Genomic DNA, 115,343 nt, shown 5'->3' on the forward strand with positions numbered 1-115,343 from the left:
GAGCTGGGGGGTGAGAACGTCGACATCGTGCTGTGGTCCGCTGATGCCGCACAGTTCGTGATTGGTGCTCTCGCTCCTGCCGAAGTGAGCTCTATTGTCGTGGATGAAGAGACGCACACCATGGACGTGGTGGTCGATGAAGGTAACCTCGCCATGGCCATCGGTCGTGGCGGTCAGAACGTCAAGCTGGCGTCCGAACTGACCGGTTGGAACATCAATCTGATGACCGAGAGCGCAGCCGCGGAACGCAGCGAGCAGGAACAGGGTCGCCTGCGCAGCCTGTTCTGCGAAAAGCTGGACGTCGACGAAGAGGTCGCCGACATCCTCATCGAGGAAGGCTTCTCGTCGCTGGAGGAAATTGCCTACGTGCCCATCGCCGAGATGCTGGAAATCGAAGCGTTCGATGAAGACACGGTCAACGAGTTGCGTCAGCGTGCGCGTAACGTGCTGCTGACGGAAGCCATCGTCAATGAAGAGCAACTGGAAGGCGTGGAAGAAGCGCTGCTGGTGCTTGAGGGCATGGACAAGACCCTCGCGGCCAAGCTGGCTGCACAGGGCATCAAGACACGGGATGATCTCGCCGACCTCGCGGTTGACGAGCTGGTTGAAATGGCAGGGCTCGAAGATGCCCGTGCCAAGGATCTGATTACCAAGGCGCGCGCGCACTGGTTCGAGCAAGCGGGGGAGTAAGAGTACGATGGCTGACATGAGCGTGGCGGATTTCGCCACGGAACTGAAAATGCCCGCGTCTGCGCTGCTTGAGCAGTTCCAGAAAGCGGGCGTAAGCAAGGGCGCGCCGAGCGACAGCGTCAGCGAGCAGGACAAGACGCGTCTGCTCGATTATCTGCGCCGTTCCCATGGCGAAACCGAACCCAAGGCGAAGATCACGCTGACGCGCAAGCAGACCAGCGAGATCAAGGCAGTCGATTCGACCGGGAAGGCCCGCACCGTTAACGTCGAGGTTCGCAAGAAGCGTGTTTTCATCAAGCGCGACGAGTCCGATCTCGCTGCCGAGCCCGTACCGGAACCGGTTGTTGCTGCGCCGGAGCCGATTGTCGAGGCGCCCGCGCCGATTCCAGAACCGGTCGTTGAAGTGGCCCCTCCGCCTGCGCCCGAACCGGAGCCGGTGGTGGTCGCCGAAGTAGTGCCCGAGCCAGAACCTGAACCGGTTGTGGAGTTGCCCGTGGCGGCAGCGCCTGAGCCGGTACGTGAAGAGAAGCTGACGGCGCGTCAGCTCTCTGACAGGCGTCACTCCGAGCTGCTTGCTCGTCAGGCGGCAGAATTCGAAGAGAAGAAGCAGCGAGAAGCTGCGCGCAAGCTTGCTGAAGAAGCGCGCCGTGCTGCGGAAGAAGCGCAACGCAAACAGGCGGAGCAAGCGAAGGCCGCTGCAGCAGCCAAGCCAGAAGGCAAGACCGGCACACTGCACAAACCCAACAAGACGGACGAAAAGCCCAAGAAGGCCGCTCAGCCAGATCGCAACGCCAAGGTCGAAGAGGCCAACAAGCGTCGCACGATCAAGACGCGTGGCGACACCGGCACGGGTACGGGCTGGCGTGGTGCCAAGGGCGGCGGCCGCCACAAGCACCAAGATCAGCAACCGAGCTTCAACGCCCCGACTGAGCCGGTGGTGCGCGAAGTGCACGTGCCCGAGACGATCACCGTTTCCGATCTTGCACACAAGATGTCGGTCAAGGCCACCGAAGTCATCAAGAAGATGATGATGCTGGGCCAGATGGTCACCATCAACCAGGTGCTTGACCAGGAAACCGCGATGATCGTTGTGGAAGAGTTGGGTCACACCGCGATTGCGGCCAAGCTTGATGATCCGGAAGCATTCCTGGACGAAGGCGACGAGCAGAAGGACTTCGCGCTGGAGCCGCGTGCTCCGGTTGTGACCGTCATGGGTCACGTCGACCACGGCAAGACCTCGCTGCTTGACTACATCCGTCGCGCCAAGGTGGCTGCAGGTGAAGCTGGTGGCATTACGCAGCACATCGGTGCATATCACGTCGAGACGGCCAAGGGCATGATCAGCTTCCTCGACACCCCGGGTCACGAAGCCTTTACGGCAATGCGTGCTCGTGGTGCCAAGGCAACCGACATCGTCGTGCTGGTTGTTGCAGCGGACGACGGTGTGATGCCACAGACCAAGGAAGCCATCCACCACGCGAAGGCCGCAGGCGTGCCTATCGTTGTGGCGGTCAACAAGATCGACAAACCCGAAGCCAACCCCGAGCGCGTCAAGCAGGAGCTTGTTGCCGAAGGCGTTGTGCCGGAAGAGTACGGTGGCGATGCCATGTTCATGCCCGTGTCGGCCAAGACCGGCAAGGGGATTGATGAGCTGCTGGAAGGCATCCTGTTGCAAGCAGAAGTGCTGCAGCTCACGGCTCCCAAGGAGGCACCCGCAAAGGGCCTCATCATCGAAGCGCGTCTGGACAAGGGGCGCGGTGCGGTGGCAACCATGCTGGTGCAGAGCGGGACCTTGCGTCGCGGTGACGTGATCCTCGCTGGTGCGACCTTCGGTCGAATCCGCGCCATGCTCGACGAGAATGGCAAGAACATCAACGAGGCCGGCCCTTCGATTCCGGTCGAGATTCTTGGCTTGTCCGACGTCCCCGCTGCCGGTGACGAGGTCATGGCATTGGCCGATGAGCGCCGTGCGCGCGAAATCGCCCTGTTCCGCCAAGGCAAGTTCCGCGACGTCAAACTCGCCAAGCAGCAAGCTGCCAAGCTCGAATCGTTGATGGACCAGATGAAGGAAGGCGAAGTCAAGACGCTGCCCCTCATCGTCAAGGCCGACGTGCAGGGTTCGCAGGAAGCTTTGGTGGCTGCGCTTACCAAGCTCTCCAACGAAGAGGTTCGCGTGCAGGTCATCCACGGTGCGGTGGGCGCGATTTCCGAGTCGGACGTCAACCTTGCACAGGCCTCCAAGGCCGTCATCGTTGGTTTCAACATCCGTGCTGATGCCGGTGCGCGCAAGCTGGCCGAGAACTACGGTGTCGACATTCGCTACTACAACATCATCTATGACGCTGTCGATGAGGTGAAGGCTGCGCTGTCGGGCATGCTGGCGCCTGAGAAGCGTGAGCAGGTCACGGGGATGGTCGAGATCCGTCAGGTCTTCGTTATCTCGAAGATCGGCACCATCGCGGGTTGTTACGTGCTGGAAGGCGTCGTCAAGCGCAATTCGCGTGTCCGTGTTCTGCGCAGTAACGTGGTCATCCACGATGGCGAACTGGACTCGCTGAAGCGCTTCAAGGACGACGTGAAGGAAGTGAAGTCGAACTTCGAGTGCGGTCTGTCGATCAAGGGCTTCAACGACATCGCTGAAGGAGACCAGCTGGAAGTGTACGAAATCCAGGAAGTTGCACGTACGCTGTAAGCAGCATCGACGTTTTGATGTGATGACAACGGGCCGTGTGGCCCGTTGTTGTTTTGAACTGCAGAAAGGGCACTGACATGCCAAAAGACTATTCCCGCAGCTCGCGCGTTGTCGAACAGATCAAGCGCGAGCTGGCCGAACTCATCCGTCTCGAAGTGAAGGACCCTCGCGTTGGTTTCATTACCATCACCGACGTCGAGATCACGCCGGACTACGCGCATGCCAAGGTCTTCTTCTCTTCGTTCAAGGGTAAGGATGCGGCAGACGAGGCAATCAGGGGGCTGCGCAGTGCCAGTGCGTTCCTGCGCCGTGAACTCGGTCGTCGGGTGCGCATCCACACTACGCCTGAGTTGCACTTTCACTACGATAACTCCATCGAGGAGGGCACGCGTCTTTCGGCCATCATCGACAAGGCAATGGAAGACACCGCACCAGCAGATGATGAGGCTGGCAACGCTGCAGAGGACGACAAGTCGGTATGAACGAGCAGCGACCGCGCAAAGTCTGGCGGCAGGTGCATGGTGTGCTGCTGCTCGACAAACCGGATGGTATGACTTCCAACACAGCCTTGCAGAAAGCACGTCGTGCCTGCTCTGCGGCCAAAGCAGGCCACACGGGTACGCTGGATCCCATGGCAACAGGCCTGCTGCCGGTGTTGTTCGGCGAAGCGACCAAGTTCTCGCACATGCTGCTTGATGCAGACAAAACCTATCGCGCCACCTTGCGTCTGGGGAGTACGACCACGACGGGGGATCGTGAAGGCGAAGTGATTGTCGAGCGCGATGTGTCGTGCTGCGAAGCCGATGTGCGTGCTGCCGCCGCGAGTTTTCTGGGTGAGATCGAGCAGGTGCCGCCGATGTATTCGGCGCTCAAGCATGAAGGAAAAGCGCTCTACGACTACGCGCGACAAGGTATTGAAATCGAGCGCAAATCGCGCCGCATCACCATCTTCGAACTGGAGGTGGAATCTGTCGCCTTGCCTGATGTAACGATCCGGGTTCGGTGCAGCAAGGGCACCTACATTCGCACGCTGGCTGAAGACATCGGCAATACGCTTGGTTGCGGGGCGCATCTTGTTGCCTTGCGTCGCATTGCAACCGGCGACCTGATGCTGGAGCATGCGATCAGCCTTGCCGAGCTGGAAGCGCTCGATGAGCCGCTACGTGAGACACGCCTCTTGCCTCCGGACAGTCTGCTGGCGCATTTACCCGTAGTGCAGCTTATGGGTGAAATGGAGCAGCGTTTCTCGCACGGTAATCCGGTGCGCATGGAGCAAGGAGGCGTCCCACACGGTGAGGTTCGCGTCTATGGGCAGCACTTCATGGGTCTCGGCAGGATCCGGGAAGACGACACGTTACGTGCAGTGCGTCTCGTCGCGTGGCATGGCGGGCCGGATGTCGTTGCCTGACGCCAGCGTTTGCTGAGGTCTGTGGAAGGTCACCTCAATGTGGCGAGATGGCCGGTATCGTTCAGACTGTATTCCTTGAGGTGACCATCTTCGTCGAAGTGGAAACGGTTTATACAGCAGTTCTCCTGCTTGAAGCTCGTCCACTCTGATACTGGGCGGTGCAGGAGTTGCAGCGCAAGTGCGCGGTTGATGCCTTCGTGTGCGGCGATCAACACGCTACGAAAAGGGCGTGCGTGCAGGTCGGCGAGAAAGTTCGCGCAGCGTTGCCAGACGTCGCCAATCGTTTCTCCACCGGGCGGGCGATAGACCCAGCGCAGCTCACCGCTGGCGGCCAGGGCGTCCTGATAGACCTGCACGAGTTGGTCTTCAAAGAGTCCGAATGATCGTTCCTGCAGGCGTTGATCGATCTCTACGGACACGATCCTGTTCCGGGCAATCGCATTTGCGGTGCAGAGCGCACGTTGCAAGGGACTACTGATAACCTGATCGAATATGTTGTCGCGCAAGGCTTCTGCCAGCGCGTTTGCCTGCAGTGAGCCGAGTTCACTTAGCGCAATGTCGCGGCGGCCCTGCAGGAGTTTTGCCGCGTTGCTGGCGGTCTGGCCATGGCGGACTATGGTGATCTGGCGCATCGTGGTTGAAGATGGATGTCAGCGAATGGATGGCGGAGTCGAGCAATCGGACTGTTATATCAGGCTCCCTGATCCTTACTGCTCATGCTGATCTTCACGAGGTCCACTACATTGCTGATTCCCAGCTTGCTCATCAAACGCGTCTTATGGACCTCGACAGTTCGTACGCTGATGTCGAGCTTCTCAGCAATCTCGCGGTTGTGCCGGCCACTCACTACGTGCTGCATGACCTCACGTTCGCGTGGCGTCAGCTTGCCCAGTTCCTGTTGGCTACGCGCTCTTTCTGACAGCGCGTTACGGTGCTTGGTCTCACGCGCAAAGGCTTCGTTGATAGCTGCAATCAGGGCCTCGTCGTCAATGGGCTTCTCGAAGAAGTCATGGGCATTCGCTTTGAATGCTTGACGCGCGACGCTGGCATCACCGTGCCCCGTGATGACAATGATGGGTAACAGGCACTCCAGTTCGTTGAGGTGTGTTTGCAAGGCCAAGCCATCCATGCCTGGCATACGCAGGTCGATCAGCAGGCAGCCGGTCCAGCTCGATTTCCAGGCCTGCAGAAAGCCTTCTGCGCTGGCAAAAACCGCTGTGCGATAACCGCGCACTGCAAGCAGCAGACTCAGTGCGTCGCGTACCGAGGGATCGTCGTCGACGATGAAAACAGTCAACTCATGCGGTGACATGCGCGGTTTTCTCCGTGAATGGCAGTTCGAACGTGAATACGCCTTGTTTCCCTATCTCGGCCCACAGTTTGCCGCCATGAGTTTCGACAATGGCCTTACTGATGACCAGTCCCAGGCCCAGACCGCTAGACTTTGATGATACGAAAGGCTCGAAGAGTTTGCCTGCAATGGAGGCCGATACCCCCGGCCCGTTGTCACGTACGGTGATGCGTAGCCGGCCACCGGCCAGCACCCGCGCTGTCACCTCGATCAAACCGCGTATGCCTTGCTGCGATGAGATGGCATCGCTCGCGTTGGCGATCAGATTGCGCAGAACGAAGCCGATCTGCATGCGGTCGATCTGTGCGATGGCAGCGTCCGGCACATCAAGCACCATCTGTATTCCTTGCGCTGCCAGTTTTGCTTCGAAAGGTTCGATGGCTTCCTTCAACATTTCGTCAACCTCAACGATCTCCAGCTTCAGCGTGCCAGCCCGGAAAAACTCCTTGAGCCGTCGCACCACTTCGGCAGCGCGGGTCGATTCCGCGGCGAGGCGACGAATCGTATCTTGTAGCAGTTCGCCTGTCTGACCATTGTCGAGCAGATACTCGCAAGCCTTACCGTAAGCGGCGATTGCGGTGATGGGCTGGTTCAGCTCGTGTGCCAGCGCTGTGGCCATGTCGCCAGCAGCGGCGAGACGCAGCGAGCGTTTCATGTCCTCTTCCGCACGGCGCAGTTCATCTACCACCATGCCTAGAAAGAAGCCAACCAGCGCCAGTGCTGCGTCCAGCAGCTGGAACTCGATTACCGAATGCACGCCGCTGCGTCCCCACTCGGCGCCAATGATCACGCCAACCTGCATCAGCGTCGCCGCGCTGATAGCGCCGATGAATCCGTGCCGCGCAGCAGCCCACACCAGCGGCGGGAACAGGAAGTAAAAGTGACTGGATTTGGGGTGAAACGGCGGCAGGAAAACCAGAATCAGCATCAGCACCGACAGCAAGCCGTACCCCAATGCTTCCCATTGCAGCAGTGTGTCGCGTATGCGTTGGCGGCCCTCCCGACTTGACAGTGTCCAGATGATGGGCATCGCAACAATCAGACCGACCAGATCGCCGACAAGGAATTTGGCGAGAGCCGACAGCCATTCTCCGTCCGGAATCAAGCCGGTCAGGTCAAGAAACAGCAGATAGCCAAGGCTGTTGAATGTCGAACCAACGACGATGACGCCCAGCCATACCAGCAAGTCACGCCGGTTATTGAACAGAGCAATGTTGCAGAAACGTCGCAGAGCCGTTCCCATCGCGCCGTAGCCGGCAACCAGCCAGCATGACAAAGCGATAGTCACGATCCAGCCTTCCGGTAGCCCGCGTGTCACCCACTCGCTGAGCATCAGCGCCAGGAACCAGAAGGGGGCGATGCTGCCGCCGCGATGCAGCCAGAACACGATGCCCAGCGCAGGTGCCGGATTCCAGGGGGTGATGTTGAGGCCGAACAGCGGTTCGATATAGCTCAGGCGATCCAGCGCAACATAGGTTGCGACAAAGAGCAGCGACGGCAGGTGGCGGCGGGAAAATGCGTGCATGAGCGAATGGTGCGGGATGTCTGTCTGGCTGCCAACCCGGAACGCACGTACGGGAGGTGCTTAGTTCTGTTCGTCGGATCGGCAAACAGCCCTGCGATCAATGACTTGTGTTCGAACACCGGCTGAAGTGGTGGCTGGGACCAACTTAAGGGAGGCCGCGAATTTTGCAGTCGGCCTGTCTTCCGTAGGATCAGTGCAGCGTTGAGCTAGCCGCCGCGCCGCATTCCAACAGGCCCTGTGATGACCGATCCGATACAGACCCTCCGTATTGAAGCCTCCATCGACGCAGTCAATGGTCGTGAGTCAGCTGCTCGGGGGAGCTGCCTCATACCCATGCGCCACCTGCTCGTACCTATCGCATCGCTGGAAGAGGTCGACAGCGCAGTGCGCTACGCCCGCTTGCTGGCCGAACGCCACATCACCGTCCGCATCACCTTGTTGAGCATCGAGCCGGAAACCTCCGGGGCGCTGGCGAGCTCCGGTAGCTCGATCGCGGTGAATGCTTGCGACCTTTCCAGCATCACCTTGCAGGCCGCAGTTGCGCGCGTGCTGGCCGCTGACGTCCCGTGTTGCCTGCTGATCCGCAGTGGTGAACGGGTGTTCACCATCCTCGACGTCGCTGAGCAGCTCAACTGCCAGGAGATCGTGGTGTCTGCGGCAAAGCCTGCATTCATTCTTGGCGCCATGTCCAGTGGTTGCCTGGATCGTCTGCTGCGCGCGCAACGCAGTATCCCTGTGATCCTCATCGAGAGTACCGGCGCTGCCGGCCCCGGACCAGCCAGCCCCGCCTCGCCTGAAGCGGGGTACGCGCCGAAGCTCGATGACGGCGACGAGGCGTCCATCCCCACCGCGCGGGTGTCCCCCTTTCCGCGCTGGTTGGTCTCACTGCGCAACTGGTCTTTCCCTCGCTGCTCACGCAATGCTGTCGCGGCCCTGGAGCGCTCATGAACTGGAGAGAGGTAGCAACAAAAGGCACCGGCGTACCGGGTGATGTCGGCCCGGTACGCAAGAGTGTCGTTGCGGCCATCGTGCCTGCTGAATGGATTGCATGACGAGCCGTATCGCTTCAATTAAACAGATACGCCTCCAGGCGTACGTACATGACGAGGAGACCGAAGTGTTCAGCATCACCATGAACGCTGTTCTTGGTCGCATCCAGCAGTGGGAGCAGCTGGTCCGACCGCGAGAGCAATTGGCACGGCGCAAGGACGCGCCCTGGAAGCGTAGCTATCAACCCGTGGTGGCAAATCTTTTACGTGAGCTCTCGCCGCGTAACGTGCTTGACGTGCCGAGCGGAGAGGGGTGGCTGAGACCGGAGCTGGACGACTGTTGCGTCCTCGACGGCATCGACCTGTATGCCGAGCGACCTGCGGGCTATCGCAGTTTCACGCGTCACAATCTCGATGACGGCCTGCCCGAGTCCTTGGGCCGCTATGAGGCCATCGTCAGTTGCGAAGGCATTGAGCATTTCGGCAACCCCGAGCTGTTCCTCCGCACCGCCCGTCGTCATCTGGTGCCGGGTGGCATGCTCGTCGTCAGCACCCCCAATACCTGGCATCCCGCTGCACGCCTGCAGTACCTGTTGCGTGGCTTCTTTCCCAGCTTTCCGTGCCTGGTCGGGCGCGTGCAGAGTGGTGATCACATGCATATCATGCCGTGGTCATTCCCGCAGCTATACCTGTACCTGCATCTCGCGGGTTTCAGAAATATCCGCCTGCACGGCATGCCTGAGCGAAAGCCCAAACATCTCTTCGAGTGGCTGTTCGGTTTGCCACAGGCACTCTATTGTCGTCACAAGTATCGTCGCGCGACGTCGCCGGTGCAGCGTGCCTTCTGGCGCCAGGCCGGGTCACGTCAATCAGTATTCGGGCGACGCCTGCTCGTTACGGCGACAGCCTGAGCGGAGTGGCGCTACGCATGCCCAGTCTTTCACGCCGACTTTTGCGTCTGACACGATCCGCAAAAGCTTCAATCGCCGCAGCATTGAATACTTCGCGCGGGTTCTCGCTAACGATCTTTTTCTGGATGGGCCTGCAGATCATGGCGCTGCTTGCCGTCAGTCTGTGGCTCAGCCCGCCGGAGTCCAAGCCGCTGCGCGCGCAGGTGTTCGAGAGGTTCGAAGCCGGTGCAGCACTTGAGCGGGCGTTGTTCGTCGTGTCTCTCCGAGTCTGCAATTTCAGTCTTCGCATCAGCATCAGTCCCGGCACGGCGGCATATAGTGCTGCGCATGAGGCAATTCCTGCGTTGGGCCGGCACATGCCGGTTATGCGCGCGGCCTCGGTGCCTGCATCGAAGCCCTCGATGATCAGCTTGCGGTTCCGCATCGACGCGGTGGATGCTGCGGGCGAACATAGCTTGACGGACCAGACAGTCAAACCCTGGCGCGCGACATCCGGTGACAAGAATCACATCGTTCTGCGCATGGGCGCTGTGGAGCTTCAGCCCGGCTACTACCGTCTCAGTGTCACGGTGCTCGACGCATCGTCCGCGTTGGCCACGACACGCGCCAGCCTTGAAGCCAGTTGGGAGCCCGGTTCGGCACTCAAGAGCCAGCAACGCATGCCAGACAGCATCGCCGCGCTGCTGCCTTTGCTGGAGCAGGACCACATTCTCGATATGGTCATCGAACAAGACTTGCTACAACAATTCACGCTGCAGCGCGTCTCGCCACAGCACAGTATGGACAGGGGGGTGTGGCGCACCGATTCCTATCTCATTCCGCGCGGCAGCGGCGTCCTCAGCGCCTGCGATTATCAGGCGCGCATTCATCGCGATACCGGCAACTTCTGGATCATCCGTCGTTGCGATGGCCAGTCCGCCACCGCCTACCAGGGAGCGCTCACTGGATGGCAGGCTCCAGTCATGGCGCAGCGTCCCTTGCTCCGGTTCTAAGCGCGCAGGTCGCGCATCGTCTGCTGCCTTGTTCCTGTTTTCAGTGAGCGAGGTCTTGAAAGGAGACTTCGGTCTCCTTCTTTTTCGGGGTTGTCAGGCAGGCATTCAGGTGCTGCCTGAGTTCAAGCCGCGATCTGTCAATGAGAGCTGCCTCAAGAACTGCCGCTTGAGCTGGTAGAGCTGGGCGGGGCGATGGGCCTTGCCACTTTCCATGGCGCCGGCAATCGGCTCCAGAATGTCGAGCTCCTCCATCTTGCGGCGAAAGCTGACCTTGTTGATGGGCTCGCCAAGGATCGTCTCGTATACCGCTTGCAACTGCGGCAGGGTGAATTGCTCACCACAAAGATGAACGGGCAGGGACGAATACGTGCTCTTTGCCCTCACCCGCTCGACAGCCATGCGTACGATATCGGCATGGTCAAAGGGTAGTCCCTTCACACGTTCTACCGGTGTCAGGATGCCGCCGCTCGCACCGATACCGGTCAGCGCTATCGCCGGAACCAGGGCGTAGTAAGCGATTGATACCGACCAGCCGCGCGGATCCCGTCCCCGACCTGAGAAGCAGGCGAGTTGCTCAAGATAGGGGCTGGCGATGCCAGTTTTATCCCGCAACATGCGCGCTGCAGCGTCTTGCGCGTCCTGGTCTTCCTGTTCGTGGATGAACCCGCCGGGTAGCGCCAGTGTGTTCTTGAAGGGTTCCTTGTCGCGCTGGAAAAGCGCCACTTTCAAAGCGTTGCCTTCCAGGGTCAGCAGAACGACATCGACAGTGCAGATAATGGCGGGCATGCGTGGTCAGGGCGGATGGCGGGGACGGACTGTTAGTATGCTATCTCAACGAAGTAGATCCTGCTAATTGCTGTATATAAAAACATCTAACACAATGTTAGATGCAAACATATACTAACAACCAAGGACGAGCTGTCCTTGCTCTCGAATCGAAGAGGAAGCCATGAACAAGATCAAGAACCATCTCGTGATCATCGATCCGCAAAACGATTTCTGTGATCTGCCCGATAATTACTGCCCTGATCGTGCCGGAGACAAGACCCGGCCAGCGCTGCCCGTTGCCGGCGCACATGCTGACATGCTGCGTGTCGCGGCACTGATTCGGCAGGCCGGTGCTGCGCTCACCGACATTTCCGTGACACTGGACTCTCACCAGCACCTGGATATCGCTCATCCGACCTTCTGGATGGGTGGTGACGGCTCGCCAGTGTCGCCTTTTACCGCCATTGCGGCGAGTGATGTTCGTGCGGGCACATACGTTCCGAAGCAGGCCGACGCATTGCCGCGTGTGCTGGACTATCTCGACGCGTTGGAGAAGGCTGGGCGTTACACCCACATGGTGTGGCCGGTGCATTGTGAAATCGGCACCTGGGGCCACAACGTTCATGACGATGTGCGGATGGCCTACAACGCCTGGGAAGAGGCCCGACTGGGAATCGTCAGCAAGGTTGTGAAGGGCACGAACCCCTGGACCGAGCACTACAGCGCCATCAAGGCCGAAGTGCCGGATCCGGACGATGCCGATACGCAACTCAACGCCGGATTTCTGGCGCGGCTGAAGCAAGCGGATCGCATCTACATTACCGGCGAAGCGGCTAGCCACTGTGTCAAGGCCACGACTGAGCACATCGTCGAGAATTTTGGATCGGCAGAAGTGGGCAAGCTGCTGATCGTCACCGATTGCATGAGTGCCGTGCCGGGCTTCGAGTCGCAGTACGATGCCTTCCTCGATGACATGCGGGGCAGGGGAGCGCGTCTTGCGACGTCGGCCGAAGTGATCGCAGAGCTGAATGCAGCCTGATCAGGAATCAAGACAAGGTATTGGAGATAAGCATGGCAAACAGGGAGCCGGTTGTTCGCAGTCTGCTGGAGAACGATCTTTACAAATTCACCATGTGGCAGGCTTTGCTGCACAGTCACCCTGGTGCCCAGGCCGAGTATGCGTTCGTGTGTCGCAATACGACCGCATTCCCGCTTGCTCTGCTCAAGGAAGAAGTTGAGGAAGAGCTGGAGCGACTCTGTTCATTGACCTTTGCCCAGGACGAACTCGACTACCTGCGCAGCCTGCGTTTCATGAAGAGCGACTTCGTGGATTTTCTCTCTGTCTTTCGCTTCCAGCGTCGCTTCATTGAGGTGCGTGCCGATGGTGACAGGCTGGTCATCAAGGCAAAGGGCCCGCTGGTGCATGTGATGGGGTTCGAGATCTTCGTGCTCTACATCGTCAACGAGCTTTATTTCCGGCGTCTACCTTCGGGCACCGAGGTACAGCAGGTGGCACGTGAGCGCCTGCGCGGAAAAATTGCCTATCTCAAAGAGCACAAGGCGGCGCTGACGCAGGATGCCGAGTTTCCGTTCATCTTCTTCGACTTCGGTTTGCGTCGTCGCTACTCGGGTGAGTGGCATGAAGAGGTCGTACGTACTTTTGCAGAGGAGGTGCCGGAGCACTTTCGCGGCACTTCGAATGTGCTCTTTGCCAAGCGCTACGGTTTGACACCTATCGGAACGATGGCGCACGAGTACCTGCAGGCCTACCAGGCTTTCGGTTTCCGTTTGCGTGACTTCCAGAAAGCAGCACTGGAGGGGTGGGTGCAGGAGTACCGAGGCGATCTGGGTACTGCACTGACCGACGTAGTGGGGATGGACGCCTTTCTCGACGATTTCGATCTGTACTTTGCCAAGCTGTTTGACGGCTTGCGTCATGACTCGGGCGATCCTGCCGAGTGGGGTGAGAAAGCGCTGGTGCACTACAAGAAGCTGCGCATCGACCCACGCACCAAGCGGCTCGTGTTTTCGGACGGGCTCGATATACCGCGCGCCGCTGGTTTGTACCGTCACTTCGCAGGACGTATCCCGACCAGCTTCGGCATTGGCACTGACTTGTCCAACGACACGCCGCACAAGGCGCTCAATATCGTGATGAAGATCATGTCGTGCAACGGGCAACCCGTAGCCAAGTTGTCGGATACGCCGGGCAAGACGTTGTGCGAGGACGAAACCTTCCTCGCCTATCTGCGCCAGGTCTTTCGTCACCCCGTGAAATCAGCCTGAACAAGATCAGACAATGACCGCAATCCGGATCACCCTCGCACAAATCAATCCCACTGCCGGCGATGTGGCCGGCAATCTCACCCTCATGCAGGGCGCTGCGCGCCAGGCACAGTCCGATGGTGCAAGGCTCGTCGTCTTCCCTGAACTGTCACTGACCGGCTATCACCCTGGCGACCTGCTGGACGACGCTGGCTTCATAGACCGCGTCGAGAGCGGCTTGTCTCAGCTGATGCTGGCGACGCGGGATACGCCTGACCTGTACTGGGTTGTCGGCTCACCGACGCGTCGCGAAGGGCCGGGCAAGCCTCTGCACAACAGCCTGCTGGTCGTCTGCAATGGCGAAATCGTCTTGCGCTACGCGAAGCAGCTGTTGCCGACCTACGACATCTTCGACGAGCGTCGTCACTTCGAGCCCGGTCCAGACGTGGCCAAGGTGCTGCGCATCGGCGACGCGCAGATCGGCTTCCTGATCTGCGAGGACGGCTGGAACGACAGCGGGACGGACTACCTCGTGAATCCCTTCAGCCGCCTGGCTGATGCGGCGCCTGACGTGGTTGTGTCGATCAACGCAAGTCCGTCCAACATCGGCAAGCGCGAGCAGCGCCATGCCCTGTTTGCGGCGTCGAGTCGCCGGCACAAACTTCCATTGGTGTATGTGAATCAGGTCGGCGGACATGATCAGCTGGTGTTTGACGGCGCGTCATTCGCGGTGAGCCCGGAAGAGGGTGTGGTGTTCGAGGCACAGCGTTTTTGCGAGGACGTCGTGACGCTGCAGTTCGAAGCGGGTGTTTTTCGTGACCTGTCCGGTCAGAGGTTGCAGCCCGTGTCCGCGGAAGGGCTGCCGGTCATGGAGTTCTATCGCCGCCAGATCGTTCTGGGCTTGCGCGACTATGCGCGCCGCTGCGGTTTCCGCAAGGCGGTGATCGGCTCCTCTGGCGGTATCGATAGCGCACTCACGATGGCATTGGCTGTGGAAGCGCTGGGCGCCGAGAACGTCGTCGGCATCACCATGCCTTCGAAATTCTCGACGGAGGGCAGCGTGAGCGATTCCGTCGCCCTGTGCCGCAATCTGGGCATCCAGCTGATCGAGCATCCGATCCGGGATCTGGTGGAGCAGTACAGCCGCGGCTTCTCTGCGGCATTCGATACGCCGCTGCAGGGGCTGCCGCTGGAAAATCTGCAGGCACGTGTGCGCGGCACGATCTTGATGGAGTACTCGAACGCCTTCGGTCATCTGCTGCTCACGACCGGCAACAAGAGCGAAATCTCTGTGGGCTACTGCACGCTCTATGGCGATACAAACGGTGGGCTGGGGCTCATCGGCGATTTGTACAAGACCGAAGTCTTCGAACTGTGCCGACATCTCAATGCCAGTGCGGGCAGGGAAATCGTGCCGGTCGCCATCATCGAGAAGGAGCCTTCCGCTGAATTGGCGCCGGGGCAGAGGGACACCGACAGCCTGCCGCCGTATCCCGTGCTCGACACCATCCTCAAGCAGCTCATCGAAGGGGAGCGTCTCGGGATAGGTGAGCGTGAGCAGGTGAGGCAGGAGTACGCACAGCTGACCGCCAGCGATGATGGCAAGGCGCTGGTGCGTCGCATTCGCCAGATGATCGCGCGCAACGAATACAAGCGTCGTCAGGCACCACCCATACTGCGCTTGCGTGGCCGGGCATTCGGTAGTGGCCGCCAGATGCCCATTGCAGCGAGATACGAATTCTGAAAACGGGGACGGAGATATGAGCTCTCACGATGTGGCAGTACTGATTGGTCGCTTCCAGCCATTCCACAAGGGCCACGCCGCCCTGCTTGAAAAGGCGCTAGCCACTGCGCCGCGTGTCATTGTTGTCTTGGGTTCGTCACTGCAAGCACGCAATGCCAAGAATCCCTTCACCTGGGAAGAGCGAGCCGCGATGATCGGCACCGTGCTCGACGATGAATTGAAGTCGCGCGTGAGTTTCGTGCCGATGCGCGATTACTACGACGATGCGCGCTGGAGCATGGCGGTGCTGTCAGCAATTGAAGGCATGACACAGCCGGGCCAGCGTGTTGCACTCGTGGGCTACCTCAAGGATGCGTCGAGTCAGTACCTCAACCGCTTTCCTGACTGGGAATTCATCGGCATGCCACAGCAGGGCGACTTCGATGCGACCAGCGTGCGCCAGATCTACTTCGAAGGCGAGGACGCTGCCGTCACAAGGGTCTTGCTCGAAGGTTTGCTACCGATCAGCGTCGTGCACTACCTGAAAGGCTGGGCGCGCTTGCCGCACTTTGCCAACATGCAGGCAGAACACCTCTCCATCGAAAGCAAGAAAAAGAAGTGGGGTACGGGCCCCTTCATCACGGTCGATGCTGTGGTCACCGCCGCAGATCACGTCTTGCTCGTCAAGCGCGGTTTCGCGCCGGGCAAGGACTTGTGGGCTCTGCCTGGCGGCTTTCTTGAATCACGAGAGCGCGTGATGCAGGGCGCCATCCGTGAGCTACGTGAGGAGACCGGATTGGCTTTGCTGGAGACGACGCTGGAGGGGGCATTCCGCTCCGCTGCCGTGTTCGACCACCCGGACCGCAGTCTGCGCGGGCGCACCATCACACATGCGCACCATTTCGATCTACGACAGGGCAAGTTGCCAGAGGTGGCCGGTGCAGACGATGCAGCGGAAGCGCGCTGGACGCCCATTGCAGAGCTGAAGGGGATGGAGGATCGCTTTTTCGAGGATCACTTCAACATCCTCAATCACTTTCTTGCATTGACGAACTAGCTGGCTTCTCTCGCCATGACACAAACAAAAACAAGAAAAATATTCCTACCCCATGAATCTGGAAACTGAAAACTACAAGACACAGACAGCACGCTGGCCCGAAGAGGGGCAGCACATCCTTGCCCAGTACGACACCGATTCCATCATCGTCTACCAGGCATATCGTCCTTCAATTGGCCAGTTTGCCATTGCCAACGGCTATCTCGGCGGCCCTGACTTCAGCCTCTCGCGCATGAGCTGGATAAAGCCCAACTTCCTGTGGATGATGTATCGCGCAGGCTGGGGGACCAAGGAAGGGCAGGAGATGATTCTTGGCTTGCGCATTCGTCGCACATTCTTTGATTCGCTGCTCGACGCGGCCGTCGCTTCATCGTTTGAGGCAAGCGGCATGGCGGATCGTGCAGCCTGGCAGGAGGCGGTGCAGGCTTCCGATGTCCGCTTGCAATGGGATCCAGATCATTCACCGTCAGGTGACAAGCTGAGCCGTCGCGCGGTGCAACTCGGTTTGCGTGGCGATACGCTGAAGGCGTTTGCACAAAGCGAACTGCTTGAAGTCATCGACATGTCTGATCTCGTATCAACCCAGCGTCAGCACGTTCATGACTGGCACACTTTGATGACGCCACGCGAAGACGTTTACGTGCCGGCGTCTCAGTCGGGTCAGGTCGGGAGTCAGTGATGGCAATGGACTTCCTGACGACTCCGGTCCTGACCTTCATGGGGATGCCCATGTCGTGGGGCGACATCAGCGGCTTCGCTACGGGTATCGCTTGCGTCTGGCTGACGGCACGCGCCAATGTCTGGAACTTTCCAGTGGGCATCGCCAATAGTGCCATCCTCGGACTGGTGTTCCTCTCACAGCGCCTCTTTGCCGATGCCTGCTTGCAGGTGGTTTTCATCGTCATGAGCGCGCTGGGCTTGTACCAGTGGCTACACGGTCATTATGCACGGGAGGATTCGCCTGTCTTCCGGGTTTCAGTGGCAGTGCAGCTGCGCCTCGGTGCGGTCGCTGTGGTGATGACCGTGTTGTTCTGGCAGGTGCTGCTGCACGTGAAGGGCAGTGCCCCGTTTGTGGATGCGCTCATCACGGCACTCAGCCTCTGTGCGCAGTGGCTGCTCAATCGTCGTGCGCTCGAAAGCTGGTGGTGGTGGATCGTCGTCGATCTCATTTCCATTCCGCTCTACTGGAGCCGTGAGCTGCCACTGATTGCGGTCCTGTACGTCGTCTTCCTGCTGATCTGTGTCCGCGGTTTGCTGTCATGGCGCAAGCTCGTGCCTGCAGGAGAGGTGGTGGCATGAGGCGCCCGTACCAGCATGGCCTCGTCGTTGGCAAGTTCTATCCGCCTCACGCAGGCCATCTCTACCTCATCCGTACGGCGGCACAGCATTGCCAGCTCGTTACAGTCACGTTGTTAGCGAGCAGTGTGGAAAGCATTCCCATGGCTGCGCGTCTGGCCTGGTTGCAGGATTGCTGCCGCGACTGGTTGAACGTGCGTGTAGTGGCTGAAATGGATGATGTGCGCGTCGATTACGACGATCCGGCCGTCTGGGAAGAGCATGTTGCGATCATGCTTGCAGCCATTGCCAGAGCAGATGCGGAGCGTGGTTTTTCAGAGCCGGTCGATGCGGTGTTCAGTTCAGAGGCCTATGGCGACGAACTGGCAAACCGCTTCCAGGCGGCTCACGTTTGTCTGGATCAGACGCGCAGCCTGTTCCCTGTCTCCGGCACTGCTGTGCGTGCCGATCTCTACGCGCACTGGAATGATTTGCCCTCGCCGGTTCGTGCTGGTCTTGCTGCGCGTGTCGTCATCGTCGGTGCGGAGTCGTCAGGCACCACGACGCTGGCCCGTGACATCGCCGCAGCACTGCGGGCCCGTGGTGATGTCTGGTTCCAGACGCGATATGTGCCGGAGTTTGGCCGGGAGTACAGCGCCAATCTCGTCGCGCTGGCCCGTGCCCGCGGACAGGCTGGTGTGCCTACCGACATTGAGTGGCAAGAGAGTGACTTCATTGCGATTGCGCATGAGCAGAACCGGCTGGAGCAGGATGCGGCCATGCAGGGCAGCCCGGTGCTGATCTGCGATACCGATGCGCTGGCGACGACGATTTGGCATGAGCGGTATCGTGCGTGTCGCAGTACGCAGGTTGAAGCCATCGCCGCCGCAATGCCGGCAAGGGCGCTGTACGTGCTGACTGATCATGCCGGCGTGCCTTTCGAAGACGACGGTCTGCGTGACGGTGAGCCCTTGCGGCCATGGATGACGGAGCGTTTCAGGCAGGTCCTGGCCGCACAGGCCATACCTTGGATCGAAGTGCGCGGAGACCGGGCGCAGCGTCTCGCGGCAACCATTCGCGAGGTCGACGCCGTGTTGGCAAGATGCCGGCAGTTTTCCGTGCCGCTTGAATACAGGAGCCCCGGAAGATGAATTCAGCAGGTAACCCGACTGCGCTGAGCAGGCTTGATCGCTATCGGGGCTGCCTCCTGGGATTGGCGTGCGGTGATGCCGTCGGTACGACCGTGGAGTTTTCTGCACGCGGATCGTTCACGCCGCTTACCGATATGGTGGGTGGCGGCCCCTTCGAGCTGCAGGCGGGGGAGTGGACGGATGACACGTCGATGGCCCTCTGTCTCGCGGCAAGCCTGATCTACCGGAACGGGTTTGATCCCGTCGATCAGATGAACCGCTACTGCAACTGGACTCGTGTGGGATACATGAGCAGCAACGGGCGTTGTTTTGACATCGGGGTGACGATCTCGCGAGCGCTTGATCGTTATCTCCAGACTGGCGACCCCTTCGCGGGTGACATCGATCCGGATACGGCCGGGAACGGCGGACTGATGCGTCTCGCGCCGATTCCGATGTTCTACGCCAATGATCTGCAGCTGACGTTCCTGTACGCCGGTGAAAGCACGCGGACAACGCATGCCGCACGGGAGGCAATCGAGTGCTCGCGATTGTTCGCCCTGCAGCTCAGGCTTGCGCTGCTTGGCGCATCGCGCGAAGAGATTCTGTCTGCTCCTTGTCCGGAACCTCTGTCGCCCGCTGTGCAGGCGATTGCTGATGGCGCGTATCGATCCAAGTCGCGCGACGAAATACGGGGGAGTGGTTACTGCGTGGCGTCGCTGGAGGCTGCGCTGTGGTGTTTCTGGCAGGCCAGCAGTTTCGAAGAGGCTGTGTTGCTGGCAACCAATCTGGGTGATGACGCGGATACTACGGCGGCAATTTGTGGGCAGCTTGCCGGCGCATGCTTCGGTGTGCAGGGGATACCGGAGGCGTGGCTGCAGAAGCTGGTCATGCGTACGGAAATCGAGGACATGGCCGTGCAGTTGCTCGCTCTTGCGGAGCAGCAGTAACAGGCAGTTGAGCTCCTGCAAGGTCCAGGCATTCGTGTGATGAGTAATCTTTCAACAGGCAGCACTGCGTCGCGGAATGTGATCAATGGTTGCGAACATGACGAATCAAAATGAGCAACACTGAAAAGACAAGCAAGTTCCTGAGTTTCATACTGCGCCACAAGCCGGAAGAAATCGGCCTGGTCCTTGACCCGCAGGGCTGGGCCAACATTGACGAGTTGATGGGCTGTGCTCGGCGGCACGGTACTCAGCTTGATCGCGAGCACATTGAGCAGGTCGTGGAGACCTCGGACAAGCGCCGCTTCATCATCAGTGACGATGGTGAGCGGATCCGTGCGAACCAGGGGCATTCCATTCCGGTGGACCTGGGGTTGGTTCCGGTCTCACCGCCAGATCATCTGTTCCATGGCACGGCGACACGCTTCATCGAGGCCATTCGCGCAGAAGGCCTGCTGCCCCGCGCTCGGCACCACGTTCACCTCTCTGCGAGCCGGGAGACTGCAGCGGCGGTCGGTACTCGCCATGGCAAGCTGGCCATGCTGGAGATCCGCTCGGGCGACATGGCGCGCGCCGGGCATCTCTTCTATGTGTCGGCCAACGGCGTCTGGCTGGTCGACGCGGTGCCGACGGTGTTCATTCGCTTTCCGGAATGAAAGGTGCATGGCGAAGTCCAGTTGGCCAGAACAGGAATTCTGACCGACTGCCGGTAAAGTGCCGACGCTAGAATTCCGTGACTCTTGCTGGCAAGGTGCGCCAGCGTGAATTTTCGCCCCCTTCAGAATCGCTTGCCCCTGATAAGACCCAAAATGAATTCACTGCAACAATCCGCCCAGCAAGTTCGTACCAGCATTCGCGCTGCGACTTCCGGTCTCATCGGTCGCGACCAGATGGCCGAGTTGATGATTCTCGCGGCTGTCGCTCAGGAGCATCTGCTCGTCATCGGCCCGCCCGGTACGGCCAAGAGCGCCGTGGTCCGCCGTGTGGCACAGACCATGGGGGGGCGTTACTTCGAGTATCTGCTTGGGCGCTTCACGGAGCCGTCCGAGCTCTTCGGAGCGGTCGATCTCAAGAAGCTGCGCGAGGGCACGGTAGAGACAGACGTGTCCGGCATGTTGCCGGAGGCCGAGATCGCCTTCCTCGACGAAGTCTTTCTCGGTTCGACAGCCATTCTGAACACGTTGCTTGGGGTGCTGAACGAGCGGCGTTTCCGTCGCGGTCACACGCAGATTGCGTGTCCGCTTCGGGTCTGCGTGGGGGCGGCCAACGGTTTGCCGGACGATGAGGCGCTGGCGGCTTTTGCCGACCGCTTCCTGCTTCATCTGTTCGTGCAGCCTGTGGCGGACCATCAGCTGGAAGCCATGTTGGCGGGGGGCTGGCAGTCGGATCAGAATCCGATCGAGGCGCGGGGCAGCATGGTGCATCTCGACGTATTGTGTCAGGCCGTGCGTTCGGTCAGCCTGGATGTCGCTCGCCCCGCACTCGTCAATGCCATACGCAAGTTGCGCGAAGCGGGTATCCAGCTCTCGGACCGTCGCATCGTAAAGGCGCAGCGCCTCATCGCGGCAGCGGCCGTGCTCGGAGGGCGGACGGAAGCAAGCCTGAACGATCTGTGGCCTTTGTTCTACACGCTGCCGACGCGTGAGAGCCAGCTGCAGGCGCGCGAAGTATTGCGCGACCAGTTGGCCGCCTCGGCCAACGAAAATCTGTTCACTGCGGTGGAAGAGGCGACATTGCAGCCCATGTCGCGTGTGGCCCGTCTTGTCGAGTCGGCCCGGCATTGTCTTGCCGGCAGCAATGGCAGCCAGCGTGCCCATGCAGAAAGTCTGCTGCGTGAGATCGATGCCAACTTCACGGCCGAGGCCATGCCTGAAGAACTGGCAGGCCTGCGTCTCCAGTTGGCTGAATTGCTCATCGTTCCGGCTTGACGATGGCTGCAGGCTTGCGCTGGCAATGGCGCCCGCGATCATTCGCGCTCACGCCTGAAGGCATGCTTGCCTGGGGCGACGCAGCGCTGCGTCTGCATCTCCGGCTGCAGGAGATGGACGAAGTGCGGCTGGCACGGCTCGCCCTGACGGCAAGTCGCGATGTGCTGATTGTGACCGGCGCCGTCGATGATTTGCCGTGGTCAGAGGGCGTAGGCTATTTCGCAAGTTGCCCGGAGGTTCCCGCACTGTGCATGCCTACAACGCTGGCGGCCGACGTGCCGGCAGACCTTCTGTTCAATGCGTTGTCCAGCATGCACGCGCGTGTTCCGCTACTTTTGTGGCCAGACCCGAGGGCGATCTTGCCGCTGGACAGACTACTGCCTGGGTCGCCAGCATTGCTGGCACGGATCCACGCGAATTGGCAATCAGTCGGGGCCCAGGCATGAACACCGAGTTGCCGGATGAACTTGCAGGATGGGGTGAGTGGTTGAGCTGGTTTCCAGCTGAGCTGGTGCCCGAAACGGGCGGGTTGTTGCGTCGCTTGCATCCATTGCTTGGGCCATATCACGGGTATCGGCCGGGGGGCACGCCTGAACCGGACGGCCTGGGGGATCTGCACCGGCGCGGTTCTTACGAGCGTCTGCTGAGTAGTGAATGGTTGTATGCCGATGAGATGCCGGACGAATTCTTGCGGCGCGCGGCAGCAGGCGAGCACCTGTTCCTCGCGCCGCGTCCGCGCGCCCGGCAGGCAGACAAGCTGATCGTTGCGGTGTTTGATGCGGGGCCGCGTCAGCTCGGGGCGCCGCGACTGGCACAGCTCGCCATGTGGATCCTGCTCGCACGTCGCGCGCGCGAGGCAGGTGGCGACTTGCGCTGGGGGGTGTTGCAAGAGCAACCTTCCTTGAGCGAAGCGAACCAGCTTGATCATCTGCGCAAGTTGTTGCGCGCGCGCAGCTATGTAGCCGAGACCGATGCACATCGCCAGCAATGGCTGGACTGGCTGGAGGCAGAGTCCTTGCAGCCGGCCGAGTGCTGGCTGATCGGCCCAGCTTTGCCGGAGACTCCGCGGCGTAACGATCCATGGAGTCATCGTGTCTCTTTGCGTTTGTCCATTAACGGCGCAACACTCGACGTTGCCGTGCGTGACGGGGCACTGAGACGTGGCATCCAGCTGCCGCTACCGAACGAGAAATCCGCGTCGCAACTGCTGCAAGGGCAGTTCACCAAGGCGGCCTTGACGGTGGCACCGCAACGCCTGTCGAGTCCGGACAGGCTGGCCATCACGCTGCCGCCGGTATTGGGCACGCAAGGCAACCATGTGGCGGTGCCCCTGCTGGAGGGGCACGGCGTCATGGTGTTTCACATTCCGCGCAAGCAGAGTCAGAAAGTCGGCAAGCCAAAGCGTCAGGCATGGCCATCTACATTCAATCCGCTGGCGCTGACTTTCTCCGGCAAGAAGGTGGGTGGTTTGTTGAGCGGCGCGGCAACGCTGGACTTCTGGCAGGTGGACCGGCTGCGGAGTGTTTCGCGCCCGCCGCGCGAGCAGTTCGAGGCGTCCTCCGGGCGTGCGGACCTGCTGGCCAGTGCCTGGTGCAAGGTGCACGGCAGCGATCAATTGTTCGTGCTGGACCAGGCTGGTCGTCTGATCCACTGGAAGGCGGATGCCAGCGGTCGAACGCAGATGACGCACTTCGACGTCAATGTGCTGGGTATGGCACAGATGGACATCGGAGGCGTCGTGTACCTGTGCGACGAGCGTGGGCAGCTCACGCTGCATCGTTCGAATTGGGCTGGCAAGCGCGAGTGGACTTGCACACTTGATCCCTCGTTCGGCAAGACGTGTGTGTTGTTTGCAGGCGCTTCGTTGTTCAGGAACGCCGTGGGTGGCTGTGCGGTCCGCTATGAAGAGGCGCCGGAACGCTGGCGGCTTTACACGCCCTCGGGCAAACCGGGGCAGCCGTTCGATTCGGCCGATGTCACCCTGCCGGCGGGATGGCAAGCCATAGGGTTCGTACTGGAGCGCAATGTCGCGCGCTTCTCGCTGGTGTTGCTTGGGCCGCAGCGGAATGCATTGGTGTTGTTCAGCGGAGGTCAGAGCGAAGCGCTGTACATGACCGCATCGCCGATCCGAAAGTTGTCCGTGTCGCCCGACAGCGGTGACGTCGCCATGCTGACGGACGAACGCGAGCTGATTGTTTATTCCGTTCGTGACCGTGCGGTCAGGTTGATCATGGATGGCAAGGGGGAGGCGCGCGATGCAAGCTGAACCCGTATTCCACGCCTCCAACGGCGCCAGCGTGCGTCGCCCTGTCTTGCAAGGGCGTCAGCCTGTCGCCGCTATCTGGTTTCCTGGCGGGCTGTTCGGCATTACTGAACGCAAGCTACGCATTCTCGACTCCTGGCGGGTGGGGGCGCGGCTGTACGCCTTCGCCGACGGTGATTTGCTGCGCTATGCGAGCAGCGAGGAGATGGATACCGAAGGCATGAAGGGCTGGCCCTTGCGTAACGATGATGGCGTGCTGTGCTCGGCCGTGCTTGAGCCTGTCGAGACGGCACATCTGCCTCTCGCTGACGTCCGCCTTGTCGTCGGGGGCAATATCGTGTCGCTGAAGTTCTCCGAGGGGAAGGTCGTCGATCCGGGAGAATGGCTGCACGTTGGCGACTATGCCCTGATCGATACCTATGACTGTCGCGCCACCTTGCCGCCACCAGAGATGGAAGTGCCGCAGGGCATGCCGGACGTACGTGAAGTGCTGGGGCCAGCCGTGCCATCCTCCAGCCCCGAGCGCGAGGGTTTTCTGCGCGCCATGCAGGCGCGGGGCGCTGCAGGTGACAAGGGCAGCTCGTCGGGCATGGCGGGCGGGGGGCGCGGCGGACTCGTCAGTAGTGTCCTTACTGGTTTGCTGTTTGGTGGGCTGGCTGCTGTGCTCGGGGCGCTAGGTATTGGGGGGCGTGGCGGCAATGCGCAGCAGGGCAGTGGTGCATTGAAGCAGCACGCATGGGGCGACGAAGTTGCGCCACGCCAGACTCAGCGCCCGTCGCAGCGCTGGCGCTCCTGGCTGGCAAAGCTGGCGATGACGACGCGCTTGTCCGGTCTGCTTGGCCGCCAACACGCAGCCTATCTGCAGCGCATGATCGAGATGTTCGAATCGGGCAAGCTCGATGAGGCCTTGCGTCATGCCATACCGCTGGGAGGTGACACGGATTCGCTGGGCCAGGCCTTCGGTACGCCGCAGGCGCGCAGCGATCTGTCGTTGAGCCAGCATCTCCGGCAGGCGCCCTCCGTCAACTACGGCGAGAGTGTCGACGACTACCTCAGGAAGCTTTATCGACAGAGCTTCCAGAAGCTCGACCGTGAGGGGCGCATAGAGGAGGCCGTCTTCATCCTGGCTGAGCTGCTGCAGAGTCGTCAGGAGGCGTTGGACTACCTCGAAAAGCATGGGCGCTTCAAACAGGCGGCTGATCTGGCACTGGCCTGGGACCGGCCATCCGATGTCATTGTCAGACTGAGCTGTCTCGCCGGAGACTGGCGGCGAGCCATTGCCGTAGCGCGTCGCGATGGTTCTTTCGCCAACGCCGTGTTAATGCTCGAGAAGAAGTACCCGGATCCGGCACGGCAGCTGCGTCTGGCATGGGGCGAGACGCTGGCGGCACAAGGCAGATGGCTGGAGGCTGTCGATGCAGTATGGTCTGTGGACGAGGCGCGTGAGATGGCCCGCCAGTGGCTGCTCGCGGCCGAGGCCAGCGGAGGCTTTCTCGCCGCGCGGGCATTGGTGAAGCGTGCGGCACTCTTGCCGGACACGCTGGATACCTATGCTGAGTACCTCATGGCGTTGCGTGACGAACCGGAGCGCAGCGAAGAGCGTGCAGCCCTGGCCGAGGCGCTGATTGCCATTCCGGCAAAGGGACGCACTGCGGGTCTTGCACGTGTCATCGTGAATGCCGTGCTGGAAGATCAGGCGATGGAAACGGGGCGACTCGACAAGAAGGCGCTGCAGCGCCTGCTGGACCTTTCCGGTGATCGCGTGCTGCAGTCAGACCTGCCCAACGCATCCTTGCCCGTGGCGAAGCTCAAACCACTGGCAAGCCTCACCAGATGTGGTGAATGGCAGGCACCACAAGCCGGGCTGAGAGCCATACTTGATGCCGTGCCGCTGGAGGCAGGGCGCTATCTGCTGGCATTGGGAGAGGCCGGTGTCGTTGTTGTCGGCAAGGATGGCGAGAGCATTTGCCGCTTCCCCGTGCCCGCAGAGCACTTCGTCATTGCCGGCAGCGGCCAGGTTGCACTGGCGCTTGTACGCCGCAGCGAAGTGTGGCGCGTCACGCGTCTTGATCTGAGCCTTCGCAGCGTCAGCGATCTGGGCGTCATCCAGTGTGACCACCATGCCAGACGATTCGATGGCAGCAACTGGAGTGTCGTGCAGGGCAAGTCCTTGCGTGTGCTCGACACCACGCGCTCACTGCAGTCCGTGCTGTGGCAGGTGAACGATCTGCCCGGCCCTGTCCACGCCCTGTTCTCTGACGGCAACATTGAGCAATTGCTGATCAGGGGCGCGGATGGTGCCTGTGAGTGGTGGCGCTACACCTTGCCGGAGCGTCGTCTGGCCGGTCGTGACGACGTGCGGCTCGAACCTGAGCAGTGGCCAATACTGGGGCGTCGCTTCGAAGTGACGCGGCTATCGCTTGCCGAGCCTGGTGATGGTCCAGTTGTGCTGAGCTATACCAGTCACACAGGAGCCCGCGTGTTACCCCTGCCTGTGATGGAGTGGGGAGAGGTTCTCAACCTGCAGGTCTATGGCGACTGGCTGGCGATTGCCATGCGTCTTCAGGACACCGCTGCCGTGTGGTTCATCCATATGCCCGACGGACAGTGCAAGGCCAGCGTCACCTGGCCATTAACGAATGGCATCGGACTGCGTGTCGAGGGCTCTCGCTGGTTGGCTTTCGACCAGCAGGGTCGCCTGTTTGCGCTGGACACAGACAGCTGCGCCAGCGCACGTATCGCTGTGCAATAAAGCGCCGCTGCGCATTAGCGCAGCGTCCCGTCACGCTTCCTCGACGTAGCCCTTGCGTAGTTTTTCAGCGACGAGCTTGTCCATCTCCCGTCTGGCGCGCTCGGCTGACTCGAACTGCTTGAGTGCGCTTTGTCCTGCTGTGCCGATACGGCCATAGCTGACATCAAGTTCGCAGCCCTTAACCCGCGCCCGCCAGAACTTCCGCGACCCGCCTTGCTCGAAGCGCAGCGCCACAACATGCTCTGCAGTATCCTCGGTCTCCTTGATGGAAGGGCCGGAGGTCGCTTCTTCAGGCGCGGCGGAACTGACAGGGGCGGGGCTCAGGGGCTCGACGGGGCTTTCCAGCTCGACATCGAGAGCCTTGTCCTCGCCGTTGGCAAGAAGGGTCTCGATGCGGGCGATCACCGCGTCCGGATCGTCCAGCCAGTCGCGGCCGGGAATGTCGAGTACCTGCCAGCCGAAGCTGCGCAGGATGCCCGGCCGGAACACGTAACGCTCCATCGTGTCGGCCACTGCATCATCAGGCCTGTCCAGCAGGATAGCGAGTGCATAGCCGGCGCCTGCCGGGTCGACGATGGCGAGATCGCAACGGAACTGCGAACGGCCGACGCTGACATGCACCGTGTGGCCCCGCGCCTGCAGGCCAGCTGCAATCGCGTCACGGATGCTGTCGGGCGGCACGTCGCGCGTGAAAGCACTGCGTGCCCCGTGGTTGAGGGCGCCGAGCACTGACTGCGCGCGTTCGAACTGTCCCACGGCGCTGGATTGCGCAAACTGCAGGAAGGCACGCAGTGCTGCGGCCCCATCGTTGTGAACGTTGGTGATGGCCTCTGCCTGGATGGTCGTGACGACGGCCATGCGGTGGCGCGCTCGGCTGAAGATGACGTTCAGCCGCTTCTCGCCGCCGCGCTGGTTGATCGGACCGAAGTTCATGAGCATCTTGCCGTCCGGACCTGGCGCGTAGCAGATGCTGAGAATGATCACGTCGCGTTCGTCGCCTTGCACGTTCTCGAGGTTCTTGACGAACAATCCGTTGAACTGATCGTCGTCCTCACGCACGTACTCGCGCTCCAGCTGCGTGGCGAATTCCTGATCCTGTGCGGCAAGAGCATCCAGGGCTGTCTCGATGGCACTCTGCTGTGCTTCCGAAAAAGCCACGATGCCGATGCTGAGCCCCGTATCCCTGCGCAGCATTTCGCGGACGACCTGCGCGATGTAGCGCGCCTCGGGCACGTTGCAACGCTCGGCATAGACGCCGTCTGCCAGTCGGTGGAAGCTGATTGGCCGGGCAAGCAAGGTGTCCGTACCCTGGATGCCAATCCCCTCGGTGTCCGAGAGCACGGGGGCGGGCTCGGCTTCCGTCTGTTCCAGTGCCCGGTCCGGAATGGTCACCAGGCGACCATCGTAGAAAGCTGCATTGGAGAAACTGATCAGCGATTCGTGGCGGCTGCGGTAGTGCCAGGCCAGCAGGGTGGCGGGCAGATTGCGAGCTGCCTGATTGAGCAGACTGTCTGAGTCGAGGTTTATCGCAATACGTTCTCCGTCTTCTTCGATGATGATTTCATCTTCACCTTCCGAACCGGAGGTGCTGAAGAAGCTGGTCGGCGGCAGCTGCATTTCGTCCCCCACGACCACGACCTGCTTTGCGCGACTGAGCGCCGGAACGGCTTCCTCGGTCGGGATCTGGCTGGCCTCGTCGAAGATCACCACGTCGAACAGGTCGTGGGACAGGGGCAGGGTGTCCGATACGGACAGCGGACTCATCAGCCAGATGGGCTTGATGTCGTTGATGACCATGCCGGTTTCGTCGTCGCAGAGATCGCGGATCGAGCGATATCGCATGCTCTTGCCGAATTCGTGTTCCAGCTCGCGACGTCCCGTCGAGTAGAGCTTCTTGAAGTTCTTGCCCTCGGTGTCGAGCTGCGTCGCAGACAGCGCAGTGGTGCGTACGTGCTCGGCAAACTGCCGATGCCAGGTGGCGCGTACGACTTGTGCGTTCAGGGCAAACAGATCGCGCTGGATGCGTGCGACCGCGCGCGCAGACTGCGCCAGGCCGGCGCCACCGAAACGCGCCAGGACCGGGCTTTCGCGTTCGAGCCGGCGCAGTGCTTCGTCGGCGATCAATGCGTCGAGCAGGGCCGGTGCGTGGTCGAGCCGTTGCAGTGCCATCGCGCAGGCTGGATCGGCGGCATGAACGGCGCGTAGCAGCGGCAGCAGATCTGGCAGGTCATCGAGCGCTTCGCGCAGGTCGCGCATCTGTTCAGCGATATCACCGAGGCGCACGCCTGTGTCCAGCACCAGAGACTCACTTGCCTGTGCGGCAAGCTGACGCAGCGACTCCTTAGCGGATGCCACGGCCCGAGTCGCGCCGACAGGGTCTGCTGAACGCGTGAGCTGATCGATCATCGTGCGCAAAGCGCCGCCGGATTGCAGTCTCTGGGTCAATTCGCCCAGTGCCTGCAGGAAGCCCTGCATGTCTGCCACACCGTAGTGTTTGCGTGCGGCGGCTTCGGCAGAGCGCAACGCGCTTGTTGCGGCGTGTTCCGCGGCAAGCGCATCCAGCACCTTGGTGTAACCGGGATGCACCGCATGTTTGGCAAAGTCATAGCGGCGCTTGATTTCGCCGCGCACGCGCCACCAGTCTGGCTGGAGCCAGCGCATTACGGATGATTCGTGGCGACGGACGACGGCCAGTGCGGAATCCGTGTCTTCCGGTGTCAGTTTTTCGCGCCAGTGGGTCGTCGCCACCTGCGTGTTGTTCAGGGCTTCCGTCAGATTTTCGAGATCGACTCGAGTTTCGCGCAGTGATGCTTGTGCGGCGGACTGGGCATTCAGCAGCTCAAGGTGCGCAGCCAGACCGGTTGCGAGCAACCAGTCCGCATCCTCCGTAATGTTTTTGGCATGTTCGAGGCTACTGTCGTGGCGGATCAGGCCGGTCTCGTCGTCGAGCAGTGGGTCCAGTGCATCGAAGAGTGCGTCCATGTCCTGGCATAGCTGCTCAGCGCGGCCGAACGCATGCTCGTCGGCGAGCAGGGCGGCTGACAGGAGTGCGAAGGGGTGCCCAGCCAGGCTTTCCAGACCGAAGCGTTCGCGCATTGCGCGATGGACGCGCTGTGTCAGGTCGCGCTGTCGGTCCCAATTGGCGAGTGATGGCAGGCGTTCGCGCCGGGCCTGTCCCAGTTCGGGCACTTCCGGAAGATCCTGCAGGCGGCGCAGCAGCGCACGTACGCTGCCTCCCAGGCTATCGCGTGCCGCCGCCATTGCCAATTCGAAGGCTTCCAGGCGTTGCTGGTGGGAGCCCAATTCATCGGTGAGCGTGCGCCGTTGCACCTGCAGATTGTCACCATTGTGTGGCGCTACAATCCAGCCTTCGTAACAGGTCTTGAGATCCGTGACGAAGGCCTTCTTGTCCGTTTGGGAGTCATGGATCAGGCAACACAGGGAATCGATGCCGCTCTGCTTGAGGCGGTGGAACACCACGTCGAGTGCCGCACGTTTTTCGCAAACAAACAGTACGCGCTTGCCGCGACCGGCGTAGTCGGCAATCAGGTTGGTGATGGTTTGCGACTTTCCCGTACCGGGCGGCCCCTGGATGATGAAGCTGCGCTCGGTGCGGGCCAGGCTGACGGCGGCGTTCTGGGTCGCGTCGGAAGCGACGACGCTCCACAGCGCGCTGGCAGGCAGTAGCGGAGCCGCGGCAGTTTCCAGTTCGCGCGGTTCAATCGAGAACACGCGATCAAACGATGGATTGGTCTCCGGGCTGTCCAGCAGTTGCGAATAATCGCGAACCAGAGACATCTTCTTGTAATTGAAGTTGGCCAGCGTCACCTGGGTCAGGTCGAGATCCCATGCGTAGCGATGGCCTTGCGACTCTTCCAGCACGTAGGCCGTGCGATCCGCGACATCTTCGACCACGTCGCTCATATGCGGCTGACGCAATCTGCTGCTCGGTGCTGCGCCAGCTTCGAGGCGTTGTGGCAGTTCGCTGGGGCGTACCCAGTGCTCGTACATGGCGCGTCCGAGCGGGCGGTAGTCATCCTGTGCGTAACTGTATGGCGGCAGCCAGCTGCCTTTGCTGGACACGACCTTGCTGGCCGGACGACGGCGCTGATATTGCTGCATGCGTTGCAGCGCCTTCTGGCGCACTAGCTTGATGGCAGCCTTGTTGATGAGCCGTAGTTCGACGGAAGGCTCGGAGCGACGGATCTGGCTCAGGATGTCGGCATGCACGTCAGACAGGCTGGTCTTGTCCAGATCGACGGTCTCGGGCAAGCGGATGTCGTAGAGCTGGTTCAGGTGATGCCGCAGCACCGGATTGAATTCCGCCTCACCACTGGCGCACTGGATCATGTACTGGTCACGTACACCTTTGCGTTTGACCAGCTCCACGGGGACCCAGAGCAAGGGGGTGGTGATGCGCTCTTCTGGCGCTTCCTTGAGGTTGTGCCAGCGCAGGAACGCGACGACCAGACGCAGATTGCTGAAGCCGAACTCGGCGCGGTCACGGCGTGTTTCGGAGACGAGGCGATCCAGTGCAGCGGGCAGATAGGGCTGGTCTTCAAAGCGCAGCCAGCGTTGCAGAGACACCGGTTTGCCAGCCACGATTTCAGCAGCAAAGGGGCCGCCCCAAGTACATATCTGTTCCGCGCGGATGCTGTCGACTTGTAGCATGAGGGGAACACTGGCAACCGTCAGATTGACGGCTGCTGCGGTCGGGCGGTAGTAGAGCAGGCGATTGCGGCGGGACAGGTCGAACAGCCTGTCGCGAAGGTGTGATAACACGGCTGTGCGGCGCGGCGCTGCACCTGAGGTGCCGGCCATCGCACGTTCGATGTCGAGCCCCAGTGGCTGGTCACGCCAGGTTCGCAGGCGCGTTGCAAGGGTTGCAACGTCGGTTGCCCGCTCGTGCCGGTTGAGTTCGGTCATCTCCACGATGACGGCCGCTACGATGGGGTGCAACCGGTTGTTCAGTATGAACAGGTCGCGTCGATGGGGGGCGAATCGATTCAAGTCGCCTTCGTCTGCGAAGTCCAGACCGCAGGCGAGGCTTGCGAGTACGCACCCGAGCATGAATATGTCGGTAATTTCGTCGTGGTGGCTGAGTTGTTGTTCCCAGCTTCTTGGGCCAGGCAGGTAGACCGGGCGTGTGATCTCGGCGTTCAGGTCGGGCTGCACGGCCAGATCGGAGACTTCGTGGCGGCCGTCCTCACGATGATGGCTCTGGAGCGTGCCCACGATGTTCAAGCCTGACGTCGCGTGCGGTTGTACGCGGCGGATGGCGTCGAGGTTCATGCGTGGTGCTTCGCCCTCGGCTCGGCGCAGACAGAGGCCTCCCTGGGCATCGACGAGGATGGCGTCGGGGTCCAGCGAGGCAACTTTGCCCTGGGCATGCAGCTCAGCGACTCGCTGGAACAGCGGCAGGACCAGAACCAGTACGTCATCCGTGCTCAATGCCTGTCCGCCTTGCGCAGAAATCAGTTCACGCAGAGTGCTTTCTGCCGCGGAGGGTGTGGTCTCGGGCGCGTTCATGCGCGCACCTCCTTGGTCAGTTGTCGCTTGAAGCGATCGATTTCCCGTTTGCCGAAGCCTGCGTCGCGTCGCAGATTGAGCAGCAGGGCCTCGAAACTGTCGAGAGCCTGCGCAACCTGGCCAGCGCGCTGCAATGCGGCGTCCTGCTGGTCAGGATCGGCCAGAGCAAGGTCCATCATCAGCGCGTTCAGATATCCGCGCACGCTGTCATCTACCTTATCTGCCACGAAGTGTTCCGGGCCGACAGCAGACTCGCTGTCGCTCCAGTCAGGGAACAGTGCACGTATTTGCGCCAGCACGGCGTCACTGCCTAGCGAGGTGCCGGTCAAATAATATGCGAGGAAACCCCGCGTCAGGGCCTGCAGTTTCGCCTGGTCAGGCAGGTCGAGTTGCTCCATGGCGAGCGGGCCGTGCAGGCGGGTGGCAAGCCAGGTCTCCAGATCAGGAGTTTCATCCCACCACAGCGCGAGCGCGCGGGCACGTATGAAGGTTTCAGGGTGCGACTGTGCGGCACTGGCCTTGGCATCACTGGATTCGATTTCGATGGCTTGCCGCAGGTAGGCAGCCGGATCAACCTTGCTGATGCCGGTCTGCACCTTCACGAGGGCCGAGATCGCTGGCCCGACGCTGCCTGCCGCGATGGCGCTGCCACGGTCAGCAAACAGTTCGGTGTGCAGCACGTAGCGACGGTAGGTTTCCAGATGGCTCGCCTGGACTGCGAAAGAGGCCTGAACGTCGTTGAGGATACGGTCGGCAACGAGAAACTTTCCCTCGTCCCGTGACCAGAGCAGATAGTGCGACAGCTCGTGCCCGAAGACGGCCAGCAACTCGTCTTCAGCAAGCCGTTCAAGAATCGGTCCGTGCAGGATGATGTGCACCTCACCCGGTACATAAACAAGCATGGCATTCATGTCGACGGCAGACGCCTGGTAGAGCGTCGCCGGTGCCGAGATGCCTAGTCTGTCCATGGCTTGAGACAGTGTGGCATGCACAGTCGGATGGGCGTCTGCATCGATGCGGTAGGTTTCGCGCAATAGGGCAGCACGCAGCTCTTCCAGCTGTTCCGCGTGGTTGGTCCGTTTGCGCCCCCATTCCCATACCTCTGGTTCGCGACACTGCAGGTAGGCCACGATGGTTGTGTGGTATTCGAGCGGCATCAACATGCCGAGCTGCGGGACCTGAGACATGCCGGTTTTCCGGTAGTGGGAACCGGAGGATTCTACAAGTGGATATGTTGTCCGGGTCCGGTATTCCGGCACAGGGGCGGAGAAGAGCAGGGGCGCTGGACTGATTGAGGCGCGCGATTGGCTGGCTTGTTTGCTGGACGGGCTTTCGGGGGGTCGAATTTTCGTAACAGTTCGGTAGGCCCCGGTTTTTCAAATGTTGAGTCGGCAACACGCAGGTCATCCGCAGGTCCCAACGGCGCCACAGGCCGTGCAGAAGTCACAGCCATCCTTGCGGATTACGGAAAGGTTGCCGCATTCGTTGCACAGTCGCCCTTGCATGACGCGGGCTTCGCTTTCGTCGCGTGGGGATTCGAGGATGCCCATGTCGCGCGTCGGGTAGCCGTTCTCGTCGAGCACGCCGAGCATGGCGTAGCGGTGGATGATGAGGCGCGCGAGGTAGGCGACGGTGCTGGGCCAGTTCTGCTGGCGGCGGGTGCCGGGGACGAAGGCCATGAAGTCGCCGAGGGGTTCGGGGTAGTTGAGCAGCTTGCGCAGCTTCATGCCGATCCAGGCGGGGTCGAGCACTCGCATGTCGAGCGAGAGAAGACGTGCCAAGCCATCCAGTGCGCGGGGGTAGTTGCCTGACAGCCACATCGAGTAGGGGCGCGTCATGCCATCGGGGAGGGTGATCTCCTTGAGGCCCAGCACGAAGTCCTCGCTGGTGGCGGGGTTGTTGATGTCGACGGTCCAGGAGAGGGTGCCGTCGGTGCCGGTCTTGGGCTCCTGCACGCTGAAGACGGCATCAAGTACCGGGGCATTGCTTGGCGTCGTGGTGTCGAAGCTGCCGAGTTTTTCGCAGCGGTAGCGCACGATCTGGGCGAATGCCGAGACCACGCCGGGGACGCGGCGACGTTCGCCATGCGGGGGGAAGGGCAGGTCAAAAGCACTATTGTGGCCAAACTCCCCAACGGTGAAGGCGAGCTGGTCGAGCTTGAGCTTGAGCCAGGCGCGGTCGTTGGCACGCATGTCCATCGACAGCGTCTTGGCGAGGGCGCCGAGGCCACGTGGCTGATCGGCGCCGTTGACCCAGACTTCGAACGGGTGGGCTCCACGGCCATCTTCAGGTTCGACATGGCCGACGAAGATGGCGAAGGAGCCGGCGGGGCTTTCCAGCATATAGGTCCAGGAGCTGTTGCCGTCGGGCAGCTCGGGGCGGCCGGGCCAGCGCAGGCTGGCAAGCACGGGCGCGGGCAGCGAGGGGATGCTGAGACGGCGGTTGGCGTCGCTGAGAGTGCCACTGAGGACCACGTCATGCGGAGCGCGTTTCTCCTCTGTCGTCGTGGATGCGGGTTCGACAGATAGCACTGAGCCCAGCACGCTGTTCGGGCGATACGTGGCGAGGCCTTTGAGCCCTGCTTTCCATGCCGACATGTAGAGGTCTTCGAAGTCGGAATAGGGATAGTCGGCGGGGACGTTGACGGTCTTGGAGATGCTGGTGTCGATGTAGGGGGCGACAGCGGCGACCATATTCTTGTGCGCCTGCGCGGAGATTTCGAGCGCGGTGACGAAGCTCTGCGGCAGCTTGTCCATGTCGCCACCGAGATGCTTGTAGAGGCGCCAGGCGTAGTCTTCGACGGCGTACTGTTTATGTGTGCCGTCGGCCATGCGTTTCTTGCGCTGGTAGGTCCACGAGAACGGGGGTTCGATCCCGTTGCTGGCGTTGTCGGCAAAGGCAAGCGAGATGGTGCCGGTGGGGGCGATGGACAGCAGGTGCGAGTTGCGGATGCCGTGCCTGCGGATGGCATCTTTGATCTCGGCAGGAAGACGCGAAGCGAAGTTGCCGCCGGAGAGATAGAGATCCGCGTTGAAGAGCGGGAAGGCGCCGCGCTCCTTGGCGAGTTCGACCGAAGCGAGGTAGGCGCAGTCGCGCATGAAGATGCTGATCTCGCTAGCCTTGGTTTGCGCCTCGGGCGTGTCATAACGCAGGCCCAGCATGATGAGGGCATCGCCGAGTCCGGTGAAGCCGAGGCCGACGCGGCGCTTGCTGGCGGCTTCCTGCGCTTGCTGCGGCAAGGGCCAGTGGGTGGCGTCGAGCACGTTGTCGAGCATGCGCACGGAGGTCTCGACGCACTTGCCGAAAGCGGCTTCGTCGAAGCGTGCCTTGCTGGTGAAGGGGTCGAGGACGAAGCGTGTGAGATTGATCGAGCCGAGGCAGCAGCAGCCATAAGGCGGCAGCGGTTGTTCGGCACAGGGGTTGGTGGCTTCGATGGTTTCGCAGTAGCCGAGGTTGTTGTCCTTGTTCATGCGGTCAAGGAACAGGATGCCGGGTTCGGCGTGATCATAGGTTGAGCGCATGATCTGGTCCCACAGGTCACGGGCGCGCACCTTGCGATAAACCCACCAGCCGTCTTCGCGTTGCCAGGCGCCGGTGGCCTTGATTTCGGCACCGGGCTCGGCGCGATGGGCGAGCTCGACGTCGCCATCAGCTTCGACAGCCTGCATGAAGGCGTCGGTCACGGCGACCGAGATGTTGAAGTTCGACAGGTCGCCTTCGTCCTTGGCGTGTATGAAGGCTTCTATGTCGGGATGGTCACAACGCAGCACGCCCATCTGCGCACCGCGGCGAGCGCCAGCCGATTCGACGGTTTCGCAGCTGCGGTCGAAAACACGCATGTAGCTGACAGGGCCGCTGGCACGTGATTGGGTGCCCCGCACGAGCGCACCTTCGGGACGGATGCTGGAGAAGTCGTAACCGACTCCGCCGCCACGGCGCATGGTCTCAGCAGCATGCGCCAGCGCGGTGTAGATGCCGGGGCGGCCATCGGTCTCTTCGGTGACGGCATCGCCGACTGGTTGCACGAAGCAGTTGATGAGTGTGGCGCTGAGGCTAGTGCCGGCAGCGGAATTGATGCGGCCGGCGGGGATGAAGCCGGCTTCCTGTGCAAGGAAAAAGCGCTCTTCCCAGGCGTTGCGTTGCTTGTCATCGGCTTCGACTGCAGCGAGCGCGCGCGCGACACGACGGCGGACATCCTGCACGCTGCCCTCGTTGCCCTTGGCATATTTTTCGAGGAGTACCTCGGCCGAGATTTCCTGGTCTTGCAGGGTCTGGATGGTTTGCTGGCTCATGGGGAGCCTCCTTGCAGATGGGGTGCGCCCGGTACGAGGCGCGAATGTCGGAAACGGGGTACCACAGAGAAACGCCAGGCGCGCGGCGTTAGTGCGCAAGCCCCATGGCGACGAGCATTTCGAGAAGGCTGGCTTCGGCAGCGGTGACAAGGGCGCTGACCGAGGCGTCTTCGGCGCCGGATAGTGCCCGCCACGTGGCGACGTGTTTTTGCGCGAGATCATCCAGCGCGACATCGGATTCGATGTCATCGTCGAGATGCCGTGCAAAGCGGATACAGGCTGCTTGGGGGGCAAGGTCACCGGCTTGCTCGGGTTGCAGCTGGGCGCCCAGTGTGACCCCCAGTGATACGGGCAGTCGCCAGCTGTGGGCCAGCGCGACGCCGACTTCGGCAAAGTCGCAGCCGATCACTTCGCGCTCCCGGGCCGCGCGCTGTTCGAGCGAGAGACCGCCGGTGGAGAGCACCAGGTCGCTGAGGTCGGGAATTGCCTGATACATGACGAGGTGACCCATGTCGGATAGCAGGCCGAGCAGGAACATGCGCTCGGCGAGTACATCGCCACGTTGCTCCGCCATCACACGGCAGAGCAGGGCGCAGCGCACCGAGCTGCGCCAGAAGCGCAGCATGTCCATGGTGCCGGCGTGGATGCCGCCGAAGGTGGTGGCGATGCTGCTGGTGAGCACAATGTCGCCAAGCGTGCGCAGACCGATGAGATTCAAGGCTTGACCAATACTGTCGACACGGCGTGGCAGGCCATACATGGCGCTGTTGGCGACGCGCAGAACAGCAGTGCTGAGTGCGGGGTCGCTGGCGATTTCCTGTGTCAGCTCGGCAATGGTGGCGTCAGGATCATCAAGCTTGTCGCGGATGCGGTAATAGACGCTGGGCAGACTGGCGAGCTTGTCGAGGCTCGCCACCAGTTCTTGCGCACGGTACATGGTGACTCCCGATCAGGTTACGGGAGCAGTGCGCGGGCCGCCTCGCAGTCAGACGCGCTTGAGTTGGGCGAGCTCGCAGGAGGCGAGCTTCTCAACAACGGCAACGACTTCGAAAGTGACGTTGCCTTCACGCTGTTCGACCGTAACGCGCACACCCGGTTTCAGGTCGCCATGTGGGGCCAGCAGACCGGGATTGCCTTCAAAACACTGCACCCGCGGCAACAGTAGCACAGGCAAGGTCTGGATGTTCCCGTCTGGAAGCTTCTTGTCGATGGTGTGCGGCAGGGCGGTGCCACACAGGCGTTCAAGCGAAATTTCCTTGCCGGTGGTCTCGTGGCTGCGGGCACGGCGAACGATGCTGAGATGGACGCTGGCGCGTTCCAGGGGGCGCATGGCGACGAGTTCGCCGACGTTGATGGGCAGGGTGTGCGGACCGGCTTCACGGAGGCCGAAGCCCGTGCGTGCCTGTTCGATGATGCGCCATTCGCAGGCAACGGCGGGAATGGCGCCGACGACGCGGGGGCGACCGTTCTGAAGCGACTTCCAGGCACCGCTGGAGAGGTACTGCCGCACGGGGTCGAAACCTGTGATCAGCGTGGCGAGCGGCTGGTAATCCTGCTTCATCTTGCGGCTGGAGCGCGAATCAGACCACTGTTCGGCGCAGCGTGTGAGCATGAAGGCGTAGGAAGCCTCGTTGGCCACCATGGGCAGCCCGAGCTTGGTGGCATGCAAACCCTGGCGCAGGCCGGCGAGTTGTTGGTGGATGCGATCAACGAGTTGCCGGCAATCGAGCAGTCGCTCCTTGTCCAGCAGGGCCTGGCCGGGCTTGAGCTTGCTGGGGCCACGTTCGGAGTCACTGAAGACGAACATGCCCGGGCCAAGGTCTTCGGGAGCCGGCGTTTCGGCTGAAAGTGCGGCGAGGTGACCGAAACGAGCGATGTAGAAGCGCAGGCGGGACAGCTCGGCACCTTCGAGGCTGGCTGGGTCACAGAGGGCCAGCAGGCAGTCGCGGACGACGACCTGTTCGACCGTTTCGGTGTCGTGGTCGAAGGCTGGTGTGCGGGAGAGACCGTGCGCTTCGGCCAGCAGCAAAAGCTTGCGCAGCATCTTCCAGCGGCGTGGCGAGCCGGCGGAGCGGGCGCGTTGCGCCACGGCGGCACGGCGGTGGATGAGTTGGGCCGCACGCAGGATGGCGGCGCCGAAGATCTTGCCGTGCAGGTGGCGTTGCAGAGCGCTGCCATCCATGGCCTGGACGATCTTGACGCAGGCTTCGGAGAGCGCCTTGAGCAGCCGGTCACAGGCTTCGGACGCGTGCCGGCTGGCAGTGTCGAGTGGCAGGCGGGATTGATCCAGCTGGGTTTCGAAGCGCTTGAGCAAGGGCTCCGCGTGGTTGAGTATTTGTTCTATTTGCCGGAATCGCTTGCTGGGCGACTCGGACGAACTGGCGATGCTGGCCGCGCGCTGCGTCAGGTTGTCGAGGATGACAAGGGGCTTGTCGGACGGCAGGTCGGCGAACCAGCGCGACATGTCCCGGCTGAGCGGTGCCACGCTGTGGCTGCCCGAGGGAAGCACGGCTTGCAGAAAGCTGAGGCGGGCAAGGCGCGCGGGAAGACGCATGGCGATGTTGAATTCCATTGGTTACAACCGAAAGCCGGCACCCCTTTGTGCCTTTCGGTGCACGTTACGGTTCGCGGCGGCAAATGAAGAGGGGTGGCCGCGAACCGGTCGTTGCAGACGGCTCAGCGGAGTCTATCCCTGTCCGGGCGCGAGAGGTGTGGGGCGGACGAGGTCGCGGTAGGCGTGCCAGGTAGCGTGGCCGACCAGGGGCATGGCGACGATCAGGCCAATGTGGAAGGTGGCGAACCCCAGAATCGTCAGCGCGGCGATCAGGAAGGCCCATAGCAGGCAGGGGCCGGGGTTGTGAGCCAGAGCCATGGCGCTGGAGAGCATGGCGGTGATGGCGTCCTGGTTACGGTCCAGCATCATGGGGATGGAGACGATGCTGACAGCGAACACGAAGAGGGCGAAGAAAAGGCCGACGCAGGTGTAGACCATGATGAACTCGAGGTTTTTCGGATCCGTGATCTGCAGCAGGAAGCCGCTGAGACTGGGCATCTCTTCGGTGTAGAACAAGGCAAAGACGACGAGCGAAGCACGTGCCCAGATCAGGAAGATAACCATCAACACCAGCGAGAAGATGCCGATGTTGCCGGCATTGCGGCGCCAGACCGTTAGCGTCTCGCTGAACGATCGGCGTTCCTGGCGAGCTTCCTGGCGGCTGATTTCGTAAAGGCCAATGGCCAGAAACGGACCCAGCAGCATGAAACCCGATGTCATGGCCGAGCTGTACTGGTAGGCATGCTCGAACACCTTGGTCACCGTCAGGCCCATGGCGGCAAAGCAGAAACCGAAGAAAAAGCTCTCCTGGGCACGGGTCATCATGTCTCGTGCGCCTTGCCTGAGCCAGCGGAAAGGCGCGCCAAGGCCGATCTCGGCGATGGGAGGAAAAAGACCGGGCGGGTTGATCGGCGCATTGTCGCCGACGCTGTGCGTGGCGGCATGTTCCGCAGGTTGCTGTGGGCTGCTGTTCTGGGTCACGCCTGTCTCCGTTGCGCAGCGGAAGGCGCAGGGCGCGTCAGGTCGCGCCCTTAGCTACTCCCGATACAGGTTTTTGCGCAGCATGGTGCCATGCGAAGCGGATCAGAGCCAGCAGGTGGAGGCTCAAGTCGAAGGCTCAAGTCCGGCCGGATCAGGCGCGAGCGTCCGGTTGCAGCATGCGTTCGATGAGATTGATGCGATCACGCACCATGAGCTTGCGCTTCTTGAGGCGGTGCAACGTCAGATCGTCGCTCCAGTTGCTCAGACCGAGGCTGGAAATGGTGTCGTCCAGTTGGCGATGCTCGTCGCGGAGCGATGCCAGCCGGATCTCAAGGCTCATGGACTGATCAACGGTTGCGGTCATCATCGTCCTCCAGCTTGTTTCAGTTCGACCGTTAACCAGTGCATGTGTCCGGTCGTCGTTAATTTGAGTCAATTTGTTAAATACGGCTTGAGTTTTCCCGGCTTGAATCCGATTTGAGTATCAGGCCCGGTGATTTCACCAGACCTAACCTGACCAGAGGAGGGCAAGCCATGATGGTGGTCCTGAATAACCCGATTCTTTACGTGGTTGATTACCCCTCCGTTGATGGGCTGGAGGCAATCGACAAGCGGCGAGCAAAAGGCGTCTTCCTGTATGGGACTGCCGCGCAGAAGTTTCGCGATGAGCTTGCCGATGCCCTGTCACACGGGGAAAGTGCCGACGAACTGGACATTTGCATCGACCAGTTCGACGCCCTCTTCACCCAGCCTGCGATTTACCAATGAGGCCCGTCACCAAGGGCTACAAGAATCAGCTTAGATACCCGCGCGTGAAATAGTTCATAGGGAAAAACCGCAAGTCCGGGCGCCGCGAGGCGCCCGTTTCATTTGGATTGTGCACTGCCGCGTGAAATGTTTGGGGCGAATACGCCCTAAAATCTGTAGCTCCCAGAAGGAAGCAGCATGAGCAAAGCCTTTACACGCGAAAACGATCAGGACGCCGATCAGGACGAAGAGGATGGCGCGACGGCCGGCTTGCCGCCCGGCACGAAGAACTACATGACTCGCCGAGGGTTCCAGACGCTTAAAGCGGAGCTGGACAATTTGCTGCGCGTCGAGCGGCCAGAGATCGTGTCGGTCGTATCCTGGGCTGCGAGCAACGGTGACCGTTCGGAAAATGGCGATTACATCTACGGCAAACGCCGCCTGCGCGAAATCGACCGTCGCATCCGCTTCCTCATCAAGCGTCTGGAGTCGGCGAGCGTGGTGGATCCTGAGGATCAGGAGAACCGGGACCAGGTCTTCTTCGGCGCCACGGTGCGGGTCAGCGACCAGGACGGCGTGGAGTCGGAATTCCAGATCGTTGGCGTGGACGAGGCCAACGCGTCCGAGGGCCGCATCAGCTGGATCTCGCCGATGGCGCGCACGCTCATCAAAGCCCGCGAAGGAGATACGGTGAAACTCGTGACGCCCGGTGGCGTGCGCGAGATCGACATCCTTGAAGTCCGCTACGTCTGAGGCGTAGCGGATTCAGGCCTGGGTGTCGGGCGTGGCAAGTGCGTGCCCGCGGCGGCGGCGCACCACGGCTACCTTGTGAGGCAGGGTGAACACGAAGCGCGCTCCTTCGCCAGGGCTGGACTCGGCCTGTATGCTGCCGCCATGGCGCTCGATGATGCGTCGCACAGAAGCCAGCCCGATGCCCATGCCGCCGTAGCCCTGGTCTGCGTGCAGTTGCTGGAAGGGCTGGAAAAGGCGCTTGGCATGCGCCATGTCGAAGCCCACGCCGTTATCGGCGACGGTGTAGCGCATGAATTCCGGTGTCGATTCGGCTGTGATGCTGATGTAGGTTGGCCAGGATTGCTGCGTGAACTTCCAGGCGTTGTGCAACAGGTTGCTGATCGCATTGCGCAGCAGCGATTCATCGCCCTCGGCGAACATCTCGTCCTGCACGTGCAGCTCGGCCTGGCGCTCGGGGTCTGTGATGCGCAGTTCGGCGAACACATCGTTGGCCAGCGCGGTGAGCGAAACTGTCTTGATGTTGAGCGGGCGGCGCAGCACGTTGGCCAGGTTGAGCAGCTCGTCAATCAGTTCGCCCATGCGCAGGCTGGCGCGCATGATCCGGCCCAGGTGGTCGCGCCCCTGCTCATCCAGCTGTTCGCCTGCGTCTTCCAGGAGTGCGTGGGAGAAACCGTTGATGGCGCGCAGCGGCGCCCGCAGGTCGTGCGAAATCGAATAGCTGAAACCGACGAGGTCACGGTTGGACTGTTCCAGCTCGGCAGTGCGCTGGCGCACACGGTCCTCCAGTGAGGCGTTGATCTCGGCGAGCTCCTGCTGATCCGCTTCGCGGCGCTGGCTGTCGCGGTAGATGATCCACAGCATGAAAGCCAGCATGCCGAGCAGGACGCCGGCGCCGGCGATGAGGCGGTTACGTTGCGTGCGATAGCCCTCCAGCGCTTCGGCTGGTGTCGGCGTCACACTGTGCAGGTTATCGATCATACGGGCTGTGGCGGGCGTCGCACCCAGCGTGGCAAGAATCTGCTCTTCCAACTGGTGGGCCGCGGCCTGGCGTGCGCTCTGGCTGGCCGTCTCGCCCCGGAAATCGCGGTCGATCAGCACGGCGGCCGTAACGATCAGTACCAGGGCCGTCAGGACATAGCCAATCAGCAGACGCCGGGCCAGCCGGGCGCTGTGGCCTGCCGGGTCCGGCGCAGGCCGCACGCGGGCGGCGGGGGGCGGGGCGGCAGTCATGGTTCGGGCCAACGGAAAAGGGGCTTGAAGTAGCACGATGGGGCCCCATATTAGGCGGGTCTTGTACAACACTCTTCCCGGAATAGAAGGAGCTTTTGCCATGTCCGACACCAGTCAAATCGAAAAGCGCGGCTTCCAGGCCGAGGTGAAGCAGCTGCTGCACCTGATGATCCATTCGCTGTATTCGAACCGCGAAATCTTTCTCCGCGAACTGGTTTCCAATGCTTCAGACGCTTGCGACAAGCTGCGCTTCGAGGCCCTCGACAATGGCGCGCTGTTCGAGAACGACAGTGAGCTGAAGATTCGCGTCAGCTTCGACAAGGCCTCGCGCACGGTCACGATTTCGGACAACGGCATCGGCATGAACCGTGACGAAGCCATCGCCCACCTCGGCACAATCGCCAAGTCCGGCACCAAGGAATTCTTCTCCAGGCTCTCTGGCGACAAACAGGCCGATGCCAACCTGATCGGCCAGTTCGGCGTGGGTTTCTACTCGGCCTTCATCGTGGCAGACAAGGTCACGGTTCTGACGCGCCGTGCGGGCGACGCGGCGGATGCCGGCGTCAAATGGGAATGCTCGATGGCCGGTGACGAAGCCGGCGAGTACTCGGTGGCGCAATACACCAAGGCCATCCGCGGCACCGACATCATCCTGCACCTGCGCGAGGGCGAAGACGACCTGCTGTCCGGCTGGAAACTGCGCAGCATCATCCGCAAGTACTCGGATCACATCGTCCAGCCCATCGTGATGCAGAAGGAAGAATGGGATCAGGAGAAGGCCGAGAACGTCGTCAAGGATGAAGAGGAAACCGTCAATCAGGCCAATGCGCTGTGGACGCGTTCGAAGAACGACATCTCTGAAGACGACTACAAGGCGTTCTACAAGCACGTCTCGCACGACTACGAAGACCCGGTGGCCTGGAGCCACGCCAAGGTCGAAGGGCGTCACGAATACACCCAGCTGCTGTATGTGCCCAAGCGCGCCCCGTTCGATCTGTACGACCGCACGCCGCGCCACGGCCTCAAGCTCTACGTGCGCCGCGTCTTCATCATGGACGATGCCGAGAAGCTGCTGCCGCACTACCTGCGCTTCGTGCGTGGTGTTGTCGACTCGGCTGACCTGCCGCTCAACGTGTCGCGCGAGATCCTGCAGGAGAGCAAGGACGTCGACACCATCCGCGGTGGCTGCACGAAGAAGGTTCTTGGCCTGCTCGAAGACCTCGCCGATAACCGCAAGGAGGACTACGCCGCTTTCTGGACAGAATTCGGCCGCGTGCTCAAGGAAGGCCTCGGCGAAGACCATGCGAACAAGGACAAGATCGCAGGCCTGCTGCGGTTTGCCTCCACGCATCTGGACTCGCCCGAAGAGTCCGTGTCACTCAAGGACTACATCGGCCGCATGAAGGAAGGCCAGGAGAAGATCTACTATGTGACGGCCGAGAGCTTCAACGCTGCGAAAAACAGCCCGCACCTCGAAGTCTTCCGCAAGAAAGGCATCGAAGTGCTGCTGCTGTCGGACCGCATCGATGAATGGGCCGTCGGCTACCTCCCTGAATTTGAGGGCAAGCAGATCGTTTCGGTCGCCAAGGGTGACCTCGATCTCGGTTCGCTCGAAGACGAAGCCGAGAAGAAGAAGGTCGAAGAGCAGGCTGAAGAATTCAAGCCCCTGCTCGAAAAGGTCAAGACTTCACTCGGCGACAAGGTCAAGGAAGTGCGCGTCACGCACCGCCTCACCGACAGCCCGGCCTGCCTCGTGGTCGACGAGCACGAAATGGGTGCCAATCTCGCGCGTTTGCTGAAAGCAGCCGGTCAGAACGTGCCTACCTCAGCCCCCATCCTCGAAATCAACCCTGAGCATCCGGTGGTGGCGCGCCTCAAGTCCGAAGAATCGAAATTCGACGACTGGGCTGCCGTGCTGTTCGACCAGGCACTGTTGGCAGAAGGCGGCACGCTCGACGATCCGGCGACCTTCATCAAGCGTATGAACCAGCTGATGCTCGACCTCAGCAAGTAAGCCTCACGATTCAACACAAGAATGACCCACCTGCAGCGAACTGCGGGTGGGCAATAGCTACCGGGGAAATTCAATGTCAGGACATGGTTTTCATGTTCATGGTCCGCATGACCACGAGCTGGAGCACGCAGGCGCCCATGGCGCTCAGGACGGTTTTGCAGGGCGAGTGGCGGTAACGACGGCGATCCTCGCGACGCTGGGAGCCCTGTTCGCCTATGAAGGCGGCGCGACTCAAGCCAACGCAATGCTCTACAAGAACAACGCGGCGATCCGCAAGACAGAGGCGTCCAATCAGTGGAACTTCTATCAGTCCAAGAGCAGCAAGCAGAACATTGCCGAGCTGGGATCGGTGTTAGCCAGCGGTGATCGCGCCGAGAAGTTCGCCAAGGATGTCGATCGCTACAAGACCGAGAAGGCGGAGATCCAGAAGCAGGCCGAGGTGCTGGAGGCAGAAGCGAAAGAGTGGGACGAGCGCTCGGAGCAGGAGATGCATCTGCACCACCGCTGGGCTCAGGCGACCACCGTGTTGCAGGTATCGATTGCGCTGTCTGCCATTGCGCTGCTGACGCGTAAGCGCTGGCTGCAGTACGCCGTCTATGTCGTGGCAACCTTGGGCGCTGCACTGGGGGCTGCGGCGTTGGCGCACATCTGACGCCCGACTCTCTCGGGCCTGAGCAAGGAAGAAGGGCCGCTTGTAGCGGACCTTTTCTATTGCTGCGTCAGTGCCAGCCCCTTGATGGCACGGAAGCGCGCTTTGGCAGGGAGCTCACCTAGCAGTGGCGTGCTGGGCGTCTCGGGTGAGATGCGCGGCCAGGGATTGCTGCCGAAGAAGGCGGGTTTGGCGCTGAGGTAGAGCGAGGCTGGCAAGCTGTGGTTGCTGGTGCCGCCATCCCACACCGTGGTCTGCGTGAAGTAGTCGTAGTTGCCGTGGCGGTAGGTGCGCGCCAGGGCCAGCGGGTCCGGTGCCGAGGTGTTGTCGCCGTCATGGCCGATATTCCAGACTGGCACTTTCGAGACCATGACGTTGTAGTTCGAATACCAGTTGGAATCAGTCTGGTAGATGAAGCCGGTCTGGTTGTAGGTGTCGCCGTGCGGGTCGGTGCCACTCAGCAAGGGCATGGCCGGGAAGCCCAGCACGTTGCCGACGAAAGAGAACCACCAGGCGTGTGCGTCGACGCCGACGATGCGCCGGCCGAACGCGTCGACCAGTGTCAGCGGTGAAGCCGAGATGCGCAGGCCGGTGAAGTGGTTGCGGTAGTAGGTGCCGTAGATGGCGTTGCCCCAGTAGGACTCGCTGTCGGCGTTGAAGCATTCGTTGCCTTCAAACAGCTCCATGTGCGCGCCGGCGTAGTGGTTGGCGCCGCTGCCGACTTCGGGAATCTGCACGTAACCGGCGCCGTAACCGTCCTGCAGGTAGTTGTAGCCGAAGACGTTGCCGCCGCCCGAGGCGCGGCCGATGGTGAGCTTGTTGAAGCCCCATACGATGTTGTTCTCGAACAGACAATCGGAGCTGTAGACGTTGAGGCCGATGCCGTAGCCTGCGCCGCCGGGGTTGGGGTCGCGCGTGCTGTGGAAGTAGGAGTCGCGTACTTCGCAGCGGAAGCTGTTTTCGAGGTTGCAGCTGTGGCCGATGCTGCCCGAGCTCTCGACGTTCTTGACCCAGCAGTAGGCGCAGGCCCAGAAGTGGATGTTGCCGCCACCATCGCCACCACCACCATTCACGACGGCGAGATCTTCGATGCCGGTGTAGCGCGTAGCGTCGACCTGGCTGGCCCACGGAGCGCTCCAGCCCTTGCTGTCCGGGTCTTGCGTCGAGAATCGGCAGATGTGGGCCGACAGTGCTGTCTCGAAGTCGATGTGTAGCGGCGTGTTGAAGGTGATCTGGTTGCCGTTGATGGCCGTGATTTCGAGCGACTGGCCGATGGGGCGATTGAGTTCGCAGAACCAGCGCCGTGTGTCGTCGGTGGGGGAGAGCGTGTTCTTGCCCCAATAGACCTTGCGCACGGGAGCTACGGTGTCGGAGCGCGTGTCGTCGGAGACCTGGTTGAGCGTAATGATCTCGCCGATCTTGAGACCGGCCGCGCTCGAAACGGTAATGCTGTAGCTTCCCTTCGCGCCATTAGCGGTAAGGGGGCGTGATTCAGTGTGCTTGACCCAGCGCGTACCGACGACGATGACCGGATAAGAGGCGTTGTCCGCCTGCACCAGGCGTGTCACGCTGGACCCGGCGCCACGTAGCGTGATGTTGGAGCGCGGTAGCTCCAGCCCCATACCGCTGATCTTGAAGGTGCCCGCAGCCAGGCGCACGACTTGTCCTGCAGGGCAGGTGTTGAGCGCAGCCTGGATGGCGGCCGTGTCGTCATTGCCGCTGGGGCTGAGGGTCTGGTAAATGGTGCTGCGCGCGGGGATGCCTCCGACTGCATTGAGGCCCGGGTTCCAGACGGTGCGGCGGTCGGCGGGCATGAAGTCACCGCCGACGCTGCTGCCAGCGCTGGAGCTGCTTACGGAAGACGACGCAGAGGACGCGGCGCTGCTGCTGGCGCTTGTTGAAACACTTGAAGTTGAGCTCGATGAGCTACTCCCTCCGCTGGTGCCACCTGAGCCGCCTCCTCCACCATTGCCACCACAGGCGGTGAGCAGGGTGAGCTGGCCAAGGGTTATGAGGGCGGCACGACGACTGGGCTGTGTTTTCATGCGCGGCACATTAGGGGGCTACGCCCTGTGCGGCCAGACAGCAATGATGACCGGATGCCTGTGCCGCTCCGGCGGTTATGCTGGTCCGGGAAACCTCAGAAATGCTTAACGTATAACGCCATGCACTGCCGCAATGTCCGCGTCGACATGCCCGGCCAGCAGTGCGCGCTTTAACGGTTCGTTGCTGGACGTCGCGGTGTGCAGGGTCTGTCCGAGTTCTTCACTGAGGGCGATGGCGAGCCTCAGATCCTTCTGCATGTGCTTGAGCGGGAAGCTGGTGCTGCAGTCGCCGGCGAGCAGCCAGGGTCCTTTGCCCTTGAACAACGGGCATGACTGGCGGGGGCCACCAAGTGGCGGGTGGCGAAGTGCTTTTGTGCGTTCCGTCTGTCGGAGTTTTTTGCCTTACATCCCAGCGTTTCGCCACGAAGACTGCTCGTTGCCGCCCGCAGAGCGCCAGTTAGTTCCTGGTTCTCAAGGAAAACTTGGGGCCAACGGACGCTTTGGTCCATTCGCTCCAAACGCCAAAATCGGGCTTTCTTGTGGAAAATTCCGCACAAACAAAAAAATACTAATGCGCGTATCAGAGTAGTTTTTGTACAATAGCCGAACATTTTGGTGATTTCTATCGCCATCTTGTTGGTGATTGTACAAAACTATGGAGACTACCATGCAACTGAACAAACTCGTTTTTGCTCTTCTGGTCGCTGCAGGCATGAGCACGGGTGCCCAGGCTGCTTCGTGCAAGGCTGGCGACAGCTACTCGAACACCACGGTTGATTGCGGCGGCGCCACGATCGGCCTGTCCTGCAAGGGTGACAGCGAAACGCAACCGGCGGTGCTGACGCTGAACAACGCAACGGTCAAGAACGTCACGATCTCGGCGACCGGCGCATCGGATGGTATCCATTGTGTTGGCGGCACCTGCACGCTGATCAACGTGAAGTGGCTGGAGGTCTGTGAGGATGCTGCCTCGGTGATCGCTGACAACGCCAAGATGGTTGTAACCGGTGGCTCCGCCGTGAATACGGCAACGACCGACAATGCCAAGGGCGGCAAGCCGGACAAGTTCTTCCAGATCAACAACGCCAACACCAGCCTGACCATCAACGGCGGCTTCACCGCCACGATCGCGGCTGGCGACATCTCGGGTTCGGTCGGCAAGCTGGCCCGTTCCTGCGGTGACTGCACGACCAACCTTGGCCCGCGCACCATCAATGTCAGCAACGTGACTGTGAAGGGCAAGATCGGCAGCATCGTCGGCGTGAACTCGCAGTACCGCGACGCCAACAAGAAGATCATCAGCGGTCGCCATGACACCGCGACGATCCGTTCGCTGAAGGTCGAAGGCTACAAGGTCTCCAGCACCACCCTTGATACCGGCGGCAACAAGACCACCCCCGCCATCTGCGACCAGTATGAAGGTGTGCAGAAGGGCAAGGGCAGCAGCGCCAAGGTGGGTGATGGTCAAGCCTGGAACACCACCAGCTGCAACGTCAGCATGTCCGACGTCAGCGCACTGTGATGGCTCTGATTGCATGATCTGACGCCGTATCATGCAGGCCCCGGCTCTCCCACGAGGCCGGGGCTTTTTGCTTGTATAAGCCCCGTTTTGACCCGGCGGGTCCGCCGACCTTGCTCTCGATCCCGGATACAACGCATGCTGTCCCGTTTCCTTAGCGCAGCCAGCGCTTGCTTCATTTTTTTCTGCAGCTGCGCGCAGGCTCAGCTGATTGCCAATCCGACCTGGCAGGATTTCCGACAAAACGAAAAAGCCGAGGTACTTCTCAGTGCCGACGGCATCCTGCAATGGCGCGCAGCCGGGAGTGAAGAGTGGCGGCAGGAGCGCGTGAGCAACCAGCCGCTGGAAGATGTGGCATTCGATCCATCGCTGCAGCGCTGGCTTGCGGTGGCGGATGGTGTCTTGCTGCTCAAACCCGCCGGCGGAGGACGCTGGCGCGCGATCACCCCCGACGTGCAGACTTACCGCGCGGCATACGATCCTGTCGGCCGGCGCTGGATCAGCTGGGTGTGCGCGCAGGAACCCTCGCAATGCAGCGTGCGTACGCTGGAAGACCGGGCAGCAATGAGCGAAGCGGACTGGGATGAGAGATCCTGGAAGGACTACCCGCAGCCGCAGATGCAGAACTGGTCGAACCTCTTCGTGGCGCAGACCCCCGGCAAAGCGCCGCAGGCGGTGGCCTATGCAAACGGGCAGACGCTTTACTTCACCCGAGACAACCCGCTGGACTGGCAGGTCGTCGAGTTGCCGCGCTTGCGTGGTCGGGTGCCGCGCCCTGAGACCATGGCGGCCCTGACCTACTGGCGCAAGCTGGGTGATCGCTGGCTGGCGTTTGGTCAGGGCCAGGACGCGCTGGAATTGGATACCGTGACCGGGCGCCTGATATGGATGCGCTTGCCGGGCAATACGGCAAGCCAGGGGCCGGTGTTGTGGAATGCCGCGTTTCGCGACCCGAGCAGCGCCATCCTGCTGGTCGGCAACAACGCGGGGCAGATTGCCCGATCAACCGACGAGGGTGGGCGTTTCACGCTGCACACCCTGCCCGTCAAGGGCATGCTGAGCGGCTTTGTGAAAGAGGCAGAGGTGCTCTATGCCGTGTTGAGCAGCGGTGAGGTTTTCCGGTCGACTGATGCGGGTCGCAGCTGGCAGCCCGAGCTCTCCAGCGGGCAGGACAATGTGCGCGGAATCGCGGCGACACAGCGTGGTCTGCTTTTATATGGCGAAGGCGGCATGCTCGCTGAGCGCGCGCCGCAATGGCAGGTGCGGGCCAATCTGAAACGCTACGTCAATGATCTGAAGCCGCTCGACAACGGCGGTGCGTTGCTTGTGGGCGCCAACGGCCTGATCGCCCGCGCCGCATCCGCGCAGGATCTGGCGACGCAGAACTGGCGATACGCGCGCCATTCGCTGCAATACAACCAGTACCTGCAAAGTCTTGCGCGTGTTTCGGCGGACACCTGGCTTGCCGCTGGCTCCGCGGCCACCATCGTGCGCAGCAGCGATGCCGGCGAGAGCTGGCAGGTTGTCTACAAGGGCGATGATGGTGAGTTGGGCAACTTCCAGCGCATCGTCGTGCATCCGCAAAGCGGCGTTGCCATCGCGGTGGCCAATCCTGGCTGGATCCTGCGCTCAGCCGATGGCGGCAAGAGCTGGGCGCCAGTAGACCGGGAGTCGCGCAAGCTCGACGACCTGGTTGCACTGCCCGAAGGGGGCTTCCTGGCGGCAGGCGCCGATGGGCTGGTGCTGCGGGCGCCAGCGTCTGGGGAGCGATGGGAGGTCGTGCACCAGGACGCACAGGTGCAGTGGAACAACATCAGCTTCGCGGCCGGCAAGGTCTGGTTGTTGGGCGCCGGGGCGACGCTCATGCAGCTGGATGCCAGAGGTGAAAACCCGAGGCCTGTCGCGTTGCCCGCTCGCTACTTCCTGCGTGACATCGTGGCGGATTCCGCTCAGCCCGATCTGCTGCTTGTCGCAGGGGCCGACGGTGCGTTGCTCAAAAGCACCGATGGTGGCAAGGCCTGGCGCGCGCTGGTGTTGCCACGCAAGGCCAACCTGCGGCGCATCCTCCGCACGCCCGATGGCACGACCTGGCTGACAGGGCGAGACGGCCTGCTGCTGAGCTCGCGCGACACCGAACACTGGACCGAGCATGACACGGGCACGCCGCGCCATTTCCGCTCGATGCAGTATCTGCCGGGCGACAAGACGCTGTGGCTCTTTGGCGAACGCCTGGTCAGTTATCCGGCGACGCGCTGAGGCTGGCGCTTTCGCGTTGACTCCCGCAGGCCGCAGTCCAGCGGCGTGGCTCAGCATCATGTCGATGTTGCCGTTTCTCGCGTTCAAGTGCGCGCAGTCGGCGTTGCCGGAGTCGACTAAGTCCTGCAACCGCTGCCAACACTTCGAGGGCGCTGATCGTAACGACAGGCTCCTTCAGCGAATGATGCTGTGCACGGCTGCAATGTCCGCTTCGCCATGCCCGGCGATGAGCGCGCGCTTGAAGATTTCATTCGTCGCTGCGGCCGTGTGCAGTGTTTGTCCGAGTTCTTCACTGAGGGCGATGGCGAGCCTCAGATCCTTCTGCATGTGTTTGAGCGGGAAGCTGGTGCTGTAGTCGCCGGCGAGCAGCATGGGCCCTTTGCCCTTGAACATTGGGCAGGCCATGGCGCCGGCTTCGAGCACTTCGAGGATCTGGGCACCGTCAAGATTGCCTTTCATACCCAGTGACAGGCCCTCGCTGAAAGCAGTGAGCATGCTGCCCATGATCATGTTTACGACCAGCTTCATGCGCGCGCCCTGGCCGACATCGCCAAGGTGCATGCGCTTCTTGCCGAGCTTGTCCAGTGCCGGGCCTGCGTCATCGAAAAGGCTGCGATCGCCGCCAGCGAGGATGACGAGGGTGCCGTCTTCGGCGGGCTTTTTTGTGCCGGAGACCGGAGCTTCGAGGAAGCGGCCACCGCGTGCGGCGATAGCTTCGCTGATGTCCCGCGCCGTCTGGTCGTCGACCGTGGACATGTCGATATAGCCGCGATTGCCGCCGATCCCGGCCAGGACGCCCTCAGCGCCGAAGCAGGTTTCGCGAGCCGCTGCGGGATCGGCGAGGATGGCGAAGGTGATGTCGCAGCGGGCAGCGACTTCGGCCGGCGTCGCGGCCTGCCTGGCACCGAGTGCAACGAGTGGGGCGCATCGCTCGGCTGTGCGATTCCAGACCGTTACATCGAAGCCGGCGCGGATAAGGTTGGTGGCCATGGCCCGGCCCATGATGCCGAGCCCGAGAAAACCATAGCGAATTGTATTAGGGGTCACGATCTGCGCTCTTCCATGCTGTGATGACGCGTCACAGTAAAGGAAACCGCGCTGCGCTGCGTACGTGCTGGCGCATGTTGCTTATTGCGTTGGAGGTGTGTGCGAAGCGATCAACCGAAGCGCAGCTTCATGATCAGAATGAAGCTGGCCAGCGCGAGGGTGATGGCGTTGGCGATAACAACGGGCAAGGCGCCGATCTGCAGGCCGTAAATGAGCCACAGGGCGACACCGGTGACGAATACGGAATACATGCCCAGCGACACACCCTTGGCGGAGCGCGTCTTCCAGGTGAGCCAGGCTTGAGGGACAAATGCGGCGGTGGTAAGGCTTGCTGCGGCGAAACCGATCAGGTCGTTAAGCGGTGGCATGGTCTAGGTGCGTGGCACCGCGCCATCGGCTTTGCGCGGGCAGATGACGGGCCAGAAAGTCCATCTGGTCAGTAAGGATATTGCGGTTGGAGAGAATCAGATACTCGGCCTTGTTGGGCACATAGGGCGCGTAGAGCAGCAGCATGTGCGCCTGCTCTGGCGTGCGCCCGGCCTTGCGCTGATTGCAGTTTCGGCAGGCGGTCACGACGTTCATCCAGATGTCCGCTCCGCCTTGTGAGACGGGTTTGATGTGGTCGCGCGTCAGGCGCGTTGTGCTGAAGGTGTCACCGCAGTAGCCGCAGATCTGTCGATCACGGTGGAACAACTCGCGGTTCGACAGAGGTGGTGTCTGGTGCAGGCTGCGCGGATGCAGTGCGCGGCCTTTGATGGCGATGATGCTGTTGGCGGTCATCTCCGAGCGTCGGCCGGTGAGGCGCGAGTACCCGCCGACGAAGGTGAAGCACTGTTCGCCGGCATCCCAGGCGACAAGGTTCTTGGAGTAGTAGAAGAGGGCATGTTGCCAGGTCACCCAGCGATGGGGCTGGCCGAACATGTCCAGCGTCAGGATCATCGGACGCCTGTTGGGGTGGAGTGGGCGCAGCTGCGTTGAGTGCATGATGTCACCGTCCTGCCGAGGGTACTGCTGTCGAAGATTCCTTGTTGCGTTGGGTGGTGGAACAATGAATCCGTACGTGACCCCCGGGGCCCGGAAGGCGCGTTGAAGCTAGCTTATCCGCTTGGGTGTATGCGCAGCAACCGGAATTTTGAAAGATGACAAGCCTGAGACACATGCCGCACTGGAAGAGACTGCTGGGTTGGGGGGTGTTGGCTTCACTGCTTCTGCACTGGGTGGTGCTGGATCTGCTGCGCGGCGCGGGTTTCGGGCCGTTTGAGGCTGGGTCGCCGGTTTTGCAGGTAAGACTGGATGGCGGCGCAACCGACCGCAAAGTCGATGCTGGGGTGCAGGAGGCTGCGGATGAGCGAGTATTGAAGCCGTCTGGTCATGTTGCTGCCGATCTGCCACTCAAGCCAGCTGTGGTGGCTTCGTCGACGGCCATGCCGTCTGCGCCGGATGTGGTGATACCGACGCAGGGCGCTGAGAGTGTTGAAATGCAGCGTACCGTCGCCCATGTCAGAGATATGCCCGCTGCCGATGGCTTGCGCTCAGGGTCTATTGATGAGGCCATGCTCGCCCTGCGTTTGCGCGTTGGGGAGATCTTGCGCGGATCGCCGCGCATCCTGGCCGGCTTGCCTGCCGGGCCGCGCACCTGGGCTGCGGAGTTCGATGCGTCGGGCCAGTTGGTGGCGATACACGGCGAGTTGCCAGAGGCTTTGCGTGCGGGCCTCGCGGCCGCAATCGGCAGTGTTGTGGTACCGGAAGCGCTGCGCGGCCGGCCGCTGATTTTGACGCTGGCGTTAGAGTGAGTCAGGCCCCGCGCCGGGCTCAGACGGTTCTATACGGGATCGGGCGGTGGCAGATTGATGCAGTGGCAACCGAACGGACCTGCGCTGCGGTCGGCGAAGTACTGCCGCAGGGAGGCGGCGACCGAGCGGAAGGCAATCTCCGCCCAGGGAATGTCGGCCTCGTCGAATAGCTGTACGTCTAGTGACTCTTCACCTGCCGCGAATTCAGGCACTTTCAGCGTGCCACGGAAGAAGATGTGCACCTGGTTGATGTGGGTGACATTGACGAGCGAGTACAGCGCGTCGATGTGCACATCGGCGCAGGCCTCTTCCCGGGTCTCGCGGCGTGCGCCCTCGGCCGTGGTCTCGTTCAGTTCCATAAAGCCCGCTGGCAACGTCCACAAACCGCGGCGCGGCTCGATGCCACGGCGGCACAGAAGGACCTTGCCCTGATACTCAGCGATGGTGCCGACCACCATTTTCGGGTTGATGTAATGGATCTCACCGCAGGCATCGCAAACGTGCCGGGGCAGCGAATCACCGGGTGGAACGCGCAGTACGACGGGCGCACCGCAGCATGAGCAGAAGTTCATGGTCTGGGGGAGATTGGGAGCGGCTTCGAGTGTAGCGCATGGCAGATTTGGCCTGTGGCGGCTGAAGACGGCGCGGGGGCGTTCTGGCACTGGGGGCGCAGATATGGCTCAAGGCAGGCAGGTAGCTGCCGATATGTGCACGCTGGGAGCTGGTTTCCGGCGATGCCTGCTTGCCGAGATGCGCGCAGGGCGGAGGCTGGAGATGAAGAGGGCGTGATCATGGCACCACCGATCGACACGGCGAGACTGGAAGAGCTGAAGGCCTCGGGCGATCTGCCTTCGCCGAAAGGCGTCGCTTTGGCCATCATGCGCCTGGCGACTCAGGAAGATGCGTCGATGGCCGAAATGGCGCGCATCATCCGTACCGACCCGGCTTTTGTCGGCCGTCTGATCAAGGCTGCCAATGGTGTGATCGGCTTTGGCCGTCGGCCTATTGCCTCGGTGCAGGATGCCCTGACCGTACTGGGCATGCCCGCTGTGCGCACCATGGCGCTGGGGTTCTCTCTCATGACCCACTTTCGCTCGGGTCCGTGCAAGGCGTTCAACTATGCCCGCTACTGGTCGGCTTGCCTCGTCAACGCCGTTGCGACTCAGGCAGTGACCCTGCGCACACGTGCAGCAGCGCCCGACGAGATCTATTGCCTCGGCTTGCTGTCCCGTGTGGGCGAGCTGGCGCTGGCGACGTTGTACCCGGTCGAGTACAGCGAGATCCTGACTGCCGCCGAGAAGACGCCTGGATTCGACATCTTCGAGGCAGAAAACAAGCGTTTCGGTATGGACCACGCCGAGCTTGGTGCCGCGATGCTGGCTGACTGGGGTATGCCACGTGTGTTCAGCGAGTCGGCCTATGTGGCGGCGCGTGGCATTGAAGGCACTTTCGTCGAAGGGTCCCGCGAGCGTACGGTCAGCAATACGGTGCTGTTCGCACAGGCAGTGGCTGAGCTGTGCCTCGCAAGTGATGCGACACGCCCCGGCACAATGCGTCGCGTGCTGACCCTGGGGTCCAGACTGGAGTTCGATGAGAGCGGCACACGGCAGCTGTGCAACGTGATTGCCAATGACTGGGCGGACTGGGGAGCCTTGCTCAGCGTGGAGGCGCATCGCATACCCCCTGCTGAGTCCATCGACACGAGTGAACCCGAAGTCGACGAGGATGCGCTTACCGTGCAGGAGGAGCCGGAAAGCCTGATCACTGACGAGAACAGCACAGGGAATGCATCCACTGCGACGCGTTTGCGCGCATTGACAGCGATGGCCGATCCCCTCGCGCGCGCAGCGATGCGTCAATTGCTCGGTAGCGCTGGTTACCATGTGGCGGAAGAGTCGGACATCGCACTCGCCGTCGAGCATGCGCTGGATCACGAGCCGGAGCTCATGATCATCGACTGGGCCATGGCGGGTGAAAGTACGAAGGAGTTCCTGTCGACCCTGCGCAAGACACGTGCAGGGCAGGGCATCTTCATCATCGTCGTCGCCGAATCGCCAGACGATGAGTTCCGCGTGCGCGCTTTCGAGTGTGGCGCGGACGATGTGCTGGCCAAGCCCGCCAGCCCGCGGCTGCTGCTGGCACGCTTGCAGGCCGGGCGTCGCATGTCGTCCCTGCAGCGAGAGATCGAACGTGACCGCGAAGAGATACGGCACTACGCAGCCGAGCTGGCCGTCAGCAATCGTCGCCTGCAGGAAGTGGCCATGCTGGATCCGCTGACTGGCTTCCCGAATCGTCGTTTCTTCATTGAACGTCTCGCACAGGAGTGGGCTGCGTCGACACGTAACAAACGCCCGCTGTCATGCGTGATGGTCGATGTTGACAGCTTCCGCGTCGTCAATGAATCCCATGGACATGAGGCTGGTGACGCAGCCTTGCGGCAGGTGGCTGCAGCGCTGCGTTCGGTGTTGCGTGCGCATGATGTGGTGGCGCGGACAGGGGCTGACGAATTCCTGATCCTGTGCCCGGACACATCGCTCGAAGCGGCCCAGGTCTGCGCAGACCGTGTGCGGGCCGCGGTGGAAAATGCCGACATCGTGGCCGGCATGCTGGCCTTGCGGCTGACGGTGAGTGTCGGCGTCGCCTGCCGTGACAGCTCGGTGACTGACGCGGACACGCTGGTACGCCGGGCGGAACAAGGCATGGAGATCGCCAAGCAGAGCGGGCGGAACCGGGTTTCGGCTGTCCAGTTGCGTCCGCAGTCGGCCTGAGTGCCTGAAAGAAGGCACCTGTTGGCGAAAAATTAACAGCTTGAAAACAATGATTTACATCAATTTTCGAGCCTGTTGCTAAAGCAGAGGGTGCGCTCCTCCGTAGAATCGCGGAACAGCAGCCTGAACCCCTTCCTGTTGTCCAGTTACCCCTTTGCCTGATGACTGTAGGACAAATTCCTACGGGCATCAGCGCACGCCTTGCTACATCATTTTCCGCTCCATCCTGATTGGATGTAGGCCCCCGGTTGGGAACAATGCGTTCCATGGCATCGCAGCTTGTGGTGCCACCAAATCGCCGGGAGTCGATGATGGAAGCAAACCTTCAGAACGAGATCAAGGAACTCAACCTCGCTTACCTGATGCTGGCGCAGCAAATGCTGCATGCTGATCGCGAGGCTGCAATGCTGAAGCTGGGTGTGGGCGAAGACATCGCCGCCCTGATCGTCAAACTCTCGCCGGGACAGATCCTGCGCATGGCGTCGAGCGACATGCTGCTGTGCCAGTTCCGCTTCGATGATGAATTGCTCCTTGGCCTGATGTCGAATCACGATCGCGACAACCAGGCTGCCCGTATCCACGCCACCATCCTCGCTGCTTCGCAGCCTGTCGGCCGTCTGGCCTGAAGGAGTACGCCATGCGCATGAAAAGCCTAGTCCAGGACGCCCGTGAAACCCAGTTGGCTATGGAAATGATCGAGCTGGGCGCCCGCATGCAGATGCTCGAATCCGAGACCGGCTTGTCGCGTGAGCGTTTGCTGAAGCTCTACAAGGAAATCCGCGGTGAGTCGCCCCCCAAGGGCATGCTCCCGTTCTCGACCGACTGGTTCATCCCCTGGCAGCAGAACGTACATGCGTCGCTCTTCATGTCCTTCCTGCGCTTCATCACCAAGAACACGCAGCTGAAGGGCCTGGATGCCACGCTGAAAGCCTTCCGCATGTATCGCGACCACGTCGTCTCGAACGATCTGGATCAGGTGCTGAGCCTGACCCGTGCCTGGACCCTGGTGCGCTTCTTTGACGCCAAGATGCTCCAGCTTGCGTGTTGCACCAAGTGCAGCGGCGGTTTCGTGGCCCATGCCTATGATCCGACGCAAGGCTATGTGTGCGGCCTCTGCCACATTCCGGCCCGCGCCGGCAAAGGCAAGCGCGTCACAACCCGCAGCAGCGAAGAACTGAAGATCGCCGTCTGAGTACGGCATCGCATCACCCGTTTTCCGAGTCGTCTCTCTCCGTCTGACCTCCTCCCTGCTTTGCAGGGGGTTATGAACCGCCGGCCTGCCTGGCGGTTTTTTTTCGACTTTCGGCGGTCAAGAGCGTCACCAGGCCGCCTCAGGACCACGGGGCTCCTCCGCGGCACACAAATCGTCAAGTTTTGCCAGCGAGTAGCCGATACCCAACAGGGGCGCCGAACATTGCGTGCGCGTACGGCAAAGCAATCAATCCTGGGGTTGGGAAATGTTCCTGATAATCGGTTATCTGGTGATCCTGGCGTCGGCTCTGGGCACCTACGCGGTGCACGGCAGCCTGGCGGCTCTGTGGGTGCCAACCGAATACATTGCAATCGTCGGCCTGACGATTGGCGGCTTCGTGGCTGGCAATGGCTCCAAGGCGATCAAGGCCACGATTGGCGCGCTGCCAAAAGTGTTCAAGGGCTCGGGCAAGAACAAGGCCCTGTACGTCGATCTGCTGGCCATGCTGTTCGAGATTCTCTCGAAAGTGCGCAAGGAGGGGCTGATGTCGATCGAGAACGACATCGAGAATCCGGAGGCCAGCGCCATCTTTTCCAAGTACCCCAAGTTTGTACATGACCACCATGCCGTCGAGTTTCTGACCGATTACCTGCGCATGATGGTGGGCGGCAACCTGAATGCTTTCGAGCTTGAGAACCTGATGGATATCGAGATCGAGACGCACCATCACGAAGCCCATATGGCGCCGCATATCGTTGCCAAGGTGGGTGATGCCACGCCAGCCTTCGGTATCGTCGTGGCGGTGATGGGGGTGGTGAACGTCATGGGCTCGGTGGGCGAACCCCCCGCCGTGCTGGGCAAGATGATCGGTGGCGCGCTGGTCGGCACCTTCCTCGGCATCCTGATTTCCTATGGCTTCGTGGCCCCTGTGGCGGGCCAGCTCGAACAGATCTGCGAAGAAGACGGCAAGATCTACCAGTGCATGAAGGTTGTGCTGCTGGCGAGCATGAACGGCTATGCGCCGCAGGTGGCGGTCGAATTCGGTCGCAAGGTGCTTTACTCGGGTGACCGGCCGGGCTTCAAGGAGCTCGAAGAAGAGATCAAGAACCGCAAAGGCAAGTAAGCCGGGACCATTGCCGTGGCCGACAACAATCAACAACCAATCGTCGTCAAACGCATCAAGAAGGGCGGAGGCGGTGCGCATGGTGGTGCCTGGAAGATTGCCTATGCCGACTTCGTGACGGCCATGATGGCCTTCTTTCTGTTGATGTGGCTGCTGGGTTCGACAACCCAGGGCGATCTCAAGGGCATCGCCGATTACTTCCAGAACCCGCTGCGCCTGTCGCTCAACGGCGGGCGTGGTACCGGTGCTTCAAGCAGTCCGATTGAAGGCGGTGGCAGTGATCTGACCAAAACCATTGGCGATGTTGCGAAGAGCGACTTCAAGGAGAAGCGCGCGATTTCCAAGATTGTCGTTACACCGCCCGAGCAGCAGCAGGTCGACAGCACCAAGTATGCGAAGGACCAGGGCCAATCGCGCGACAAAACTGATGCTGCTGCCAGTGACGCGCTCGCCGAACAGGAAAGGACAGAGCGCGGTCAGTTGCAGGAACTGAAAGGGCGAATCGAGGCGGTCATGGAAGCCAGCCCGACCTTGCGGAACCTGAAGAATCAGCTGTTGCTGGACATGACACCGGATGGACTACGGGTGCAGATTGTCGATGAGCAGAACCGGCCGATGTTCGACACCGCCAGCTCGGATCTCAAATCCTATACGCGTGACATCCTGCGGGCGCTGGGCAAGGAGCTCAATGGATTCAACAATCGTCTGAGCATCTCTGGCCATACCGATGCTGCGCAGTACGTTGGCAAAGCGAATGGCTTCACGAACTGGGAGCTTTCGGCCAATCGTGCCAATGCTTGCCGGAGGGAACTGGTTTCCGGAGGGCTGGAGAGTGATCGCATCATCCGGGTGGTGGGCATGGCCTCGTCCATTCCGCTGGATCGCAGCGACCCGTTCAGCCCGGCAAACCGGCGCATCAGCATCATTGTGCTCAACAAGCGTGCCGAGAACGAAATCCTGCAGGGAACGCCCAGCGAACAGCCCGAGGCGCAGGGCTCAGCGCCGCGCGAGCGAAAATTCATCGACCTGCCGACGCGCTGAGCCTTGGGTAGCCAAGCGTATTTGCCCGTTTGTCATGGCCGGACTGGCCGGGTGTGTGAACTTGCTGAGAATTCGCAGACTATCGCGGCTGCGAATGACGATAGCGTCAGCGCCCCCCCAAGTCGGTCCAGACCGATATTTTGTGGTGCAACCCTCAAGGCACAGCCTCTTGTGCCGATTTTGATGAACACAAGCCTCGCGCGTGTACGGCCCCATCCAGGTCTGGTTGGTCGCCCGGCCATGAAGGCCTGCGTGAGGGTGCATTTGTACGGAATATCTTGCTGAACGGGAGCGCTACATGGCCAAGACGGTACTGACAGTTGACGACTCGGCTTCCATCCGCCAGATGGTGGCATTCACGCTCAAGGGAGCGGGCTACGACGTTCTGGAGGCGGTGGATGGTCAGGACGGCCTGGAGAAGGCTTCGGCCCGCAGTGTCGACCTCGTACTGACTGATCAGAACATGCCGCGCATGGACGGCATTTCGCTGATCAAGAACCTGCGTGGCATGCCTTCGCACAAGAGTACCCCCATCCTGATGCTGACTACCGAGTCGTCGGACGACATGAAGAGTCAGGGGCGGGCGGCGGGCGCGACGGGCTGGCTGGTCAAACCCTTCGATCCGCAGAAACTCATTGAAGTGGTACGTAAAGTCATCGGCTGATATTCACTGCGGGGGCAGTATGGCTATCGACATGACACAGTTCTACCAGGTGTTCTTCGAGGAATCGCAGGAACATCTGGCAGCCATGGAGTCCTTGCTGGTCGCAATCGACCCGGCGGAACCGGATTCCGAGGATCTCAACGCCATTTTCCGGGCTGCACACTCCATCAAAGGCTCCAGCGCGACGTTCGGATTCTCCGATCTCGCCGAGGTGACGCATGTGATGGAGAACCTGCTTGATCGTGTGCGCAAGAATGAACTGCCACTGACTGACAGCATCGTTGATGCCTGCCTCAAGGCTGGCGATGTGCTGCGCAATCTGTTGGGCGCCCACCAGGGGCTGGAGACGGCAGACCATGCGGCGGCAGAGGTCGTGCGAGAGCGTCTTGAAGCATTGATGAAGGGCGATGGCGTGTCTGCCGCCGAGCCCGGTGATGCGGAACAGGCCGACGTGGGTTTCATCATTTCGTTCAAGCTCCAGTGCAAGGCGGACGAGCATCCGCGCGTGCTGGAAAACCTGTTGGTCGAGTTGCGCCAGCACGGTCGTCTGGTGCTTGAAGAAGCGGGCAGCGGCGGCCGTCACGGCAAGGCCACACGGCTTCGCCTGTGCACTGAGCATGACGAAATCTCGCTGCGTGCCCTGCTGGACTTCGTGGTGGGCAGCAGTCTCAAGATGGAAGGCGTTAAGGGCAAGGTGGGCTCGCTGGTGCAGGAGGAAGCTTATGGCTTCTTCGACGATGTGCCCGCACCTTCTTCTGACGCGCTGGAAGATCCGGACGGCGCCTATGGCCTGTTTGAACTGACGCCAGCGATGATCCCTGCCAATGCCGAGCCTGTAGGCATGGAGGCCGAGGACGGTTCCTTTGGGCTGTTCGATGTGTCGGGTCTGCCTGCGGCCGAACCGGACAAGCCTGCTGCAAGTGTTCACACTGACGAGTCAGCAAAACGCACCATGCTGTCGCCTGATGCCGGCAAGGCGGCAACCGCGCCGCGTGCCGCACCGGGCGGCGAGTCGGGATCGATCCGCGTCAGCGTCGACAAGGTCGACCAGATGATCAACCTGGTTGGCGAACTGGTCATCACCCAGGCGATGCTCGCGCAGGCCGCGTCCAAAGTCGATCCTGTGGTCTTTGAGTCCTTGCTGAACAGTCTCGGCCACCTCGAACGCAATACGCGCGACCTGCAGGAATCCGTCATGTCGGTGCGCATGCTGCCGATCTCCACGGTGTTCAGCCGCTTCCCGCGTGTGGTGCGTGATCTGTCGCAGAAGCTGGGCAAGAAGGTGCAGCTCGTCATGTCTGGCGAGCACACCGAGCTCGACAAGACCCTGATTGAACGCATCACCGATCCGCTCACGCACCTGATCCGCAACAGTCTCGACCACGGCATCGAATCGCCCGACAAGCGCGTTGCCGCAGGCAAGGTGGAACAGGGCACCGTGACACTGCGTGCCTACCATCAGAGCGGCAATATCGTTATCGAAGTCGGCGACGACGGTGGCGGCCTCAACCGTGACAAGATTCTTGGCAAGGCCCGCGAACGTGGCCTGATCGTGCACGACAACATGAGCGATCAGGAAGTCTGGATGCTCATTTTCGAACCGGGCTTCTCGACGGCCGATGTCGTTACCGACGTCTCGGGACGTGGTGTCGGCATGGATGTGGTGCGCAAGAACATCAATGCCCTCAACGGACGCATCGAGATCGATTCGGTGCTCGGCGTCGGTACGCGCGTAACGGTGCGTCTGCCGCTCACCCTGGCCATTCTCGACGGCATGTCTGTCGGTGTCGGGGAGGAGGTCTACATCATTCCGCTCGACTACGTTGTCGAGTCGCTGCAGCCTGCCGAAAGCATGCTCAAGAGCCTGGCTGGCGCTGAACGCGTGCTGCAAGTGCGTGGCGAGTACCTGCCTTTGATCAGCCTGCGACATATCTTCGGAGTGCCGGGCAACGACCCGCCGCACGCTTCGGGCATCGTCATCGTGGTCGAGTGCGACGGCATGAAGGCGGCGCTGTTCGTCGAGCAGATCCTCGGGCAGCAGCAGGTCGTCATCAAGAGTCTGGAAGCCAACTATCGCCGTGTCGTCGGCATCGCAGGTGCGACCATCATGGGCGACGGCCACGTAGCGCTGATCGTAGATGCGTCGGCTGTGGTCAGCATGGCGCGCCACAGTCTGCCGGTCGCGGCCTGACCCATCCGTCGTCATCGAAGCCACATCGCTTGTCGATGTGGCTTCTGTCTGCTGCGTTCAGCGTTTCTTCTTGCCCGCTTCGGGAGACGAAAGCCCCAGCCCTGCAAGGCGCCCTTCGATATCGCTGTCGACGGGCGCGCCTTTCTTGGCGCGCAGCCACAGATAGACCTTGGCCTGGACGGTCTGCGCAGCTTTCTCTTCGGCGTCGACTTCAAGCTGCGTCATTTTCTTGGTGGGGTTCTTCTTGCGCCACAGCGCATGAGCACCCTCGTGGGCCAGCTCGCAGGTTGTCGGGAAGACCTTGCCGATGTAGTTGTCGCTGACGAGGATGTCGGTACCGTCCCACGCTCCGCGCTCCTCAAGCGGTTCGTAGCGAATGCGTTGCTCCTTGTTGAAGGCGGTCAGCAAGGCGACGATTTCCTTGCCGTGTGGGGTGCTGCCGTAAGGCGACTGCTGGATCAACGTGATATCGAAATCGAACATGGCCTTGTGCTCGGCGGCGGTCTCTGGATCCAGGACATTTTTGGTGTCAGCCACGATAGCTCCTTGGTTCGCGCAGATAATTGACGCTGAATGTTGAAGGCGCGGAGCTGGTTGGACAAGCCGACGGAAGAGCAGGTTGCATGGGCAAGGAGCGCCCACCGCTCACCGTCCACTGGCAGCGGCGATGGGCATTCCGGGGATGGCTTTACTGCATGGGCTCTGGTTTCTGCGTCATATCGCGCACGTTGAGGAATTCGATTTCCGATAGCCGGCCGTCCCCGTCCCGGTCAGCTGTTTTCAGCCAGCTGCTGACGATCCCGAAGGCGCGGGCTTCCTTGCCGTCGTATCCATCGCGGTTTACGTCGAAGCGGGCGAAGCGCAAGGGCACGTCTTTCGGCTGGTTTGCAGCCTGTGCCGGGCTCAGGGCGAGGTATAGCGCCGAGACGATGAGGAATCTGCGGACGATCTGCGGACTGAGTGTGCCGGGGTTCATCGATGACTCCTTGTGACGACAGGGGATGAGACCGCAGGGGTCCCACAGGCTTCATCGCAGCTTGCGTGCCAGATGGAAAGTCTTGTGTTTTCAGGCGCTTGCCGAATCGTCTGTGTCGCTGGGCGTTGGCATCCCGGGACATCTCATAGCGCCAAGTCAGTAAAATCAACGGCTTGGCGTGTCGCCGTTGCCCAACGCCGATTGGCGAACAGGAAAGCTGCCGGGCGAACGGGAAAATCGCAATACGCATCAAGACAGTCGGAGGGGGTGGCTACAGCATGCCGCGCGAAGATGACGCCCGGAGGCCGTGATGAGAACAACGATATTTGTCTGCGCTGCAATGCTGTGGTTGGGAGGGTGTGCAATGGATGGTGCCCGCAAGGCATCCGGGCCCGTGTTGACGGGCGTCGTGTCGGTTGGCGGGCCACTGGTGGGAGCCAGTGTCACGGTGGCGGATGCCAATGGCCAGAAGCGCAGTACCAGGACGGATGCTGCCGGTGTCTATGTGATCGACACCGGCGGCCTCGTCGCGCCGGTGGTCGTGTCGGCCGTCGAAGCAGGCAACGACAACTGTACGGACAGTGGTCGCCTGTGGTCGCGTTGCATGGCTTCCGTGCTGGCGACCCTGTCGACAGGCGAGAGCCGCGCCAATATCAATGCGCTGACTGACAAGATCGTGTCGGACGTGGCGCAGGGCCTGAAGTACAAGGGCCCACAAGGCATTGTCAATGCCGGCACCGCCAAGGGCGTGACGGCGGAAGCCGTGCAGAAGGCCACCGAAGCTTTGCGCCCGGTGTTTGCGCAGGCTCTGCGCGACGCCGGTGTTGCCGAGGCAGAGCGCTTCGACCCGGTCAGCATTGCCATGAAGGCGGACCGCAAGGGCGTCGACGCCATCCTCGACGTGCTCGTGCACAACAGGGGTTACGACAACAACAGCGGTGTGCCTGGCGGCACCCTGTTGCTCGATGCTGACTATCGTTACGTCGGCAAGATGGACGCGATCAGCAGCGTCGAGCCGCTGGATCTGAAGTACGCTCAGGCAGCGAAAGCAAAAATCGTCGATCCAGCCTATACGCGCATTGTCATCGTCGGCGACTCGACCGCCAGCACCTACGAACTGGCACGTCTGCCGCGCATGGGCTGGGGCCAGGTGTTCGAGCCCTTGTTCAAGCCCGATGCGAAGGTGAAGGTACTCAACGGCGCGAAGTCGGGCCGCAGTGCACGGGCATTCCTCAACCAGGCCTACTTCGCGCAAATGGCGGCGTACCTGCGTGCCGGCGATTACGTGCTGATCCACATGGGGCACAACGACCAGAACTGCGAGAGCGACAAGAAGGATCGTGGTGCGGCGGACGTCGCCAACCTCTGCACCTATCCCAATGACGCTGCAGGCAAACCGCAGTTCCCGGTGGGCAGGCCAGAGATGTCGTTCCAGAAGACGCTGGAGACATATATCGAGATCGCGCGTGCCAGGGGCGCGATCCCTGTACTGATGACGCCGACCACACGTGTGTGGAACAAGGATCGCAAGGAAGGCTTCCCCGTCGTCCCCAATCACTTCACGCGCCAGAATGCGGCGGGCGGCATTGCGTACGTGGGTGACTACTCGCAGACCATCCGCGATACGGCGCAGGCCAACAAGCTGCCCCTGATCGATATCGAGGCGAAGACCATTCGTTTCGTTAACGCGCATGAGCAGGACTGGCGCGACTACTGGTTGGCGGCTGATCCGGTGAGGTTCCCCTGGTATGCCACGCAGTCGGTCGGCACGTTCGCAAAGCCCGATACCACGCACTTCCAGCAGAAGGGTGCGGAGGCGGTCGCAGCGATGGTTGTCGAAGGCATCCGCGAGACGCCGGAGCTGAAGGCGCTGGCAGCGAAGCTCCGGTAGTTGGTTGCGTCGGCGCAGGGCGCAGCGGCAAATGCGCCGTCAAGATTCCTTTGCTCGAACCAGCATCCGGCGCAGTGACCACTGCGCCCCCCGGACTCACATCACCAACTCATTCCCGCGAAGGCGGGAATCCAGTGACTTTGCAGCGTATCGAGCGACGCTGGATTCCCCCCTGCGCGGGAATGACGGAAAAACAAGGAGACACCAAGCATGAACACCGTTCGCCGGATTCTCGTCACCAGCCTGCTTGCGGCACTCCTCGGCTGCGCAGGTAGCGGCTCAAGTGGCCCGCAACTGAGCGGCGTAGTCGCCATCGGCGGCCCGCTCGCCAACGCCGAGGTGACGGTTGTCGACGCCACGGGGCAGCGCCGCATGACGCGCACCGATGCACAAGGTGCGTACCGCATCGACGCGGCCGGACTCACGCCGCCGTTGTTGATCTCGGCCATCGAGGCTGGCAGCAACCGCAACTGCCGTTACAACGCCATGCTGCGTGCGCGCTGCCTCGCATCAGTACGGATGACGCTCGGTACGGGCGACAACATTGCCAACATCAATCCGCTGAGTGACCGCATCGTTTCCGACGTCGCGGTGGAGCTGAAGTACGTTGGCCCGCAGCAGCTAGTCGATGCGGGCAGGACGACGGGGCTCACGGCCGAAGCGTTGGCGGCAGCGCGGGGGCGCATGTTGGCCGGCTTTCGCAGTGCGTTGCAGATTGCGGGTGTAAAAGACGTGGACGCCTTTGACCCCGTCAGCACGCCCATGAAGGCTGACCACACGGGCTTTGACGCCGTGCTGGATGTCATCAATCACAACCGCAACTACGACAACCCGAGCAGTGAGTCTTCGCACACCGTGCTGACCGATATCAGCTTTCGGCCCATCGTTGGTCTGCAAGGTAACGGGCCTTACGAGCCGCTTGATTTCACCCGAGCCCAGCGCGAACTGAACGAGATCCGTAACGCGAAAATCCGCATCCTTGTGGTGGGCGATTCCACGGCTGCGACCTATGAACTGGAGCGCATGCCCCGCATGGGCTGGGGCCAGGTCTTCGAAGCGCAGTTCAAGCCCGGCAGCGGCATCAAGGTGCTCAACGCCGCGCGCGCAGGGCGCAGCTCCAGGGATTTCTACATGGGCGGCTGGCATCAGCAGATGGCGCGTTTCATGAAGGCCGGTGATTACGTGCTTATCAACCACGGCCACAACGACCAGAACTGCGAGAGCAAGAAGCCGCAGCGCGGGCTGGCTGATGTGGCGGGGCTATGCACTTACCCCAACGACGCCAGTGGCAAGAAGCAGTTCCCCGAAGGCCAGCCGCAGATGTCATTCCAGAACTCGCTGGAGCGTTACATCACTGAAGCGCGCGCTGCCGGCGCCATCCCTGTGATGATCACGCCCACCACCCGCGTCTGGAACAAGGACCGCAAGGAAGGCTTCCCCGTCGTACCCAACCATGTCACCACCGCAAACCTCGGTGCAGGCGGCTTCGCCTTCGTCGGCGATTACAGCCAGACCGTCAAGGACACCGCACGCGCCAACAGCCTGCCCCTCATCGATCTCGAAGCGAAGACCATCGCCTTCGTGAATGCCCACGAGAAGGACTGGAAGGACTACTGGCTCGCGATTGCCGACACCACGAAGTACCCGTACTACGCGACGCAGAGCAGCGGCACGTTCGCCAGGCCGGATACCACGCACTTCCAGCAGAAGGGGGCGGAGGCTGTGGCGGCAATGGTGGCGGAGGGGATTCGCGAGACGGCGGAGCTGAAGGCGCTGGCGTCGCAGCTCAGGTAGATGGGTGTGTTGACCGCAGGGCACGTCGGTACTCTCGGATCGAGTGCCAGACAAAAAGGATGCATAGGCCAAGTGCAAGAAGGCCGATGGCACCGAGCAAGATTTTTGCGCCTGTGGTGTTGTCGGACCGCGTTGTGTTGCTCGCGTCCGGCGCGAAAATTTCTTTGCCGTCCAGCTGAAGGCCGAAGACCTGGATTCGCGTGCCGTCAGAGCTTTGATTCAAGGCGTCCTTCGCCACTGTGAGGCGGGCATTCGTTTCGCCCACTTTAACGAAGCGTTTGTATTCGTCGGCGAAAGCGCTGGGAACGTCGAAAGTCCCTGCGTGGCTTGCGATACCAAAGCGCGTCACCAAGGGGTGGGCACGGTCGTAACGAGAATTCCCGCTCCCTTCAACGTTTAGCCATCTCACAACACCCTCGACATGAGCAAATTCAATTCTCTGTGACGAGTGGCCACCCAAAGCAAAGAAAAGAGTTGTTGCAGCAAGACCTGCGCCGAGTAGAAGTACGAGCAGCGACAGCCATAGGGCCGCTTTCTTGCCTTCGATGGTTTGGTGCAAAGGTATTGCCATACGCCGTTATTAACAGTCCTGTTTTTAAGGGCCCACGCGATCAGCTTCGTCGCGTAATTCCTTCCGCATCATAAGGCATGGAATTTTTGGACCCCATGTCTCCAGCGAAACGCTGACAGCTGCGAATCCAGCGCGTTCGTAAAAGCGCCGTGTTTCGGCGTATTCCGGACTGGGGTGGCTGGCGGCCAGTGTCCGGACATACAAGTGATGCTCGCCATGCGCACGTAACCAGTGCTCAGCAGTTGCGAGAAGTCTGCCGCCGAGTCCTTGCTGGCGGTAGTCCGCATGCATTGCCAGGCAGTAGATCTCGTAGGCGTCTGGCTCCTCGGGCATGGTTTCCAGCGTGAGGAAACCGAGCATCCGCATTGAGTCTCGCACTGCAAAGCCAGATTGTGCGGGCGCCTTGCTCGCATACTCTAGCAAGGCTTCTTCGATACCAAACCAACGCGGCAAGCTGCGCAGTACGGCCTCGCATTCAGCGGCATCCAGTTGCGCAGCGGTGATGATGGGTGAGTCGCTCAAGCGTCGCTCTTGAAAATTCCCGGCTCCAGCTGATGCCGCGATAGCAGGCGGTAAAACTCCGTGCGGTTGCGTTTCGCGAGCCGCGCAGCCTGGCTGACGTTGCCTTCGGTGAGACGCAGCAGGCGCACGAGGTAGTCGCGTTCGAAGCGTTTGCGGGCATCTTCGAAGGCTTCGATGGCGGGATTGTCTTCGTGGACGGCGCGTTGCACGAGCAGGGCGGGGATGATGGGGGTGGTCGACAGGGCGACGGTTTGCTCGATGACGTTGTAGAGCTGACGCACGTTGCCGGGCCAGGGGGCAGACACCAGTAGCTCCATGGCCTCGGGGGCCAGGGTGAGGTTGTCACGCTGGTAGCGTTCGGCGAGTTGCTGCAGGAAGTGGTTGGCGAGCAGTGGTATGTCTTCGCGGCGCTCCGCCAAGGCGGGCAGGGCGAGCGAGACGACATTGAGGCGGTAGTAGAGGTCGTCGCGGAAGCGGCCTTCCTGCCGGGCGACGTCGATATTGCGGTGAGTGGCGGAGATGATGCGCACGTTGGTGGGGATGCTGCGCGTGGCACCGACCGGGCGGACTTCGCGTTCTTCGAGCACACGCAAGAGTTTGACCTGCAATGGCAATGGCATGTCGCCGATCTCGTCGAGGAACAGGGTGCCGCCCCGTGCGGCCTGGAAGAGTCCGTCGTGATCGCGGTGTGCGCCGGTGAATGCGCCTTTGACGTGGCCGAAGAGTTCGGATTCGAGTAGCGCTTCGGGGATGGCGCCGCAGTTGATGCCTACGAAGGGCGCCTTGGCGCGAGGGCTGGCCTTGTGGATGGCGCGCGCGAGGAGTTCCTTGCCGGCGCCGCTGGGGCCCTGGATGAAGACGCTGACCTCGCTGCTGGCAATGAGGCGTGCCTGTTGCAGGAAGTCTTCCATCATCGGGCTGCGGGTGACGAACTCGGCGCGCCAGCTGTCGTCGGATTGTTCGGTGCGGACCGTGGAGGGTGAGGCGCCGGAGAGCTCGACGGCGCGACGGATCTGGCCGACCAGTTCGGCGGCGTCATAAGGCTTGGTGAGGTAGCCGAATACGCCGCGTTGCATGGCATCGACGGCCTCGGGGATGCTGCCGTGCGCGGTGAGCACGATGACGGGCAGGGTCGGGTGATCGCGTCGCACGGCGTCGAACAGGGCCATGCCGTCGAGGCCAGGCATGCGCAGGTCGGTGACGAGGATGTCGGGGCGCTGCATGGCGAGCTGGGCCAGGGCGTTCTCGCCACCGTTGGCGGGATTGACCTGGAAGCCGCTGGCACGCAGGCGTATGGACAGCAGGCGCAGCAGGTCGGTGTCGTCATCGACGAGCAGCACGCGTGGCTGGACGGCTGTGGCGTGGCCGGTGGCGAGAGCGGCTTGGGCGCTGAGACTCATTGCTGACTCCTCTTCAGCGAGCGGGGCGTTCGAGCATCTTTTTCTCGATGTCCCGAATCGCGTCCAGTTTCTGTTGCAGCTGTTCGCTGCGCTTCTGTTCGTCACGCAGCTTTTGCTGCGATTGTGTGGCGTTGTCGTCAGCGCGGTTGCGCTCTTGCAGCAAGGGGATCAGGAGCGCCGCCAGTGGGTGGTTACGGCCGCTGCCATGGGTTTCACCCGGGGCCACATCCAGCAGGGCCAGCGCACGGCTGCGGTCGCCTTGCGGTGTCAGGGCATGAAAGAGGGCCAGGCGCAGTCGGTGCTCTTCACTCTTTTGTGTGGTGTAAACGCGATTGAGGCGCTCCAGTTCGCTGGCCAGTTCGCCAGCGCTCTTTCCACGCCATTGCTGGGCTTGAGTGATCAGGGGCAGAAGCGTGGTCTCGATGGTGCTTGCCGGCTCTGCGTGCGTTGGCGCTGGCGTCGCTGCAGGCGGCGTGTTTGTAGGCCCGGCAGGCAGGAATTCTTTGAGCAGGCTGCAACCGCTGCTGAGGCAGATGCCCAGGAGCATGAGCAGGCGGCAGAAGGCGGTGACGGATGGAATCATTGAGATTGACTGTCGGGCTGTAGTGGCAGGCGCACGGTGATGCGGGTGCCGCAGGGTTTGTTGTCGCGGATGGTGACGCTTCCGCCATGTGCTGTCACCAGCTCCTGCACGATGGAAAGGCCCAGACCGGTGCCTTTGATCGATACGTCGTCGGGTGGTGGTGCGCCTTGTACGAAGGGTTCGAAGACGCGTTCGCGCTGATCGGGCGGGATGCCGGGGCCGAGATCGGCAATCTCGATATGCACGTCGTCATCGACCTGGCGGGCAATCATGTCGATGATGCTCTCTTCTGGGGCGTATTTGGCCGCGTTGGAGAGCAGGTTGTCGAGGACCACGCGCAGCTTTTCGCGGTCGGCCTCGACGGTCAGTCCTCCGTCGTCGGGCAACAGCGACAGTTTGCGTGCGGTGAGTGCCAGCTTCTGGTCGGCCGCGAGTTCCGCGAAGAGCGAGGCGAGCAGGACCGGCTCGCGTTTCAGCAGCATGGGCTTGAAGCGGATGCCGCTGTAGTCGAGCAGGTTTTCGATCAGCTGGCGCAGGCGGCCGGCATTGCTGCGCAGAATGGCGACAACCTCCTGCTGGTCTTCAGTGAGTTTGCCGGTGACTTCGTCGGACAGCAGATGGGTGCCTTCGTAGATGGCTGTGAGCGGCGTCTTGAGCTCGTGCGAGACATGGCGCAGGAAGCGCATCTTCTGGTCGTCCACCTCGGTGAGGCGCAGGCGCAGCCAGTCCAGCTGGTGGCCGAGTGCTTCGAGGTCGCGCGGCCCGCTCACGATGATGCGCTGCTGCAGCAGACCGTCCCCCAGATCGCGGATGCCGCGCCCAAGCTGGCGAATGGGGCGACGGATGAGGACGATGACGCCGCCGACGAGGATCAGCCCGACGGGGATGAGGATCAGCAGCCGCCACAGCAGCTGGGTACGTGCAAGATCTGCCTGGGCGCGCAGGGCGCGGATGTCGCGTTCAATGTGGATGTCGGCGCGTGACAGGACTTCGGCGGCGATGCTGTGCATGTGTCCGAACTCTTCGATGACCTTTCGGGTCTCGGCAGGGGTCAGCTTGTCCCGCTGCAGGCCTTCCCATGCCGTGGCTTCACTGTCGGCGAGGGCGTTCAGTTCCTGCGTCGTGTTGCTGGCGCGTGCGTTCTGCTGCAGTTGCTCGACTGTGTCGATGAATTGCGCGCGTCGCGTCGTGTAGGCGTCGATGAGGCCGCGCTCGCCCAGCACGAGTTGCTGGCGGGCAATGCGGTCCAGGCCCGTGATCTGCTCGTCGAGCTCGCGGCTCAACCGGGTGATGCGTACCGCTTGCGCGATGGCTTTCTCGCTGCGGTCGGTGAGTTTTTCGAGTGCGACGTAGGCATCGCCCAGTGCCAGGACAAGTGGCAGGGCGACCAGGCCGAAGCCGATCAGAAGGAGTTTCAGGAAGGAGCCGGGGTACCTGAGCTGCATGGCGTCATGATGCCAGCCACCCGGCGGGCGCTGGCGCGTAGACGTGCAGAGTCGTGAGGTGCCGCGACGAGCGGTGCCTGCAGCTCAGGCGCGCAGGGCGACTGCAGCGGTGTCGATATCGGCTGTGGGCAAGCCGAGGCAGGCATAGAGCTCTGCCAGCTCACGCTGCAGCAGCAGGCCTTCGCCAGGCTGCTGGTGTTTGACCGTTTCGAAGCCCAGCTCTGAGCGGAACAGCATGGCGTCGGCGTGGGCGCAGGAGACAGTAAGCAGGGTGGCTCCCCAGCCGTGCAGGGTGGGAGCAATGGCGCTCAGCAACAGCGGCAACAGGCTGGCAGGCTGCTCGAACTGGCGGCAGAGGGCCTGGGCGTCGATGTCGGCGACAACGTGGCCGGCGGTTTCCAGGTGCTCTGCTGCGCGCAGGAAGCCATCGTATTGGCGCAGGCTCGTCAGGCCGTCACGGCGCACTCGCCAGGCGCCCAGCGCACCGCAGCAGGGCTTGTGCAATGAGGTGTCTAGCACCAGGGCGACTTGCGCTGCATCGTCATCGCGGACGGCCGACCTGTTCATTTGAGGCCGTTCTGTGTTCAACAGGATTTGTGCCTGCTGGCGTTGCCAGGGGGTGACGGCAAGGCCGCTACGCAGCTTGCCCGCCGCAGTCAGGGTGGTCTGTTCGTCACCAAGACCGCGCAGGAACTCGACGAGCCCCGGACGCGATGCCGCATGACCGGTCCTCAACGGAGGCGCCGAGAGGCGGCTGCGTGAGGGCAGTGTGGGCGGCTTGGTGCCGCTTGTCTCCGGAGGCGTTGTCGAAAAATGGTAGGCCACGATGGTGATCCAGCAAACTTGTCGGACAGTATGTGCAACAAATATGCCCGTTTTTTTACAAGCAATGTAAACATGTACTTACGACGGTCCCGGTTATAACCTTAGGCCTAGATTTGTCGCTCGTTGACGACAGGCTGTACGGCCTTGCAAAGGGCGGGCTTCAACTTCCGTCAAAAGTGGTCGATAGACATCTGGCGGTGACGTCATCCTGCAGGCAGCGACCTGAGGGAGCTTGGTGATGGACACGAAAGGGAGTGCCATGCGGTATCTGATCTGCTTGCTTGCAGGATTGTTGAGTGCTTTGGCCACATCGGCCGGGGCCGCGCCGGATGTGTTCATCCTTGACGCGCCGGTCAATGCCATCGACAAGCGCAATGACTACACGGACAAGCTGCTGACGCAGATCCTGCGCAAGACGCAGGCGAAATACGGCCCTTTCCGCATCGAGTACGCCCCCGAATACATGCAGCGAGACCGTTTGCTGACCGAGTTGAAGAAGGGGGATGTCGTCAACATCACCGCCAAGGCAACGCGGCCGGATTGGGAGTCCAGTGAGTTGATCCCGATCTTCATCCCGGTCGACAAGGGCATTACCGAGTATCGCATCGCGCTGATCCGTCAGGGCGATCAGGAGCGTTTCAGCAAACTCAAGTCGCTGGACGAGTTGAAGAAGATTCCGCTGGGCGTAGGCAATGGCTGGTCAACGCGGCAGGTGTTCCAGAAGCTCGATTTCACCCTGGAAACGGGGTCGGACTGGGAGGGGCTCTACCAGATGCTGATGAGCAAGCGCTTCGACTACTTCCCGAGAGCGCTGTCCGAAGTGTTCGTGGAGTACGACGATCGCATCGGCAGATTTCCCGATATGGCCATCGAGAATTCATTCATGCTGTATTTCCCGCTACCCAAGTATTTCTTCGTCAGCCCGCAGCACCCGAGGCTGGCAAAGCGGGTGGAGGAGGGCTTCAAGATGATGATCAATGATGGCAGCTTCGACAAACTCTTCCTCGATCATCACCGCGAACTGATTGCACGCGCGAGCTTCTGTACGCGCAAGATTTTCCGTATGGAGAATCCGCTGCTGTCAGACAAGACGCCCCTGAATGTAGCCGAGTACTGGTTTGACCCCTTCAGCGGTCGCAAGGGCAGAGCGTCGGCTCGCGCCAGTTGCAACAGCGGCCCGCACGCAGGCGCGCGGGCCAATTGAAGATTCCTTGAGGCCTCATTTGCCCGATGCGGCAACCAGGTTCAGGCCCGCAGCCCTTCGACGATCTGATCTGTAGCCGGCACCAGCGTGCGGAATTTTTCCGCCAGCGTGTCGCAGCTCTGGCGCAGGCACAGTAGATCTGCGCCCGCCACGATCATCGCGGCACCCGCATCAACGCATTCCTGTGCGAAGGCCTGATCAGCGCTGACGATGCCAGCCGGCTTGCCACACGCACGTATGCGGCGAATGGTGTTGAGGTACAGCCGGCGCATGGCGGGGTGATTGGGCTGTCCGAGGTAACCGACCTCGCCCGCCAGGTCTCCGGGGCCGATGAACAGGCCATCTACGCCATCGACTCCGGCAATCTCCTCGAGGTTGCGCAACGCGCTGGCACTCTCGATCTGCACCAGCACGCAGATTTCCTGCGCCGCGCGATTGACATAATCCGTGATCCGTCCGTAGTTGGCGGCGCGGCTTACCGGCGCAATGCCACGGAGTCCGCCTTCGGGAAAACGCACAGCCTGGACGGCGGCCCTTGCTTCCTCAGCGCTGTCGACGTGGGGAATCAGCAAGGTTTGCACACCGGTGTCGAGCAAACGTTTGATGAGTACCTTGTCATTGGCTGCGGGGCGAACTGCCGCGTGCGTGCGGGAGCCTTGCATGGCTTGCAACTGGTGCATGACGGTGAGCACGTCGCCGGGACCATGCTCGGTGTCGATGATCATCCAGTCGAAACCGGATCCGGCCACCACTTCGGCCGAGATGGGATGCGCAAGCAGGGAGAACAGGCCCAGCTGAAGTTGATGCTGGGCGATGGCGGATTTGAATGTGTTTTGTGGCATTTGCATGACTCTTCACCTCTTGAGACTGTAGTGCCCTTGTGGGGTCGGATCGCATGCCAGTACGGGTCACGTCTGCAGCATGTACGCTGACCCAAGCAAGCACGGGGCCAGTCGTTTCATCAAAGAGTACAGATCTGCGATGACAGCAAGTCAGGGAAGAGAAGCACAAAAAGGCCGTGAATCAACAGAGTCGGAGTCGAAGCTGAAAGCAGAGAGGCCAAGCGGGGCAAATGCTCCGTTTGGCCCGGATCAGCAATGCGATCAGAGCTTTGCGCAGTCGGTGAGACGAAACTCGACGCGCCGGTCGATGGCATCCTGCAAGTCATCGGTGCCGGTACCGACGATGTTTTCGGTCCAACCGCGGCCAACGGCGCGCGAACGACGCTGGATCTGGGGGAAGTCCTTCTGCATGATCCGCTGCACGGTTGTAGCGCGCTGCAGGGAAAGCTGGTCATTGAAGTTCGCGCTACCAGTCTTGCTGCTATGGCCAGCGATGATCAGACAGCCCTCGCTGCGTGCAAACAGCTTGGCAATCTGCCGCAGCCAGATGCTGTATTGGGCCCGCAGCTCGTTGTCGTTGACGAAATCGGTCGACGCGACGCCGAAGATCAGCTTGGTGCTGATGTTGTTGTTCTGGTAACCAATATTGACCAGCTGGCCGAAGGCGATTTCGGCCTCGTTGAGTTTGCCGAGGCGGCGATTGGTCTGATAGAGGCCTGCGTAGGTCTTCATGATCTGGCCGTCAGGGCGCAGCGATGCCGTCTTGTACATGCCCAGTGCCTGCTCCAGCTGGCCGGCTTCATAGGCCTTGTCGGCTTCGGTAATCAGCGATGCCGTCGGAAGTGAATTGAAGTACTCCGGATCGGCCTGATTGCCGGGCGCCATCTGTGCCGTCTCGATCTGGCCCGCGACGCGTTTGTCTTTCAGGTACATCGGGCTGTCGGAATAGGACGCCGTCGGCGTGACGTCGATCTTTCTGTCAGCGATCCAGGCTTCCGAACTGGCAACGACCTTGCCCGATTTGCGCTCGACGGCCGCCAGCGCCAGCTTGTACATCTTGTGTTTGTCAGCCGCCTGCTCCGGATTGACCGTATAGAGGATGGCGCCGCTGATGACGTAGCGCGCCGAATCATAGGTCTCGAGGCTCAGTGGCAGCACTGACCACTGACCCTCCGAGATGCGCGTGGCTTCTTCTGCAAGGATGCGTTCGACGGCAAGACTCGACTGGTTGACCTCGGCCGTATTGGCGTCGACGACCGGATCCAGCATCAGTATGGTTTTGCCGCCCAGCCCGGCCATTCCGACAGCACGGCCGGTAATGCCCTCCTGGCGCTTGACCTGCGTGATCAGCGCGCTGGCTGCGGTGCGTACTGCGTCGTTGAAGCTTTGTGGAGCGGCGGTGGCTTTAGGTGCTGATTTGCACGCAGCCAGTTGCACGATGCACAGGGCGGCGAACAAGGCGCAGGACGCACGGAGGAATGACTTATTCACTTTTGGACTCTCTTGTCTGACCTGAGCCCTCATTGCGTCGTTTGCGCTGCCGGGACTCTTGTATGGCGAATGCATGAATGATCGGCCGAGTGTGCCAGCCAACTTCTGCAGCCTCTATTTTAGTCTTGGGACCGCCTGGTCAGTAAGTTCATGGACTTAGGGGCGGCTCCAGTCTTCGGAGCGTTGCTTCGCCAGGGGAAACGCGGTGGTCTTTGCGTCAGGCCTGTTGAAGTAAATGCATGGCCGCTCCAGCGCTGGCTGCGAGCAGTAGCCACCACAGCGGGTTGCGACGCGATGTGAAGCCTGCGATGGCACAGGCCCCGGCAATCGCCAGGTGTGAGGCGTCGATCGCGCTGACGCGGACCAATGCCGTACCGCTTCCCAGAACCAGCCCCGCCGATATCGGCGCCAGCGCGAACTCGATGGTACGGCGCCAGCGCGTACCGCTGAAGCGCTGCCAGAGGCGCCCGACCTGATACGACAGCAGTGCGGGTGGGGCACACATGCCCACCGTGCAGGCGAGAGCTCCGGTGAAGCCTGCCAGTTTCCAGCCGATCAGCGTGACGACAAGGACGTTCGGTCCCGGCGCCGCTTGTGCAATGGCGAACAACTGGGTGAAATCAGCATCCGTCATCCAGTGCCCGGTGGCGACGATGTCCTGGTGTATCTCGGGCAGCAGTGCGTTGGCCCCACCTACCGCCATCAGGGAGTAGAGCGCGAATTGCCACAACAGGGTTGTGGCGCCGGGGGAGTCGTTCATGTCTTGCCCCGAGTAGCGTACCAGCCAACGCCTATGCCGATGGGGGCCAGCAGGAGCAGCACGATGACCAGCGGCAGCTTGAGCCAGACCACGCCGGTCAGCCCCATCAGGGCAATCAGCAGCACTTCTGCGCGTCGCTTCAGGCGGCTCAGCAGGCGTATCCCCGTCGCAAGCACAAGTCCGGCAGCACCAGCCGCAACGGCCTGCAGGATGGCTGTCAGCAGGGCAGAGTCTGCCCATCGCTCGTACAGCAGCGCCAGGCTCAGCACGATGAAGAACGGAGCGCCCAGCAAACCCAGCGATGCGAGTATTGCGCCGGTGGCGCCGTGGAAGCGCTGGCCAACAACCACGGCCACATTGCAGATGTTGGGTCCCGGCAGGCATTGGCCGAGTCCCAGCAGATCGGCGAATTCGTCTTCGGTGAGCCACTTCCGGTCGTCGACCAGCATGCTGCGCGCGTGCGGCAGGACACCGCCGAAACCCGCCAGCCCGCATTGCAGGAAGCCGGTGAACAGGGCGAGTTTGCTCGGGGAATGGGCTTGCACTGGCGTCTCCAGCGGTCCGATGAAAAGGGCAGACGGAATGTACAGGGGATTACGGCGACCACGCTGTCTCCGCGGGAGGCTGCCCGCCCTTGCGGAACCGTGGATGTCTTGATTTGTCTAGGACAAAGTGGTTCATTCTGAGCTGCATTCGTTTTACCTGTGTCCGCCTCCTTAATTCGCCATGCCATCCACGCAGCTTCTCTGGTTCAAGCGTGACCTGCGCCTGCAGGATCACGCCGCCTTGCATGCCGCCTGTGAAGCGCCTGCGTTGTTGCCAATCTTCTGTATCGAACCCTCGCTATGGCAGGCTGAGGACGCTTCGCCACGCCAGTTCGCCTTTGTGCGCGAGGGTTTGCAGTCGCTGGACGCCGCTTTGCGCCTGCGCGGCTCGCGCCTGTGCGTGCTGCATGGTGAGGTGGTGGCCATGCTGGAACTGCTGTGGCAGCAATGTCGCTTTACGCAGCTGCTGAGTCATCAGGAGACGGGTAATGCGATCAGCTATGCGCGCGATCTGGCGGTGGCGGACTGGTGCCGTAGCCGTGGAGTGGTGTGGCAGGAATTCACGCAGGATGGTGTGGTTCGCCGTCTGCGGTCGCGCGATGGCTGGGCAGCGCGCTGGGCTGAGCGCATGGCGGGTGAGCCTCTGCCGCCGCCCGAAACCTTGCCGCCTTGGCCGCCGCTGGATCTGAGCCGCCTGCCGCGTCCGGAGGCCTGGTACAGCGCATTCCTGCAGGCGGATCCATGCACGCGCCAACCGGGCGGGCGCGCTGCGGCAGAGGCTACGCTGGAGAGCTTTCTCGCCACGCGCAGTGAGCGCTATCGCGGCGGTATCTCTTCGCCCAATCTGGCGGAGCAGGCCTGCTCGCGCCTGTCGCCGCATCTGGCCTGGGGCTTGGTGTCGATGCGTGAGGTGGTGTCGGCCGTCCGTGCGCGCCGTGCGGTGCTGCAGACGATGCCCGAGGCGGGTCGCCCCCCGCGCATCCTGAGCGGGCTTGCGGCTTTCGAGGCGCGTCTGCACTGGCATTGCCACTTCATGCAGAAGCTGGAGAGTGAGCCGGCCATCGAGCATCACAACATGCTGCGTAGCTTTGACGGTATGCGTGAAGAGGCTTTCAATCGTGAGCATTTCGAGCGCTGGTGCGCGGGCGAGACGGGTTATCCCTTGATCGATGCCTGCATGCGCAAGCTGCAGGCCACGGGCTGGCTGAATTTCCGCATGCGCGCCATGCTGGTCAGCTTCGCGGCTTTTCCGCTGTGGCTGCACTGGCGCGAGCCAGGTCTGCACCTGGCCCGGCTGTTTGTCGATTACGAGCCCGGCATTCACTGGTCGCAGATGCAGATGCAGTCCGGCACCACGGGCATCAACGCGCTGCGCATCTACAACCCGGTCAAGCAGGCGCGTGACCAGGACCCACAGGGCCGCTTTGTCCGTCACTGGCTGCCAGCCCTGGCGCAGGTGCCGGACGACTACATCTTCGAGCCCTGGTTGATGCCTGAGAGCCTGCAGGTGCGCGTGGGCTGTCGCATCGGGCGGGATTATCCGGCGCCCATCGTTGCGTTCGAGCAGGCCACGCGCGAAGCGAAAGCGCGTCTGGCCGAATACCGTCGGCTCGACGAGACGCACCAGGGCGCGCGTGCCGTACTCGAAAAACATGGCAGCCGCAAAAGTGGTCTGCGCCAGAGTGGGGCTGCTGCACGCGAGACGCGTCGCAAGCGACGCAGTGCCGAGGATGGCGCGCAACTGGAGCTCCTATGAAACGCGCCTTCCATGGCAACAAACAATGCCTTCCCAGCAAACCCTGCGTGCATTGCGGCCGCAGCATGAGCTGGCGGCGAAGCTGGGCAAAAAACTGGGATGCAGTGAAGTACTGCTCCGAACGCTGCCGGCAGCAGGGCAGGGCTGCCCATGCGTAATCTGGTACTGATACTGGGCGATCAGCTGGCCCGGGATTCTGCCGCCCTGGATGGCTTCGACCCTGCGCAGGATCGTTTGCTGATGATCGAGGCAGCGGGCGAGGCGCAAGCGGTCTGGAGCCACAAGGCGCGCATAGCGCTGTTTCTCGCCGCCATGCGTCATCACGCGGCGTGGTTGCGCGCGCAGGGCTGGCCGTTGGATTACCGCGCACTCGGTGAGCATGAACAGTCCGATCTCTCCGCTGTACTGGCGCAGGCCTTGCAGACCTATGCTCCGCGCGCCCTGGTGCTCGTCGAGCCCGGCGAGTGGCGCTTGCAGCAGGCGATTCTCGCTATTGCGCAGCAGGTCGGCGTCAGTGTGCAGATACGTGACGACACGCACTTCCTGATTTCACGACACGAATTTGCTGATTGGGCCCGTGGTTATCGCCAGCTGCGCATGGAGTTCTTCTACCGTTTCATGCGCAAGCGGCTCGACATCCTGATGCGCGATGGCGAACCCGAGGGCGGGCGCTGGAATTTCGACGTCGAGAATCGCAAGGGTTTCGGTCGCGCGGGCCCGGGCTGGGTGCCGACGCACCAGGGCTTTGCGCCGGATGCGCTCACGCGAGAGGTCCTCGACGAGGTGCAAACGCGCTTTGCCGGGCATCCGGGTTCGCTCGCGAACTTCGACTGGCCCGTGACGCGTGAGGCAGCGGTCGCCGCGCTGCAGGATTTCGTAGACCATCGACTCGCGCACTTCGGCACCTGGCAGGACGCGATGTGGCGTGATGCACCCGTGCTGTATCACGCCCGCATCAGCGCAGCGATGAATCTCAAGCTGCTCTCGCCGCGTGAGGTCGTTGATGCGGTGTTGAGTGCCTGGCGACAGCACAGCTTGCCACTCGCGGGGGTCGAAGGATTCGTACGCCAGGTGATCGGCTGGCGTGAGTTCATTCGTGGCATTTACTGGCTCGACATGCCCGGCTTGCGTGAGGCCAACCATTTCGGCCACAGCCGCGAGCTGCCGCGCTGGTACTGGACGGGTGAGACGCACATGCAGTGCATGCGCCAGGTGATCGGTCAGACGCTGGACTACGCCTATGCCCACCACATCCAGCGTCTGATGGTCACCGGCATGTTCGCCATGCTGGCCGAGATCAGGCCGCAAGCGGTGGAGGACTGGTATCTCGCCGTCTACGTTGATGCCGTCGAGTGGGTAGAGTTGCCCAACGTGGCTGGCATGGCGCTCTACGCCAATGGCGGACGCTTCACCAGCAAACCTTATGCAGCAAGTGGTGCCTACGTGGCGCGCATGAGCAACTACTGCGAGGGGTGCCGCTACAAGCCGGATCAGCGCACCGGCGACAAGGCCTGCCCGCTGACCACGCTCTACTGGCACTTTCTCGATCGCCACGAGGCGGCATTGGCCGGGGAGCCTCGCACCGCACTGATGGTGAAGAATCTGGCGCGCATCCCGGCGACTGAGCGCGAGGCGATACGCACGCGCGCACAAGCCATGTTGGATGGTCTCGACGAACTCTGACGGGCGCGAATTAACCGGCGCAAAAAAAGCCCGCCAACTTGCGCTGGCGGGCTGTTGGGTGACGCCTGCGAAGGGCTTGATCAGACCTTCACTTCGTCTGCCACTTCCTTGTACTCGGCGATCTGGTCGAAGTTCATGTAGCGGTAGATCTTGCCTGCATCGGCGTTGATGACGCCCATGTCGGCCTGATATTCCGCCACGGTCGGCAGGCGACCGAGCTTCGAGGCAATCGCCGCGACTTCGGCCGAGGACAGGAACACGTTGGTGTTCTTGCCCAGACGGTTCGGGAAGTTGCGCGTCGAGGTCGACACGACGGTCGCGCCTTCACGCACCTGCGCCTGGTTGCCCATGCACAGCGAGCAGCCGGGCATTTCGGTACGCGCGCCCGCTGTGCCGAACACGCCGTAGTGGCCTTCCTTGGTCAGCTCGGAAGCATCCATCTTGGTCGGCGGAGCGACCCACAGCTTGACGGGGATGTCGCGCTTGCCTTCGAGCAGCTTGGAGGCGGCACGGAAGTGGCCGATGTTGGTCATGCAGGATCCGATGAAGACTTCGTCGATCGGCGTGTTCTGCACTTCCGACAGCACCTTGGCATCGTCCGGATCGTTCGGGCAGCAGAGGATGGGTTCCTTGATGTCAGCCAGGTCGATCTCGATGATGTGTGCGTAGTCGGCGTTTGCATCGGGTTCGAGCAGCTTGCCGTTGGCGATCCAGTCTTCCATTTTCTGGATGCGGCGTTCGAGCGTGCGCTTGTCGGCGTAGCCGTCGGCGATCATGTTCTTGAGCAGCACAATGTTGGAGCGCATGTACTCGACGATGGGCTCCTTGTTGAGGCGCACCGTGCAGCCAGCGGCCGAGCGCTCTGCCGAAGCGTCAGACAGTTCGAAAGCCTGTTCGACCTTGAGGTCAGGCAGACCTTCGATTTCGAGGATGCGGCCCGAGAACTCGTTGATCTTGCCGGCCTTGGCGACGGTCAGCAGACCTTGCTTGATGCCGTACAGGGGGATGGCATGCACGAGGTCACGCAGCGTGACGCCGCGCTTCTGCGCTTCTTCCATCGAGCCCTTGAAGCGCACGAGCACCGATTCCGGCATGTCCAGCGGCATCACGCCGGTGGCCGCAGCAAAGGCGACCAGGCCCGAACCTGCCGGGAAGCTGATGCCGACCGGGAAGCGGGTGTGGCTGTCGCCACCGGTGCCGACGGTGTCGGGCAGCAGCATGCGGTTGAGCCAGGAGTGGATCACGCCGTCACCGGGGCGCAGCGAGATGCCGCCACGGTTCGAGATGAACTTGGGCAGTTCGCGGTGCGTCTTCACGTCGACGGGCTTCGGATACGCGGCGGTGTGGCAGAAGGATTGCATCACGAGGTCGGCCGAGAAGCCCAGGCAAGCCAAGTCCTTGAGCTCGTCGCGCGTCATCGGGCCGGTCGTGTCCTGCGAGCCGACCGAGGTCATCTTCGGTTCGCAGTAGGTGCCGGGGCGCATGCCCTTGCCTTCAGGCAGACCACAGGCGCGACCAACCATCTTCTGCGCCAGCGTGTAGCCCTTGCCGTTGTCGGCGGGGTTCTGCGGCAGGCGGAACAGGGTGGAGGCGGGCAGGCCGAGGAATTCACGTGCCTTGCCGGTCAGGCTGCGGCCGATGATGAGGTTGATGCGGCCGCCAGCGCGCACTTCGTCGAGCAGCACCAGGGTCTTGAGTTGCGATTCAGCAATCGTGGCGCCGCCCTTGGTGGCGGTGACCTTGCCAGTGGCATGGTCGACGCTCAGGACGATCTCGTCGCCCATGTCCATCTTGGCGACGTCGATTTCGATCGGCAGTGCGCCGGCATCTTCCTGCGTGTTGAAGAAGATCGGGGCAATCTTGCCGCCGAGGCAGACGCCACCGAACTTCTTGTTCGGCACGTAGGGGATGTCTTCACCGGTCCACCACAACACGGAGTTCGTTGCGGACTTGCGCGAGGAACCGGTACCGACCACGTCGCCGACGTAGGCCACGAGGTTACCTTTCGCGGCGAGGTCCTGGATCATCTTGATCGGGCCGCGCTTGCCGTCCTCTTCCGGCGTGATGCCGGGGCGGGTGTTCTTGAGCATGGCGAGTGCATGCAGGGGGATGTCCGGACGGCTCCACGCATCGGGTGCTGGGGAAAGATCGTCGGTGTTGGTTTCGCCAGTCACCTTCAGCACGGTCAGCTTGATGCTGCCAGGGAATTCGGGGCGCGAGGTGAACCACTCGGCATCCGCCCAGCTCTGCACGACGGACTTGGCGGCGGCATTGCCGGCCTTGGCCTTCTCGGCGACGTCGTGGAAGTAGTCGAACATCAGCAGCGTCTTCTTCAGCGCAGCGGCGGCGATGGGGGCGAGCGCTGCGTCATCGAGCAGGTCGATGAGGGGCTTGACGTTGTAACCGCCAACCATGGTGCCGAGTAGCTCGGTCGCCTTCTCTTTCGAGATCAGCGTGACGCTGAGGTCGCCGTGGGCGACAGCGGCAAGGAACGACGCCTTGACCTTCGCGGCGTCATCCACGCCGGGTGGTACGCGATGGGTCAGCAGTTCGACGAGGAAGGCTTCTTCACCAGCGGGCGGATTCTTGATCAGCTCGATGAGTTCTGCGGTCTGCTTGGCGTCCAGCGCAAGGGGCGGGATACCGAGGGCGGCGCGTTCAGCGACGTGTTGGCGATAGGCTACGAGCACGGTCTTTCCTCCAGCTTGGGGTATGTGTCAGTGAAGTTCAAAAAAGCGCTTGCGGGCTGCCGCCGGCATGTCGCAGCCGATGGCATGGGCCCGCTTGAGCAGGTTCCAGTAATAACGATAAGACGCGCGGTCGTGAAGCTGTCCGTCCCGCTGTGTCGGACCCCAGTCCGCGTCCTGCGCGGCGCCGAGGATGTCGGTGGCCTCCTGCAGTGCACCGCCATCGGGGCGCATGGCGGCGAGGATGGCCTCAACCTGGTTGGGATGAATGCTCCACATGCGCAGAAAACCAAACTCCTGCCGCGCACGTCCTGCATCTTGCAGAATCCGTGCCTGATCGCGCAGCTCGGTCGTAACGTTGTGCGTTGGTACGATGGCATGGGCCAGCGCGGCCGCAACGATGTCGGACTTCGCGCGACGCAGCAGGGGGTGATCGAACTGTCCGGGGCTTGTCATGGTGCTGGCGTCCAGCGCGCCATGATGGCTGCTGACGAAGTCCATGAGACCGAAGTCCAGCGACTCGACACCGGGCAGCGTGGCAATGGCCCACACATCACGCAGTGCACCATGCGTTTCGATCAGCACATGCAAGGGGATCGGGCGGGGCGCGTGGCGGACGATGTGGTGCTGCGCTTCACAGTCGCGCAGCGCATGCAGAGCCAGCTTGACGTCATCAAGGCTACGCGCCTTGGGTAGCGTGACATAAGCGATGCGCGGACCGGCTTTGCGAATCAGGCATTGCAGATCGGCCAGCCAGCATGGGTGCGTGACATCGTGGATGCGCACACCGATGCGACCGAACTGGTTCTCCGGGCTCATCAGCAGCGAAGCCACGAGTTCGGCATGCTGGCGCTCGTTGCCAACGGCAGCGCCGTCTTCGCAATCAAAGGTGATATCGATGGCCGGGATGCCGTCGCGCGAATATTCAACCTGCATGGCCATCGCGCGACGCATCAGCTTTTCGCTGCCGGCGTAGTGGTCGACTACGGGAAGCGAGGGGAGTTGCCGCCCCTCGGTGAGCAGCACGGTATCAGGATGCTGACGCGTGCTCATGTTCTTCCCGTTTCCCTCAGCGACCTCAGGCCAGCAAGTCTGCGACGCCAGCGCGCTCTTCTTCGAGTTCCTTCAGCGTGAAGTTCATCTTCTCGCGCGAGAACTCGTCGATTTCCAGACCTTGCACGCGGGTGTATTCACCGTTTGCGCAGATCACGGGCACGCCATAGATGATGCCGGCCGGGATGCCGTAGGAGCCATCGGATTCGATACCCATGGTGACCCATTCGCCGTTCGAGCCGAGGAACCAGTCGCGCATGTGATCAATGGCGGCGTTGGCGGCAGATGCGGCCGACGACAGACCACGTGCTTCGATGATCGCCGCGCCACGCTTGCCGACGGTGGGCAGGAAGGTTTCACGGTTCCAGGTTTCGTCATTGATCAGCGTCTTGACGTTGTCACCGTTGCTGGTGACGAAGCGGTAGTCGGCGTACATCGTCGGCGAGTGGTTGCCCCACACGACGAGGTTCTTCAGCGAAGCGACGTCGCGGCCCGACTTGGAGGCCAGTTGCGACAGGGCGCGGTTGTGGTCCAGGCGCAGCATGGCGGTGAAGTTCTTGGCAGGAACGCGGCCGAACTTCTTGGCGGTCTCCTTGGCGATGTAGGCGTTGGTGTTGCAGGGGTTGCCGACAACCAGCACGCGGCAGTTCGGGTCAGCGTACTGGCCGATGGCGGCGCCTTGTACGGTGAAGATCTTGGCGTTTTCAGCCAGCAGGTCCTTGCGTTCCATGCCGGGGCCGCGCGGACGCGCGCCGACGAGCAGGGCCGCTTGCGAATCCTTGAAGGCAACGTTGGGGTCGTCCGTGGCGATCATGCCGGCCAGCAGCGGGAAGGCACAGTCTTCCAGTTCCATCATCACGCCCTTGACCGCCTTTTGCGCTTGCGGCAGGTCGAGCAGCTGGAGGATCACCGGTTGGTCTTTGCCGAGCATTTCGCCACTGGCAATGCGGAACAGCAGGCTGTAACCAATTTGACCGGCAGCGCCGGTGACGGTGACGCGAATGGGGGACTTGGACATTGAAAACTCCTGGATCAGTGGATCGCTGGTCTAAAAATCATCGGGGAGAGACGCCGTTGCCGCAGATCGGGGGATGCGTTCCAGCTGCTGCTTCTCATATGACAACAGGAGAAGCGGAGCAGGTGGCACGGAACGGCACAGCTGTGAATGTAGCGCAGCATTTCTTGCCATGCAGCATTCCTTGTGCGGTTCGTTGCCTAGATTGCGAAACGTGCCGAGAATACACCCGTTCAGTCATGTTCGTCAAAAGCTAACATATGTCTTATATAAGACGCAAGAGTGAATGTGGATGTTTTGAATTTTTTGTGCTTCAATGCCGTCCATGGCACACCTGTCGCCGACTTTCAGTCCGTTGTACCAACAAATCAAGACCCTGATTCTTCAGGCACTTGAGGCAGGGGAGTGGACGCCGGGTCAGGCCATCCCGAGTGAGCAGGATCTGGCAACCCGGTTTGGTGTCAGCCAGGGGACCGTGCGCAAGGCCATTGACGAGCTCTCTTCAGAAAACATCCTGTTGCGTCGTCAAGGCAAAGGAACGTTTGTTGCCTCGCATCATGATCCGCGAGCATTATTCCGCTTCCTGCGCCTGGTGCCCCTGTCGGGCGGCGGCGCGCAGCCGGTGAGCATGCCGCTGGAATGCTGGAAGGCGCGGGCCGGACAGGAGGCGTCGAAGAATCTTCAGGTGGCGATGGGTAGTCCGCTGACCATTATCCGCCGTCTGTTGAAGTTCGATACCAAGCCGGTAGTGGTCGATGAGATCTACCTGCCGGGAGAAGTGTTTCAGGGCTTGTCCCTGGAGATGTTGCAGGACTGGGAGGGCTCGCTGTATAGCCTTTTCGAAACACGCTTCGGCTTGCGCATGATTCGTGCGTCCGAACGTATCCGTGCTGTGGCGGCCGAGCGCGCGCCGGCGGAGTTGCTGGGTGTGCCAGAACACACGCCCTTGTTGTCCGTAGAGCGTGTTGCTTATACGTATGGCGATAAGCCGGTCGAGTGGCGGCGGGGGCTGTATTCGACGGCAGAACATTTTTACCTGAACGAGCTCAGCTGAGGCTGAGGGCGCGCAGGGTGTTTGTGCAGGATCGTTTCAATAGAGCAGCGCGCGACGCTGCATGATTTGTGGAGGTGCAAGGTATGGCAGAAGCTAGCGTCAGCAAGCCACGGCCCAAGCATCTGGATCTGGTCAAGATCCGGTTGCCACTGCCAGGGTTTGTTTCGATTCTCCACCGTGTCAGCGGTGCAGGTCTCTTCCTCTGTTTGCCGCTGCTGGTGTGGCTCTTCGGCGCAAGCCTGGGCTCCCCCGAGCAGTTGGAGAGCTTCCGTGCCGTCATCGGCAATCCTTTCGTCAAGCTGATCCTTCTGGGTCTTCTCTGGGCCTACCTGCATCATTTCTGTGCAGGCATCCGCTTTCTCCTGCTTGATATGCACAAGGGCATCGAACTGCCGCAAGCGCGCTTCACCGCCGCTGTCGTGCTGGCTGTGAGCCTCGGCCTGACCGTTGCGATCGGAGTCTTCACATGGTGAAACGTCTTGTAGTCGGTGCCCACTACGGCTTCCGCGACTGGCTGATCCAGCGCCTGACCGCCGTCGTGATGGCGCTCTACACGCTGATCTTCGCGATCAACGTGATCTTCTTCATGCCAGCCTGGGATAACGCTTCGTGGCGCAGCCTGTTCGCTGGCGGCTTCATGCGTTTCATTACCTTCCTGTTCTTCCTGTCGCTGTTCTATCACGCCTGGATTGGCGTTCGCGACATCTGGATGGATTACGTGAAGCCCATCAGTGTGCGCCTGACCCTGCACGCCATTACCGCTCTTTTGCTCATCGGCTACGCCGGCTGGGCAGCCCAGATTCTGTGGAGGCTCTAATTGAAAGTCGCCAAGCGTACGTTTGATGCAGTGATCGTCGGTGCCGGTGGTGCCGGCATGCGCGCTGCGGTGACCCTGGCGGAGTCCGGTCTCAAGACCGCCGTCATTTCCAAGGTTTTTCCGACCCGTTCGCATACCGTTGCGGCGCAGGGTGGGGTGTCGGCTTCGCTGGGTAACTCCGAGCCTGACCACTGGACCTGGCACATGTATGACACGGTCAAGGGCTCCGACTGGCTCGGTGACCAGGACGCCATCGAGTTCATGTGCAAGCAGGCGCCGCAAGTCGTCGTCGAGCTTGAGCACTATGGCATGCCGTTTGACCGTACCGACGAAGGCAAGATTTACCAGCGTCCCTTCGGCGGTCATATGTCCAATTTCGGTGAGAAGCCTGTGCGCCGCGCCTGTGCGGCGGCTGACCGTACCGGTCACGCCATGTTGCACGCGCTGTATCAGCGCAACGTGCGTGCGAATACGCAGTTCTTCGTCGAATGGATGGCGCTCGATCTGCTGCGTGCTGCAGACGGCCGTGTGCTCGGCGTAATCGCCATGGAAATGGAAACCGGCGAGATCACCGTGTTCCAGGCCAAGGCTACGCTGTTCGCCACCGGCGGTGCCGGTCGCATCTACTACTCCTCGACCAATGCCTTCATCAACACCGGTGACGGCGTGGGCATGGCGGCGCGTGCCGGCATTCCGCTGGAAGACATGGAGTTCTGGCAGTTCCACCCGACCGGCGTGGCTGGCGCGGGCGTGCTGATTACCGAAGGCGTGCGTGGCGAGGGCGGAATCCTGCGCAACGCTTCGGGCGAGCGCTTCATGGAACGCTATGCACCGAATGCCAAGGACCTCGCTTCGCGTGACGTCGTCTCGCGTGCCATGGTCACGGAAATCAACGAAGGTCGCGGCTGTGGTCCCAACAAGGATCACGTGATGCTGGACATCACCCACCTTGATGCCGACGTGATCAACAAGCGTCTGCCGGGCATTCGCGAAATCTCCATCCAGTTCGCCGGTACCGACCCGATCAAGGCGCCGATCCCTGTCGTGCCGACCTGCCACTACCAGATGGGTGGTATCCCCACCAACTACCGTGGCGAAGTGGTTGATTACGGCAATGTCATCCCCGGTTTCTACGCTGCCGGCGAATGTGCCTGTGCCTCGGTGCACGGTGCCAACCGCCTTGGCACGAACTCGCTGCTCGACCTGCTGGTCTTCGGCAAGAGTTCGGGCGAATCGATGGTCGAGTTCATCCGCAACGAGCCCGCAGCGCTGCCCGAGATCCCGCAAGGCGAGATCGACAAGGCGCTGGCGCGCGTCAATCGCCTGAACACACAGACCAACGGCGCGGATGTGGCCGAGACGCGTCTGGCCATGCAGCGCACGATGCAGGCGCATGCCGGCGTGTTCCGCTTCAAGGACATGCTGCAACAGGGTGTCGACAAGATCCTCGAGATCGAAAAGGCTGTGCAGCAGACCGAGATCAAGGACAAATCCATGGTCTGGAATACCGCACGTATCGAGGCGCTGGAGCTGGAAAACCTGATCGAGGTTGCCAAGGCCACCATGTTGTCGGCCAACGCGCGTACCGAATCGCGTGGTGCCCACGTGCGTGACGATGCACCGGACACCCCGGAGAATCCGAACGGCCGCGATGACAAGAACTGGCTCAAGCACACCCTGTGGTATCGCGATGGCAACCGCCTCGAATACAAGCCGGTGAACCTCACGCCGCTGACCGTTGAAACCGTTGCGCTGAAGACGCGCGCGTACTGATCCCGGAGCCCATGAAATGACCAACCGCGTTGTCAATTTCAAGATCTACCGCTACGACCCGGACAAGGACGCAGCGCCCTACATGCAGGACATTTCGGTCGAGCTTGACCCGTCGGACCGCAAGCTGCTCGATGCCCTGACCAAGCTGAAGGCCAAGGACGATTCGATGTCCTACCGCCGTTCCTGCCGTGAAGGCGTGTGTGGTTCGGACGCGATGAACATCAACGGCAAGAACGGCCTGGCCTGCCTGACCGACATCGACAGTCTCGCGCAGCCGATCACGCTGCGTCCGCTGCCTGGCCTGCCGGTCATTCGCGACCTCATCGTCGATATGACTCAGTTCTTCAAGCAGTACCACTCGATCAAGCCCTACGTGGTCAACAACACGCCGGCACCGGAGCGCGAGCGCCTGCAGACGCCGGAAGAACGCGAGGAGCTCAACGGCCTCTACGAGTGCATCCTGTGCGCCTGCTGCTCGACGAGCTGCCCGAGCTTCTGGTGGAACCCTGACAAGTTCGTCGGCCCGGCTGGCCTGCTTGCTGCTTACCGTTTCATCGCTGATACGCGCGACGAAGAGACCAACGAGCGCCTCGATAACCTTGAAGACCCGTATCGCCTGTTCCGTTGCCACACGATCATGAACTGTGTGGATGTGTGCCCCAAGCACCTCAACCCGACCAAGGCGATCGGCAAGATCAAGGAATTGATGCTGTCGCGAGCTGTGTGAGCCATGAGCCTGCATGCCCAGCGTGAGAAGGTGAAATGGCGAGCCCGCCGTGGGTTGCTGGAGCTTGACCTCTTTTTCACCCGCTTTCTCCAGAATGACCTGGAGGCGCTGGATGCGGCTCAGCTGGACAACCTGCTTGATCTGCTGGTCTGCGATGACCACGAGCTCTGGGCGATGCTGAACGGCACGAAAGACTGTGAAGTAGAGCGCTGGAAATCGATGGTGACGCTGCTGAAGAGTCGCGCACCGGATTGTGCAGGAACTATTTAAACCTCGATGTAAACCTCGGTTCTGTTGAAGGGATAGAAATCATGACGACCCCGCGTAATGCCACCCTGACCCTGGACGGTCAGTCCTACGAGTTCCCCGTTCTTTCCGGCAGCGTCGGGCCGGATGTCATCGACATCCGTTCGCTCTATGCGAAGTCTGGCGCCTTCACCTTTGACCCCGGCTTCATGTCGACGGCCGCCTGCAAGTCCTCGATCACCTACATCGACGGTGACAAGGGCGAGCTGATGTATCGCGGCTACCCCATCGCCAACCTGGCTGAGAACTGCAACTTCCTCGAAACCTGCTACCTGCTCAAGAACGGCGAGCTGCCCAACAAGGTGCAGTACGACGAATTCGAAGGCACGGTGCGCAAGCACACCATGGTGCATGAGCAGCTGACACGTCTGTACCAGGGCTTCCGTCGCGATGCGCACCCGATGGCCATCCTCGTCGGCGTGGTGGGCGCGCTGTCTGCCTATTACCAAGACTCGCTGGACATCTCCAACCCCGAGCACCGCAACATCGCTGCGATCCGCCTGATCGCAAAGATGCCGACCATCGTTGCGATGGCCTACAAGTACACCGTGGGTCAGCCCTTCATGTTCCCGCGCAACGATCTGGGCTACGCCGAGAACTTCCTGCACATGATGTTCGCGACGCCGTGCGAAGAGTACAAGCCGAATCCCGTGCTGGCTCGCGCACTCGACCGCATCCTGATCCTGCACGCTGACCACGAGCAGAACGCTTCGACCTCGACCGTGCGTCTGTCCGGTTCGTCGGGCGCCAACCCCTTCGCCTGTATCGCAGCCGGCATCGCCTGTCTGTGGGGTCCGGCACACGGCGGCGCCAACGAAGCTTGCCTCGTGATGCTGGAAGACATCATGCAGCAGGGCGGTGTCGAGAAGATTGGTGAGTTCATCGCCAAGGTCAAGGACAAGAACTCCGGCGTCAAGCTGATGGGCTTCGGTCACCGTGTTTACAAGAACTACGATCCGCGCGCCACGCTGATGCGCGAGACCTGTCACGAAGTGCTGAGCGAACTGGGCCTGCAGGACGACCCGATGTTCAAGCTCGCCATGGCACTCGAAAAGATCGCGCTGGAAGACGAGTACTTCGTGTCCCGCAAGCTCTACCCGAACGTCGATTTCTACTCCGGCATCGTGCAGAAGGCCATGGGCATCCCCGTGCCGCTGTTCACCGGCATCTTTGCACTGGCCCGCACCATCGGCTGGATTGCGCAGTGGAACGAAATGATCGGTGACCCCGAACAGAAGATTGGCCGTCCCCGTCAGCTCTACACCGGCGCTACGCCTCGCAGCGTGACGCCGATGTCGCTGCGCTGAGCTGCACGCGGCCCTGATCACATAGAAGAGGTGAACAAATAATGATGAAACCCTTCCTCACGAACTCCTACCTGTTCGGCTCCAACGCGCCGTTCATTGAGGAGCTCTACGAGACCTATCTGGAGAATCCGGCCGGCGTGCCGGATCAGTGGCGCGATTACTTCGACCAGCTGCAGAACATGCCAGGCGCTGGCCGCGACGTGGCGCATGCGCCCGTCATCGCCTCGTTTGCGCAAATGGCCAAGCAAAGCAAGTTCGCCGCCAACACCAACGGCGTGGCCGACAAGCGTCAGGTCGGCGTGCTGCAGATGATCAACGCCTACCGCTTCCTTGGAAACCGCTGGGCGCAGATCGATCCGCTCAAGCGCCAGGAGCGCCCCGCGATCCCGGAGCTGGAGCCCTCGCACTACGGCTTCACCGAGGCTGATCTGTCGGCCCCGTTTGCCATCGGTTCCTTCCAGTTCCAGCAGAACCCGCAAGCCACGCTGCGCGAAATCCTCGAAGCCCTGCGCCAGACCTACTGCGGCTCGATCGGCGCCGAGTACATGTACATCTCGGACATCGCCCAGAAGCGCTGGATCCAGTCGCGCCTGGAGCCGATCCGTTCGACCGCCACGCTGCCGACCGAGCAGAAGAAGCGCATCCTCGAACGCCTGACCGCTGCCGAGACGCTTGAGAAGTACCTCCACACCCGCTACGTCGGCCAGAAGCGTTTCTCGCTCGAAGGCGGCGAATCGGCCATCGTCGCGATGGACAACCTGATCAACACTGCCGGTGCGCAAGGCGTGCAGGACATCGTGATCGGCATGGCCCACCGTGGTCGTCTGAACGTGCTGGTCAACACGCTGGGCAAGAGCCCCTCGACCCTGTTCTCCGAATTCGAAGGCAAGGCTGCAAGCGACCTCACCGCCGGTGACGTGAAGTACCACATGGGTTTCTCCAGCGACGTGAATACCGCTGGCGGCCCGGTACACCTCACGCTGGCGTTCAACCCGTCCCACCTCGAAATCGTCAATCCGGTCGTGCTGGGCTCGGTGTTCGCGCGCCAGAAGCGTCGTGACGGCAAGCAGGAACAGGCGCTGCCCATCCTCATCCACGGCGATGCCGCCGTGGCCGGCCAGGGCATCAACCAGGAAATCCTCAACTTCAGCCAGACGCGCGGTTACGGCGTTGGCGGTGCAGTGCACATCATCATCAACAACCAGATCGGTTTCACGACTTCCGATCCGCGTGATGCACGCTCCTCGATCTACTGCACGGACATCTTCAAGATGGCCGAAGCACCGATCTTCCACGTCAATGGTGACGATCCCGAAGCTGTGGCACTCGTTTGCCAACTGGCTGTCGAGTTCCGCCAGACCTTCAAGAAGGACGTGGTCATCGACCTGCTGTGCTACCGCAAGCTCGGCCACAACGAGGCCGACGAGCCCATGGTCACCCAGCCGCTGATGTACAAGAAGATCGGCCAGCACCCCGGTACGCGCAAGCTGTACGCCGACAAACTCGTCGGTCAGGGTGTCTGTGCGGCGGACGAGCCCGAGCAGATCATCGCCAGCTACCGCGAGCACCTCGACCGTGGTGAGCTGCTGTACAACCCGGCACTGTCGGGCCACACCCGCAAGTACGCACAGGACTGGACGCCCTTCCTCAAGAAGGACTACACCGATGCTGCCGATACGACCGTGCCGATGGCTGAGCTCAAGCGTCTGTCGGCCCGCCTGACCGACATCCCTGCAGGCTTCACGCTGCACCCCACCGTGTCGCGCGTCATCGAGAACCGCAAGGCCATGGGCGCCGGTGAGCGTCCGCTTGACTGGGGCATGGGCGAGAACCTTGCCTACGCCTCGCTGGTGGCGCAAGGCTACGGTGTGCGCGTGTCGGGCCAGGACTGCGGTCGCGGCACTTTCGTGCACCGCCATGCCGTGCTGCATGATCAGAACCGCGAGAAGTGGGACGCCGGCAGCCACGTTCCCCTGAAGAACATCCAGGAAGGCCAGGCACCGTTCGTGGTGATTGACTCCGTGCTGTCGGAAGCCGGCGTGCTCGGCTTCGAGTACGGCTACGCCACGGCCGAGCCGAATGAACTCGTGATCTGGGAAGCCCAGTTCGGCGATTTCGGCAATGGGGCGCAGGTTGTTATCGATCAGTTCATCAGCTCTGGTGAAGCCAAGTGGGGCCGTCTCGCCGGCATCACCATGCTGCTGCCGCACGGCTATGAAGGGCAGGGCCCGGAGCATTCGTCCGCACGTCTGGAGCGTTACATCCAGCTGTCGGCCGAGAATAACTGGCAGGTCACGGTGCCTTCCACACCGGCACAGATCTTTCACCTGCTGCGCCGTCAGATGATTCGTCCGCTGCGCAAGCCGCTGGTGGTCATGACGCCCAAGTCCCTGCTGCGCCACAAAGATGCTGTCTCGACCCTTGAGGAGCTGGCCAACGGCGGCTTCCAGACCGTCATCGGTGAAGTCGACAAACTCGATGCCAAGAAGGTCAAGCGCGTTGTGCTCTGCAGCGGCAAGATCTACTACGAGCTGGCAGCCGAGCGTCATGCCAAGGGCATCAAGGACGTCGCCATCGTGCGTATCGAACAGCTCTATCCCTTCCCGGATGAAGCGCTGACTGCCGAGCTGGCCAAGTTCCCCAATGCCAAGGAAGTCGTCTGGTGCCAGGAAGAGCCGGAAAACCAGGGTAGCTGGTACTTCTTCGTATCGCGTCAGCACTTGTCGCGCTCGCTGCCCAAGGGGGTCTCGCTGCACCTCGTCAGCCGCCCGGCCGCTGCATCGCCGGCCGTCGGTTACTACGCCAAGCACAACGCACAACAGAAGGAAGTGGTGGAAGGTGCGTTCGGACCGCTGGATCAAGGCACTGCCAACTGATCCGCCCGCGCACAATAAAAACCAAGGACAAATCAAATGATCATTGAAGTCAAAGTTCCGCAGCTTTCCGAATCCGTGTCGGAAGCCACACTCGTCAGCTGGCACGCCAAGGAAGGCCAGGCCGTCAAGCGTGACCAGAACCTCATCGACATCGAGACCGACAAGGTCGTGCTGGAAACCCCGGCGCCTGCCGATGGCGTGCTGGTCAAGATCATCATCGGCAACGGTACGACCGTGACCAGCGGTGATGTGCTGGCCCAGATCGACACCGAAGCCAAGGCTGGCGATACCGCACCGGCCGCTGCTGCAGCCCCCGCTGCTGCTCCGGCCTCGGCCCCCGCGGCTGCGGCATCGGCAGGTGGTGCTGGCGGTACCGGCCCCGCAGCACGCAAGATTCTCGCCGAGAAGGGCGTTGATGCAGCCAGCGTGCAAGGAACGGGCCCCGGCGGACGCGTCACCAAGGCTGACGCCCTCGGCGCCGGCAAGCCTGCCGCCCCCGGTAGCAGCGCCACCGTGTCGACCGTCGTGCCTGTCGTCGTCGGCGCCGGTCAGCCGCTGCCGCAACCGCCTGCACCGGTGTCGATCGAATCCGTGCTGGCCGACCGCCCTGAACAACGCGTGCCGATGAGCCGTCTGCGTGCCCGCGTTGCCGAGCGCCTGCTGCAATCGCAAGCTACCAACGCCATCCTGACCACGTTCAACGAAGTGAACATGGCCCCCGTGATGGAGCTGCGCAAGAAGTACGTCGAGAAGTTCGAGAAGGAACACGGCATCAAGCTCGGCTTCATGTCCTTCTTCGTCAAGGCCGCCTGTGCCGCACTCAAGAAGTTCCCGATCCTCAACGCCTCGGTCGATGGCAATGACATCGTCTATCACGGCTACATCGACATTGGTATCGCCGTCGGTTCGCCGCGTGGCCTCGTTGTGCCCATCCTGCGCAATGCAGACCAGATGAGCATTGCGGACATCGAGAAGAAGATCGCCGAGTACGGTGCCAAGGCCAAGGATGGCAAGCTCAGCATGGAAGAGCTCACCGGCGGCACCTTCTCCATCTCCAACGGTGGTGTGTTCGGTTCGATGCTGTCGACCCCGATCATCAACCCGCCGCAATCGGCGATCCTCGGTATCCACGCCACCAAGGACCGCGCAGTGGTTGAGAACGGTCAGGTTGTCGTCCGCCCGATCAACTACTTTGCCATGTCCTACGACCACCGCATCATCGACGGCCGTGAAGCCGTCCTGGGCCTGGTGGCCATGAAGGAAGCGCTGGAAGATCCGGCCCGCCTGCTGCTGGAAATCTGATAGCCGTTGTTTGAAGGGGCGCGCTGGTCGCGCCCCGTTGCCAAGGACAAGAAAATGTCGAAAGAGTTTGACGTCGTCGTCATCGGTGGTGGTCCCGCCGGCTATGTCGCCGCGATCCGTGCCTCGCAACTGGGCCTCAATACGGCCTGCTGCGAATCTGAAGCTTATGCCGACCCCAAGGGCGAACCGCGTCTGGGCGGCACCTGCCTCAACGTGGGTTGCATCCCCTCCAAGGCCCTGCTGCACTCCTCCGAGCTGTATGACCAGGCTGCCCACTCGTTCGTCATGCACGGCATCAAAGCCGACAAGGTCTCCATCGACGTGCCGACGATGATCCAGCGCAAGACGAATATCGTCACGCAGCTGGTCACCGGCATCAAGAGCCTGTTCAAGAAGTACAAGGTCACTTTCCTCCCCGGTCACGGCAGCTTTGTCGGTCAGGTCGATGGCAAGTGGCAAGTGAAAATTGCGGATGAAGTCGTGACGACCAAGCACGTCATCGTGGCGACGGGCTCGTCCGCACGTCACTTGCCGGGCATCGCGGTCGACCAGAAGCTGATCCTCGACAACGCTGGCGCACTCGATATCAACGCCGTGCCCAAGCGCCTTGGCGTCATCGGTGCCGGTGTCATCGGCCTCGAAATGGGCTCGGTGTGGAAGCGTCTCGGTTCCGACGTCACCATCCTCGAAGCTGCACCAGACTTTCTCGCTGCAGCCGATTCCGCTGTCGCCAAGGAAGCCTGGAAGATCTTCACGACCAAGCAAGGTCTCAAGATCAACCTCGGCATTCAGCTCAAGGAGGTCACGCCGGGCAAGGACAGCGTCACCATCAAGTATGAGAATGACGAAGGCGAACAAACGCTCGAAGTCGACAAGCTCATCGTTGCGGTCGGCCGCGTGCCCAACACCAACGGCCTCAACGCCAATGCGGTCGGCCTCGCGCTCGATGAGCGTGGCCGCATCAAGGTCGACGAGCACTGCGCTACCAACCTGCCCAATGTCTGGGCGGTCGGCGACGTAGTGCCCGGCCCGATGCTCGCGCACAAGGGTATGGAAGAGGGCGTGATGGTGGCTGAAGTGATTTCGGGTCAGGCCGGTCACATTAACCACAACACCATTCCCTGGGTCATCTACACCCACCCGGAAATTGCCTGGGTCGGCAAGACCGAGCAGGAGCTCAAGGCTGCCAACGTGCCGTTCAAGGAAGGCAAGATTCCCTTCCTCGCCAACGGTCGCGCACTGGGTCAGGGCGACACCACGGGCTTCGTCAAGGTCATCGCACATGCCGAAACCGACGAGATCCTCGGTGCCCACATCATCGGTACCAATGCTTCGGAGCTGATCGCCGAAGCCGTGGTCGCGATGGAGTTCGGTGCGTCGTCGGAAGACATCGCCCGTACCTGCCATGCGCACCCGACGCTGTCGGAAGCGTTCCACGAGGCTGCGCTCGCTGTCGACAAACGTTCGTTGCACTTCTGATCTTGACCGTCATTCCCGCGAAGGCGGGAATCCAGCGACTTTTTTGCGTACAGGCAACGACACTGGATTCCCGCCCTCGCGGGAATGACGCGAAGTTGTTCAGCGCTCCCTGAACAGATGTCCCACGAAATCCTCAACGTCCCCGAATTCGGCGTCATCGAAGCCTACGAGGCCCAGCTCGCCATGCGCGGCTACAAGGCCGACGTGGCGCAGCGCAAGGCGGTCAACCGCCTGCAAGCGATGTACACCGAACTGCTGGCGTTCAAGGCCGCGCGGCGTACGGCGTTGCGCAAGCTCTTCATCCATCCTGACCTGCCGCGCAGCATCTACCTGTGGGGTGGTGTGGGGCGCGGCAAGAGCTTCATCATGGACAGCTTCTTCGACGCCGTGCCCTATAAACGCAAGCGTCGCGCGCACTTCCACTCGTTCATGCAGAGCATCCACGCCCAGCTGCGTGCGGCGGCGAACGAGGACGACCCGCTCGCCAAGGTGGCCGACGAGATAGCGACCAAGACGCGGCTGCTGTGCTTCGACGAATTCCATGTGTCGGACATCGCCGATGCGATGATCCTCGGCCGTTTGCTGCAAGCCCTGTTCGAGCGTGGCGTGGTGTTCGTGATGACCTCCAACTACCCGCCGGATGGGCTGTACCCCAATGGCCTGCAACGTCAGAACTTCCTGCCCACCATCGAGCTCATGAAAGAGCGCTTCGATGTGGTCGAAGTTGACGACGGTACCGACTACCGCCTGCGTTCACTCGAACGCATGAATACCTTCATCGTGCCCAACGGCCCCGAGACCGACGCAAAATTGTCCGGCCATTTCGCCGAGATCGCCGGCGTGCCTGGCAAGCCTGCCGAGCTGGACGTGCTGGGCCGCAAGCTGCATGCGCGTCGGGCCGCGCCCGGCGTCGTGTGGTTCGACTTCGAAGTGCTGTGCGGGGGGCCGCGTTCGCAGAACGATTACCTGGAGCTGGCGCGCGAACACCACACCCTTCTGCTGTCAAACGTGCCGGTGATGAGCAAGGAGCAGGGCAACGAAGCGCGCCGCTTTACCTGGCTCATTGACGTGCTCTACGACGCTCGCGTCAAGCTCATCGTCAGCGCCGCCGCTGAAGCGCCCGAGCTTTATCGCGAAGGCCCTAATGCGCAGGAATTTCCGCGCACGGTCTCGCGTCTCATCGAGATGCGTACGCGGGAATATCTCGCTGAGCCGCACCGGCCAGAGTAGGGCGGAACTCCGAAGGAGGTTCCGCCAGCCGCCTGCAAGGCGGCATTGCGGTTTGCTACCTGGTGAAATGGCGGAACCTCCGTCGGAGTTCCGCCCTACGAATATCCGGGGTGCGCGGTAAAGTATGCTCGATGCACCGTGCGTTGATCACGCACAGGCAGTACAAAACGGCCATACAGCGATACGTAGCGGCAATTCAAATGCCTCGAATCGGGAGACTTACGATGCACTACCGGACGATCCTGGACGCACTGCGCGCCGGGTTTGCGTGGTTTGTTCTGCTTTGCGCGTGCACACTCAGTTTGTTTGGCGCAACTTCGGCCGCGGGGCAGACGCGCATGTACCGCATGAAAATCAGCCCGGAAGAGTATCAGCGCCTTCCGGTCGGCGCGGAGTACGAGGTCAACGGGGAGTTGCTCGCCAAAGGCAAGCCGGGTGAAGGAAATCGCCTCGTCAGCCACAAGCCAGGCTGCCGCATTCTCCCCAATCGTAAGCCTGGCGAACAGTACGCCCCTGCACAGAGCCCTGACTGCCGTGAGGAGGTTCCGGAGCCCAAATTGCCGTCCTGGGCGGCGCCGATCCCCTATCCCGCCGCCGTGCCGCAAACGCATGGTCTGGACCTCGCACGTCACGATGAAGCAACTGCAGCCGCCTACTTCAAGTGGCTGTGCGAGCACGACGCGGGCGAGTGGGTCTATCGGCGCGTCGACAATGTCGATGGCGTGTTCGAAATGCGTGACAGGCCTTATCACAGTGGAGGTCTTTGGGAGCAGTTTAATCGTTACTACCTTGAAGACCCCTGGGGACAGGTTAGCGATAGAAACTTGGGGCCAGAAACACTATCGCTGCACCGACTCTCCGGCGACAGGAGCTACGTGTTGCTGGATGGCAGGGGTTTCCTCGGTCCCGTCGGCTTCAATCAATACAGCTTGAAAGAGACCTATAACTACTACGAACGCCCCGTCACGCAAGAGGAGTACCTGAATGCTCTGAGGTATCCCCATGCGTACGGGCATCTCAATGGCCCCTCTTACCTGCGCTTCATGCGCCCCTGGCCAGAGGAGCCGTACTTCACCTCAGACAAGAAAGAACTGCGTCGCTACAGCGAGGTCTTGGCCCCCGGTTTGGAGGCTGCTCGTCCCTTTCAACAGCGCAAACCCGGCGAGGTCATGTTGTGGGCGCGCAATCGAGAGCACGCACGACTCATCAAGCTCGCGCCAGAGCCGACAAACGAGATTCGTAGTCGCTATGGCTTTACCTGGCGCGGCATCACCCGCTCCGAGAATGATCGTGCGCTAGGCATTGCGGGAACAGAAGAGCTCGTTGTCGATTTGCAGACTGGCGAGCTGCTGTTCTTGCGCCGCGTCTTCATCAAGGGGCCCTCGGTTGGCGCAAAGAACATGATTGCCTGGCGTGAACGCCAGCAGTGCCCGATGGCAAAAGAGGTTTTGGTGGACATTTTGCGCCCGGCCCTGCCGACACAGCTTCGCGGCCTCGATCTGGCAAAACTGCCCGCGCCAGACGAAGCGAACCCCAAGCCTTGAACACATAACAAACTTCATCTCCGGAGAGCTGGTGGCCTGGATGCAGCAATGCGAATTTCGGGGCGGCTATAAACGCCCCCGATTCCATCTGCGTCCGTATCCAGGCTAGGCGCTACCCACGGCTGCAACTCCAGCCAAATACAATCCAGCGGACAGGCTGAAAGAGGTGTCAGCCTTGGGGTGAGCCTGTCACAAAGGTTTTGCTGGGCGCGGGTTGGCGGGGCGGCTATCATGCCGCTCCCCTAGGGCGTGTTCACAGTAGGCGAGGGGTTGCGCTCGTACGCAATAGTCGCAGGGCAAGGCGCGGCGACGCGGTCAGGGTCGATTTTGTCCAATGAGCCTGACAAGGAGCCGTAACACCGCCATGCGGCTATTGCGTACGAGCCCTCCGGGTTGAGCTTTATGGCTCGCGATACTGCGTTGCACTCCTTGCGTGGGAGAACCACCCCACGCTGCGTCGTGCGCCTTGTCTCACAAGCCATAGAGCTCAACGCAATCCCCTCGCCTACTGTGAACACGCCCTAAGTCCCTCCCATGATTTCCGTCAAGAACGTAACGCTGCGTCGCGGCGTCAAGGTCGTGCTCGACCGTGCTTCCGTCAACTTCGCGCCCGGCGAGAAGATCGGGCTGATTGGCCGTAACGGCGCAGGCAAGTCCTCCTTTTTCGGTCTGCTTAATGGCACGCTGCACGAAGACAGCGGCGAGTTTTCGATTCCTGCGCAATGGCAGATGGCGCAGGTGGCGCAGGACATGCCGGAGACCGAGCAGGGCGCGACCGACTTCGTGATCGAAGGCGACAACGTGCTGATGGCAGCGCGGGCCGAAGTGGCGGCGGCGGAGGCGAGCGACGACGGCATGGCCATGGCGCATGCCTACATGGCGCTGCACGACGCGGGTGAGCACGATGCATCTGCGCGCGCGCAGGCTTTGATTCTCGGCCTGGGCTTCACGACGGCGCAGCTGGATCAGCCGGTGAACAGCTTTTCGGGCGGTTGGCGCATGCGCCTGCAGCTGGCGCGCGCGCTGATGTGTCCGTCAGATCTGTTGCTGCTCGACGAGCCGACCAACCACCTCGACCTCGATGCACTCGTCTGGCTCGAAGCCTGGCTCAAGCGCTACGCCGGCACCATGGTCGTCATCAGCCACGACCGCGAGTTTCTCGACGCCGTGACGCAGGTGACGGTGCATGTCGATAACGCCAAACTCGTGCGCTATGGCGGCAACTACAGCCGCTTTGAAGAAATGCGCGCCGAGCAGATGGCGCTGCAGACGGCCGCGATGGCGAAGCAGGCTGACAAGATCGCCCATCTGCAGAAATTCATCGACCGCTTCAAGGCCAAGGCCAGCAAGGCCAAGCAGGCGCAGAGCCGCGTCAAGGCGCTGGAACGCATGGAGAAGGTGGCGCCGGTACTGGCTGATGCGGAGTTCAGCTTCGAGTTCAAGGAGCCGCTCAACGTCCCCAACCCGATGCTGTCGATGCTCGACGCGAGTTTCGGTTACCCGCCGCCCGCAGAGACGCCCGACGCAGCGCCCACGGTCATCGTGCGCAACATCAATCGCTCGGTACTTGCGGGCCAGCGCATCGGCATTCTCGGTGCCAACGGGCAGGGCAAATCGACGCTGGTGAAGACGGTGGCGCATGCGCTCAAGCCGATTCTTGGCGAGATCAGCGAAGGCAAGGGCCTCAACATCGGCTACTTCGCCCAGCAGGAGCTCGACGTGCTGGATCCGGAGGCCTCACCGCTACTGCACATGATCCGTCTGGCGAAGGACACGCCCGCCCACATGCGCGCGCCGGGGCAGAGCGGCACCGAGCAATCGCTGCGCACCTTCCTCGGCACCTTCAACTTCAGCGGCGACATGGTGCACCAGGCGGTGGGCACCATGAGCGGCGGCGAGAAGGCGCGTCTCGTTCTCTGCATGATCGTCTGGCAACGCCCCAACCTGCTGCTGCTCGATGAGCCGACCAACCACCTCGACCTCGCCACGCGTGACGCGCTGGGCGTGGCGCTCAACGAATTTGAAGGCACGGTGATGCTGGTCAGCCATGACCGTGCGCTATTGCGAGCTGTGTGCGACGAGTTCTGGCTGGTGTCAAAGGGCGCCGTCGAGCCTTATGACGGCGATCTGGATGACTACCAGCAGTTCTTGCTGGATGAGGCGCGGCGAGTGCGGGAAGAGGCGGCTGCGGCGTTGAAAAAGCGTTGAGCAACCCGTACCCCGGAACACCGTCCTACGTAGGGCGGAACGCAAAGCGGTTCCGCCGATCCGGATTCACGAAGCCCATCATCAAGGCGCTCTTTGGGCGACTGGCGGAACCTCCTGCGGAGTTCCGCCCTACGCGTCGAACTCCTGCGTGACACCGCTGTCTGCCGCCTCCCGCGCCATCAAACTCGCATACGTCGCGCTGAACGCATCATCACTGCTGACAACGCACAGCCCCGTCCCTAGCACTTGATCGACAAAGCTCGCAAAGATCGAGCGCTCGGGCAGCAGGGGCAGGTTCTGCAGGCCCTGGGCTTCGTCGTTGAGCAGCCAGACATTTCCCTCACGCACTTCGAGCACGCCGCGCGTACCGGCGATGCGGATGCGGTCGTCATCGTGTGTCGGTGCCGTGCCGGGCCGCAGGTAGTCGATGCTGACGGTGGCGGCGATGTCGTTGCTCATCTGGAACAGGCATTGCGCGGAGACTTCGAGATCGCCATTGCCGCCGTTGTGTGCGCGGCTGTGGGAGGCGCTGACGCTGATGAAGGATTCGCCCGAGAGCCATTGCAGCCAGTCGATGGCATGACTGCCGACCCAGGGTATGAGACCGCCGCTGCGCTCGCGGCTGGCGAAGAAGGCGGGGCGCTTGCCGAGTTTGTAGGACTTCTGTGCGTGCATGAGCCGCACTTCGCCGATGCGGCCTGCCTGCACGGCAGCGTGCGCGGCGAGGAACCAGGGCTTGCAGCGGATGCCGAACATTGCAGCGAAGTGCTGGCTGCTGGCTTCGTGAGCGTCGATCAGTGTGGCGAGCTCGTCGAGGCGCGTGGCGACGGGCTTTTCGCTGAACACGTTGTGGCCGCGTTGCAGGCATTCGGTGCTGATGCGGGCGTGGTCGCCGAAGTGACAGTTGACGGCGACGATGTCAGGCTGCACGGCGTCGAGCATGTCGCTCCAGTCGTCGAAGCGCGGTGCTGCGATGCCGCGTTCCTGCAGCATGGTGGCGAGCTTGCTCAGGTCTTCACCGTCGGAGCCGGCTGCGAAGCCGACCAGCGCCACGCGTTCGTCGAGGCCTTCGAGTACATAGCGGTAGTGGCCGCTACCGCCGATAATGCAGAGTCGCAACATCGTTTGTGATCCGGTGATTGAAAGAGGAGCCTGCGTGAAACAGTTCTTCCTGGCTTGTGTGTTCGCCGTTTTGATGGGCAATGCCATGGCCCAGCAACGGCTCGAAATCATACCCTTGCAGCATCGTCTGCCAGATCAGGTCTTGCCCACCTTGCAAGGCTTGCTGGAGCCCGGTGCAACGCTGACTGCGGCGAACAACAAGTTGTTCTTGCGTGCTTCGCCGGCAAACATTGCGCAGATCCGCGAGGCGCTCGCGGCCCTGGATACGCCTTCGCGTCGCGTGATGATTTCGGTGCGGCAAGGCGGCACGAGCAGCGGCAATTCGCGTGACATGGGCGTGCAATCAGGGCGTGTCATCGTAGGGCCGGACGGCATCGTGCGTGCACAGGCCGATGTGCGCGTCGAGGCGCGCACGACGCAGGGCAGCCAGAGTGCGCAACAGCAGGTGCAGACAGTTGAGGGTGGTGAGGCGTCAATCTTCCTTGGTCGTTCGCTGCCGATTCCCATGCGTCAGACTTTTGTGCGGCCCGGGGGCGGCGTGCAGGTCGCGGAGGGTGTGCAGTATGTCGACGTCGGTACAGGCTTCACGGCACGGCCGGATCTGATCGGCGAACGCGTGCGGCTGACCATCTCGCCGCAGATGATGCAGGCGAACCCGGGCGGCGTGATCTCTGGCAGCCGGCTGAGCACGCAGATCGAGGGGCGTCTGGGCGAATGGATTTCACTGGGCGGCGGCAGCATTGAGCGCAGCAATCGTCAGCGTGGCATCGTGTCTGACGGATCGACCCAGGGCGAGCAGACCAGTGAGGTCTGGCTGAAGGTTGATGTGATCCAGTGACCACCTTCGTTGTTTTTTGAGGTGACTATGAGTGAACGCCGCAAGCGTGTGAGTCTGGTTGGAGCACCCACCGATATCGGTGCCGGCATGCGTGGCGCATCGATGGGGCCGGAAGCCTTGCGGGTCGCAGGTATCCATGCGGCGCTGGCTGCACGTGTTGCCGAGGTGGAAGATCGCGGCAATCTTGGTGGCCCGGGCAATCCCTGGCAGAAGCCGGTGAGTGGCTACCGCCATCTGCCCGAAGTGGTGAGCTGGAACCTGCTGGCTTTCGAAGCTTTGCATGACGTACTTGCCGCTGGGCGACTGCCGGTGTTGCTGGGCGGTGACCATTGTCTGGGCATCGGTTCGATCCGCGCGGCCATGCGGCATTGCCGCGAGACGGGTAAGCATCTGCGCGTGCTCTGGCTGGATGCACACGCCGACTTCAACACGCCCGCCATCACCCCCAGCGGCAACCTGCACGGCATGCCGCTGGCCTGCCTGTGCGGCATGGGGCCGACCGAGCTGGTGCACCTTGCTGGCGAACCAGGGCGCTTGCCTATCGAGGCCTTGCGCCTGATCGGTGTGCGCAGCGTCGATGAAGGTGAGCGCCGGCTGGTGCATGAGTCGCGGCTGGAGGTGTTCGACATGCGCTTCATTGATGAATGGGGCATGCGCCACACCATGGAGCAGGCCTTGTCGGGCATCGACGAGAACACGCATCTGCATGTCAGTTTTGATGTCGACTTCCTTGACCCCGATTTGGCCCCCGGGGTCGGGACGACCGTGCCCGGCGGACCGACTTATCGCGAGGCGCAGTTGTGCATGGAAATGATTGCGGACACGGGGCTGCTGGGCTCCCTCGACATCGTGGAGCTCAACCCTGCGCTGGACGAACGCAACCGCAGTGCGCTGGTGGTGGTGGATCTGGTCGAGAGCCTGTTCGGCAAGTCGACGCTGATGCGGATGGGCTGATAACCGAGGGCTGCTGGGGCGGTTTGCGGCGTGGCGTTGTGCGGATGAATCCGCACCTACGGGGTGGCGTGGCGCCTGAGCGTGGGGCTGGTTTTAATCGGCCACGGTGGTGAGTGTGGGTGACAAGGCGGTTTGCGACGTGGGGTTGTGCGGATGAATCCGCACCTACGGGGTGGCAGGGCGCCTGAGCGTGGGGCTGGTTTTAACCTGCCATGGTGGTGAGTGAGGGTGACAAGGCGGTTTGCGACGTGGGGTTGTGCGGATGAATCCGCACCTGCGTGGGCAGGTCGTGCCGGTTTCGTAGGGCGGGTTTTAACCCGCCAAGGTGGTGCGTATGGGGCTCGATCCCTCGATCTCAGCTTGCGGCAGTGTGTAAATTCCCTTCGGGATGACTAAAGGCTAAGAGTTTTCCCCTACGACTTCCGTATAATTCGCGACCTCGTTGATTCGTAATGCATGCTGCTTTGCAGAATGCGCCGTATTCAGGATGTCCCGTTCTTTCACAGGGCCGATGCAGGGGCTAGACGTCTTCAAAGCCGTCGCTGCACAACTGATCGTGCTTCATCACCTCGCTTTCTATGGCCCCATGCCCGACGCGGCCTGGTCGCTGGCGCCAGACCTGTTTGGTTGGCTGGCCAACCATGCGCGCATTGCCGTGCAGCTGTTCATCGTGATGGCCGGCTTTCTCACGGCCCACACGCTGGCGCCTGCGGGTCAGCTGTCCGTGCCGGCGAGCTTCGGTCTCGTCGCGCGGCGTTACCTTCGACTGGCTTTGCCTTTCTGTGTTGCCCTGCTGGTCTGCATGGCCTGTTCGGCCCTGGTGCGCGGCACGCTGGACCCGGCCCTGGTGCCGCATGCGCCCAGCGCGCGGCAGTTTCTCGCCCACGTCTTCCTGATGCATGACCTGTTCGGCTTTGATGCTCTGTCGGCTGGTGCCTGGTATGTCGCCATCGACCTGCAATTGTTCGTACTGTTCCTCGGTCTGATGCACTTCGGTGGCCGCATGGGTCAGTACGCAGGTGCGGTCCTGGTGTTCTGCGCTGCGCTGGCCGGCTTCTTCCATTTCAACCGCGACGCGTCTTGGGACGTGTTCGGCGTGTACTACTTCGGCGCCTATGGCCTGGGCGTGTATGCCCGCTGGGCGCTGAACTCGCTGGTGTGGCGTCGCGCCTTCGGTGTGCTGGCGGTGATTGCCGTGCTGGCGTTGATTGTTGACTACCGCGTGCGCCTGACCGTGGCAGTGGTGATGGCCTGCATGCTGTGCTGGTCCTTGCGCTGGCAGTTGGCACCATTGGCGGCGGCACTGAGCCGTTATCTGGCGCGCACCAGCTATGCGCTGTTCCTCACGCACTTCAGCGTGCTGTTGCTTACCAACATGGTGGCGAGCAAGTGGGTGGGCCAGTCGCGTGCCGGCAACTTCAGTGGCCTGCTGGTCGCCTGGGGGCTGGCAAATCTGGTGGCCCATGTCTTCCATCGCTGGGTGGAAGTGCCGGCGCTGCAGTGGATCTCGCGCGTGCGGCCGCGTGTGGCGACGGGCGCTGCAGCAGCGACGGCTTGAGCGCCGCTTCAGCGCACGTAGTGCACGCCGCCCGCTGTCGGGCCTGACGCAATCTCGGCTTCTTTCCGTGCGAGAAAATCTGCCGTTGTGCCGATGACGCGCGCGGGGTTGCCTGCGACGACCATGCCGTCCTGTACCGCGCCAGTCACCACGCTGCCTGCGCCGATGATGACGTCGCTGCCAATCTGCGCGCCGAGCAGTACGATCGCACCGGCACCGATGAAGACACGATCCCCGATGACTACCGGTGCAATGCGTACCTGACCGAGTGCGCGGTTCATGCTCGCATCGTGCGCCAGGATGATGACGCGCGGGCCCAGCGTGACGTCGTTGCCGATGCGTATGTGCTGGCAGTGCCAGGCATCGATGCAGCAATCGTCCTGCATGTAGAAGTTGTTGCCGATCTTGAGGCCACGCCGTAGAAGGCGCGGCAGTGGATCGCGGCTGAGCAGGGAGCGCAGCAGACTGCGCAACCAGGCGGGCATACGCTCAGTCCGCCACGAGGTCTTCGCCGCTGGCCAGCAGGCGCGCATAGGCGCCATTGGCAGCCAGCAGTTCGGCATGGTTGCCGATCTCGACGATGCGGCCGCGCTCCATCACCACGATACGGTGGGCGTCGCGGATGGTCGTCAGGCGGTGAGCGATGACCAGCACGGTGCGGTCGCGGCGCAGTTCGACAAGCTTTTCGCGCACGACGCGTTCGGACTCGTTGTCGAGCGCCGATGTCGCTTCGTCGAGCAGCAGGATGGGCGCGTTCTTGAGGAAGGCGCGCGCAATCGCGAGGCGCTGGCGCTGGCCGCCCGAGAGCTGGTTGCCATTGGTGCCGATGCGCGTGTCGAAACCTTGCGGCAGCTTCTGGATGAACTCCAGCGCATGTGCTTGCACGGCAGCCGCTTCGATGTCGGCTTGCGTAGCGCCCTGGCGGCCGTAGGCGATGTTGTGCGCCACGGTGTCGTCGAAGAGGGCGGCATGCTGTCCGATGAGCGCCAGTTGCTGGCGCAGGTCGTCGAGCGGCATGTCCTGCAGTGACACGCCGTCGATGAGGATGCGGCCGGAGTCCAGTTCGAAGAAGCGCGCCACCAGCGCCAGCAGCGTCGTCTTGCCGCTGCCCGAGGCGCCTACGAAGGCGACGGTCTCGCCGGGGGCAATGCTCAGCGTGAAGTCCTGCACGGCAGGCGTTTCCTGCCCCGGATAGCTGAAGCGCACCTGCTCGAAGCGGATCTCGCCACGTGCGCGTGGCAGCTTCAGCTGGCCCTGGTCTTTCTCTGCCGGCAAGTCGATCAGTTCGAAGATGCTCTGTGCACCAGCAAGGCCACGCTGTATCGTGCTGTTGATATTGGTGAGACGGCGGATCGGTTCGAAGATCAGCGAGGTCACCGTGACGTAGGCCATCAGGTCGCCGGGCGTCAGCATGCCGGTCGACACCAGGCTGCCCGCTGCGTAGAGCACGCCGGCAACGGCCGCGAACGCCAGTACCTGCACCATGGGCACGTTGACCGCCGAGATGCGCACGACGCGCATCGTCTCGCGGCGCAGGGCGTTGGAGATGTCGGCGAAGCGTCGCGATTCGTGTTCGCGCGTGCCGAAAATCTTGATCTCGCGAAGGCCTGTCAGCTGCTCCTCGACAGCATTGGTCATCTCCCCCATCTGCAATTGCTGCTGGCGGTTGGAGGCACGCATGCCGGCGCTGGCCTTGCGGATGATCCAGGCGATCACGGGGCCGATGGCGAGGATGATCAGGGTCAGGTGCCAGGCGCTGTAAAACAGCCAGGCGAACAGCGCGATGACGGTCAGCGTGTCCTGGATGACGATGATCCAGGCGTTCGACAGCGCGGCGCCCACTTGCGGGATGTCGTAGGTAACCCGCGACAGCATGCGGCCCGAGGTCTGCGCCTGATGCGTGCTGAGTGGCAGGGCCATGTGGTGGTCGAAGACGAGACGGCGCAGGTCGTCGATGGCCTTGTTGGCCACCCACTGGCTGGAGACGTTGGAGGCGTACTCCGCCAGGCTCTTGCACAGGACGATGCCCACCAGCATCAGCAGGATGGGGCCCAGCGCGCTGCGGTTCTGGGCAATCAGCACCTCGTCGACGAGGTATTTCATCTGCTGCCCCAGCAGCGGCGTGAGCCCCGCGACAGCCGCCATGGTTAGGATGGACAGCAGCGATACGCGCCAGTAGGGCTTGATGTAGCCCAGCAGGCGGCGGTAGAGGAGGACGGAGTCTTTCATGACCGGCTGCTTACTCGCGGTGCAAGACTTTGTCGACGAAGAAGTCCGACAAGCCCCGCACCTTGAAGGTCTGTTTCAGCTGCTCGCGGTCGTATTGCTTCGTCAGCCATTCTTCGAATGTGATCGGCGCATTCTGCGCATCGGCCAGGTACTTTTCGAAGAAGTAGTCCAGCACGCCGGTCTTGGAGCCCTTGAAGTGGCCGTACTTCCAGGACAGCTCGTCCATCGCGCTGGCAATGTCGTCCTTGCGGCGGAACACTCGGTACAACGCAGCAGCGAAGCCGGCACGGTCGGCGCCCGACTTGCAGTGCACGAGGGCGGGGTATTCGATGCGGTCGAACATGGCCTGCGTGGCCAGCACGGCGTCGACCTCGGGCGCGCTGCGCGACAGGATGCCCTTGTGGTTGACCAGGGTGATGCCCAGCTCGCGGCAGGTTTCTTCTTCAAGCGCGTAACGCAGAGTCTGGTCGGCACCGCGCAGGTTGATGATGGTCTTGATGCCGTACTTCTTCGCGTACTTGCGGATCTGGCTGGGGCTGGGCTGGCTGGAACGGAACAGGCCGCCGGGCAACGCGTACAGGTTGTTGTAGAAGACGCGAAAGATTCCATGGTCGACGAACAGCATGTCGAGCCAGGCGAGGAAGCGGCGAAAGGGGGTATTGATGCGGGCGGCAGTGTGCCCGGTTGAGTCGGTGCTCAAAAGTCGGTTCCGTCAGGCGAAGGGCCGGATTATCGCCGAATTCGGGGATGGGCGTCCGGTGTGCCGGCACTTCAACCCCTCCCCTCCCTCCCCTTGTCAGGGGAGGGCGATCATGCACGCCCATCCGGACGCCTCCCCTGACAAGGGGAGGTCGGGAGGGGTTTCGACGCGCTCAAATTTCATGCGCCGTCGTCGTCCGCAGGCGGTGCGATGCGCACTACTTCATCCATCGCAGTGAGGCCCTTGGCGATCTTCAGCGCGCCGGACACACGCATCGGCTTCATCCCCTCGCGGCAGGCCACGTTGCGGATCGCAGCGAGGTCGGCGTCGGGGCGCACGAGCTGGCGGATCGCGGGTGACATGAGCATGGTTTCGTAGATGCCCATGCGGCCCATGTAGCCGGTGTTGCGGCACTCCAGGCAGCCGACAGGGCGATAGACCTTGGCCGGTGGCGGCGCCTTGAAGGGCAGGGCCAGCTTGTCCCATTCGACGAGCTCTTCGGGTGTCATGTCGTCGGCGCGCTTGCAGTGCGGGCACAGGGTGCGCACCAGGCGCTGCCCCATGATGCCCAGCACGGTGGCGTTGAGCAGGTAGGACGGCACGCCCAGATCGAGCAGCCGCGTGATGGCGGCCGGGGCGTCGTTGGTGTGCACCGTGGACAGCACGAGGTGGCCGGTGAGCGAGGCCTGGATGGCCATGTCGGCGGTTTCGAGGTCGCGGATTTCACCGATCATGATGATGTCCGGGTCCTGCCGCATGAGCGCCCGCACGGCTTGCGCAAAGCCCAGGTCAATGTTGGCGAGCACCTGCATCTGGTTGAAGCTCTCTTCGACCATTTCGATCGGGTCTTCGACCGTACACACGTTCACTTCTGACGTGGCGAGCTGCTTGAGCGTGGAGTAAAGCGTGGTGGTCTTGCCGGAGCCGGTGGGGCCTGTGACGAGGATGATGCCGTTGGGCTGTTTGGTCATCGACTCCCAGCGCTGCAGGTCTTCGTCTGTGAAGCCCAGCTCGGCGAACGAGCGCACCAGTACCTCGGGGTCGAAGATGCGCATGACGAGCTTTTCGCCGAAGGCGGTCGGCAGCGTGGACAGACGCAGCTCGACTTCCATGCCGGCGGGTGTGCGCGTCTTGATACGGCCGTCCTGCGGGCGACGTTTCTCGACGACGTCCATGCGGCCGAGGATCTTGATGCGGCTGGTCATCGCGTTGATGACCGTCATCGGGAGCTGGTATACCTGATGCAGCACGCCGTCGATGCGGAATCGCACGAGGCCGACGTCGCGGCGCGGCTCGATGTGGATGTCAGACGCGCGCTGGTCGAAGGCGTACTGCCACAGCCAGTCGACGATGCGCACGATGTGCTGTTCGTTGGCATCGAACTGGCGGTCGGTTTCGCCGAGGTCGACGAGCTGCTCGAAGTTGGTGAGGCTTGAGCGTTGCTGCTGGTCGCCGGTGTTGGCCTTCTTGACTGACGCAGCGAGCTTGTAGAACTCGATCTGGAACTTTTCGATGTCCTGCGGGTTGGCCAGCACGCGGCGGATGTTCTTGTGCACGACCCGCTGCAGCTCGACTTCCCAGTCGCGCACATGCGGTTCGGCAGTGGCGATGACCACTTCGGCGCTGCTGACCTGCACCGGCAGCACCTTGAGTCGCGCCGCGTAGGCGCTGGACATGACCTCGGTGACGGTTGCGAAGTTGATCTTCAGCGGGTCGATGTGCATGTATTCCATGCACACCTTGCCGGCCAGCCACTCGGTCAGCCATTCCAGGTGCAGCAGGCGGTGTGGCGGTTGCATCGACTTGAACTTCTTGTCAGCGATGATCACCAGCGGGTGCGTGCCGGTCTTCTGCAGGTGGCGCGCTTCCATGGCCAGCTGCGCTTCGTCCCGTGTGATGAGCTGGTCCTCCAGCATCATCTTCAGGATGTCCTTGAGGACGAGGGGCTGGTCGCCCTGGTGGGCACGCGGCGCAAGGCTGGCTGGATTGGACATGGAGGACGGCGGTCTCGGTCGGGCGCAGGAAGAACGCAGGCAATGTAGCCCAAGCCGTGGGGGGCGGCAATTGCGGAGGGCCTCCGTCCGGCGGGCGCCAGGTAAGCGCGTGTTAAGATTTTCCCGCAGCCCGCCTTGGCGGGCGATCCTGCACTCCTCCCGCACCACCTTCCGGGCACGACGCTGGCATGCATGGCTGCTGCCGCGGTACTGCACGCCAGACGCTGTTCCATGTCCGACGACATCCTCCTGCACTTTGCTGAAGACGGCACGCTTGCCCAGACGATCCCCGGCTTCCGGCCGCGTCCGCAGCAAACCGAGATGGCCCAGGCCATTGCGCAGGCCATTCGTGGCTGCCGCGTGCTGGTGGCGGAGGCCGGCACGGGCACGGGCAAGACCTTCGCCTACCTCGTGCCGGCGCTGATGTCGGGCGGCAAGGTGATCGTCTCGACGGGTACCAAGACGCTGCAGGACCAGCTGTTCCACCGCGATCTGCCAGCCGTGCGCAAGGCGCTCAAGCTGCCTGTGACCGTGGCATTGCTCAAGGGGCGGCAGAACTACGCCTGTCATTACCACGTTGAGCAGGCCAAGACCGAGGGGCGCTTCATGAACCGCGAAGACGCCCACTACCTGCCGCGTATTGCGCGCTGGATGTTGCAGACGCAGACCGGCGACAAGTCCGAATGCGATGGTGTGCCAGAGGACGCGACGGTGTGGATTGCCGCGACCTCGACGCGCGACAACTGCCTGGGGCAGGAGTGTGCCTACGCCAAGGAATGCTTCGTGATGGCGGCGCGGCGCCGCGCGCAGGAGGCGGATGTGGTGGTGGTCAATCATCACCTGTTCTTCGCTGACGTGATGCTGCGCGACGGCGGCATGGCCGAGCTGCTGCCCAACTTCAACACGGTGATCTTCGATGAGGCGCACCAGTTGCCGGAGACCGCCAGCCTGTTCTTCGGCGAGAGCGTGTCGACCGGCCAGTTGCTGGACCTCGCGCGCGACACGCGCATGGAAGCCGTGCAGAACGCCAAGGACTACGCGCCGCTGCAGGACGCCACGCGTTCGCTGGAGAAGTGCGCCAAGGACCTGCGTCTTGCGGTGGCTGGCGAAAACGCGCGCCTCAGCTTTTCCCAGCTGGCCGACAACACGGCTCTGCACGGCGCATTGGACGTGCTGGAGAAAGAGCTCGACAGCTTCCTCGTGCATGCCGAATCGCAAGCGGAGCGTGCCGAGGGCCTGGAGAAGTGCTGGCAGCGGGCTACCGTGCTGGCCGAAGCGCTGACGCGCTGGCGGCGTGTCGATGCGCCGGACCTGATCCGCTGGGCGGAAGTGTTCAGCCATTCGCTGTCGCTCAATGTCACGCCCTTGAGAGTCGCCGAGATCTTCAAGAAGCAGGTCGAAGGCCAGGCCAAGAGCTGGATCTTCACCTCGGCGACGCTGGCGGTTGGCCGCAGCTTCGAGCACTACACGGGCGAGTTGGGGCTAAACCTGCTGGAGAACCCGCCCGAGACCGCCGTCTGGGGCAGTCCGTTCTCGTACGGCGAGCAGGCCATGCTCTACGCTCCCGAGGGCATGCCCGATCCCAACAGTCCCGGTTTCATCGAGGCCGTCGTGGACACGGCCTACCCGGTGATCTGTGCGGCACAGGGCCGTGCCTTCGTGCTCAGCACCTCGCTGCGCGCGATGAAGCAGATCCACGAAGGCCTGCAGTCGCGTTTCGAAAGCGACGGCAAGACCTTTCCGCTGCTGATGCAGGGGCAGGGCTCGCGCAGCGAGTTGCTGGAACGCTTCCGCCGCCTCGGCAACGCCGTGCTCGTCGCCAGTCAGAGTTTCTGGGAAGGTGTTGACGTGCCCGGGGATGCGCTGTCAGTGGTCATCATCGACAAGCTGCCCTTTGCCCCGCCCGACGATCCGGTGCTCAAGGCACGCGTCGAGTGGATGGAGAAGGAGGGCAAGAACCCCTTCATGGAATACCAGCTGCCGCGCGCCGTCATCAACATGAAGCAGGGCGCTGGCCGCCTGATCCGCACCGAGCAGGATCGTGGTGTGCTGGTGGTCTGTGACCCGCGCATGATTACCAAGCCTTACGGCAAACGCGTCTGGCAGAGCCTGCCGCCAATGCGCAGGACGCGTGTGCTGGACGAGGTGGTCGAGTTTCTGGAGCAGTTGCCGCCGCCGGCGACAGCGGGATTCTGAGGGTGTTGATGGATGCGCTGTGCTTATTCACCACGAGCAATCTCAGACCTCACAGCAGCTGATCCGACTGCGCCGGCAGGTCCTGGCAGGCCTCGATGCGCCAGGGCATGTCGGCGGCTTCGAGTGACAGTCGCGCCATGACCTTGGGGTCGAGGCTGGCGATGATCTCGTCTTGTGACAGGCCATTGCAGAGGCCCAAGGCGACGGCTGACGAGATGTTCACGACCGCAGCCAGCAAGCTGGCGTTGTTCTCGACGGGAGTGATGTAGCTGCGCAGGGCTTCCTGGATTTCGGTCGGGAAGTTCCAGCGCGCGGCGAGCTCGGCGCCGACTTCGCAGTGATCGGTTTCTGTCAGCGAGCGTTCGACCTTGAGCTGGTCGACGCCGCTGGGAGCCTTTTCGCGCGTCAGCTGCTTCGATGCGGCGGGGTAGGCAAGGTGCAGCAGCAGCTGGCCGACGCGGTGCATGAGGCCGGCGGTGTAGGCGAATTCGATGTTGACGCCGTCGCGCTTGCCGAACACGCGGGCAACGCCGGCCGTGACGAGGGCGTGGCGCCAGAAGAGGCGCATATCGACGCCCTCCACCTTGTTGAAGCTGCGCGACATGCCCGAGGCGATGACCAGTGATCTGAGTGCAGACAGGCCGATCAGGGTGACGGCCTGGTCGATGGCGCCGATCTTCTTGCTGACGCCGTACTGGCTGGAGTTGGCCATCTGCAGGACACGGGCTGACAGTGATTGGTCCTGCTTGACCTGCGCGACCAGCGCGCTGATGTCTACATCTTCCTTGCAAAGCGAGGCGATGAGCTCCTGCACGATCTTCGGGATGCTGGGCAGGCGGGGCAGGTTGGCGAACAGCTTGTCGATGGCGGCGGACATGTCGGGGTCTCTCACTTTTTGCGGCGATGCTTCCTTTACGGCGCGGCAAGGGGGTGGCTTGACCGTCAGGACCTGGGGCGAACCCTGATCAGGCTCAAGAACCTGATCGGGACGCGCCCCGACAATAGGGGCGTTCAATTCATTCCCCTTCTCTT

The 115,343-nt window shown here is 61.9% G+C and carries 96 protein-coding genes (1 of these 96 only partly in view); 57 read left to right on the plus strand and 39 right to left on the minus strand.

Features of this window, described 5'->3' with window-relative positions; all coding sequences use genetic code 11:
• The 4 genes from nusA to truB all read left to right on the plus strand — a co-directional run.
• Positions 1–690, plus strand: the final stretch of a protein-coding gene (nusA, locus tag ABEA02_RS05725) for a transcription termination factor NusA (protein WP_345531902.1). It extends 795 nt beyond the left edge of the window; only the last 690 of its 1,485 coding nucleotides appear in the window; its start codon lies off the left edge, out of view; the stop codon is at positions 688–690.
• A gap of 7 nt (positions 691–697) precedes the next feature.
• Entirely contained in the window at positions 698–3,382 is a 2,685-nt protein-coding gene (infB, locus tag ABEA02_RS05730) for a translation initiation factor IF-2 (RefSeq protein ID WP_345531903.1), read from the plus strand.
• A 77-nt stretch (positions 3,383–3,459) separates the two neighbouring features.
• Entirely contained in the window at positions 3,460–3,864 is a 405-nt protein-coding gene (gene rbfA / locus ABEA02_RS05735; protein ID WP_345531904.1) for a 30S ribosome-binding factor RbfA, read from the plus strand.
• Entirely contained in the window at positions 3,861–4,790 is a 930-nt protein-coding gene (truB, locus tag ABEA02_RS05740) for a tRNA pseudouridine(55) synthase TruB (protein ID WP_345531905.1), read from the plus strand. Before rbfA ends, truB begins: the two co-directional genes overlap by 4 nt.
• A 29-nt stretch (positions 4,791–4,819) precedes the next feature.
• On the opposite strand, the gene ABEA02_RS05745 is transcribed toward truB, so the two are convergent.
• From ABEA02_RS05745 to ABEA02_RS05755, 3 genes are read right to left on the minus strand one after another with little or no spacing between them, the layout of a single operon-like run.
• On the minus strand, positions 4,820–5,422 hold the full coding sequence (locus ABEA02_RS05745; RefSeq protein WP_345531906.1) for a histidine phosphatase family protein: 603 nt from the start codon (positions 5,420–5,422) through the stop codon (positions 4,820–4,822).
• A 59-nt stretch (positions 5,423–5,481) separates the two neighbouring features.
• Complete coding sequence (locus tag ABEA02_RS05750; RefSeq protein WP_345531907.1) at positions 5,482–6,102, minus strand: response regulator transcription factor; 621 nt, start codon at positions 6,100–6,102, stop codon at positions 5,482–5,484.
• Positions 6,089–7,666, minus strand: coding sequence for an ATP-binding protein (locus ABEA02_RS05755; RefSeq protein WP_345531908.1), 1,578 nt, complete (start codon positions 7,664–7,666; stop codon positions 6,089–6,091). The genes ABEA02_RS05750 and ABEA02_RS05755 overlap by 14 nt, the downstream gene beginning before the upstream one ends.
• A gap of 333 nt (positions 7,667–7,999) precedes the next feature.
• Here ABEA02_RS05755 and ABEA02_RS05760 point away from each other — a divergent pair, with 333 nt between their 5' ends.
• The 3 genes from ABEA02_RS05760 to ABEA02_RS05770 all read left to right on the plus strand — a co-directional run bounded on the left by ABEA02_RS05760 (position 8,000) and on the right by ABEA02_RS05770 (position 10,558).
• Positions 8,000–8,614 (plus strand): universal stress protein, encoded by a 615-nt coding sequence (locus ABEA02_RS05760; RefSeq protein WP_345531909.1) that lies wholly within the window; start codon positions 8,000–8,002, stop codon positions 8,612–8,614.
• Between the two features lie 100 nt (positions 8,615–8,714).
• Positions 8,715–9,566, plus strand: a complete 852-nt coding sequence (locus ABEA02_RS05765; protein ID WP_345531911.1) for a class I SAM-dependent methyltransferase — start codon at positions 8,715–8,717, stop codon at positions 9,564–9,566.
• A 125-nt stretch (positions 9,567–9,691) separates the two neighbouring features.
• Positions 9,692–10,558, plus strand: a complete 867-nt coding sequence (locus tag ABEA02_RS05770; protein WP_345531913.1) for a hypothetical protein — start codon at positions 9,692–9,694, stop codon at positions 10,556–10,558.
• Between the two features lie 105 nt (positions 10,559–10,663).
• Here the strand turns inward: ABEA02_RS05770 and ABEA02_RS05775 are convergent, their stop codons facing one another.
• On the minus strand, positions 10,664–11,344 hold the full coding sequence (locus ABEA02_RS05775; RefSeq protein WP_345531914.1) for an NUDIX hydrolase: 681 nt from the start codon (positions 11,342–11,344) through the stop codon (positions 10,664–10,666).
• A 163-nt stretch (positions 11,345–11,507) separates the two neighbouring features.
• Here ABEA02_RS05775 and ABEA02_RS05780 point away from each other — a divergent pair, with 163 nt between their 5' ends.
• The 13 genes from ABEA02_RS05780 (at position 11,508) to ABEA02_RS05840 (ending at position 26,666) form a co-directional block, all read left to right on the plus strand.
• Complete coding sequence (locus ABEA02_RS05780; RefSeq protein ID WP_345531915.1) at positions 11,508–12,365, plus strand: cysteine hydrolase family protein; 858 nt, start codon at positions 11,508–11,510, stop codon at positions 12,363–12,365.
• Between the two features lie 32 nt (positions 12,366–12,397).
• Positions 12,398–13,612, plus strand: coding sequence for a nicotinate phosphoribosyltransferase (gene pncB, locus ABEA02_RS05785; protein ID WP_345531916.1), 1,215 nt, complete (start codon positions 12,398–12,400; stop codon positions 13,610–13,612).
• A 13-nt stretch (positions 13,613–13,625) separates the two neighbouring features.
• A complete protein-coding gene (locus ABEA02_RS05790) occupies positions 13,626–15,335 on the plus strand; it encodes an NAD+ synthase (RefSeq protein WP_345531917.1) in 1,710 nt (569 codons plus the stop codon).
• A 16-nt stretch (positions 15,336–15,351) separates the two neighbouring features.
• Complete coding sequence (locus ABEA02_RS05795; protein WP_345531918.1) at positions 15,352–16,371, plus strand: bifunctional nicotinamide-nucleotide adenylyltransferase/Nudix hydroxylase; 1,020 nt, start codon at positions 15,352–15,354, stop codon at positions 16,369–16,371.
• 52 nt (positions 16,372–16,423) lie between these two features.
• Entirely contained in the window at positions 16,424–17,050 is a 627-nt protein-coding gene (locus ABEA02_RS05800; protein ID WP_345531920.1) for a DUF4291 domain-containing protein, read from the plus strand.
• Complete coding sequence (gene pnuC, locus ABEA02_RS05805; protein ID WP_345531921.1) at positions 17,050–17,670, plus strand: nicotinamide riboside transporter PnuC; 621 nt, start codon at positions 17,050–17,052, stop codon at positions 17,668–17,670. The genes ABEA02_RS05800 and pnuC overlap by 1 nt, the downstream gene beginning before the upstream one ends.
• Positions 17,667–18,797 (plus strand): AAA family ATPase, encoded by a 1,131-nt coding sequence (locus ABEA02_RS05810; protein WP_345531922.1) that lies wholly within the window; start codon positions 17,667–17,669, stop codon positions 18,795–18,797. The genes pnuC and ABEA02_RS05810 overlap by 4 nt, the downstream gene beginning before the upstream one ends.
• Positions 18,794–19,726, plus strand: a complete 933-nt coding sequence (locus ABEA02_RS05815; protein WP_345531923.1) for an ADP-ribosylglycohydrolase family protein — start codon at positions 18,794–18,796, stop codon at positions 19,724–19,726. The genes ABEA02_RS05810 and ABEA02_RS05815 overlap by 4 nt, the downstream gene beginning before the upstream one ends.
• Positions 19,727–19,836: 110 nt before the next feature.
• Positions 19,837–20,379 carry an RNA 2'-phosphotransferase gene (locus ABEA02_RS05820; RefSeq protein ID WP_345531924.1) on the plus strand — a complete coding sequence of 181 codons (543 nt, stop codon included), beginning with the start codon at positions 19,837–19,839 and terminating at the stop codon, positions 20,377–20,379.
• 153 nt (positions 20,380–20,532) lie between these two features.
• Entirely contained in the window at positions 20,533–21,651 is a 1,119-nt protein-coding gene (locus tag ABEA02_RS05825; RefSeq protein ID WP_345531925.1) for an AAA family ATPase, read from the plus strand.
• A 2-nt stretch (positions 21,652–21,653) separates the two neighbouring features.
• Positions 21,654–22,097 carry a bpX5 domain-containing protein gene (locus tag ABEA02_RS05830; RefSeq protein WP_345531926.1) on the plus strand — a complete coding sequence of 148 codons (444 nt, stop codon included), beginning with the start codon at positions 21,654–21,656 and terminating at the stop codon, positions 22,095–22,097.
• Complete coding sequence (locus ABEA02_RS05835) at positions 22,094–23,917, plus strand: hypothetical protein (RefSeq protein ID WP_345531927.1); 1,824 nt, start codon at positions 22,094–22,096, stop codon at positions 23,915–23,917. The genes ABEA02_RS05830 and ABEA02_RS05835 overlap by 4 nt, the downstream gene beginning before the upstream one ends.
• Entirely contained in the window at positions 23,907–26,666 is a 2,760-nt protein-coding gene (locus ABEA02_RS05840) for a bpX6 domain-containing protein (RefSeq protein ID WP_345531928.1), read from the plus strand. Before ABEA02_RS05835 ends, ABEA02_RS05840 begins: the two co-directional genes overlap by 11 nt.
• 30 nt (positions 26,667–26,696) lie before the next feature.
• Here ABEA02_RS05840 and ABEA02_RS05845 read toward each other — a convergent pair whose 3' ends face one another.
• From ABEA02_RS05845 to ABEA02_RS05875, 7 genes are all read right to left on the minus strand, one after another.
• Positions 26,697–32,195: an AAA domain-containing protein gene (locus ABEA02_RS05845; RefSeq protein ID WP_345531929.1), complete on the minus strand. Its 5,499-nt coding sequence runs from the start codon at positions 32,193–32,195 to the stop codon at positions 26,697–26,699.
• The gene (locus ABEA02_RS05850; RefSeq protein WP_345531930.1) at positions 32,192–33,382 is read right to left on the minus strand and encodes a M48 family metalloprotease; all 1,191 of its coding nucleotides are present in this window, start codon (positions 33,380–33,382) and stop codon (positions 32,192–32,194) included. The genes ABEA02_RS05845 and ABEA02_RS05850 overlap by 4 nt, the downstream gene beginning before the upstream one ends.
• A 216-nt stretch (positions 33,383–33,598) precedes the next feature.
• Complete coding sequence (locus ABEA02_RS05855) at positions 33,599–36,487, minus strand: adenosylcobalamin-dependent ribonucleoside-diphosphate reductase (RefSeq protein WP_345531931.1); 2,889 nt, start codon at positions 36,485–36,487, stop codon at positions 33,599–33,601.
• An 88-nt stretch (positions 36,488–36,575) separates the two neighbouring features.
• Positions 36,576–37,424, minus strand: coding sequence for an HDOD domain-containing protein (locus ABEA02_RS05860; protein WP_345531932.1), 849 nt, complete (start codon positions 37,422–37,424; stop codon positions 36,576–36,578).
• Between the two features lie 48 nt (positions 37,425–37,472).
• Complete coding sequence (locus tag ABEA02_RS05865) at positions 37,473–39,059, minus strand: hypothetical protein (RefSeq protein WP_345531933.1); 1,587 nt, start codon at positions 39,057–39,059, stop codon at positions 37,473–37,475.
• Positions 39,060–39,173: 114 nt separating this feature from the next.
• Positions 39,174–40,022 carry a DUF2189 domain-containing protein gene (locus tag ABEA02_RS05870; RefSeq protein WP_345531934.1) on the minus strand — a complete coding sequence of 283 codons (849 nt, stop codon included), beginning with the start codon at positions 40,020–40,022 and terminating at the stop codon, positions 39,174–39,176.
• A gap of 151 nt (positions 40,023–40,173) precedes the next feature.
• A complete protein-coding gene (locus tag ABEA02_RS05875; protein ID WP_345531935.1) occupies positions 40,174–40,386 on the minus strand; it encodes a YdcH family protein in 213 nt (70 codons plus the stop codon).
• A gap of 170 nt (positions 40,387–40,556) precedes the next feature.
• Here ABEA02_RS05875 and ABEA02_RS05880 point away from each other — a divergent pair, with 170 nt between their 5' ends.
• Positions 40,557–40,790 (plus strand): DUF3567 family protein, encoded by a 234-nt coding sequence (locus ABEA02_RS05880; RefSeq protein WP_345531936.1) that lies wholly within the window; start codon positions 40,557–40,559, stop codon positions 40,788–40,790.
• Positions 40,791–40,967: 177 nt separating this feature from the next.
• The gene (gene greB / locus ABEA02_RS05885) at positions 40,968–41,522 is read left to right on the plus strand and encodes a transcription elongation factor GreB (protein ID WP_345531937.1); all 555 of its coding nucleotides are present in this window, start codon (positions 40,968–40,970) and stop codon (positions 41,520–41,522) included.
• A 12-nt stretch (positions 41,523–41,534) separates the two neighbouring features.
• On the opposite strand, the gene ABEA02_RS05890 is transcribed toward greB, so the two are convergent.
• Entirely contained in the window at positions 41,535–42,752 is a 1,218-nt protein-coding gene (locus tag ABEA02_RS05890) for a sensor histidine kinase (RefSeq protein WP_345531938.1), read from the minus strand.
• A 100-nt stretch (positions 42,753–42,852) separates the two neighbouring features.
• Here ABEA02_RS05890 and htpG point away from each other — a divergent pair, with 100 nt between their 5' ends.
• The gene (gene htpG / locus ABEA02_RS05895) at positions 42,853–44,766 is read left to right on the plus strand and encodes a molecular chaperone HtpG (RefSeq protein ID WP_345531939.1); all 1,914 of its coding nucleotides are present in this window, start codon (positions 42,853–42,855) and stop codon (positions 44,764–44,766) included.
• 73 nt (positions 44,767–44,839) lie between these two features.
• Positions 44,840–45,418, plus strand: coding sequence for a DUF4337 domain-containing protein (locus ABEA02_RS05900; protein ID WP_345531940.1), 579 nt, complete (start codon positions 44,840–44,842; stop codon positions 45,416–45,418).
• 56 nt (positions 45,419–45,474) lie between these two features.
• On the opposite strand, the gene ABEA02_RS05905 is transcribed toward ABEA02_RS05900, so the two are convergent.
• Positions 45,475–47,460 (minus strand): glycoside hydrolase family protein, encoded by a 1,986-nt coding sequence (locus tag ABEA02_RS05905; RefSeq protein ID WP_345531941.1) that lies wholly within the window; start codon positions 47,458–47,460, stop codon positions 45,475–45,477.
• Positions 47,461–47,565: 105 nt separating this feature from the next.
• Positions 47,566–47,784 (minus strand): NAD(P)-binding domain-containing protein, encoded by a 219-nt coding sequence (locus ABEA02_RS05910; protein ID WP_345531942.1) that lies wholly within the window; start codon positions 47,782–47,784, stop codon positions 47,566–47,568.
• Positions 47,785–48,127: 343 nt separating this feature from the next.
• Between ABEA02_RS05910 and ABEA02_RS05915 the strand changes: the two genes are divergently transcribed.
• Together ABEA02_RS05915 and ABEA02_RS05920 are read left to right on the plus strand one after the other, a co-directional pair.
• Complete coding sequence (locus ABEA02_RS05915) at positions 48,128–48,982, plus strand: pectate lyase (protein WP_345531943.1); 855 nt, start codon at positions 48,128–48,130, stop codon at positions 48,980–48,982.
• 135 nt (positions 48,983–49,117) lie between these two features.
• Positions 49,118–51,235 (plus strand): WD40/YVTN/BNR-like repeat-containing protein, encoded by a 2,118-nt coding sequence (locus ABEA02_RS05920; protein WP_345531944.1) that lies wholly within the window; start codon positions 49,118–49,120, stop codon positions 51,233–51,235.
• A gap of 174 nt (positions 51,236–51,409) precedes the next feature.
• Here the strand turns inward: ABEA02_RS05920 and ABEA02_RS05925 are convergent, their stop codons facing one another.
• The 3 genes from ABEA02_RS05925 to ABEA02_RS05935 all read right to left on the minus strand — a co-directional run bounded on the left by ABEA02_RS05925 (position 51,410) and on the right by ABEA02_RS05935 (position 53,266).
• A complete protein-coding gene (locus tag ABEA02_RS05925; RefSeq protein ID WP_345531946.1) occupies positions 51,410–52,282 on the minus strand; it encodes an NAD(P)-dependent oxidoreductase in 873 nt (290 codons plus the stop codon).
• Positions 52,283–52,392: 110 nt separating this feature from the next.
• Positions 52,393–52,650, minus strand: coding sequence for a SemiSWEET transporter (locus ABEA02_RS05930; protein WP_345531947.1), 258 nt, complete (start codon positions 52,648–52,650; stop codon positions 52,393–52,395).
• The gene (locus tag ABEA02_RS05935; RefSeq protein ID WP_345531948.1) at positions 52,637–53,266 is read right to left on the minus strand and encodes an HNH endonuclease; all 630 of its coding nucleotides are present in this window, start codon (positions 53,264–53,266) and stop codon (positions 52,637–52,639) included. Before ABEA02_RS05935 ends, ABEA02_RS05930 begins: the two co-directional genes overlap by 14 nt.
• 236 nt (positions 53,267–53,502) lie before the next feature.
• Here ABEA02_RS05935 and ABEA02_RS05940 point away from each other — a divergent pair, with 236 nt between their 5' ends.
• A complete protein-coding gene (locus ABEA02_RS05940; protein ID WP_345531949.1) occupies positions 53,503–54,075 on the plus strand; it encodes a hypothetical protein in 573 nt (190 codons plus the stop codon).
• 29 nt (positions 54,076–54,104) lie between these two features.
• Here the strand turns inward: ABEA02_RS05940 and ABEA02_RS05945 are convergent, their stop codons facing one another.
• Positions 54,105–54,647, minus strand: a complete 543-nt coding sequence (locus ABEA02_RS05945) for an NUDIX hydrolase (protein WP_345531950.1) — start codon at positions 54,645–54,647, stop codon at positions 54,105–54,107.
• A 219-nt stretch (positions 54,648–54,866) separates the two neighbouring features.
• Between ABEA02_RS05945 and ABEA02_RS05950 the strand changes: the two genes are divergently transcribed.
• The 7 genes from ABEA02_RS05950 (at position 54,867) to ABEA02_RS05980 (ending at position 63,054) form a co-directional block, all read left to right on the plus strand.
• Complete coding sequence (locus tag ABEA02_RS05950; protein ID WP_345531952.1) at positions 54,867–56,843, plus strand: sensor domain-containing diguanylate cyclase; 1,977 nt, start codon at positions 54,867–54,869, stop codon at positions 56,841–56,843.
• A 311-nt stretch (positions 56,844–57,154) separates the two neighbouring features.
• The gene (gene flhD, locus ABEA02_RS05955; RefSeq protein WP_345531953.1) at positions 57,155–57,469 is read left to right on the plus strand and encodes a flagellar transcriptional regulator FlhD; all 315 of its coding nucleotides are present in this window, start codon (positions 57,155–57,157) and stop codon (positions 57,467–57,469) included.
• A gap of 11 nt (positions 57,470–57,480) precedes the next feature.
• Positions 57,481–58,035: a flagellar transcriptional regulator FlhC gene (gene flhC / locus ABEA02_RS05960; protein WP_345531954.1), complete on the plus strand. Its 555-nt coding sequence runs from the start codon at positions 57,481–57,483 to the stop codon at positions 58,033–58,035.
• A gap of 265 nt (positions 58,036–58,300) precedes the next feature.
• Positions 58,301–59,158, plus strand: a complete 858-nt coding sequence (motA, locus tag ABEA02_RS05965) for a flagellar motor stator protein MotA (protein WP_345531955.1) — start codon at positions 58,301–58,303, stop codon at positions 59,156–59,158.
• A 15-nt stretch (positions 59,159–59,173) separates the two neighbouring features.
• On the plus strand, positions 59,174–60,199 hold the full coding sequence (locus ABEA02_RS05970; RefSeq protein ID WP_345531956.1) for a flagellar motor protein MotB: 1,026 nt from the start codon (positions 59,174–59,176) through the stop codon (positions 60,197–60,199).
• A 298-nt stretch (positions 60,200–60,497) separates the two neighbouring features.
• The gene (locus ABEA02_RS05975) at positions 60,498–60,863 is read left to right on the plus strand and encodes a response regulator (RefSeq protein WP_345531957.1); all 366 of its coding nucleotides are present in this window, start codon (positions 60,498–60,500) and stop codon (positions 60,861–60,863) included.
• Between the two features lie 31 nt (positions 60,864–60,894).
• Positions 60,895–63,054, plus strand: a complete 2,160-nt coding sequence (locus ABEA02_RS05980) for a chemotaxis protein CheW (RefSeq protein ID WP_345531958.1) — start codon at positions 60,895–60,897, stop codon at positions 63,052–63,054.
• Between the two features lie 57 nt (positions 63,055–63,111).
• Here the strand turns inward: ABEA02_RS05980 and ABEA02_RS05985 are convergent, their stop codons facing one another.
• Positions 63,112–63,591 carry a hypothetical protein gene (locus tag ABEA02_RS05985; RefSeq protein WP_345531959.1) on the minus strand — a complete coding sequence of 160 codons (480 nt, stop codon included), beginning with the start codon at positions 63,589–63,591 and terminating at the stop codon, positions 63,112–63,114.
• Positions 63,592–63,742: 151 nt separating this feature from the next.
• Complete coding sequence (locus ABEA02_RS05990) at positions 63,743–64,030, minus strand: EF-hand domain-containing protein (protein ID WP_345531961.1); 288 nt, start codon at positions 64,028–64,030, stop codon at positions 63,743–63,745.
• A gap of 310 nt (positions 64,031–64,340) precedes the next feature.
• On the opposite strand from ABEA02_RS05990, the gene ABEA02_RS05995 reads away from it, so the two are divergent.
• Positions 64,341–65,921 carry a GDSL-type esterase/lipase family protein gene (locus ABEA02_RS05995; protein ID WP_345531962.1) on the plus strand — a complete coding sequence of 527 codons (1,581 nt, stop codon included), beginning with the start codon at positions 64,341–64,343 and terminating at the stop codon, positions 65,919–65,921.
• Between the two features lie 210 nt (positions 65,922–66,131).
• Positions 66,132–67,715: a GDSL-type esterase/lipase family protein gene (locus tag ABEA02_RS06000; RefSeq protein ID WP_345531963.1), complete on the plus strand. Its 1,584-nt coding sequence runs from the start codon at positions 66,132–66,134 to the stop codon at positions 67,713–67,715.
• Here ABEA02_RS06000 and ABEA02_RS06005 read toward each other — a convergent pair.
• From ABEA02_RS06005 to ABEA02_RS06030, 6 genes are all read right to left on the minus strand, one after another.
• A complete protein-coding gene (locus ABEA02_RS06005; protein ID WP_345531964.1) occupies positions 67,708–68,274 on the minus strand; it encodes a hypothetical protein in 567 nt (188 codons plus the stop codon). The two genes, ABEA02_RS06000 and ABEA02_RS06005, sit on opposite strands and share 8 nt — an antisense overlap.
• A gap of 36 nt (positions 68,275–68,310) precedes the next feature.
• Positions 68,311–68,808 carry a GNAT family N-acetyltransferase gene (locus ABEA02_RS06010; protein WP_345531965.1) on the minus strand — a complete coding sequence of 166 codons (498 nt, stop codon included), beginning with the start codon at positions 68,806–68,808 and terminating at the stop codon, positions 68,311–68,313.
• Complete coding sequence (locus tag ABEA02_RS06015; RefSeq protein WP_345531966.1) at positions 68,805–70,208, minus strand: sigma 54-interacting transcriptional regulator; 1,404 nt, start codon at positions 70,206–70,208, stop codon at positions 68,805–68,807. Before ABEA02_RS06015 ends, ABEA02_RS06010 begins: the two co-directional genes overlap by 4 nt.
• A 13-nt stretch (positions 70,209–70,221) precedes the next feature.
• Positions 70,222–70,791: a hypothetical protein gene (locus ABEA02_RS06020; RefSeq protein ID WP_345531967.1), complete on the minus strand. Its 570-nt coding sequence runs from the start codon at positions 70,789–70,791 to the stop codon at positions 70,222–70,224.
• Positions 70,788–72,236, minus strand: coding sequence for a HAMP domain-containing sensor histidine kinase (locus ABEA02_RS06025; RefSeq protein WP_345531968.1), 1,449 nt, complete (start codon positions 72,234–72,236; stop codon positions 70,788–70,790). The genes ABEA02_RS06020 and ABEA02_RS06025 overlap by 4 nt, the downstream gene beginning before the upstream one ends.
• An 84-nt stretch (positions 72,237–72,320) precedes the next feature.
• Positions 72,321–73,061, minus strand: coding sequence for a hypothetical protein (locus tag ABEA02_RS06030; RefSeq protein ID WP_345531969.1), 741 nt, complete (start codon positions 73,059–73,061; stop codon positions 72,321–72,323).
• 238 nt (positions 73,062–73,299) lie between these two features.
• Between ABEA02_RS06030 and ABEA02_RS06035 the strand changes: the two genes are divergently transcribed.
• A complete protein-coding gene (locus ABEA02_RS06035) occupies positions 73,300–74,265 on the plus strand; it encodes a hypothetical protein (protein WP_345531970.1) in 966 nt (321 codons plus the stop codon).
• A 41-nt stretch (positions 74,266–74,306) separates the two neighbouring features.
• Here ABEA02_RS06035 and ABEA02_RS06040 read toward each other — a convergent pair whose 3' ends face one another.
• The 4 genes from ABEA02_RS06040 to ABEA02_RS06055 form a co-directional block, all read right to left on the minus strand.
• On the minus strand, positions 74,307–75,113 hold the full coding sequence (locus ABEA02_RS06040; RefSeq protein ID WP_345531971.1) for an HpcH/HpaI aldolase family protein: 807 nt from the start codon (positions 75,111–75,113) through the stop codon (positions 74,307–74,309).
• Positions 75,114–75,368: 255 nt separating this feature from the next.
• Positions 75,369–76,598 carry an OmpA family protein gene (locus ABEA02_RS06045; RefSeq protein ID WP_345531972.1) on the minus strand — a complete coding sequence of 410 codons (1,230 nt, stop codon included), beginning with the start codon at positions 76,596–76,598 and terminating at the stop codon, positions 75,369–75,371.
• A gap of 217 nt (positions 76,599–76,815) precedes the next feature.
• A complete protein-coding gene (locus ABEA02_RS06050) occupies positions 76,816–77,358 on the minus strand; it encodes a chromate transporter (protein WP_345531973.1) in 543 nt (180 codons plus the stop codon).
• Complete coding sequence (locus tag ABEA02_RS06055; RefSeq protein WP_345531974.1) at positions 77,355–77,903, minus strand: chromate transporter; 549 nt, start codon at positions 77,901–77,903, stop codon at positions 77,355–77,357. The genes ABEA02_RS06050 and ABEA02_RS06055 overlap by 4 nt, the downstream gene beginning before the upstream one ends.
• A gap of 181 nt (positions 77,904–78,084) precedes the next feature.
• On the opposite strand from ABEA02_RS06055, the gene ABEA02_RS06060 reads away from it, so the two are divergent.
• The 3 genes from ABEA02_RS06060 to ABEA02_RS06070 are packed head-to-tail and all read left to right on the plus strand — an operon-like array spanning position 78,085 to position 81,342.
• Entirely contained in the window at positions 78,085–79,659 is a 1,575-nt protein-coding gene (locus ABEA02_RS06060; protein WP_345531975.1) for a cryptochrome/deoxyribodipyrimidine photo-lyase family protein, read from the plus strand.
• Positions 79,656–79,817: a DUF2256 domain-containing protein gene (locus ABEA02_RS06065; RefSeq protein WP_345531976.1), complete on the plus strand. Its 162-nt coding sequence runs from the start codon at positions 79,656–79,658 to the stop codon at positions 79,815–79,817. The genes ABEA02_RS06060 and ABEA02_RS06065 overlap by 4 nt, the downstream gene beginning before the upstream one ends.
• Positions 79,810–81,342, plus strand: a complete 1,533-nt coding sequence (locus ABEA02_RS06070) for a cryptochrome/photolyase family protein (RefSeq protein ID WP_345531977.1) — start codon at positions 79,810–79,812, stop codon at positions 81,340–81,342. The genes ABEA02_RS06065 and ABEA02_RS06070 overlap by 8 nt, the downstream gene beginning before the upstream one ends.
• Positions 81,343–81,422: 80 nt before the next feature.
• Here ABEA02_RS06070 and acnB read toward each other — a convergent pair whose 3' ends face one another.
• The 3 genes from acnB to ABEA02_RS06085 are packed head-to-tail and all read right to left on the minus strand — an operon-like array spanning position 81,423 to position 86,100.
• Positions 81,423–84,032, minus strand: coding sequence for a bifunctional aconitate hydratase 2/2-methylisocitrate dehydratase (acnB, locus tag ABEA02_RS06075; RefSeq protein ID WP_345531979.1), 2,610 nt, complete (start codon positions 84,030–84,032; stop codon positions 81,423–81,425).
• A 27-nt stretch (positions 84,033–84,059) separates the two neighbouring features.
• Entirely contained in the window at positions 84,060–85,082 is a 1,023-nt protein-coding gene (locus tag ABEA02_RS06080) for an HpcH/HpaI aldolase/citrate lyase family protein (protein ID WP_345531980.1), read from the minus strand.
• A gap of 25 nt (positions 85,083–85,107) precedes the next feature.
• Entirely contained in the window at positions 85,108–86,100 is a 993-nt protein-coding gene (locus ABEA02_RS06085; RefSeq protein WP_345531981.1) for a malate dehydrogenase, read from the minus strand.
• 322 nt (positions 86,101–86,422) lie between these two features.
• On the opposite strand from ABEA02_RS06085, the gene ABEA02_RS06090 reads away from it, so the two are divergent.
• The 13 genes from ABEA02_RS06090 to ABEA02_RS06150 all read left to right on the plus strand — a co-directional run bounded on the left by ABEA02_RS06090 (position 86,423) and on the right by ABEA02_RS06150 (position 102,720).
• A complete protein-coding gene (locus ABEA02_RS06090; protein ID WP_345531982.1) occupies positions 86,423–87,151 on the plus strand; it encodes a GntR family transcriptional regulator in 729 nt (242 codons plus the stop codon).
• A gap of 83 nt (positions 87,152–87,234) precedes the next feature.
• Positions 87,235–87,624, plus strand: a complete 390-nt coding sequence (sdhC, locus tag ABEA02_RS06095) for a succinate dehydrogenase, cytochrome b556 subunit (protein ID WP_345531983.1) — start codon at positions 87,235–87,237, stop codon at positions 87,622–87,624.
• The gene (gene sdhD / locus ABEA02_RS06100; protein WP_345531984.1) at positions 87,618–87,968 is read left to right on the plus strand and encodes a succinate dehydrogenase, hydrophobic membrane anchor protein; all 351 of its coding nucleotides are present in this window, start codon (positions 87,618–87,620) and stop codon (positions 87,966–87,968) included. The genes sdhC and sdhD overlap by 7 nt, the downstream gene beginning before the upstream one ends.
• A complete protein-coding gene (sdhA, locus tag ABEA02_RS06105) occupies positions 87,969–89,741 on the plus strand; it encodes a succinate dehydrogenase flavoprotein subunit (RefSeq protein WP_345531985.1) in 1,773 nt (590 codons plus the stop codon).
• Positions 89,742–89,757: 16 nt separating this feature from the next.
• Positions 89,758–90,468 carry a succinate dehydrogenase iron-sulfur subunit gene (locus ABEA02_RS06110; protein WP_345531986.1) on the plus strand — a complete coding sequence of 237 codons (711 nt, stop codon included), beginning with the start codon at positions 89,758–89,760 and terminating at the stop codon, positions 90,466–90,468.
• 3 nt (positions 90,469–90,471) lie between these two features.
• Positions 90,472–90,738 (plus strand): FAD assembly factor SdhE, encoded by a 267-nt coding sequence (locus ABEA02_RS06115; protein ID WP_345531987.1) that lies wholly within the window; start codon positions 90,472–90,474, stop codon positions 90,736–90,738.
• Positions 90,739–90,779: 41 nt separating this feature from the next.
• Positions 90,780–92,081 carry a citrate synthase gene (gltA, locus tag ABEA02_RS06120; RefSeq protein ID WP_345531988.1) on the plus strand — a complete coding sequence of 434 codons (1,302 nt, stop codon included), beginning with the start codon at positions 90,780–90,782 and terminating at the stop codon, positions 92,079–92,081.
• A gap of 44 nt (positions 92,082–92,125) precedes the next feature.
• A complete protein-coding gene (locus ABEA02_RS06125; RefSeq protein WP_425584667.1) occupies positions 92,126–94,957 on the plus strand; it encodes a 2-oxoglutarate dehydrogenase E1 component in 2,832 nt (943 codons plus the stop codon).
• A gap of 36 nt (positions 94,958–94,993) precedes the next feature.
• On the plus strand, positions 94,994–96,259 hold the full coding sequence (gene odhB / locus ABEA02_RS06130) for a 2-oxoglutarate dehydrogenase complex dihydrolipoyllysine-residue succinyltransferase (protein ID WP_345531990.1): 1,266 nt from the start codon (positions 94,994–94,996) through the stop codon (positions 96,257–96,259).
• Positions 96,260–96,313: 54 nt separating this feature from the next.
• A complete protein-coding gene (gene lpdA, locus ABEA02_RS06135; RefSeq protein ID WP_345531991.1) occupies positions 96,314–97,738 on the plus strand; it encodes a dihydrolipoyl dehydrogenase in 1,425 nt (474 codons plus the stop codon).
• Between the two features lie 117 nt (positions 97,739–97,855).
• Positions 97,856–98,968, plus strand: a complete 1,113-nt coding sequence (gene zapE / locus ABEA02_RS06140; RefSeq protein ID WP_345531992.1) for a cell division protein ZapE — start codon at positions 97,856–97,858, stop codon at positions 98,966–98,968.
• Positions 98,969–99,192: 224 nt separating this feature from the next.
• Positions 99,193–100,512 carry a hypothetical protein gene (locus ABEA02_RS06145; RefSeq protein ID WP_345531993.1) on the plus strand — a complete coding sequence of 440 codons (1,320 nt, stop codon included), beginning with the start codon at positions 99,193–99,195 and terminating at the stop codon, positions 100,510–100,512.
• A gap of 534 nt (positions 100,513–101,046) precedes the next feature.
• Positions 101,047–102,720 carry an ABC-F family ATP-binding cassette domain-containing protein gene (locus ABEA02_RS06150; RefSeq protein WP_345531994.1) on the plus strand — a complete coding sequence of 558 codons (1,674 nt, stop codon included), beginning with the start codon at positions 101,047–101,049 and terminating at the stop codon, positions 102,718–102,720.
• Positions 102,721–102,849: 129 nt separating this feature from the next.
• On the opposite strand, the gene ABEA02_RS06155 is transcribed toward ABEA02_RS06150, so the two are convergent.
• Positions 102,850–103,842, minus strand: coding sequence for a Gfo/Idh/MocA family protein (locus ABEA02_RS06155; protein ID WP_345531995.1), 993 nt, complete (start codon positions 103,840–103,842; stop codon positions 102,850–102,852).
• 34 nt (positions 103,843–103,876) lie between these two features.
• On the opposite strand from ABEA02_RS06155, the gene ABEA02_RS06160 reads away from it, so the two are divergent.
• From ABEA02_RS06160 to ABEA02_RS06170, 3 genes are all read left to right on the plus strand, one after another.
• The gene (locus ABEA02_RS06160) at positions 103,877–104,680 is read left to right on the plus strand and encodes a secretin N-terminal domain-containing protein (protein WP_345531996.1); all 804 of its coding nucleotides are present in this window, start codon (positions 103,877–103,879) and stop codon (positions 104,678–104,680) included.
• Between the two features lie 27 nt (positions 104,681–104,707).
• Positions 104,708–105,634 carry an arginase gene (gene rocF / locus ABEA02_RS06165; RefSeq protein WP_345531997.1) on the plus strand — a complete coding sequence of 309 codons (927 nt, stop codon included), beginning with the start codon at positions 104,708–104,710 and terminating at the stop codon, positions 105,632–105,634.
• A gap of 487 nt (positions 105,635–106,121) precedes the next feature.
• The gene (locus tag ABEA02_RS06170; protein ID WP_345531998.1) at positions 106,122–107,192 is read left to right on the plus strand and encodes an acyltransferase family protein; all 1,071 of its coding nucleotides are present in this window, start codon (positions 106,122–106,124) and stop codon (positions 107,190–107,192) included.
• Between the two features lie 8 nt (positions 107,193–107,200).
• Here the strand turns inward: ABEA02_RS06170 and ABEA02_RS06175 are convergent, their stop codons facing one another.
• The 4 genes from ABEA02_RS06175 to tfpB all read right to left on the minus strand — a co-directional run bounded on the left by ABEA02_RS06175 (position 107,201) and on the right by tfpB (position 112,115).
• A complete protein-coding gene (locus ABEA02_RS06175; protein ID WP_345531999.1) occupies positions 107,201–107,677 on the minus strand; it encodes an acyltransferase in 477 nt (158 codons plus the stop codon).
• A 4-nt stretch (positions 107,678–107,681) separates the two neighbouring features.
• Complete coding sequence (msbA, locus tag ABEA02_RS06180; protein WP_345532000.1) at positions 107,682–109,421, minus strand: lipid A export permease/ATP-binding protein MsbA; 1,740 nt, start codon at positions 109,419–109,421, stop codon at positions 107,682–107,684.
• Positions 109,422–109,431: 10 nt separating this feature from the next.
• Complete coding sequence (locus ABEA02_RS06185; protein WP_345532001.1) at positions 109,432–110,121, minus strand: tyrosine-protein phosphatase; 690 nt, start codon at positions 110,119–110,121, stop codon at positions 109,432–109,434.
• A gap of 179 nt (positions 110,122–110,300) precedes the next feature.
• Entirely contained in the window at positions 110,301–112,115 is a 1,815-nt protein-coding gene (tfpB, locus tag ABEA02_RS06190; RefSeq protein WP_345532002.1) for a type IV pilus assembly ATPase TfpB, read from the minus strand.
• 231 nt (positions 112,116–112,346) lie between these two features.
• Between tfpB and yoaA the strand changes: the two genes are divergently transcribed.
• Positions 112,347–114,311 carry a DNA repair helicase YoaA gene (yoaA, locus tag ABEA02_RS06195; RefSeq protein WP_345532003.1) on the plus strand — a complete coding sequence of 655 codons (1,965 nt, stop codon included), beginning with the start codon at positions 112,347–112,349 and terminating at the stop codon, positions 114,309–114,311.
• Between the two features lie 49 nt (positions 114,312–114,360).
• Here the strand turns inward: yoaA and ABEA02_RS06200 are convergent, their stop codons facing one another.
• Positions 114,361–115,188 (minus strand): HDOD domain-containing protein, encoded by an 828-nt coding sequence (locus tag ABEA02_RS06200; protein WP_345532004.1) that lies wholly within the window; start codon positions 115,186–115,188, stop codon positions 114,361–114,363.
• Positions 115,189–115,343: the final 155 nt, after the last annotated feature.

The sequence above is a fragment of the Viridibacterium curvum genome (assembly GCF_039544165.1).
In the GTDB taxonomy this organism is placed as follows: Bacteria; Pseudomonadota; Gammaproteobacteria; order Burkholderiales; family Rhodocyclaceae; genus Viridibacterium; species Viridibacterium curvum.

Coding starts and splice junctions, on each gene's coding strand:
- infB (WP_345531903.1), top strand. CDS start 698: ATGGCTGACATGAGCGTGGCGGATTTCGCCACGGAACTGAAAATGCCC.
- rbfA (WP_345531904.1), top strand. CDS start 3,460: ATGCCAAAAGACTATTCCCGCAGCTCGCGCGTTGTCGAACAGATCAAG.
- truB (WP_345531905.1), top strand. CDS start 3,861: ATGAACGAGCAGCGACCGCGCAAAGTCTGGCGGCAGGTGCATGGTGTG.
- ABEA02_RS05745 (WP_345531906.1), bottom strand. CDS start 5,422: ATGCGCCAGATCACCATAGTCCGCCATGGCCAGACCGCCAGCAACGCG.
- ABEA02_RS05750 (WP_345531907.1), bottom strand. CDS start 6,102: ATGTCACCGCATGAGTTGACTGTTTTCATCGTCGACGACGATCCCTCG.
- ABEA02_RS05755 (WP_345531908.1), bottom strand. CDS start 7,666: ATGCACGCATTTTCCCGCCGCCACCTGCCGTCGCTGCTCTTTGTCGCA.
- ABEA02_RS05760 (WP_345531909.1), top strand. CDS start 8,000: ATGCGCCACCTGCTCGTACCTATCGCATCGCTGGAAGAGGTCGACAGC.
- ABEA02_RS05765 (WP_345531911.1), top strand. CDS start 8,715: ATGACGAGCCGTATCGCTTCAATTAAACAGATACGCCTCCAGGCGTAC.
- ABEA02_RS05770 (WP_345531913.1), top strand. CDS start 9,692: ATGGGCCTGCAGATCATGGCGCTGCTTGCCGTCAGTCTGTGGCTCAGC.
- ABEA02_RS05775 (WP_345531914.1), bottom strand. CDS start 11,344: ATGCCCGCCATTATCTGCACTGTCGATGTCGTTCTGCTGACCCTGGAA.
- ABEA02_RS05780 (WP_345531915.1), top strand. CDS start 11,508: ATGAACAAGATCAAGAACCATCTCGTGATCATCGATCCGCAAAACGAT.
- pncB (WP_345531916.1), top strand. CDS start 12,398: ATGGCAAACAGGGAGCCGGTTGTTCGCAGTCTGCTGGAGAACGATCTT.
- ABEA02_RS05790 (WP_345531917.1), top strand. CDS start 13,626: ATGACCGCAATCCGGATCACCCTCGCACAAATCAATCCCACTGCCGGC.
- ABEA02_RS05795 (WP_345531918.1), top strand. CDS start 15,352: ATGAGCTCTCACGATGTGGCAGTACTGATTGGTCGCTTCCAGCCATTC.
- ABEA02_RS05800 (WP_345531920.1), top strand. CDS start 16,424: ATGAATCTGGAAACTGAAAACTACAAGACACAGACAGCACGCTGGCCC.
- pnuC (WP_345531921.1), top strand. CDS start 17,050: ATGGCAATGGACTTCCTGACGACTCCGGTCCTGACCTTCATGGGGATG.
- ABEA02_RS05810 (WP_345531922.1), top strand. CDS start 17,667: ATGAGGCGCCCGTACCAGCATGGCCTCGTCGTTGGCAAGTTCTATCCG.
- ABEA02_RS05815 (WP_345531923.1), top strand. CDS start 18,794: ATGAATTCAGCAGGTAACCCGACTGCGCTGAGCAGGCTTGATCGCTAT.
- ABEA02_RS05820 (WP_345531924.1), top strand. CDS start 19,837: ATGAGCAACACTGAAAAGACAAGCAAGTTCCTGAGTTTCATACTGCGC.
- ABEA02_RS05825 (WP_345531925.1), top strand. CDS start 20,533: ATGAATTCACTGCAACAATCCGCCCAGCAAGTTCGTACCAGCATTCGC.
- ABEA02_RS05830 (WP_345531926.1), top strand. CDS start 21,654: ATGGCTGCAGGCTTGCGCTGGCAATGGCGCCCGCGATCATTCGCGCTC.
- ABEA02_RS05835 (WP_345531927.1), top strand. CDS start 22,094: ATGAACACCGAGTTGCCGGATGAACTTGCAGGATGGGGTGAGTGGTTG.
- ABEA02_RS05840 (WP_345531928.1), top strand. CDS start 23,907: ATGCAAGCTGAACCCGTATTCCACGCCTCCAACGGCGCCAGCGTGCGT.
- ABEA02_RS05845 (WP_345531929.1), bottom strand. CDS start 32,195: ATGAACGCGCCCGAGACCACACCCTCCGCGGCAGAAAGCACTCTGCGT.
- ABEA02_RS05850 (WP_345531930.1), bottom strand. CDS start 33,382: ATGTCTCAGGTCCCGCAGCTCGGCATGTTGATGCCGCTCGAATACCAC.
- ABEA02_RS05855 (WP_345531931.1), bottom strand. CDS start 36,487: ATGAGCCAGCAAACCATCCAGACCCTGCAAGACCAGGAAATCTCGGCC.
- ABEA02_RS05860 (WP_345531932.1), bottom strand. CDS start 37,424: ATGTACCGTGCGCAAGAACTGGTGGCGAGCCTCGACAAGCTCGCCAGT.
- ABEA02_RS05865 (WP_345531933.1), bottom strand. CDS start 39,059: ATGGAATTCAACATCGCCATGCGTCTTCCCGCGCGCCTTGCCCGCCTC.
- ABEA02_RS05875 (WP_345531935.1), bottom strand. CDS start 40,386: ATGACCGCAACCGTTGATCAGTCCATGAGCCTTGAGATCCGGCTGGCA.
- ABEA02_RS05880 (WP_345531936.1), top strand. CDS start 40,557: ATGATGGTGGTCCTGAATAACCCGATTCTTTACGTGGTTGATTACCCC.
- greB (WP_345531937.1), top strand. CDS start 40,968: ATGAGCAAAGCCTTTACACGCGAAAACGATCAGGACGCCGATCAGGAC.
- ABEA02_RS05890 (WP_345531938.1), bottom strand. CDS start 42,752: ATGACTGCCGCCCCGCCCCCCGCCGCCCGCGTGCGGCCTGCGCCGGAC.
- htpG (WP_345531939.1), top strand. CDS start 42,853: ATGTCCGACACCAGTCAAATCGAAAAGCGCGGCTTCCAGGCCGAGGTG.
- ABEA02_RS05900 (WP_345531940.1), top strand. CDS start 44,840: ATGTCAGGACATGGTTTTCATGTTCATGGTCCGCATGACCACGAGCTG.
- ABEA02_RS05905 (WP_345531941.1), bottom strand. CDS start 47,460: ATGAAAACACAGCCCAGTCGTCGTGCCGCCCTCATAACCCTTGGCCAG.
- ABEA02_RS05915 (WP_345531943.1), top strand. CDS start 48,128: ATGCAACTGAACAAACTCGTTTTTGCTCTTCTGGTCGCTGCAGGCATG.
- ABEA02_RS05920 (WP_345531944.1), top strand. CDS start 49,118: ATGCTGTCCCGTTTCCTTAGCGCAGCCAGCGCTTGCTTCATTTTTTTC.
- ABEA02_RS05930 (WP_345531947.1), bottom strand. CDS start 52,650: ATGCCACCGCTTAACGACCTGATCGGTTTCGCCGCAGCAAGCCTTACC.
- ABEA02_RS05935 (WP_345531948.1), bottom strand. CDS start 53,266: ATGCACTCAACGCAGCTGCGCCCACTCCACCCCAACAGGCGTCCGATG.
- ABEA02_RS05945 (WP_345531950.1), bottom strand. CDS start 54,647: ATGAACTTCTGCTCATGCTGCGGTGCGCCCGTCGTACTGCGCGTTCCA.
- ABEA02_RS05950 (WP_345531952.1), top strand. CDS start 54,867: ATGGCACCACCGATCGACACGGCGAGACTGGAAGAGCTGAAGGCCTCG.
- flhD (WP_345531953.1), top strand. CDS start 57,155: ATGGAAGCAAACCTTCAGAACGAGATCAAGGAACTCAACCTCGCTTAC.
- flhC (WP_345531954.1), top strand. CDS start 57,481: ATGCGCATGAAAAGCCTAGTCCAGGACGCCCGTGAAACCCAGTTGGCT.
- motA (WP_345531955.1), top strand. CDS start 58,301: ATGTTCCTGATAATCGGTTATCTGGTGATCCTGGCGTCGGCTCTGGGC.
- ABEA02_RS05975 (WP_345531957.1), top strand. CDS start 60,498: ATGGCCAAGACGGTACTGACAGTTGACGACTCGGCTTCCATCCGCCAG.
- ABEA02_RS05980 (WP_345531958.1), top strand. CDS start 60,895: ATGACACAGTTCTACCAGGTGTTCTTCGAGGAATCGCAGGAACATCTG.
- ABEA02_RS05990 (WP_345531961.1), bottom strand. CDS start 64,030: ATGAACCCCGGCACACTCAGTCCGCAGATCGTCCGCAGATTCCTCATC.
- ABEA02_RS05995 (WP_345531962.1), top strand. CDS start 64,341: ATGAGAACAACGATATTTGTCTGCGCTGCAATGCTGTGGTTGGGAGGG.
- ABEA02_RS06000 (WP_345531963.1), top strand. CDS start 66,132: ATGAACACCGTTCGCCGGATTCTCGTCACCAGCCTGCTTGCGGCACTC.
- ABEA02_RS06015 (WP_345531966.1), bottom strand. CDS start 70,208: ATGAGTCTCAGCGCCCAAGCCGCTCTCGCCACCGGCCACGCCACAGCC.
- ABEA02_RS06020 (WP_345531967.1), bottom strand. CDS start 70,791: ATGATTCCATCCGTCACCGCCTTCTGCCGCCTGCTCATGCTCCTGGGC.
- ABEA02_RS06025 (WP_345531968.1), bottom strand. CDS start 72,236: ATGCAGCTCAGGTACCCCGGCTCCTTCCTGAAACTCCTTCTGATCGGC.
- ABEA02_RS06035 (WP_345531970.1), top strand. CDS start 73,300: ATGGACACGAAAGGGAGTGCCATGCGGTATCTGATCTGCTTGCTTGCA.
- ABEA02_RS06040 (WP_345531971.1), bottom strand. CDS start 75,113: ATGCAAATGCCACAAAACACATTCAAATCCGCCATCGCCCAGCATCAA.
- ABEA02_RS06050 (WP_345531973.1), bottom strand. CDS start 77,358: ATGAACGACTCCCCCGGCGCCACAACCCTGTTGTGGCAATTCGCGCTC.
- ABEA02_RS06060 (WP_345531975.1), top strand. CDS start 78,085: ATGCCATCCACGCAGCTTCTCTGGTTCAAGCGTGACCTGCGCCTGCAG.
- ABEA02_RS06065 (WP_345531976.1), top strand. CDS start 79,656: ATGAAACGCGCCTTCCATGGCAACAAACAATGCCTTCCCAGCAAACCC.
- ABEA02_RS06070 (WP_345531977.1), top strand. CDS start 79,810: ATGCGTAATCTGGTACTGATACTGGGCGATCAGCTGGCCCGGGATTCT.
- ABEA02_RS06080 (WP_345531980.1), bottom strand. CDS start 85,082: ATGAGCACGCGTCAGCATCCTGATACCGTGCTGCTCACCGAGGGGCGG.
- ABEA02_RS06085 (WP_345531981.1), bottom strand. CDS start 86,100: ATGTCCAAGTCCCCCATTCGCGTCACCGTCACCGGCGCTGCCGGTCAA.
- ABEA02_RS06090 (WP_345531982.1), top strand. CDS start 86,423: ATGGCACACCTGTCGCCGACTTTCAGTCCGTTGTACCAACAAATCAAG.
- sdhC (WP_345531983.1), top strand. CDS start 87,235: ATGGCAGAAGCTAGCGTCAGCAAGCCACGGCCCAAGCATCTGGATCTG.
- sdhD (WP_345531984.1), top strand. CDS start 87,618: ATGGTGAAACGTCTTGTAGTCGGTGCCCACTACGGCTTCCGCGACTGG.
- ABEA02_RS06110 (WP_345531986.1), top strand. CDS start 89,758: ATGACCAACCGCGTTGTCAATTTCAAGATCTACCGCTACGACCCGGAC.
- ABEA02_RS06115 (WP_345531987.1), top strand. CDS start 90,472: ATGAGCCTGCATGCCCAGCGTGAGAAGGTGAAATGGCGAGCCCGCCGT.
- gltA (WP_345531988.1), top strand. CDS start 90,780: ATGACGACCCCGCGTAATGCCACCCTGACCCTGGACGGTCAGTCCTAC.
- ABEA02_RS06125 (WP_425584667.1), top strand. CDS start 92,126: ATGAAACCCTTCCTCACGAACTCCTACCTGTTCGGCTCCAACGCGCCG.
- odhB (WP_345531990.1), top strand. CDS start 94,994: ATGATCATTGAAGTCAAAGTTCCGCAGCTTTCCGAATCCGTGTCGGAA.
- lpdA (WP_345531991.1), top strand. CDS start 96,314: ATGTCGAAAGAGTTTGACGTCGTCGTCATCGGTGGTGGTCCCGCCGGC.
- zapE (WP_345531992.1), top strand. CDS start 97,856: ATGTCCCACGAAATCCTCAACGTCCCCGAATTCGGCGTCATCGAAGCC.
- ABEA02_RS06145 (WP_345531993.1), top strand. CDS start 99,193: ATGCACTACCGGACGATCCTGGACGCACTGCGCGCCGGGTTTGCGTGG.
- ABEA02_RS06150 (WP_345531994.1), top strand. CDS start 101,047: ATGATTTCCGTCAAGAACGTAACGCTGCGTCGCGGCGTCAAGGTCGTG.
- ABEA02_RS06155 (WP_345531995.1), bottom strand. CDS start 103,842: ATGTTGCGACTCTGCATTATCGGCGGTAGCGGCCACTACCGCTATGTA.
- rocF (WP_345531997.1), top strand. CDS start 104,708: ATGAGTGAACGCCGCAAGCGTGTGAGTCTGGTTGGAGCACCCACCGAT.
- ABEA02_RS06170 (WP_345531998.1), top strand. CDS start 106,122: ATGTCCCGTTCTTTCACAGGGCCGATGCAGGGGCTAGACGTCTTCAAA.
- ABEA02_RS06175 (WP_345531999.1), bottom strand. CDS start 107,677: ATGCCCGCCTGGTTGCGCAGTCTGCTGCGCTCCCTGCTCAGCCGCGAT.
- msbA (WP_345532000.1), bottom strand. CDS start 109,421: ATGAAAGACTCCGTCCTCCTCTACCGCCGCCTGCTGGGCTACATCAAG.
- tfpB (WP_345532002.1), bottom strand. CDS start 112,115: ATGTCCAATCCAGCCAGCCTTGCGCCGCGTGCCCACCAGGGCGACCAG.
- yoaA (WP_345532003.1), top strand. CDS start 112,347: ATGTCCGACGACATCCTCCTGCACTTTGCTGAAGACGGCACGCTTGCC.
- ABEA02_RS06200 (WP_345532004.1), bottom strand. CDS start 115,188: ATGTCCGCCGCCATCGACAAGCTGTTCGCCAACCTGCCCCGCCTGCCC.